The organism is Chryseobacterium sp. RU33C, from assembly GCF_900156015.1.
Classification (GTDB): Bacteria; Bacteroidota; Bacteroidia; order Flavobacteriales; family Weeksellaceae; genus Chryseobacterium; species Chryseobacterium candidae.
Window position 1 is genome coordinate 115,343 of the sequence record NZ_FTMT01000005.1, and the last position, 115,343, is coordinate 230,685.

The 115,343-nt window shown below is 36.6% G+C and carries 108 protein-coding genes and 2 riboswitches (2 of these 110 running past the window's edge); of the genes, 57 read left to right on the top strand and 51 right to left on the bottom strand.

The window, feature by feature from the left end; translation table 11 throughout:
• On the top strand, positions 1-175 hold the 3' end of the coding sequence (locus tag BW946_RS06625; RefSeq protein WP_076595416.1) for a hypothetical protein. The gene continues 344 nt to the left of window position 1, outside the view; the window shows 175 of its 519 coding nt (coding positions 345-519); its start codon lies beyond the left edge, outside the window; it ends in the stop codon at positions 173-175.
• A 66-nt stretch (positions 176-241) separates the two neighbouring features.
• Positions 242-1,510, top strand: coding sequence for a serine--tRNA ligase (serS, locus tag BW946_RS06630; protein WP_076595417.1), 1,269 nt, complete (start codon positions 242-244; stop codon positions 1,508-1,510).
• 50 nt (positions 1,511-1,560) lie between these two features.
• Here the strand turns inward: serS and BW946_RS06635 are convergent, their stop codons facing one another.
• The 9 genes from BW946_RS06635 to BW946_RS06675 all read right to left on the bottom strand — a co-directional run bounded on the left by BW946_RS06635 (position 1,561) and on the right by BW946_RS06675 (position 11,146).
• Positions 1,561-2,298, bottom strand: a complete 738-nt coding sequence (locus BW946_RS06635) for a hypothetical protein (protein ID WP_076595418.1) — start codon at positions 2,296-2,298, stop codon at positions 1,561-1,563.
• A gap of 20 nt (positions 2,299-2,318) precedes the next feature.
• Positions 2,319-3,044 carry a sulfite exporter TauE/SafE family protein gene (locus BW946_RS06640; RefSeq protein WP_076595419.1) on the bottom strand — a complete coding sequence of 242 codons (726 nt, stop codon included), beginning with the start codon at positions 3,042-3,044 and terminating at the stop codon, positions 2,319-2,321.
• Positions 3,035-3,487 (bottom strand): FixH family protein, encoded by a 453-nt coding sequence (locus tag BW946_RS06645; protein ID WP_076595420.1) that lies wholly within the window; start codon positions 3,485-3,487, stop codon positions 3,035-3,037. The genes BW946_RS06640 and BW946_RS06645 overlap by 10 nt, the downstream gene beginning before the upstream one ends.
• A 10-nt stretch (positions 3,488-3,497) precedes the next feature.
• A complete protein-coding gene (ccoG, locus tag BW946_RS06650; protein WP_076595421.1) occupies positions 3,498-4,952 on the bottom strand; it encodes a cytochrome c oxidase accessory protein CcoG in 1,455 nt (484 codons plus the stop codon).
• Positions 4,953-5,047: 95 nt separating this feature from the next.
• Positions 5,048-5,929: a cbb3-type cytochrome c oxidase N-terminal domain-containing protein gene (locus BW946_RS06655; RefSeq protein ID WP_076595422.1), complete on the bottom strand. Its 882-nt coding sequence runs from the start codon at positions 5,927-5,929 to the stop codon at positions 5,048-5,050.
• A 10-nt stretch (positions 5,930-5,939) separates the two neighbouring features.
• Positions 5,940-6,140: a cbb3-type cytochrome oxidase subunit 3 gene (locus BW946_RS06660; protein ID WP_076595423.1), complete on the bottom strand. Its 201-nt coding sequence runs from the start codon at positions 6,138-6,140 to the stop codon at positions 5,940-5,942.
• Between the two features lie 22 nt (positions 6,141-6,162).
• The gene (gene ccoN / locus BW946_RS06665; RefSeq protein ID WP_076595424.1) at positions 6,163-8,424 is read right to left on the bottom strand and encodes a cytochrome-c oxidase, cbb3-type subunit I; all 2,262 of its coding nucleotides are present in this window, start codon (positions 8,422-8,424) and stop codon (positions 6,163-6,165) included.
• Positions 8,425-8,445: 21 nt separating this feature from the next.
• Positions 8,446-8,658: a cbb3-type cytochrome oxidase assembly protein CcoS gene (gene ccoS, locus BW946_RS06670; RefSeq protein WP_076595425.1), complete on the bottom strand. Its 213-nt coding sequence runs from the start codon at positions 8,656-8,658 to the stop codon at positions 8,446-8,448.
• A 109-nt stretch (positions 8,659-8,767) separates the two neighbouring features.
• Entirely contained in the window at positions 8,768-11,146 is a 2,379-nt protein-coding gene (locus BW946_RS06675; RefSeq protein ID WP_076595426.1) for a heavy metal translocating P-type ATPase, read from the bottom strand.
• Between the two features lie 88 nt (positions 11,147-11,234).
• Between BW946_RS06675 and BW946_RS06680 the strand changes: the two genes are divergently transcribed.
• From BW946_RS06680 to BW946_RS06735, 12 genes are all read left to right on the top strand, one after another.
• Positions 11,235-11,948 (top strand): Crp/Fnr family transcriptional regulator, encoded by a 714-nt coding sequence (locus tag BW946_RS06680; RefSeq protein ID WP_034692595.1) that lies wholly within the window; start codon positions 11,235-11,237, stop codon positions 11,946-11,948.
• 62 nt (positions 11,949-12,010) lie between these two features.
• Positions 12,011-12,826: a 3-methyl-2-oxobutanoate hydroxymethyltransferase gene (gene panB / locus BW946_RS06685; RefSeq protein WP_076595427.1), complete on the top strand. Its 816-nt coding sequence runs from the start codon at positions 12,011-12,013 to the stop codon at positions 12,824-12,826.
• Positions 12,827-12,829: 3 nt separating this feature from the next.
• Positions 12,830-13,144 (top strand): hypothetical protein, encoded by a 315-nt coding sequence (locus BW946_RS06690; protein WP_047377337.1) that lies wholly within the window; start codon positions 12,830-12,832, stop codon positions 13,142-13,144.
• Positions 13,145-13,155: 11 nt separating this feature from the next.
• Positions 13,156-13,833 carry an RluA family pseudouridine synthase gene (locus BW946_RS06695; RefSeq protein ID WP_076595428.1) on the top strand — a complete coding sequence of 226 codons (678 nt, stop codon included), beginning with the start codon at positions 13,156-13,158 and terminating at the stop codon, positions 13,831-13,833.
• 130 nt (positions 13,834-13,963) lie between these two features.
• Positions 13,964-14,060, top strand: a riboswitch (TPP riboswitch).
• 57 nt (positions 14,061-14,117) lie between these two features.
• Entirely contained in the window at positions 14,118-14,324 is a 207-nt protein-coding gene (gene thiS, locus BW946_RS06700; protein WP_076595429.1) for a sulfur carrier protein ThiS, read from the top strand.
• A gap of 25 nt (positions 14,325-14,349) precedes the next feature.
• Positions 14,350-16,161: a phosphomethylpyrimidine synthase ThiC gene (thiC, locus tag BW946_RS06705; protein ID WP_076595430.1), complete on the top strand. Its 1,812-nt coding sequence runs from the start codon at positions 14,350-14,352 to the stop codon at positions 16,159-16,161.
• Positions 16,158-16,745 (top strand): thiamine phosphate synthase, encoded by a 588-nt coding sequence (locus tag BW946_RS06710; protein ID WP_076595431.1) that lies wholly within the window; start codon positions 16,158-16,160, stop codon positions 16,743-16,745. Before thiC ends, BW946_RS06710 begins: the two co-directional genes overlap by 4 nt.
• Complete coding sequence (locus tag BW946_RS06715) at positions 16,721-17,458, top strand: hydroxymethylpyrimidine/phosphomethylpyrimidine kinase (protein WP_076595432.1); 738 nt, start codon at positions 16,721-16,723, stop codon at positions 17,456-17,458. Before BW946_RS06710 ends, BW946_RS06715 begins: the two co-directional genes overlap by 25 nt.
• A gap of 4 nt (positions 17,459-17,462) precedes the next feature.
• Complete coding sequence (locus tag BW946_RS06720; RefSeq protein WP_076595433.1) at positions 17,463-18,077, top strand: thiamine phosphate synthase; 615 nt, start codon at positions 17,463-17,465, stop codon at positions 18,075-18,077.
• Positions 18,074-18,850, top strand: a complete 777-nt coding sequence (locus BW946_RS06725) for a thiazole synthase (protein WP_076595434.1) — start codon at positions 18,074-18,076, stop codon at positions 18,848-18,850. The genes BW946_RS06720 and BW946_RS06725 overlap by 4 nt, the downstream gene beginning before the upstream one ends.
• 9 nt (positions 18,851-18,859) lie before the next feature.
• Positions 18,860-19,978 (top strand): 2-iminoacetate synthase ThiH, encoded by a 1,119-nt coding sequence (gene thiH, locus BW946_RS06730; protein WP_076595435.1) that lies wholly within the window; start codon positions 18,860-18,862, stop codon positions 19,976-19,978.
• Positions 19,979-20,028: 50 nt separating this feature from the next.
• The gene (locus BW946_RS06735; protein WP_410493445.1) at positions 20,029-20,736 is read left to right on the top strand and encodes a HesA/MoeB/ThiF family protein; all 708 of its coding nucleotides are present in this window, start codon (positions 20,029-20,031) and stop codon (positions 20,734-20,736) included.
• 113 nt (positions 20,737-20,849) lie between these two features.
• Here the strand turns inward: BW946_RS06735 and BW946_RS06740 are convergent, their stop codons facing one another.
• Both BW946_RS06740 and BW946_RS06745 read right to left on the bottom strand, forming a co-directional pair.
• Positions 20,850-23,075, bottom strand: coding sequence for an outer membrane beta-barrel protein (locus tag BW946_RS06740; protein ID WP_076595437.1), 2,226 nt, complete (start codon positions 23,073-23,075; stop codon positions 20,850-20,852).
• 182 nt (positions 23,076-23,257) lie between these two features.
• The gene (locus tag BW946_RS06745; protein ID WP_076595438.1) at positions 23,258-25,381 is read right to left on the bottom strand and encodes an outer membrane beta-barrel family protein; all 2,124 of its coding nucleotides are present in this window, start codon (positions 25,379-25,381) and stop codon (positions 23,258-23,260) included.
• A 191-nt stretch (positions 25,382-25,572) separates the two neighbouring features.
• Here BW946_RS06745 and BW946_RS06750 point away from each other — a divergent pair, with 191 nt between their 5' ends.
• Both BW946_RS06750 and BW946_RS06755 read left to right on the top strand, forming a co-directional pair.
• The gene (locus BW946_RS06750) at positions 25,573-26,592 is read left to right on the top strand and encodes a sensor histidine kinase (RefSeq protein ID WP_076595439.1); all 1,020 of its coding nucleotides are present in this window, start codon (positions 25,573-25,575) and stop codon (positions 26,590-26,592) included.
• Entirely contained in the window at positions 26,585-27,262 is a 678-nt protein-coding gene (locus BW946_RS06755) for a LytR/AlgR family response regulator transcription factor (protein ID WP_076595440.1), read from the top strand. Before BW946_RS06750 ends, BW946_RS06755 begins: the two co-directional genes overlap by 8 nt.
• A gap of 162 nt (positions 27,263-27,424) precedes the next feature.
• On the opposite strand, the gene BW946_RS06760 is transcribed toward BW946_RS06755, so the two are convergent.
• Both BW946_RS06760 and BW946_RS06765 read right to left on the bottom strand, forming a co-directional pair.
• Complete coding sequence (locus BW946_RS06760) at positions 27,425-29,692, bottom strand: aconitate hydratase (protein WP_076595521.1); 2,268 nt, start codon at positions 29,690-29,692, stop codon at positions 27,425-27,427.
• Between the two features lie 318 nt (positions 29,693-30,010).
• Positions 30,011-32,794, bottom strand: a complete 2,784-nt coding sequence (locus BW946_RS06765; protein ID WP_076595441.1) for a bifunctional aconitate hydratase 2/2-methylisocitrate dehydratase — start codon at positions 32,792-32,794, stop codon at positions 30,011-30,013.
• Between the two features lie 287 nt (positions 32,795-33,081).
• On the opposite strand from BW946_RS06765, the gene BW946_RS06770 reads away from it, so the two are divergent.
• The 8 genes from BW946_RS06770 to BW946_RS06805 all read left to right on the top strand — a co-directional run bounded on the left by BW946_RS06770 (position 33,082) and on the right by BW946_RS06805 (position 42,637).
• Entirely contained in the window at positions 33,082-33,852 is a 771-nt protein-coding gene (locus BW946_RS06770) for a WG repeat-containing protein (RefSeq protein WP_076595442.1), read from the top strand.
• A gap of 215 nt (positions 33,853-34,067) precedes the next feature.
• Positions 34,068-34,159: riboswitch (TPP riboswitch) on the top strand.
• Between the two features lie 104 nt (positions 34,160-34,263).
• Positions 34,264-36,381 (top strand): TonB-dependent receptor, encoded by a 2,118-nt coding sequence (locus BW946_RS06775; RefSeq protein ID WP_076595443.1) that lies wholly within the window; start codon positions 34,264-34,266, stop codon positions 36,379-36,381.
• A 179-nt stretch (positions 36,382-36,560) separates the two neighbouring features.
• Positions 36,561-37,313: a hypothetical protein gene (locus BW946_RS06780; protein ID WP_076595444.1), complete on the top strand. Its 753-nt coding sequence runs from the start codon at positions 36,561-36,563 to the stop codon at positions 37,311-37,313.
• A complete protein-coding gene (locus BW946_RS06785) occupies positions 37,301-37,843 on the top strand; it encodes an acyl-CoA thioesterase (RefSeq protein WP_034692538.1) in 543 nt (180 codons plus the stop codon). Before BW946_RS06780 ends, BW946_RS06785 begins: the two co-directional genes overlap by 13 nt.
• A 162-nt stretch (positions 37,844-38,005) precedes the next feature.
• Complete coding sequence (locus tag BW946_RS06790; protein ID WP_076595445.1) at positions 38,006-38,935, top strand: 2-hydroxyacid dehydrogenase; 930 nt, start codon at positions 38,006-38,008, stop codon at positions 38,933-38,935.
• A 169-nt stretch (positions 38,936-39,104) separates the two neighbouring features.
• Positions 39,105-40,367 (top strand): serine hydrolase domain-containing protein, encoded by a 1,263-nt coding sequence (locus BW946_RS06795; RefSeq protein ID WP_076595446.1) that lies wholly within the window; start codon positions 39,105-39,107, stop codon positions 40,365-40,367.
• A 25-nt stretch (positions 40,368-40,392) separates the two neighbouring features.
• Positions 40,393-42,174: an Ig-like domain-containing domain gene (locus BW946_RS06800; RefSeq protein WP_076595447.1), complete on the top strand. Its 1,782-nt coding sequence runs from the start codon at positions 40,393-40,395 to the stop codon at positions 42,172-42,174.
• Between the two features lie 4 nt (positions 42,175-42,178).
• Positions 42,179-42,637, top strand: a complete 459-nt coding sequence (locus tag BW946_RS06805) for a heme-binding domain-containing protein (RefSeq protein ID WP_076595448.1) — start codon at positions 42,179-42,181, stop codon at positions 42,635-42,637.
• A 104-nt stretch (positions 42,638-42,741) separates the two neighbouring features.
• On the opposite strand, the gene BW946_RS06810 is transcribed toward BW946_RS06805, so the two are convergent.
• The 5 genes from BW946_RS06810 to BW946_RS06830 form a co-directional block, all read right to left on the bottom strand.
• Entirely contained in the window at positions 42,742-43,254 is a 513-nt protein-coding gene (locus tag BW946_RS06810) for an NUDIX hydrolase (protein WP_076595449.1), read from the bottom strand.
• Entirely contained in the window at positions 43,251-44,165 is a 915-nt protein-coding gene (gene xerD / locus BW946_RS06815) for a site-specific tyrosine recombinase XerD (protein WP_076595450.1), read from the bottom strand. Before xerD ends, BW946_RS06810 begins: the two co-directional genes overlap by 4 nt.
• Before the next feature lie 6 nt (positions 44,166-44,171).
• On the bottom strand, positions 44,172-44,594 hold the full coding sequence (locus BW946_RS06820; RefSeq protein WP_076595451.1) for a deoxycytidylate deaminase: 423 nt from the start codon (positions 44,592-44,594) through the stop codon (positions 44,172-44,174).
• 55 nt (positions 44,595-44,649) lie between these two features.
• The gene (locus tag BW946_RS06825) at positions 44,650-45,417 is read right to left on the bottom strand and encodes an enoyl-CoA hydratase/isomerase family protein (RefSeq protein ID WP_076595452.1); all 768 of its coding nucleotides are present in this window, start codon (positions 45,415-45,417) and stop codon (positions 44,650-44,652) included.
• A gap of 105 nt (positions 45,418-45,522) precedes the next feature.
• Positions 45,523-47,010: a catalase gene (locus BW946_RS06830; RefSeq protein WP_076595453.1), complete on the bottom strand. Its 1,488-nt coding sequence runs from the start codon at positions 47,008-47,010 to the stop codon at positions 45,523-45,525.
• A 133-nt stretch (positions 47,011-47,143) separates the two neighbouring features.
• Here BW946_RS06830 and BW946_RS06835 point away from each other — a divergent pair, with 133 nt between their 5' ends.
• The 6 genes from BW946_RS06835 (at position 47,144) to BW946_RS06860 (ending at position 52,533) form a co-directional block, all read left to right on the top strand.
• Positions 47,144-48,094, top strand: a complete 951-nt coding sequence (locus BW946_RS06835) for a LysR substrate-binding domain-containing protein (protein WP_047428937.1) — start codon at positions 47,144-47,146, stop codon at positions 48,092-48,094.
• A 234-nt stretch (positions 48,095-48,328) separates the two neighbouring features.
• Positions 48,329-49,609, top strand: coding sequence for a methionine adenosyltransferase (metK, locus tag BW946_RS06840; protein WP_076595454.1), 1,281 nt, complete (start codon positions 48,329-48,331; stop codon positions 49,607-49,609).
• 85 nt (positions 49,610-49,694) lie between these two features.
• Positions 49,695-50,186 carry a hypothetical protein gene (locus tag BW946_RS06845; protein WP_076595455.1) on the top strand — a complete coding sequence of 164 codons (492 nt, stop codon included), beginning with the start codon at positions 49,695-49,697 and terminating at the stop codon, positions 50,184-50,186.
• 195 nt (positions 50,187-50,381) lie between these two features.
• Positions 50,382-50,972: an RNA polymerase sigma factor gene (locus tag BW946_RS06850; RefSeq protein WP_076595456.1), complete on the top strand. Its 591-nt coding sequence runs from the start codon at positions 50,382-50,384 to the stop codon at positions 50,970-50,972.
• Between the two features lie 202 nt (positions 50,973-51,174).
• Complete coding sequence (locus tag BW946_RS06855; protein WP_076595457.1) at positions 51,175-51,870, top strand: YjjG family noncanonical pyrimidine nucleotidase; 696 nt, start codon at positions 51,175-51,177, stop codon at positions 51,868-51,870.
• Positions 51,871-52,083: 213 nt separating this feature from the next.
• A complete protein-coding gene (locus tag BW946_RS06860; protein WP_076595458.1) occupies positions 52,084-52,533 on the top strand; it encodes a PepSY-like domain-containing protein in 450 nt (149 codons plus the stop codon).
• A gap of 169 nt (positions 52,534-52,702) precedes the next feature.
• On the opposite strand, the gene BW946_RS21350 is transcribed toward BW946_RS06860, so the two are convergent.
• A complete protein-coding gene (locus tag BW946_RS21350; protein WP_168801920.1) occupies positions 52,703-52,873 on the bottom strand; it encodes a hypothetical protein in 171 nt (56 codons plus the stop codon).
• Between the two features lie 47 nt (positions 52,874-52,920).
• On the opposite strand from BW946_RS21350, the gene BW946_RS06870 reads away from it, so the two are divergent.
• Together BW946_RS06870 and BW946_RS06875 are read left to right on the top strand one after the other, a co-directional pair.
• Complete coding sequence (locus tag BW946_RS06870; RefSeq protein WP_076595460.1) at positions 52,921-53,592, top strand: response regulator transcription factor; 672 nt, start codon at positions 52,921-52,923, stop codon at positions 53,590-53,592.
• Positions 53,592-54,878: a sensor histidine kinase gene (locus BW946_RS06875; RefSeq protein WP_076595461.1), complete on the top strand. Its 1,287-nt coding sequence runs from the start codon at positions 53,592-53,594 to the stop codon at positions 54,876-54,878. Before BW946_RS06870 ends, BW946_RS06875 begins: the two co-directional genes overlap by 1 nt.
• A gap of 179 nt (positions 54,879-55,057) precedes the next feature.
• On the opposite strand, the gene trpS is transcribed toward BW946_RS06875, so the two are convergent.
• The 7 genes from trpS to ileS form a co-directional block, all read right to left on the bottom strand.
• A complete protein-coding gene (trpS, locus tag BW946_RS06880) occupies positions 55,058-56,026 on the bottom strand; it encodes a tryptophan--tRNA ligase (RefSeq protein ID WP_076595462.1) in 969 nt (322 codons plus the stop codon).
• Between the two features lie 287 nt (positions 56,027-56,313).
• On the bottom strand, positions 56,314-56,958 hold the full coding sequence (locus BW946_RS06885; protein ID WP_076595463.1) for a SanA/YdcF family protein: 645 nt from the start codon (positions 56,956-56,958) through the stop codon (positions 56,314-56,316).
• 15 nt (positions 56,959-56,973) lie between these two features.
• Complete coding sequence (locus BW946_RS06890; protein WP_076595464.1) at positions 56,974-57,615, bottom strand: lipoprotein signal peptidase; 642 nt, start codon at positions 57,613-57,615, stop codon at positions 56,974-56,976.
• The gene (locus BW946_RS06895; RefSeq protein ID WP_076595465.1) at positions 57,615-57,809 is read right to left on the bottom strand and encodes a DUF2683 family protein; all 195 of its coding nucleotides are present in this window, start codon (positions 57,807-57,809) and stop codon (positions 57,615-57,617) included. Before BW946_RS06895 ends, BW946_RS06890 begins: the two co-directional genes overlap by 1 nt.
• 17 nt (positions 57,810-57,826) lie before the next feature.
• Positions 57,827-58,072 (bottom strand): DUF6576 domain-containing protein, encoded by a 246-nt coding sequence (locus BW946_RS06900; protein ID WP_076595466.1) that lies wholly within the window; start codon positions 58,070-58,072, stop codon positions 57,827-57,829.
• A gap of 78 nt (positions 58,073-58,150) precedes the next feature.
• Entirely contained in the window at positions 58,151-58,531 is a 381-nt protein-coding gene (locus BW946_RS06905; RefSeq protein WP_002983772.1) for a TraR/DksA family transcriptional regulator, read from the bottom strand.
• Between the two features lie 58 nt (positions 58,532-58,589).
• Positions 58,590-61,985, bottom strand: coding sequence for an isoleucine--tRNA ligase (gene ileS, locus BW946_RS06910; RefSeq protein WP_076595467.1), 3,396 nt, complete (start codon positions 61,983-61,985; stop codon positions 58,590-58,592).
• A 396-nt stretch (positions 61,986-62,381) separates the two neighbouring features.
• Between ileS and BW946_RS06915 the strand changes: the two genes are divergently transcribed.
• From BW946_RS06915 to BW946_RS06925, 3 genes are all read left to right on the top strand, one after another.
• On the top strand, positions 62,382-64,070 hold the full coding sequence (locus tag BW946_RS06915; protein WP_076595468.1) for a M23 family metallopeptidase: 1,689 nt from the start codon (positions 62,382-62,384) through the stop codon (positions 64,068-64,070).
• Positions 64,071-64,145: 75 nt separating this feature from the next.
• Positions 64,146-65,438: a flexirubin biosynthesis putative acyl-CoA ligase FlxY gene (locus tag BW946_RS06920; RefSeq protein ID WP_076595469.1), complete on the top strand. Its 1,293-nt coding sequence runs from the start codon at positions 64,146-64,148 to the stop codon at positions 65,436-65,438.
• A gap of 242 nt (positions 65,439-65,680) precedes the next feature.
• Positions 65,681-66,289 (top strand): hypothetical protein, encoded by a 609-nt coding sequence (locus BW946_RS06925; protein ID WP_076595470.1) that lies wholly within the window; start codon positions 65,681-65,683, stop codon positions 66,287-66,289.
• Positions 66,290-66,320: 31 nt separating this feature from the next.
• Here BW946_RS06925 and BW946_RS06930 read toward each other — a convergent pair whose 3' ends face one another.
• On the bottom strand, positions 66,321-67,577 hold the full coding sequence (locus BW946_RS06930; protein ID WP_076595471.1) for an NAD(P)/FAD-dependent oxidoreductase: 1,257 nt from the start codon (positions 67,575-67,577) through the stop codon (positions 66,321-66,323).
• 97 nt (positions 67,578-67,674) lie between these two features.
• On the opposite strand from BW946_RS06930, the gene hutH reads away from it, so the two are divergent.
• The 9 genes from hutH to BW946_RS06975 all read left to right on the top strand — a co-directional run bounded on the left by hutH (position 67,675) and on the right by BW946_RS06975 (position 77,487).
• Entirely contained in the window at positions 67,675-69,195 is a 1,521-nt protein-coding gene (hutH, locus tag BW946_RS06935; protein WP_076595472.1) for a flexirubin biosynthesis tyrosine ammonia-lyase FlxA, read from the top strand.
• Positions 69,196-69,273: 78 nt separating this feature from the next.
• Positions 69,274-70,005 carry a flexirubin biosynthesis SDR family reductase FlxB gene (fabG, locus tag BW946_RS06940; RefSeq protein WP_076595473.1) on the top strand — a complete coding sequence of 244 codons (732 nt, stop codon included), beginning with the start codon at positions 69,274-69,276 and terminating at the stop codon, positions 70,003-70,005.
• A 1-nt stretch (position 70,006) separates the two neighbouring features.
• Complete coding sequence (locus tag BW946_RS06945) at positions 70,007-71,227, top strand: beta-ketoacyl-[acyl-carrier-protein] synthase family protein (RefSeq protein WP_076595474.1); 1,221 nt, start codon at positions 70,007-70,009, stop codon at positions 71,225-71,227.
• A 4-nt stretch (positions 71,228-71,231) separates the two neighbouring features.
• Positions 71,232-71,486, top strand: a complete 255-nt coding sequence (locus tag BW946_RS06950) for an acyl carrier protein (protein WP_034692469.1) — start codon at positions 71,232-71,234, stop codon at positions 71,484-71,486.
• Between the two features lie 117 nt (positions 71,487-71,603).
• Positions 71,604-72,488, top strand: a complete 885-nt coding sequence (locus BW946_RS06955) for an LpxL/LpxP family acyltransferase (RefSeq protein ID WP_076595475.1) — start codon at positions 71,604-71,606, stop codon at positions 72,486-72,488.
• A gap of 160 nt (positions 72,489-72,648) precedes the next feature.
• Positions 72,649-74,175 carry a phytoene desaturase family protein gene (locus BW946_RS06960; RefSeq protein WP_076595476.1) on the top strand — a complete coding sequence of 509 codons (1,527 nt, stop codon included), beginning with the start codon at positions 72,649-72,651 and terminating at the stop codon, positions 74,173-74,175.
• Between the two features lies 1 nt (position 74,176).
• Positions 74,177-75,865 carry a C45 family autoproteolytic acyltransferase/hydolase gene (locus BW946_RS06965; protein ID WP_083688796.1) on the top strand — a complete coding sequence of 563 codons (1,689 nt, stop codon included), beginning with the start codon at positions 74,177-74,179 and terminating at the stop codon, positions 75,863-75,865.
• Positions 75,862-76,227 (top strand): hypothetical protein, encoded by a 366-nt coding sequence (locus BW946_RS06970; RefSeq protein ID WP_076595477.1) that lies wholly within the window; start codon positions 75,862-75,864, stop codon positions 76,225-76,227. Before BW946_RS06965 ends, BW946_RS06970 begins: the two co-directional genes overlap by 4 nt.
• Before the next feature lie 6 nt (positions 76,228-76,233).
• The gene (locus BW946_RS06975; RefSeq protein WP_076595478.1) at positions 76,234-77,487 is read left to right on the top strand and encodes an alpha/beta hydrolase; all 1,254 of its coding nucleotides are present in this window, start codon (positions 76,234-76,236) and stop codon (positions 77,485-77,487) included.
• Positions 77,488-77,538: 51 nt separating this feature from the next.
• Here the strand turns inward: BW946_RS06975 and BW946_RS06980 are convergent, their stop codons facing one another.
• From BW946_RS06980 to BW946_RS07070, 19 genes are all read right to left on the bottom strand, one after another.
• Positions 77,539-78,711, bottom strand: coding sequence for a DUF2062 domain-containing protein (locus tag BW946_RS06980; protein WP_076595479.1), 1,173 nt, complete (start codon positions 78,709-78,711; stop codon positions 77,539-77,541).
• 4 nt (positions 78,712-78,715) lie between these two features.
• The gene (locus tag BW946_RS06985) at positions 78,716-79,192 is read right to left on the bottom strand and encodes a hypothetical protein (protein WP_076595480.1); all 477 of its coding nucleotides are present in this window, start codon (positions 79,190-79,192) and stop codon (positions 78,716-78,718) included.
• Positions 79,193-79,197: 5 nt separating this feature from the next.
• Positions 79,198-79,569 carry an ApeI family dehydratase gene (locus BW946_RS06990; protein WP_083688797.1) on the bottom strand — a complete coding sequence of 124 codons (372 nt, stop codon included), beginning with the start codon at positions 79,567-79,569 and terminating at the stop codon, positions 79,198-79,200.
• 78 nt (positions 79,570-79,647) lie between these two features.
• The gene (locus tag BW946_RS06995; protein WP_083688798.1) at positions 79,648-80,283 is read right to left on the bottom strand and encodes a flexirubin biosynthesis protein LolB2; all 636 of its coding nucleotides are present in this window, start codon (positions 80,281-80,283) and stop codon (positions 79,648-79,650) included.
• Entirely contained in the window at positions 80,249-80,875 is a 627-nt protein-coding gene (locus BW946_RS07000) for a flexirubin biosynthesis/transport protein LolA2 (protein ID WP_076595481.1), read from the bottom strand. Before BW946_RS07000 ends, BW946_RS06995 begins: the two co-directional genes overlap by 35 nt.
• Complete coding sequence (locus BW946_RS07005) at positions 80,868-81,623, bottom strand: polysaccharide deacetylase family protein (RefSeq protein WP_076595482.1); 756 nt, start codon at positions 81,621-81,623, stop codon at positions 80,868-80,870. The genes BW946_RS07000 and BW946_RS07005 overlap by 8 nt, the downstream gene beginning before the upstream one ends.
• Before the next feature lie 69 nt (positions 81,624-81,692).
• Complete coding sequence (locus tag BW946_RS07010; protein WP_076595483.1) at positions 81,693-81,965, bottom strand: hypothetical protein; 273 nt, start codon at positions 81,963-81,965, stop codon at positions 81,693-81,695.
• Positions 81,958-82,791: an alpha/beta hydrolase fold domain-containing protein gene (locus BW946_RS07015; protein ID WP_076595484.1), complete on the bottom strand. Its 834-nt coding sequence runs from the start codon at positions 82,789-82,791 to the stop codon at positions 81,958-81,960. Before BW946_RS07015 ends, BW946_RS07010 begins: the two co-directional genes overlap by 8 nt.
• A gap of 47 nt (positions 82,792-82,838) precedes the next feature.
• The gene (locus tag BW946_RS07020; RefSeq protein ID WP_076595485.1) at positions 82,839-83,561 is read right to left on the bottom strand and encodes a helix-turn-helix domain-containing protein; all 723 of its coding nucleotides are present in this window, start codon (positions 83,559-83,561) and stop codon (positions 82,839-82,841) included.
• 41 nt (positions 83,562-83,602) lie between these two features.
• A complete protein-coding gene (locus BW946_RS07025; protein ID WP_076595486.1) occupies positions 83,603-84,664 on the bottom strand; it encodes a beta-ketoacyl synthase N-terminal-like domain-containing protein in 1,062 nt (353 codons plus the stop codon).
• The gene (locus BW946_RS07030) at positions 84,661-85,860 is read right to left on the bottom strand and encodes a beta-ketoacyl-[acyl-carrier-protein] synthase family protein (protein ID WP_076595487.1); all 1,200 of its coding nucleotides are present in this window, start codon (positions 85,858-85,860) and stop codon (positions 84,661-84,663) included. Before BW946_RS07030 ends, BW946_RS07025 begins: the two co-directional genes overlap by 4 nt.
• An 84-nt stretch (positions 85,861-85,944) precedes the next feature.
• Positions 85,945-86,202: a phosphopantetheine-binding protein gene (locus BW946_RS07035; protein ID WP_034692439.1), complete on the bottom strand. Its 258-nt coding sequence runs from the start codon at positions 86,200-86,202 to the stop codon at positions 85,945-85,947.
• Positions 86,203-86,284: 82 nt separating this feature from the next.
• Entirely contained in the window at positions 86,285-86,824 is a 540-nt protein-coding gene (locus BW946_RS07040; RefSeq protein ID WP_076595488.1) for a 3-oxoacyl-ACP synthase, read from the bottom strand.
• 10 nt (positions 86,825-86,834) lie between these two features.
• Positions 86,835-87,992, bottom strand: coding sequence for a beta-ketoacyl synthase N-terminal-like domain-containing protein (locus BW946_RS07045; protein WP_076595489.1), 1,158 nt, complete (start codon positions 87,990-87,992; stop codon positions 86,835-86,837).
• Entirely contained in the window at positions 87,989-88,417 is a 429-nt protein-coding gene (locus tag BW946_RS07050) for an acyl-CoA thioesterase (RefSeq protein ID WP_076595490.1), read from the bottom strand. Before BW946_RS07050 ends, BW946_RS07045 begins: the two co-directional genes overlap by 4 nt.
• The gene (locus BW946_RS07055) at positions 88,407-89,675 is read right to left on the bottom strand and encodes an ABC transporter permease (protein ID WP_076595491.1); all 1,269 of its coding nucleotides are present in this window, start codon (positions 89,673-89,675) and stop codon (positions 88,407-88,409) included. The genes BW946_RS07050 and BW946_RS07055 overlap by 11 nt, the downstream gene beginning before the upstream one ends.
• Positions 89,662-90,420, bottom strand: coding sequence for an ABC transporter ATP-binding protein (locus BW946_RS07060; RefSeq protein WP_076595492.1), 759 nt, complete (start codon positions 90,418-90,420; stop codon positions 89,662-89,664). The genes BW946_RS07055 and BW946_RS07060 overlap by 14 nt, the downstream gene beginning before the upstream one ends.
• Position 90,421: 1 nt before the next feature.
• A complete protein-coding gene (locus BW946_RS07065) occupies positions 90,422-91,417 on the bottom strand; it encodes a BtrH-related acyltransferase DarH (protein WP_076595525.1) in 996 nt (331 codons plus the stop codon).
• Positions 91,418-91,477: 60 nt separating this feature from the next.
• Positions 91,478-91,882: a flexirubin biosynthesis protein DarG gene (locus tag BW946_RS07070; protein WP_076595493.1), complete on the bottom strand. Its 405-nt coding sequence runs from the start codon at positions 91,880-91,882 to the stop codon at positions 91,478-91,480.
• A gap of 300 nt (positions 91,883-92,182) precedes the next feature.
• On the opposite strand from BW946_RS07070, the gene BW946_RS07075 reads away from it, so the two are divergent.
• Positions 92,183-92,362: a bacteriocin-like protein gene (locus tag BW946_RS07075; protein WP_076595494.1), complete on the top strand. Its 180-nt coding sequence runs from the start codon at positions 92,183-92,185 to the stop codon at positions 92,360-92,362.
• A gap of 434 nt (positions 92,363-92,796) precedes the next feature.
• On the opposite strand, the gene BW946_RS07080 is transcribed toward BW946_RS07075, so the two are convergent.
• The 5 genes from BW946_RS07080 to BW946_RS07100 are packed head-to-tail and all read right to left on the bottom strand — an operon-like array spanning position 92,797 to position 99,430.
• The gene (locus BW946_RS07080) at positions 92,797-93,240 is read right to left on the bottom strand and encodes a hotdog family protein (RefSeq protein WP_076595495.1); all 444 of its coding nucleotides are present in this window, start codon (positions 93,238-93,240) and stop codon (positions 92,797-92,799) included.
• A gap of 7 nt (positions 93,241-93,247) precedes the next feature.
• Complete coding sequence (locus tag BW946_RS07085; protein WP_076595496.1) at positions 93,248-93,679, bottom strand: hotdog family protein; 432 nt, start codon at positions 93,677-93,679, stop codon at positions 93,248-93,250.
• Positions 93,679-94,818, bottom strand: coding sequence for a dialkylresorcinol biosynthesis protein DarB (locus tag BW946_RS07090; protein WP_076595497.1), 1,140 nt, complete (start codon positions 94,816-94,818; stop codon positions 93,679-93,681). The genes BW946_RS07085 and BW946_RS07090 overlap by 1 nt, the downstream gene beginning before the upstream one ends.
• Before the next feature lies 1 nt (position 94,819).
• Positions 94,820-95,734: a hypothetical protein gene (locus tag BW946_RS07095; protein WP_076595498.1), complete on the bottom strand. Its 915-nt coding sequence runs from the start codon at positions 95,732-95,734 to the stop codon at positions 94,820-94,822.
• Positions 95,735-95,776: 42 nt separating this feature from the next.
• A complete protein-coding gene (locus tag BW946_RS07100) occupies positions 95,777-99,430 on the bottom strand; it encodes an MMPL family transporter (RefSeq protein WP_076595499.1) in 3,654 nt (1,217 codons plus the stop codon).
• Positions 99,431-99,621: 191 nt separating this feature from the next.
• Between BW946_RS07100 and BW946_RS07105 the strand changes: the two genes are divergently transcribed.
• The 12 genes from BW946_RS07105 to BW946_RS07160 form a co-directional block, all read left to right on the top strand.
• Positions 99,622-100,629: a hypothetical protein gene (locus BW946_RS07105; protein ID WP_076595500.1), complete on the top strand. Its 1,008-nt coding sequence runs from the start codon at positions 99,622-99,624 to the stop codon at positions 100,627-100,629.
• Between the two features lies 1 nt (position 100,630).
• Positions 100,631-101,770: an EpsG family protein gene (locus tag BW946_RS07110; protein ID WP_228402470.1), complete on the top strand. Its 1,140-nt coding sequence runs from the start codon at positions 100,631-100,633 to the stop codon at positions 101,768-101,770.
• A gap of 202 nt (positions 101,771-101,972) precedes the next feature.
• Positions 101,973-105,401 carry a T9SS type A sorting domain-containing protein gene (locus BW946_RS07115; RefSeq protein WP_083688799.1) on the top strand — a complete coding sequence of 1,143 codons (3,429 nt, stop codon included), beginning with the start codon at positions 101,973-101,975 and terminating at the stop codon, positions 105,399-105,401.
• A gap of 277 nt (positions 105,402-105,678) precedes the next feature.
• Entirely contained in the window at positions 105,679-108,240 is a 2,562-nt protein-coding gene (gene topA, locus BW946_RS07120) for a type I DNA topoisomerase (RefSeq protein ID WP_076595502.1), read from the top strand.
• Positions 108,241-108,610: 370 nt separating this feature from the next.
• Entirely contained in the window at positions 108,611-108,913 is a 303-nt protein-coding gene (locus tag BW946_RS07125) for a hypothetical protein (RefSeq protein WP_076595503.1), read from the top strand.
• Positions 108,914-109,265: 352 nt separating this feature from the next.
• Positions 109,266-109,895, top strand: a complete 630-nt coding sequence (locus tag BW946_RS07130) for a helix-turn-helix transcriptional regulator (RefSeq protein ID WP_168801919.1) — start codon at positions 109,266-109,268, stop codon at positions 109,893-109,895.
• Between the two features lie 51 nt (positions 109,896-109,946).
• Positions 109,947-111,242 carry a hypothetical protein gene (locus tag BW946_RS07135; protein WP_139325977.1) on the top strand — a complete coding sequence of 432 codons (1,296 nt, stop codon included), beginning with the start codon at positions 109,947-109,949 and terminating at the stop codon, positions 111,240-111,242.
• A gap of 107 nt (positions 111,243-111,349) precedes the next feature.
• Entirely contained in the window at positions 111,350-111,787 is a 438-nt protein-coding gene (locus tag BW946_RS07140; RefSeq protein ID WP_076595506.1) for a transposase, read from the top strand.
• Entirely contained in the window at positions 111,768-112,094 is a 327-nt protein-coding gene (locus BW946_RS07145) for a hypothetical protein (RefSeq protein ID WP_083688800.1), read from the top strand. The genes BW946_RS07140 and BW946_RS07145 overlap by 20 nt, the downstream gene beginning before the upstream one ends.
• A 241-nt stretch (positions 112,095-112,335) precedes the next feature.
• Positions 112,336-113,406: a formimidoylglutamase gene (locus BW946_RS07150; RefSeq protein WP_076595507.1), complete on the top strand. Its 1,071-nt coding sequence runs from the start codon at positions 112,336-112,338 to the stop codon at positions 113,404-113,406.
• A 3-nt stretch (positions 113,407-113,409) separates the two neighbouring features.
• A complete protein-coding gene (locus BW946_RS07155) occupies positions 113,410-114,411 on the top strand; it encodes a glycosyltransferase family 2 protein (protein ID WP_076595508.1) in 1,002 nt (333 codons plus the stop codon).
• 108 nt (positions 114,412-114,519) lie between these two features.
• A protein-coding gene (locus BW946_RS07160; RefSeq protein ID WP_076595509.1) for a glycosyltransferase family 4 protein crosses the window boundary here: on the top strand, positions 114,520-115,343 show its 5' portion. It continues 295 nt past the right edge of the window; only the first 824 of its 1,119 coding nucleotides appear in the window; the start codon lies at positions 114,520-114,522; its stop codon lies beyond the right edge, outside the window.

The window sequence follows — 115,343 nt, forward strand, 5'->3', positions numbered from 1 at the left end:
TACTTTTACAAAAAGCACCAACGTAAATGATAATGTAACAGGGATTTTGGAAATTCAATATCGCAATACTCCTACTGTATTTCAGGTTTCAAAGGTATTGTATGACGGAAATGAAGTGTTTTCAAAAAATGCTGATGCACCAACTTCGATAAATACCGTTACGATCACAAAATAATTTTTAAATTTGTACAATTGTTAGCTGATTTTAAGCTAAATATCTAATATTTAACATCTAAATAAAATGTTACAAGTCAATTTTTTGCGCGACAATAAGGAACGCGTTTTAGAAGGTCTTCAAAAAAGACAATTCAAAAATCTTGAGTTGGTAGACGAGGCTATCGCTGCCGACGACGAAAGAAAAAGAATCCAGTTTGAACTAGATTCCCAGCTTTCCGAAATCAACAAAATTTCGAAAGAAATTGGTCTTTTGATGAAAGAAGGGAAAAAAGAAGAAGCGGAATCTGCAAAATCTAAAACAGCACAATACAAAGAGTCGAGCTCAGAATTGAAATCCCAGTTAGAAGTTAAAGAAAACGACTTGCTGAATATTCTGTACCAGCTTCCCAACATTCCAAATGAATTGGTAAAAAGTGGTGCTTCTGCGGATGATAACGAAATTATTTTCCAGTCTCATCCGGTAGAAGGTCTGGGTGACGGGGCTATTCCTCACTGGGAACTGGCAAAAAAATACAATCTCATCGATTTTGAATTGGGAGTTAAAATTGCCGGAGCCGGCTTCCCTGTTTATTTAGGGAAAGGAGCAAGATTGCAGAGAGCTTTGGTTCAGTATTTCTTAGACAAAAACGTAGAAAAAGGATATACAGAAGTAAATCCTCCTCACGTTGTGAATGAAGCATCTGGTTTTGGAACCGGACAGCTGCCGGATAAAGAAGGACAGATGTATTATATCAATGAAGATAAATTATATTTGATTCCTACGGCAGAAGTTCCTGTGACTAATCTTTACCGTGACGTTTTGCTTGAGGAAAAGGATCTTCCTATCAAAAATACGGCATTCTCTCAGTGCTACAGAAGAGAAGCGGGAAGCTATGGTGCCCATGTAAGAGGATTGAACCGTCTTCACCAGTTTGAAAAGGTTGAAATCGTAAGAATTGAAAAACCTGAAAACTCTTATGCTGTTTTGGAGGAAATGGTAGAGCATATCAAAGAGATCCTTACAGATCTTGAGCTTCCGTTCAGAGTATTGAGACTTTGTGGTGGTGATACAGGCTTTGCCTCTGCAATGACATATGACTTCGAAGTCTGGAGTGCGGCTCAGGAGATGTGGCTGGAAGTAAGCTCAGTGTCTAACTTTGAGACATTCCAGGCCAACAGATTGAAATGCCGTTATAAAGGAGACGGTAAATCTCAGCTGGTTCATACCTTAAATGGTTCAGCAATGGCATTACCAAGAATTATGGCTGCTTTGCTGGAAAACAACCAGACAGCAGAAGGAATCAAACTTCCTAAGAAGATCGCAGAATATGCAAGATTTGAAATGATCAACTAAACGACTTTGGTTACCATAAAAAAGCCACCGGATTCCGGTGGCTTTTTGCTTTACTCAGTAACGATGATGATCTTTTTATCAGCGTTTTTGAGTTTCGTGTCTTGATCATAAATAGCTTTCAGATCATAATCTATCCTTATAGAATGGTCATCAATCTGTTTTACCCAGTCGTGTTTCCCGGAAATTGACTTTATTGGGCTTTCAAATTTTATTGTAGTTCCTATTTTTTTGAAAAACATGACCATCATGCCGGCAATTTTTTCACTTTCTTCCTTTGAACTTTTGGTTTTGATAGCCTCTTCAATACTTTTAAGATTAAAATTATCCGTATTGATTGTTAAGGTCTTTCCATCCCAATGGTTGTAAATATTCTGATCCAGAGGAATCTTTTCAGTTTTTGTGAAATTTTTCAGAACCTGATAGTCCTCTGCGGTAAAATGCTCCATTTTGAATGAAAATCCAGCCAGCTTTTGCTCTTCCTTCATTGATTTCATGAAAACCTTTTTCATAATTCTAATGGAATCCGGATTTTCGGTTTTCAATTTTCCTTCCTGTTTGGCAAGATCATACATACTTGTCCACGCAGTCGGAAGCTTATCCATTTCGCTGAATTCCTTCTGCTTTAATGAGTCCGGTGTCATAGCCATCATTTCAGACATAAACTCTCTTGTATCGATATCGGTGATAGAAGAGGAGGCTGCATCTTTATGATAGACAATTTCAGAATTGACACTGCACGACTGCAATGTGAAAAGGCTTATCAGAAATAAGATGATGGTTTTCTTCATGGTTTATTTAAAATACTAATTTAATGACAGTTTACAGCTCCGTTTGGATCTTTAATAATCTTCATAGCTTCTGCTTTGGGAGAAACATATGGAATTCCGAGTTCAAGACCTCTTAGAATAAATAATCCTCCCAAAATAATCATGATTACCGGAACTGCTTTTAAGACTTTTACTCTGAAAGCCTGATTCATGAGATTCCCGGCTAAAACTATGGCGAACATGAACGGAAGGGTCCCAAGACCAAATAACGCCATATATAAAGCTCCCTGCCATATTCCTCCGCCTGCAAGGCTTGCTGTAAGCGCCATATACACCATTCCGCAAGGTAAAAATCCATTAAGAAGCCCAGTGGTAAATCTTGAACGGTAATCTGCTTTCTGAAGTAATTTTCCCAAGTTCATTTTTACACTGTACAAAAACCTGGATAGAAAAGGAATTTTTGAAGCAAAATCTTTTCCACCAAAAGAAAATACAGCCATAATGATCAGAAGAACTCCGGCAGTAACGGTAAGATATTTCTGAAATCCTGCCATTTCAAATCCCTGCCCGATAATTCCCAGAAGCGCACCTAATAAGGAATAGGTAAAAATTCTTCCGAATTGATAAGTAAGGTTCTGAAGATAGAAGTTGGCAGCCTGTTTTTTGGTTAATCCCATCGATAAAGCAATAGGTCCGCACATTCCGATACAATGAAAACCGGAAGCAAAGCCTAACGCAATAGCCGATACAATAAGTCCTATTTCCATATCACATCATAATCCATTCGGTAGTCTGTTTTATCTTTTGTCCAACTTAGTCTTAACGTATAATTACCCATTTTCAATACCTGTGCAGGGATTGTAAAAGACTGGCCGGCATCAAGCTGTACAGATTTTTTAATGTCTAAATTCTGGTCGTCGGTTCTGTTTAAAACAAATTTTACCGTAGTATTGGAGTTGTTATATTCTTTTGGAAAAGTAATTTTAATTCCCTTGGTATCCTGGCTGTATACAGGTTTTTCCTGCAGATCATCTGCTTTTTTCTTCGCATCAATTACATCCTGATATTTCAGCTCTTCTTCGTAATAGTTATCTGTTACCATTTCAGAGTTTTTTTGCCCGTTCGGGAAAAGAAACATCATGGATAATATAAAGATAATAAATGCTAATAATGCAATGACAACACCATGTCCCCAACTAAAGTTCTTCATTTTTTTCTAATTAAAATTGCAGTTTGAAAGGTCCTTCAAAATAAGTCTGGTATGAATCAATCAGTTTACCTTTCATATCGTAAACACCAATGGTGATATTCTGCTTAGAGAGTTTCATATCACCTTCAGGGAAACTGATATTGATTGTTCCTTTTGAAATTTTATCTCTGTCTACCTGAATCTTACTGGATGCACTATAGGTAATTTCCCCATGTGCCGGATCAATTACTTTAATGGTAACGATTTTTTTATCGTTCGTTTTATTAAGGAAAGTATAATTATAAGTATTGGTAATTTTACCGTCTCTTACAAAAAAAGTGCTACCTGCCGGTTTAATGAACTTGGCCTCCATTTCACCGCGGCTATAGAGAAGATATCCTAAGAATCCTACAAGAAGCAACAGGAATATTGAAAAACCTTTCATTCTTCCTGTAAACTTGAACTGAGTTTCTTTTTCAATTTCATTTTCAGAAGCATATCGGATCAGTCCTTTTGGAAGGCCTACTTTTTCCATGACTTCATCACAAGCATCAATACACGCCGTACAGTTAATACATTCCAGCTGCTGTCCGTCTCTGATATCAATTCCTGTAGGGCAAACTACGACGCATTGATGACAGTCTATACAGTCTCCTTTACCTGCCGCTTTTCTGTCTTCTCCTTTTCTCCATTTTGATCTGTTTTCTCCTCTTTTGAAATCGTAGAAAACATTGATGGTATCTTTATCAATCAATACACCCTGAAGTCTTCCGTAAGGACAAACCAATGTACAAACCTGTTCTCTGAACCATGCAAATACAAAGTAAAATGCTGCGGTAAGAAGAATCATTACAATAAAATTGGTAGGGTGTGCAAATGGCCCTTCACCAACAATTTTAAATACTTCTTCATATCCTACGATATACATGAACATGAAGTGAGTGATGATTAATGAAATGATAATGTAAACAGACCATTTTAAGCTTCTTTTCCAGATTTTCTCACTGTTCCACTCCTGTCTGTCCAGCTTCATTTGCTTATTTCTGTCACCTTCAATCAGGTATTCGATTTTACGGAAGATAGATTCCATAAAAATTGTCTGAGGGCAAATCCACCCGCAGAAAATTCTTCCGAACGCAATCGTAAAAACAATAATAAAGATTAAAGAGGCAATAGCACCTAAAGTGAGGATAAAAAAGTCCTGTGGATAGAAAGGCTGTCCAAAGATGAAAAACTCCCTGTCTATAACATTAAACATCAATAATGGGTTACCATTGATTTTGATGAATGGTAATGTAAAATAAACAATTAATAGTAAATAGCTTACAATGTTTCTATAGTTGGTGTACTTTCCTTTAGGTTTTCTTGGAAAGACCCATCTTCTTTTTCCGGATTGCTCCATTGTCCCTATAGAATCTCTGTAAGTCTCAGGGTCCAGAACCTGTCCCTGTCCGCCGCGTACTTCTATTTCTTCTATGTCTGACATATGTAATAGGTTTTAAAAAAGAAAAAACATAATTCGTTACTATTTTAATCTAATAACAAATTATGTTTTTTTCATATATTTTCTAATTTTTTAAATTATTCTTTTTCCCAATGTGCTTCAGTTCCCTGAGGAGCTGCTCCTCCCTGAGCCGGAGTCACTGGTGGTTGTTCCTGGTTGATGTGATATACATACGCTGCAATCTTCTCAATCTCTGCACCTGAAACTTCTCCGTTTTTACCGAATGCTCTCATCGAAGGGTTGGTAGGAGAACCATTCCAGTCCATATGGAATACGTTTTTGAATAACGTTTTCTCAGGCTGGTTGATCCAGTAGTTATCAGTAAGGTTGGGTCCGATACCTCCACTACCGTCTTCTTTGTGACAAGATGCACAGTTTGTTTTGAATAATTCTTTACCTTCTGCAATGTTATCAGCTGAATATTTTGCTGTTTCAATTGTTACAGGAGGCTGAGATTTCTGGTATTCTTCAATACTAGCTAGCTGCTCTTTATATTCTTTTTCATATTCGCTTAACGGGTGAGCGAAGTCTGTGAAAGAGTATGCTGCAATATATACAATACAAAAAGCGGTCCCAAAATAGAATAAGCCTACCCACCATTTCGGTAACTGGTTATCCAACTCCATGATCCCGTCAAAACCATGGTCGATAAGGATATCCTTTTCTTCAGAAGCAGATTGCTTTTTGAATGCACTTTGGTACAATCTTTTAAAATAAGGTACTTTCTTTTCAGCTAAATAAGCTGCCTTTTCTTCAGGAGATAATTTCTTGAATTTGTTGTTCTCAATAAGGTCTCCGATAGCTGCATGAATATAAGCAAGGATCCCAGCGATTACAACAGTTCCCCAGAAGTAAGGTGAAGAAAGGAACGCGTAGCTCTGTACAAATAAATAATAAAAAACTATTAAAAGTCCGATTATTATTAAGATGTTTATAACAACAGGTGTTCTTTGTTTCATAAAAAATAGTTTAATTTTTTAAATTAAAATCGTCATCTTCATCATCCCCAAGCGGTGCCTCTTCTTCTTCTTTGTAATATTTTTTAGGCCTGCTAAAAACATAGATTACTAATGCGACGAAGAACAGCATAAAGAAAATCAGAGCCAGTGTCTGGTAGAAGCCAGCATTTTCAGTATTGGATAATATATCTTTAAAGTTCTGAGGAATCATAGTATGAACTTTTTAATGTTTTTTAGTTATTACTTGCTGTTTTGATTTCAGTTGTTTTGATATCCGTACCTAATCTCTGAAGATAAGAAATAAGAGCTACAATTTCTTTTTTCTCTAATTCTCCCTGAGGTCTCTTCGCGTAAGCCTGCTTAAGGTCATTCGCTTCGGAGAAGATATCTTTCACAATTTTTGCCGATTGGTTATTAGCCCATTTGTCTGCAGAGTCGATTTCAGCCTTAGTATAAGGTACATCGAATACATTCTTCATCAGCTTCATTTTGTCTACCATCTTGGTTCTGTCTAAGTCAGTAGCAATTAACCAAGGGTAACGAGGCATGATAGAACCTGCAGAAGTTGATCTTGGGTTATACATGTGCTTGTAGTGCCAAGAACTTGGGTTTTTACCACCTTCTCTATGTAAATCCGGCCCTGTTCTCTTAGAACCCCATAGGAATGGTCTGTCGTATACGAATTCTCCAGCTTTGGAGTATTGTCCGTTTTTACCGTTGAATCTTGTAATCTCATCTCTGAATGGTCTGATCATCTGAGAGTGACAAGCGTTACATCCCTCACGGATATAGATATCTCTACCTTCAAGTTCCAGCGGTGAATAAGGCTTCACTGCAGAAATTGTAGGTACACTTTTCTTAAGAGATAGTGTAGGGATAATTTCAATTGAACTACCGATAGATATCGTGATGAAAGATAGGATACCTAATAATACCGGAGTTCTTTCCAGCCAAAGGTGAGTGCCTTCTCCTTCTTTTCTGTTTTTGCTGATGTTGGCCAACGCAGGAGCTTCAGCAGGAACTTCTTTCTGGAATGATCCTTTTCTTACTGTAGCGATTACGTTTACAATCATTAGGATAGATCCTGAGATATAGAATAAACCTCCTACGAATCTCATTTTGAAGTAAGGAATAATTGCCGTTACCGTATCCAGCCAGTTTTTCCATAATAAGGTTCCGTCCGGGTTGAACTGCTTCCACATTAATCCTTGTGTAAATCCTGAAATATACATTGGAACTGCATAGAAAATAATTCCTAAAGTACCTAACCAGAAATGCCAGTTAGCTAATTTTACAGACCAAAGTTTTGTTCTCCACATGATTGGTACCAAATAATAGATAACCCCGAATGCCATGAAACCATTCCATCCAAGAGCGCCTAAGTGTACGTGACCGATAACCCAGTCTGTAAAGTGACCAATTTTGTTGATGTTTTTAGTTGCCAAAAGCGGTCCTTCAAACGTTGCCATACCATAACAGGTAACAGCTACTACGAAGAACTTAAGGATAGGGTTTTCTCTTACTTTATCCCAAGCTCCTCTTAGTGTAAGAAGACCATTTAACATACCTCCCCAAGATGGTGCAATAAGCATGATAGAGAAACCTGTTCCTACTGCCTGAGCCCAAGCTGGAAGAGCTGTATACTGAAGGTGGTGAGGACCAGCCCAGATATATACGAAAATTAATGACCAGAAGTGAATAATTGACAATTTATACGAGAATACCGGTCTGTCTGCAGCCTTCGGAAGGAAGTAATACATTAAACCCAGAACCGGAGTTGTCAATACGAATGCAACCGCATTGTGTCCATACCACCACTGTACAATAGCATCTTTTACCCCTGCGTATGCTGAATAAGATTTCCAGCCTGTGAAAGATAGAGGTACTTCAAGGTTGTTGAAGATGTGAAGCATTGCTACTGCAATCCATGTACCAATGTAGAACCAGATGGCTACGTAAAGGTGTCTCACTCTTCTCTTAGAAATAGTCAGGAACATATTGATACCAAAAATGATCCATGAGAATGCGATCAATATGTCGATCGGCCACTCATGTTCAGCATATTCCTTAGAGGTATTGATTCCCATAAAGAACGTAACGAACGTAGCAACGATCATAAACTGCCAGGTCCAGAAATGTAACCAAGACAGGGTGTCACTGTACATTCTTGTTTTTAATAATCTCTGTAATGAGTAATAAATACCCGTGTAAACGATGTTACAAACGAATGCAAAGATTACGGTGTTGGTGTGCAGCATTCTGATTCTACCAAAACCAAACGCACCATGAGTGTTTATTAACCCTTCAATGTTACCCGATGCCAAACTTTTAATGGTTGTGTCATCCGTCCCGAAAAAGAATTCAGGTAATTCCGGGTAGAAAAGCATTAATGCCGCCGTAAGCCCGAACGTAAATCCAATGAGACCGAAAACTAAGGTCGCATAAAGGAACGCACGGACAATACTATTGTCATAACTAAACTTCTGTGTTTCCATATCAACTATTCACTATTTTTCTCAATTTTTATTATTTTCTCCTATTTCTTTCTCGTCTTTATTTTTGTCGCCGGTTGCATCTTTTTCTTTGACTTTTTCGTCATCAAAAAGGATTCTGACAGCAGGAGATTCATCATCTTCAAACTGTCCTTTTCGGGCATACACTATAAATACGACCAAGAAAATCGCAGCCAAAGAAACACTGCAGAGGATCATTAAATATAGAATATCCATTGGACAACAAAATTAACCTATTTTCGGGTTTCAAATTTAGTGAAAAATAATGACATTCATCACGAAATGCCGATTTCAGCTAATTTAAAATCAGTCTAAATAAGGGCTTTTACGCCTGTTTTTTGAAATATTTACGACCTAAAATCCAGGTAGAAACTGTGGTAAAGGTAACCACCGTAATTGAACTGATTGGCATAATGATTGCAGCGAAGAGCGGATGCATATGTCCTGTAACAGCGTAACTTAAACCAACAATATTGTATAAAAAACTGATTATAAATGTCATTTTCACAATCGTGATGGAACCTTTGCAAACGTTCAGATAATTGTCAAGAGTAACTACTTTATCTCCATTCATAATGACATCAGAAGATGGGGTAAAGCTGTTTGTATCATCAGCAATAGCAATTCCTACATTACTTTGTTTTAATGCTCCTGCATCATTAAGTCCGTCTCCAAGCATTGCTACTTTTAATTGCTGATCCTGAAGGGATTTGATGTAGTTTAGCTTATCTTCCGGGCTTTGATTAAAGGCCATTCCTTTGTAGTTTGGAATAAGCTCTTTAAGCTGGTTTTCTTCTGAGGAATTGTCTCCGCTCAGGATAAATATTTTGTAGTGGGTAAGCTTTGTGAAAAGCTCTCTCAGTTTCGGACGATACTCATTCTTAAAGATAAATTTACCTAAGTATTCTCCATTTTTGCTGATGTAAACTGCTGTTTCGAGATTTTTAGGCTCCTGGTTGTTGTAGCGGGCAGATCCGATTTTATAGAGATTTCCTCTTATACTGGCTTCATATCCTTTCCCTGAAATTTCAACAAATTTCTCTACAGGGAAATACTCATCTTTCACTTCAATGAATTCGTACAATGATTTTGAAAGCGGGTGGTTGGAGTTCTTCAATAACGTCTTAATGTTCAGAGTATCAAATTCGTTGATCTCAGATCCTTCGTACTTGATATTGGATTTTTTCCTGTGAGTGATCGTTCCTGTTTTATCGAAAACAATTGTATCAAGTCTCGCGATTTTTTCAATCGTTAAAGTATCTTTTACATAAAACTTATTTCGGCCTAAAATCCTCATAATGTGTCCAAAAGTGAACGGAGCAGACAGGGCAAGTGCACAGGGACATGCAATGATCAGAATGGCAGAAATAACCTGGAACATCTTCTCTAAATCAATAAATGCCCAATAAATTCCTGCAACAAGAGCAATGCCTAAAATGATGAATGTGAAATATTTACTGATGTTGTTTGTTAACGTGTCAAGCCCGGTTTCATGTTTTTTGAATGCTTCTTTATTCCAAAGCTGAGTAAGGTAACTCTGGTCTACATCTTTGATAACTTCCAGTTCCAGAGATGATCCTATCTGCTTTCCTCCGGCAAAAATCTTATCACCAGGCTGTTTGCTGATGCTTTCACTTTCTCCGGTGATGAAACTGTTGTCGATGTTTCCTTCTCCGTTGATCAGGATCGCATCTACGGGGATAATTTCCTGATTTCTTACCAGGATTCTATCACCCACTTTTATTTCAGACAATAGAATATTGTCCTGTTTTCCTTCGAAATCAACTTTCGTTACTGCAATCGGGTAGAAAGATTTATAATCCCGGTCATAGGATAGGGCGCTGTACGTTCTTTTTTGGAAAATTTTCCCAAGAAGCATGAAGAACAATAACCCGCAAAGAGTATCAAAATATCCTGGGCCATAATCTGTTACCACTTCGTAGATACTTCTTCCGTAGAGAACAAAAATTCCCAAGACAATCGGAACATCAATGTTGACGATCTTATTTTTTAAACCGTACCATGCGGATTTATAATAATCTGATGCTGAGTAAAATACAACAGGTGTTGCCAAAAGGAATATCAAGGTTCTGAATAAACCTTTATAATGGTCCATCCAATAATCTTCTCCACCTATGTACTCAGGAAAGGCAAGGAACATTCCGTTACCAAAAGCAAAAGCAGCGATGGCAAACTTTACCAGTAAAGATTTGTCGAGATGATCTTCATTTTTATCGGCAGTTTCAAGGCTGATAACGGGCTTATATCCTAGATTCGTTAAAAATTTAGCTAGTTCGCTTAATTTCATGTCGTTATGATTGAATGAAATCTGTAAGGTCTTTCTTGTGAAATTAACCTGCGAATATTTAATATGCTTATTTAACGTATGAAGGCTTTCCAATAGCCAGATACACGAAGAACAGTGAATGACGGGGATTTTAAAGGTGACAAGACTGGTGTTTCCTTCAGAAAAATCAGTCACTTTTTCAAAGATTTCCGGTGTGTCCAGGTAATCAAATTGAGAAGAATTTTCATCATTCGGACGAATTCCCGCTCCTTTATTAAGCTCATAGAAGTTGCCTAAATGATTTAAATTTAGAATCTCGTAAACAGACTTACATCCGTTACAGCAGAAAGTCTTTTCATCAAATAAAATTCTCTCTTTTTCTATCCCTTGACCACAATGAAAACAGTTCTCGCTCACCCCATAAAATATTGAACTACAAAATTATAACAAATTTTTTTGTTTATCGCGTTAAAAAGTTCTATTTTTGTGATAAATATCATATAAAATGCCGCAGGAACAACAGATAGCAATTGAAGAGAGGTTCGCCAGAGTTTTTAATGATAAATCATTTAAAGAAAGACTTTCTAGCGCAGATTTTGAAAAATATATTAATGGCAAAAAGAAACTGAGTTTTCAGAAACATGATACCATTTTCGAGGATGGCGAAACTCCGAAAGGAGTGTTTGTTCTGGAGAAAGGTGCTGCCAAACTTTCGAAATCAGGTGCGTTCGGTAAAGATCAGATTTTAAGATTTATCAAAGAAGGAGATATCATCGGCTATCGTTCTTTGCTTTGCGGGGAAAACTTCCAGGCCAAAGCAGAAGCCATGACAGATATTGAATGTGTATTCTTACCTGCTGATATCTTTATGTATCTGCTTGAAGTAGATCCACAGCTGTCTTTCGTAATGCTTCAGAAGATCTCCTACGAATTAGGAGAATCTTCCAATACCATTACTTTCCTTGCTCAGAAAACGGTAAGAGAAAGACTGGCAGAAATTCTTTTGCTGCTGGAACAGAAACTGGGTGTAGATCCTGAAGGCTTTATTAAGATCTCATTAACGAGAGAAGAAATTGCTAATATTATCGGTACTGCTACAGAAAGTGCCATCCGTCTGATCTCCGAATTCAAACAGGACAGTCTGATTGAAGTTGACGGAAGAAATATCAAGATTTTAAATCACGACAAACTCATGAAACTCGGTCACGTAGTTTTATAAATCATACAAAAAACTTAAGTCGGCTCAAGGCCGACTTTTTAACTTTTAAAAATAGATAAATTATGTCTGTTCACTCTGAAATTAAAAAAGTTACGACTGAAACCTTGCGTAAAATGAAATTCGACAAGGAAAAAATAACAATGCTTACCGCCTATGATTTTACCACTGCAAAGATGGTAGATGCAGGTGGAGTAGATGCTATTTTGATTGGAGACTCTGCAGCGAATGTCATGGCTGGTTTTGAAACTACATTGCCTATTACGCTGGATCAAATGATCTATCATGCTCAAAGTGTGGTAAGAGGAACCGACAGAGCTTTGGTGGTAGCAGATTTACCTTTCGGAACTTATCAGAGTAATCCTGAAAAAGCATTGGAATCTGCGGTAAGAATGATGAAGGAAGGTGGAGCGCATGCGGTGAAAATTGAAGGTGGAAAAGAAATTTCAAAGTCTATCAAAAAGATCATCAATGCTGGAATTCCGGTAATGGGACATTTGGGATTAACCCCACAGTCTATCTATAAATTCGGAACGTATAAAGTAAGAGCAAAGGAAGAGGCAGAAGCTGAAAAACTGATTGCTGATGCTCAGCTTTTGGAAGAATTAGGCTGTTTTTCTGTAGTACTGGAAAAAATACCTGCGGAATTGGCGAAAAAAGTAACTGAAAGTATTTCTATTCCTACTATCGGAATCGGTGCCGGAGCAGAGTGTGACGGGCAGGTTTTGGTGTATCATGATATGGTAGGAATGAACAAAGGCTTCAGCCCGAAATTCTTAAGAAGATATCTTGACCTTTATACAGAAATTACAGGAGCAGTTTCTCAATATGTGAAAGATGTGAAAAGTGTAGAGTTTCCCAACGAAAACGAAAGCTATTAATCTATGCAGAATCAACAATCTATTCAGGGAATATTATCTATTGCAGCACTGATTTGTCTTGCTGTAGGATGGTTTAATTTATTCTCTCCGGAAATCAATCATTTACTTTCAAGAAAAGTATTTTATGTGCTGATAGGAGCGAGCTTCTTTATTCAGGCTCCGCTGCTTACGAATAAGAATTTTGTTTATGCTATGTATGCTGCAGCAGCTATCTGTGTATTCGGAGCATTTATTCCGGAAGGCTCAAAACTTTCGGCTGTAAAAACCGTGGGGCTTTTGGCGGGAATTATCCTGTCATTATCCAACAGAAGAAGATAGACTGAAAAAGTATGAAGGAGCAGATTATATATGAAGACAACCATCTTCTGGTGATTAATAAAAAGGTGGGTCAGCTTGTACAGGGCGATAAGACCGGCGATGAATCACTATTAGAATCCATCAAGAATTTTATAAAAATAAGAGATGCTAAGCCGGGAAATGTTTTTCTCGGCTTGGTTCATCGTATAGACCGCCCAACCTCCGGGCTGGTAATCTATGCAAAAACTTCCAAAGCGCTTTCCCGTTTGACACAGATGGTGAAAAATCGTGAAGTGAAAAAGACATACTGGGCAGTTGTGGGAAAAGAAATGATTCCTCAAAGCCAGAGACTGGTTCATTATTTAAAGAAAAACGAAAAGAATAATAAAGCCATTGTTTTTTCTAAAGCTACCGAAGGAGCAAAAGAAGCGATCTTAACTTATAATGTGATTAAGACTCTTGATAATTACCTACTTCTTGAAATTGATCTTGAAACCGGAAGACATCATCAGATAAGAGCGCAATTATCCAAAACAGGAATTCCGATCAAAGGAGATCTGAAATATGGAGCACCACGTTCCAACCCTGACGGAGGAATCAATCTTCATGCAAGAAAACTGGAATTTATTCATCCTGTAACCAAAGAAAATATTGAAATCATAGCTCCTGTTCCGCAGAATGATGCGATCTGGAGAGCTTGTGAAGAATAAATAATAAAAATCTTAAAACGATCAATATAAAATAAGGTCTGTCTCAATTTGAGGCAGACTTTTTACAATACCAGATTTCGAAGGTAGTTTCAAAAAATTTTGCTTATTACAAAATAATGTCTAACTTCGTTGCCAACTTTAGGGGTGTCTGTTACCAACAGACTGAGACTTTACCCTTTGAACCTGATCTGGATCATACCAGCGTAGGGAAAAGTAGATGACTTTTGCTGTACATTCTATTGTACAATAATGGCCATTCCTAAAGTATATGTAAAATATTAGGAATGGAACTTATAATCAACCACACCCGAAAAACATTTGATGTACTTCCCGAAAACCTGGAAGCATTATTGGCTATTGAGTTACCCGGAAATAAGAAAGGTATTGCTGTAGCTCTCAACAATCGCATTATTCCCCTCTCAGTCTGGGCGGAAACCATCCTCAATAACAACGATTCAATTTTAATCATTACTGCCACTCAGGGCGGTTAATTCTCATATTTAATACCCAAAACTTATGGCTCACTCCATTACATGTTCGCCATTTCCGAACTCAAAGAAAATCTATGTTGAAGGAACATTACATCCTATCAATGTAGCCATGCGTGAAATACAGCTTAGTCCGACCAAATTGACCAATGGCGGCTTTGAATATAATGCTCCGGTGACGATTTACGACACTTCAGGACCTTATACCGATGAAAATGCAACTATTGATATTCAGAAAGGACTTCCGAGAATCAGAGAACAATGGATTCTGGACAGAAATGATGTAAATATCCTTGATGGAATTACGTCTGAATATGGAAAGGCACGTTTAGCAGATCCTCGTCTAGACGAATTGAGGTTCTCTTATGATCATAAACCTAAAGTTGCTCAGCAAGGAAAAGAAGTTACACAGCTTTATTATGCAAAACAGGGAATCATTACTCCGGAAATGGAATATGTGGCGATCCGGGAAAATCAAAGAATAGAACAGCTTGATTCTGTATCTAAAGAAATGGCTTTTCAGCATCCGGGACACAGTTTTGGTGCCAATACTCCGAAAAGCAAGATCACTCCGGAATTTGTAAGGGACGAAATTGCTGCCGGAAGAGCCATTATTCCCAATAATATCAACCACCCGGAAAGTGAACCAATGATCATCGGAAGAAATTTCCTGGTGAAAATCAATGCCAATATTGGCAACAGTGCCGTTTCATCCAGTATTGAAGAAGAAGTAGAAAAAGCGGTATGGGCCTGCCGATGGGGCGCTGATACCATTATGGATCTTTCAACCGGAAAAAATATTCACGAAACAAGAGAGTGGATCATCAGAAACAGTCCGGTTCCTATTGGTACGGTTCCTATTTATCAGGCCCTGGAAAAAGTGAAAGGTGTTCCCGAAGACCTGACGTGGGAAATCTTCAGAGATACCCTTATTGAACAGGCAGAGCAGGGAGTTTCCTATTTCACGATCCATGCCGGAGTTCTGTTGAGATATATCCATTTAACAGCAAAAAGAGTGACCGGAATTGTTTCCAGAGGAGGATCTATTATGGCAAAATGGTGTTTATTCCATCATAAAGAAAGTTTCTTATATACTCATTTTGAGGAGATTTGTGAGATCATGAAGAAGTATGATGTAGCTTTCTCTTTAGGAGATGGTCTCCGTCCCGGATCTATTGCAGATGCTAATGATGCCGCTCAGTTTGCAGAACTGGAAACTTTAGGTGAACTCACCAAAATTGCATGGAAGCACAATGTACAGGTAATGATTGAAGGACCAGGCCATGTTCCGATGCACATGATCAAAGAAAATATGGAAAAGCAATTGGAAGAATGCCATGAAGCTCCTTTCTATACTTTAGGGCCGTTAACAACGGATATTGCTCCAGGTTATGATCATATTACTTCAGGAATCGGGGCAGCGATGATTGGTTGGTTTGGTTGTGCCATGCTTTGCTATGTAACACCGAAAGAACATTTAGGTCTTCCGAATAAAGATGATGTAAAAGTTGGGGTAATCACTTATAAACTGGCTGCCCACGCAGCGGATTTAGCAAAAGGTCATCCGGGCGCACAGTACAGAGACAACGCATTAAGTAAAGCCAGGTTTGAATTCAGATGGGAAGATCAGTTTAACCTTTCATTAGATCCAGAGACAGCAAGAGCTTACCATGATGAGACCTTACCGGCGGAAGGTGCGAAAATTGCCCATTTCTGTTCCATGTGCGGACCGAAATTCTGTTCTATGAAAATTACGCAGGAAATTCGTGAATCTGCAGAACAGGGTATGCTGGATAAATCACAGGAATTTATTGAAAAAGGGAAAGAAATCTATATATGATCATCGTTATCACTTCTGAATTGATTATGCCCAGCGAAACTGATAGTATTAACCAAATGTTTCAGGAAGGTCTTGATCTGCTTCACATCCGTAAACCATGGATCAGCCGGAATGAAATGACTGAATTCATCACGCAGATTGATGAAGTTTTTCGTTCACAGTTAGTGCTGCATACGCATTACGACCTGGGGAAGGAATTTACTATTTCAAGATTTCATTTCAGGGAGATTGATCGAAAGGAAGGAACATATAAACCTTTTGCGGAAGAAAATATGATTTCAACTTCGGTACACGATATCGCAACGTACAATACTTTGGAAAAAGAATGGGAATATGCTTTCATAAGTCCGTTCTTTCCAAGTATATCAAAAAAAGGGTATGGATTGAACTCAACCATTAAAGAAGAGATAAAGCATCGGAACAATCAGGACGCAAAATTGATTGCTCTTGGAGGAATTAATCAGGATAATATCCATGAAGTTTTCGAAGCAGGAGCAGATGGAGTGGCCTTATTAGGTGCTGTCTGGGAAAGTGAAGAACCCTTAAAAGTATTCAAAAAATGCAGGAACGTCCTTATGTCATAAGTATCGCAGGCTTCGACCCAAGTGGAGGAGCAGGCTTGTTATCAGACAGTAAAACCTTCGAGCAATCAAAGGTAATGGGACTGGGAGTATGTACAGCATTGACGTTGCAAACCGCTTCCAAATGCTTGAACTTAGAATGGCGGCCTATAGATGAAGTAACCAAAGCAATTCAGCTGTTGATAAAAAACTATACCATTTCAGCCGTGAAAATTGGAATTGTGAAAGATGCAGAATTTCTAAGTAAGATTGTAGAAACGGTTAAAGAAAGCGATTTTGAAGTAAAAATCGTTTGGGATCCCGTTCTGAAAAGCACTTCCGAATTCACATTTTTTGATCCTGAAACACTTCCTCAATTGAAAAATATGATTAATAAGTTGAGTTTAATAACTCCCAATTATAATGAATACAACGTTTTAAAGCAGTATCATCTTTTACCGGATACGTATGAATGTTCATTATTAATCAAAGGAGGGCATAGGGAAGATCGTTTAGGAACAGATACTTTAGTTGAAAATGGAAAAGAAACCCTTTTAGTTCCGGCCGAAAGTAATACGATTTATTTCCCTAAGCATGGTTCCGGCTGTGTTTTATCATCAGCCATAACCGCAGAACTTGCGAAAGGTGAAAACATCGAAACTGCCTGTAGAAATGGGAAATTATACATCGAAAAATTTTTAAAAAGCAATCCCTCTTTATTGGGAACGCATTCATAGAAACATGGAAAAATTACAATACATATCACAAGGAAATACTTTCCGGGAACAGGAACTTTGTGTCCGTAAAGCGCTGGATAACGGGGTTAAATGGGTACAGGTTCGCTGGAAAAATGCTCCTGAAAACGAATTAATCAAACTCTGTGAAATTTCAAAACAGCTTTGTTCAGAATATCAGGCAGTTTGTATCATCAATGATCATGTACAAATAGCCAGAGAAATAGATGCTGACGGTGTTCATTTAGGATTAAACGACAGTGCCGTTAAAGACGCAAGATTGATCTTGGGCGAAAATAAAATGATTGGCGGAACGGCTAATACCCTTTCAGATGTCATTCAGAGAATCAAAGAATCCTGTGATTATATCGGTTTAGGACCATTGAGGTTTACCACAACCAAAGAAAAACTAAGCCCTGTTCTTGGGTTTGAAGGATATCAGCATATCATTGATGGATTAAGGGAAAAATCAATAGATGTCCCTAAGATATTTGCCATCGGAGGCGTTACCCTTGAAGATATTTTACCCTTGCAGGAAATTGGAATTTACGGCATTGCAGTTTCCGGGCTGATCACAAAACAGCCATCAATTATTAATGAACTAAAAAAAGTAATGATATGAGCCATCAGAAATTAGAAATAGCAGGAAGAATTTTTGAATCAAGACTGTTTTTAGGAACAGGAAAATTCGGAAGTATGGGAGATATGGTACAATCTGTTATCGCATCCGAAACCAATATGGTAACAATGGCGCTAAAAAGAATTGATGCGAAATCCAGTGAAGACAGTCTGCTTGATTCATTAAAAGAAACCAACGTTCATCTTCTGCCGAATACTTCCGGAGCGAGAACTGCCAAAGAAGCTGTATTGGCTGCACAATTAGCCAGAGAAGCACTGGAAACGAACTGGGTAAAACTGGAAATTCATCCGGATCCGAAATATTTACTGCCGGACCCTATTGAAACATTATATGCCACGGAAGAACTGGCGAAATTAGGATTTGTTGTAATGCCTTACATTCATGCCGATCCTGTTTTGTGCAAACGTCTGGAAGATGCCGGAACATCAGTGGTAATGCCTTTGGGAGCACCCATCGGGACGAATAAAGGATTAAGAACACAAGACTTTCTGGAAATCATCATCAGTCAGAGTAATGTTCCTGTCGTAGTAGATGCAGGTATCGGTGCGCCATCAGATGCTGCAAAAGCAATGGAAATGGGAGCAGACGCCGTTTTGGTGAATACTGCCATTGCCGTTGCCGGAAACCCGCTGAATATGGCTTTAGCTTTTAAAGAAGGGGTGATTGCCGGAAGAAGAGCCTTTGAATCAGGATTGGGTGTCATTACTAACCATGCTGAAGCTTCAAGTCCGCTGACTTCATTTTTATTTGAATAAATCAGACTTATGAAAAGCTTTAAAGATGTTTTTGAAAACTATCAGTGGGATGAGGTAAAGAATAAGCTTGAAAAAGTAAGCCTGGCTGATGTAAGGTACAGTCTTCAGAAAAAGAATAAAACCCTGGATGATTTCCTTAATCTTCTCTCACCAGCGGCTTCTCAGGAACTTGAGCTGATGGCGAGAATGACGAAGGCACTTACCCAAAAAAGATTTGGAAAAATCATTCAGCTCTATGCTCCGCTGTATCTTAGTAATGAATGTCAGAATATCTGTACCTATTGCGGATTCAGTCTGGACAATCACCTGAAAAGGAAAACACTTTCCGATATGGAGCTGATGATTGAAGCATCAGTACTGAAATCTATGGGAGTGAATCATGTGTTACTGGTAAGCGGGGAAGCCAATAAAATTGTAGGAGTACCTTATTTTCAGAATGCAGTCCGTAAGCTAAAGCCCCATTTTTCCAATATATCCATTGAAGTTCAGCCATTACTGGAAGAAGAATACAAACTGCTACATGAAGAAGGAGTGCATTCCGTTTTAGTATATCAGGAAACCTATCATCAGGATGTCTACAGGGAATATCATCCAAAAGGTAAGAAATCAAACTTTCATTTCCGTCTGGAGACTCCGGATAGAATAGGAAGGGCAGGCATTCATAAAATAGGGCTGGGAGTTCTTCTAGGGCTTGAAGATTGGAGAGTAGACAGTTTTTTTAATGCCTTACACATCGATTATCTCCAGAAACAGTACTGGAAAAGCAAGTTTTCTGTTTCATTTCCCAGGCTCAGACCCGCTGAAGGGATTATTGAACCGAATTTCATTATGGAAGATAAAGACCTTCTTCAGCTCATTTGTGCCTACAGAATCTGGAATGAAGACCTTGAAATCTCCATTTCTACCAGGGAAAATGAAACCTTTAGAAATAATATTGTATCTCTGGGGGCTACAGCGATGAGTGCAGGTTCAAAAACCAATCCCGGAGGCTATGCTGTGGATAAAGAATCTCTGGAACAGTTTGAAACCAGTGATGAACGAAGTATGGAGGAGATTAAAATGATGATTAAAAAAGCAGGTTATGATCCTGTGATGAAAGATTGGGATTCCGTATACAGTGGATTTTAAAATTTTAAACCATTAAGAACTTTTAAAACCTTAATGGTTCAATGATAATTATGAAACAAGACCAGTTTGCACGATACAGCCGGCAGATATTTATCGAAGAAATCGGATTGGAAGGACAAAAGAAAGTCATGTCTTCTAAAGTTCTTGTTATAGGAGCAGGAGGCTTGGGAAGTCCTGTTATTCAATATCTGGCGGCTGCAGGAGTAGGAACTTTAGGTATTGTCGATTTTGACCATGTAGAACTTCATAACCTGAACCGCCAGATCATTCATACTGAAAATAGAGTAGGATTATCCAAAGTGAAAAGCGCAGAAACATTTGTAAAAGAACTCAATCATCAGGTTAAACTGATAGGAATTGAGGAAAAACTCAATGAAGATAATGCCGGAGAAATCATTTCTCAGTATGATATTATTGTTGATGGCTCAGATAACTTCACTACAAGATATCTGGTGAATGATACCTGTGTAGAATTAAAAAAAACTCTGGTTTACGGAAGTATTTTAGGATTTTCAGGGCAAGCTGCTGTTTTTAATCATAACGGAAGTAAAAACTTACGGGATATTTTCCCTGAACCGCCTTTTGATGAGGATGTACCGGATTGTGACAGTCTTGGCGTACTGGGAGCTCTTCCCGGAATGATAGGCAGTATGATGGCGCTGCAGACGTTAAAAATTATCACGGATCTTCCGGTAAATGTCAATCAGCTGACTTTGGTGGATACTTTGAACTGGAGGTTTCAGACGATTGATTTTTGATGTAAATATAAACACTAATATCACTAATATTTTCACCAATAACACCATTTTAATATCAATAGAAAGAGGCAGTAAAAATGATTACTGCCTCTTTCTATTGATCTTGGAAAGGATTATTGTGCCTGCTGCATTACCCCTCCGGTATCTTCTTTTTTAGTCTGGTTCAGGATATTTGGATCCTCTTTTGCCAGTTTATTTCTTGTCGGAATTTTATAGTTGATGGAAAGCCCGAAATTTCGGGTGTCATATTTACTGTAGATCATCACCGGGTTTCCTGACGGCGGATTAGAGCGTACCTGCATCATCTGCCCGTTGAAAATATCATTCGCAAAAACAGAAAGTGTCAGGCGGTTATTCATAAACTTCTTTGTCAGCGTAATATCAAGAGAGTTGTTAAACGGTTTTTCTGCCGTAAAGTAGAAATATCCGGCCTTTGGAGTCAGATAGCTGTAGTTGGCTGTCAGTTTGATGTCCTTAGGTAAAATAATCTGGGTCATGATATTGAAGATCCAGAATCCTTTATTATTCAGATTGTCGATTTCATGTTTCTGATAACCAGCATACAGGTACATGAAATTAATTTTATCAGGATTGAAATTAAATTTCATGATTTCACTAAACGGCTTGCTGAAAATCATAAAAGGAACAGGTAATCCCACGTTGAAATTGTGAATTTTCATATTCGAAATATTCACTTGCTCGTTGAATAGTTTTCTTCCGTCTTTTCGGATGATCTGTGCCACCTGGTTGCTTGCTGAACTTACGCTATATCCGATGAATGCATAATCAAAAGCTGAAATTTTCAGCTCATAATTATCAAAAATAGTAGGCTGTAGATTCGGGTTACCGTTTACTTCCGTACTTGGTCCGGAGAATGTTACGTTGTTTGGATTCAGAGCAGAAATACTTGGCAGGCTGATTTTCCTGTTGTAATTCGCAGCAATATAAACCTGATTCATCATGTTATATTGTACACTTGCATTCGGGAAAAATTTAAACTTATTGAATGGAATCAAATCAGCTTCAACCACCTTTTTATCTTTAATATATCTTGTTACGCCGGATATATCATAGTTTTCAGCACGGGTGCCCAAAGTGAAATCAAACTTTTTCAGTTTAGCCTGAAACTCCAAGTAGGTTGAAGCAGTCTGTCTCTGATATTCAAGATTAGTCAGTCCAAAGCTTTCCGTGTCATAGTCCTGTCTTTCATACAATCCTCCAAAGCTTACCTTTCCGCCATCAAGAAGCTTGATAGGCTGGGCATAATCTACTTTAAGATTCGCAATATTCATTACAGATTTATTGTTCAGAATATCTTTTAATCCATTGGTAGGGCTATCGAGAGGTTCATTGGGATAAGCTACAAATGTTCCATCTTGAAAATAATTATCCTGAGAAAACTTGCTGTCTGATCTTGTATAGCCAAACTGAAAGTCCAGTTTTTGAGATTTGTCAGCAAAACGCTTCTGATACGTTACAACGGCTTCCTGTCTCAAATTATTGGTATGCGCAACATCGGAAGAAGTATAAAAAGCTTCTTTTAAATCCTCCGGATTTCTCTTGAAAGGCAAATCTCCATGGCCATTACTTAAAGTATAGTTGTCGTTATTGTTATGATAAATATCGTAGTTTAATAATAATCTGTCCTGACCAAGATCAAAAGTCAATCCGGATTTTGCAAAATATCCACGGCCGTATCTGTCAGTATGGCTGTTCAAAAGCTCATCCTGCTGGCCGTTAAGCATACTTTCACGGTAATTTTGTCCCACATTCAGCTGCCATCCGAAATATTTATTTCTGGCGTTTAAGTTAACAGAGTTTGTGGTTCTGCTTCTGTATTTATCATAATTCGTGAAAGAATAATTTCCAGAATAAGTAGCAGTTAAATATTTATTAGCGTTTTTGTTGGTGATGATATTCATGATTGCACCTCCGGAAGTTGCCGGAAACTCAGCACCTGGCTGGGTGATTACTTCAATTCTTTCTACAGAATTGGCAGGCATTCCTTCCAGAAAGGAGTTTAATTCATTGGATGTGATGTTCAAAGGTCTTCCGTTCAAATACACTTCCAGCATTTTACCCTGATACATCATTCCTGCGATGTCCGTAGATACAAGCCCTGGAAGTTTTTTAATTCCTTCCAGAACGTTTCCGTTATTCAGCTGAGGTTGCTCGGAAAAGTCAAAAATAGTACGGTCTGCCTTTTGTTCAACTGCTTTTTTAGTTTTGGTGATGACAATACCTTCAATTTGTTTCTCTTTAGAAGTTGTATTGCTCTTTTCCTGAGAGAAAACCAGCGTAGAACTTACCAGAGATAAAGTGAATATAGTTTTTTTCATAATGTTTTTACTACTATTCGGTTAGACGATGAAAAACAAATTTTGTTACAATCAGCACAGTAATTTTTTTATTTCAATGAAGAAAATTCAATAAAATCATATTCTGCAGAAGAAGTAAAAAGCCTTTTTAATAATGCCGAATGGCCATTCCCTGTAATAACAGGAATTCTTGCTATAAGTTATTATTGTGCTCGATCTTTTTCTTCAAAATTAATCGCTCTTTTGTTCGATTTCACTTTTTGATTCCCAAAATTGTAGGTGATACTGAGTGTCATTCTTCGTGCATCCCAATAGTTATTGAATGATTGTGTATTATCTGTAAAATACATATCTGCTTTAAAGCCGGATTGTTTAAAAATATCACTCATTGAAAGATTGACCTGCAGGGCTTTTTCCACAAAGCTCATTTTTAGTCCCGCATCAAAACTTGCTCTGCCTTTGATGGAAGCGGAGCCGTCTCTCGAGGGAAGATTATGCCAGTAATTGACAAATAGCATGAAGGTCTTAGCCTTGTTCAGCTGGAATGTATTGTTGAGAGAATAATAAAATGACTGACCGTTTTTAGGAACCAGATTAAATCTTGTAATCTGTGTTTCATTATAACTGAACGAGGTTGAAATATTACTTTCCCAGATTTTGAAAAAAGTATCTGTATAATTGAAATTGATCCCGTAAATATTCTGGTTGTAATAGTTTTCATAGGTACTGATAAGATCAATGCCGTTCAGGAAGGAAATTTGGTCAAAATTATTCTTTGTTCTCTGATAATAAAGAGTGGCTGAGAATTTATTTTTAAAAATATAATTGAATTCAATATTATGATTAAAAGAAGGTTGCAGACTTGGGTTTCCGGCATAATACGTATTGGGATTAGAATACCATCGGAACGGATCTAAAGCCCGGAAATAAGGACGGTTGATTCTTCTGGAATAGTTAATACTGAATTGGTTATCCTGACTGGCTTTATAGGAAACATAGGCTGTAGGGAAAAATTTTCCGTAATTATTCTCGGATTTAGACTGGGTAGTAGGAGAGAATCCATTGGTTTGTGAATATTCATAACGTAATCCTGCTTTCACCGACCATTTTTCACCAAGATCTTTACTGGCACTGACATAAGCGGCATAATTTTTTTCATTATAATCAAAAAGATTGCTCTTTGCTGGGTCTATGATATAATTTCCATGGGTGAAATTGAAATATCCGATGTCAGAATTATTAGAAAAATGACTGTATTTAGCGCCGGTTTCCAACTGAATTTTTTTAAAATTTAAAGTCAGATCAGCCTGCCCTGAATAGATTTTATAGTCTACACCAGAAAGATTTCTTACCGTCTGCATTGAATTATCTGCAACATTTCTTGTGGTAAAATTGACCTCCGTATCAGGAAGGTTTCCATAATAATTGGCACCAAAACTTAGCTTATGTTCTCCAAATTTCTGGTCAAAATACAGATTAAGCATTTGGGTTGTATACGGAGAACGATGCTTTGAATCCGTCTCTGTTTGTAAAGTAGGCGTACCATCTGTAAAGTAACTTTGTGTTGAATTGATATCCATATTGGTATGCCCCTTTGTAATATCGTATACCAATCCGATATTGGAGTTTTTAGAAAGTGAATAATCAAAATTGGCATTCAGACCGAGCCCGTCATTCATATCCCTTCTGTCATCCTTGCTGACCGAAGAATTTTGGCCAATAATATTATATTTTTCTACTGATCTTTTATCTCCGTCATAGCCCATTACTTTTACAGAGGCTTTTATTTTTTCATTCTGATAATTCACTCCTGCCACACTGCTGAAGCCGGCATATGTTTTTTGAGCATAACTGGTCGTCAGATAACCGTTCCATCCAAGATTCTGATTCTTTTTAAGGATAATATTAATGATTCCGCTGTTTCCCTGTGCTTCATATTTGGCAGGTGGAGTGGTGATTACTTCTATTTTCAATATGTTTTCAGAACGAAGGTTTCTCAGATAATTGATCAGTTCAGCTCCGGAAATATTAAGCATCCGATCATTCACCATTACAGAAACTCCATTTTTTCCGGCAATAGAAAGAAGACCTTTATTTTCATCCACCTGTAATAAAGGAGTGCCAGCCAATACCTCGGTTCCCGAACTTCCCTGTGAAAGCATAGAATTCTGAACATTATAAACCAGGCGGTCCACTTTACGCTGTACCAGAATTTTTTTGCCATTCATTGTTACTTCCTCAATTTTGTTGACGTTCGCAGTGTCTTTTGTTTGTGCTGCTGTAAAAGAGCAAACAAGAGCGGTTATAAATAAAAGATGCTTTTTCATAGGTTATCAATGACAGATTAAATGATCTTTATGTTGAATTTCTATGACAAAAGTATAGGAAGAGGCTTCGATTGGAAATAGCGTTTAGATGAAACCTGAGATTATACATATCAAAATAGTTTCGTCGGAGAAAAACAGGTTTTTATCGAAAAGGGTTGATGAATTGTGGGTGTATAGATTTATATTTGAATATGAATAAAAAGCAAATTATCTGGCTTCAGATTTTTTATTGGAGTTTCAATTTTATAGGAAACAACATTACGCCTTATTTCTTTTTTCCTGAGCGAAGAGGGTTTGAATCGTATGTGCTGAACTTTACTTATTTTATTACAGAAATCTCTACTTTTTATCTTTTGTATCTGGCTATTATTCCGAAAGTATTAAATCTTGAGAAACTTTATTCTGCTGTTTTAGTTTTCTTTATTTCTATTTTAAGCTTTGGTGTAATTCGGTATGGAATAGAAGAAGTGCTGCTTCCTATTACACTTGGATTCAGAAATTATAATAAAAATACCGGACTTTTATATTATTTGACAGATAATATCTACAATGCATCATTGACTGTTTTCATTGCAGGAATCCTGTGGATCGTAGAGAAATATGGTGTTGCCGAAAATGATAAAAAGCAGCTGCTGATTGAAAAGAAACAGGCAGAGCTTCAGGCATTAAAAACCCAGATCAATCCTCATTTTATTTTTAATTCATTAAATAATATCTACTCTCTTGTCTATCAGAAATCAGACAAAGCCTTGCCAGCAATTGAAGAACTGGTACAATTGTTAAGATACAGCACAAAGGATCTTGAAAAAGATTCAATTCCTTTGGATAAGGAAATTGGATATATTGATAGCCTGATTGCCTTGGAGAAACTTAGAATCAGAAAACCTGAGCTGTTGCTCATAGAAAAAAATATTCAGTATCCTCGCCTTAAGATCTCGCCAATGCTGTTGGTTCCTTTTGTTGAAAATGCCTTTAAACATGGAGATTTTCGTGATAAAGGTTTTGAAATGAAAATCTCAGATCATGATAAAGTGCTGCATTTTTATCTTTTCAATTTTAAAACACAGAGAATGAAAGATACCGTCTCCGGAATAGGAATTCAGAATGTGAAAAAAAGACTGGAAATATTGTATCCTAAACATCAGCTGGAGATCAGAGATTCGGAAACAGAGTTTATTGTAGACTTAAAAATTGATTTACGCTATGAATAAGATAAAATGCATTATTGTTGATGACGAGCCACTGGCAATCTCTCTTCTTGAGCATTATGTAGAAAAACTCCCTTTTCTTGAGCTGGTATTTTCTACAGAGAACCCGATTTTGGCTTTGGAATATCTTCAGAAAAACGATTCAGATCTTATCTTTTTAGATATTCAGATGCCGGAGCTTACGGGAATCAATTTTATGAAGATTGTAGGACCTGATCAAAAATATATTTTAACAACGGCTTATTCAGAATATGCCTTGGAAGGATATGAACATAATGTTGTGGATTACCTGCTGAAACCTATTTCATTTGAAAGATTTCAAAAGAGTGCATTAAAGGTGCAGGAACGGTTTTCTTTTCCTCAGGAGGAAAATTCATATTTCTTTGTGAAATCCTCAGGACAAAGACATCGTATTGGTTTTCATGAGATTTTGTACGTGGAAAGTATCAAAGACTATGTCAATATCCGGACGGAAAATGAGGAATTTATTGTGCTGGATACGCTTAAATCAATGGAAATTCAGCTCTCTGAGAGGTTTGTACGTGTTCATAAATCTTTCATCATCAATTTGGATAAAATAAAAAGCATTGGTGCTAAAAAAGTGAACTTTCCCGAGTATGAAATTCCCATTGGAGAAAGCTATAGAGCAGGTCTTCTGGATAGATTGAAGTGATGGAATATCATGATATTCATTTGAGAGCTAAACCTTACAGGTTTCTAAAACCTGTAAGGTTTGGAGTGTTTATCAAATTTCAGCAAAGAATATTTCAATACGTGTAAAAAAAAGCGACTTCTATTGAAGCCGCCTTTATATTAATTAATCCAACAATTAATCTTAATTTTCCTGTTGTTTGATAAGGTTCAGAGCAGAACCAGCCTTAAACCAGTCAATCTGCTGATCGTTGTAAGTGTGGTTGGCCATGATGATATCTTTTGTTCCGTCTGCATGAACGAACTCTAATGTTAGTTGTTTTCCTGGCGCAAACTGATCAAGATCTAAGAAGTTAACAGTGTCATCTTCCTGGATTTTGTCATAGTCAGCCTCATTAGCGAAAGTGATCCCAAGCATTCCTTGTTTCTTAAGGTTGGTTTCATGGATTCTCGCGAATGATTTTACCAATACAGCTTTCACACCAAGATGTCTTGGTTCCATGGCAGCGTGTTCTCTTGAAGAACCTTCGCCATAGTTCTGGTCTCCTACAACAATTGTTGGAATGCCTGCTGCTTTGTAAGCTCTTTGTACAGCCGGAACTTCACCGTATTCACCGGTTAATTCGTTTTTAACTTTATTGGTTTCCATGTTGTAAGCATTCACCGCTCCGATCAACATGTTGTTTGAAATATTATCCAGGTGTCCTCTGTATTTCAACCATGGTCCTGCCATAGAAATGTGGTCGGTAGTACATTTTCCGAAAGCTTTGATCAATACTTTAGCGCCTTCAATGTTTTTACCGTCCCAAGCCGGGAATTCTTCCAATAGCTGAAGTCTGTCTGAAGTAGGGCTTACGTTAACAACAACGCTTGAGCCATCTTCTGATGGTGCCTGATATCCGTTGTCATCTACCGCAAATCCTTTTGAAGGGAGTTCGAAACCTCTAGGCTCGTTAAGTTTTACCTGTTCGCCTGCTTCGTTCGTTAAAGTATCCGTAATCGGGTTAAAGTCCAGTCTGCCTGAAATTGCTACAGCAGCTACCATTTCCGGAGAAGCTACGAATGCATGAGTATTCGGGTTACCGTCAGCTCTTTTTGCAAAGTTTCTGTTGAAAGAATGGATAATAGAGTTTTTCTCTCCTTTTTCCGCACCTTCTCTGTCCCATTGCCCGATACATGGTCCACAAGCATTGGTAAAGATTCTTGCGTTTTCAAATTTTCTGAAAGAATCTAAGAAACCGTCTCTTTCTGCTGTGAATTTTACCTGTTCAGAACCAGGGTTGATACCTAAAATGGCCTTAGGTTTTACTCCTTTTGATACTGCATCTTCCACAATAGAAGCTGCTCTTGATAAATCTTCATAAGAAGAGTTGGTACAAGAGCCTATAAGCGCCCATTCCACTTCTAACGGCCATCCGTTTGCTTCAGCTTTAGCTCTGAATTCAGCAACCGGAGTTGCTAAGTCCGGAGTAAAAGGTCCGTTCAGGTGAGGAGTCAGTTCAGAAAGGTTGATTTCTATTAATTGATCGAAATATTGTTCAGGGTTGGCATATACTTCAGCATCACCTGTTAAATGTTCAGCAATTTTATCAGCGGCATCTACTACGTCCTGTCTTCCTGTTGCGGAAAGATATCTTCTCATAGAATCATCATATCCGAAAGTAGACGTTGTAGCTCCGATTTCAGCACCCATGTTGCAGATAGTTCCTTTACCGGTTGCAGAAAGAGATTCTGCTCCTTCACCGAAATATTCTACGATGCATCCTGTACCTCCTTTTACCGTAAGGATCCCTGCTACTTTTAAGATAACGTCTTTTGCAGAAGTCCATCCGTTCATTTTACCGGTTAATTTTATACCGATAAGTTTTGGCATTTTAAGCTCCCAGGCCATTCCTGCCATTACGTCTACGGCATCAGCTCCTCCTACGCCAATAGCTACCATTCCTAGTCCTCCTGCGTTTACCGTGTGAGAGTCCGTACCAATCATCATTCCTCCAGGGAAGGCATAATTTTCCAGTACAACCTGGTGAATGATACCTGCACCTGGTTTCCAGAATCCGATTCCGTATTTATCACATACAGAACTTAAGAAGTTGAATACTTCGGAGTTTTTGTTGATTCCTTCCTGTAAATCTTTGTCAGCACCTACTTTCGCCTGGATCAGGTGATCCGCGTGTGCTGTTGATGGAACCGCTACTTTAGCTTTTCCTGCCTGCATGAACTGTAACAGAGCCATCTGTGCAGTGGCATCCTGCATAGCAACCCTGTCTGGTGCAAAGTCTACATAAGAGTTTCCTCTTTCATATGCCTGTGTGGCATTTCCTTCCCAAAGGTGGGTGTAAAGAATTTTTTCTGAAAGGGTAAGAGGTTTGCCCACGATTTGTCTTGCTGCTGCAATTCTTTCAGGGTAACGTTCATACACCTTTTTGATCATATCAATATCAAAAGTCATATCGTATTTTAGTTTTGTTCTTGTTCTGTTAATGCTTCTTTCCCTGTGTTGAAAAAGAAAAATCATTTATCCATGCATCAAAAAACGTTCCTATAATCTATAAAAAGGAATTTTTCAGGCTTCAAAATCAATAGATTTTATAACTTTCAATTTAAGAAAAAAATGAATTTATTTTCCGGATTTTATCGAAAAAAAAACGTAACTATCTTAAAATAGAAACGTTCTAAACAAAAAACTGGAAGATTTTAAATCCTTAAGGACCAAAATCTTCCAGTTGTATAGTTTTTAATAGTCTTGCGACGTATTTATCAATATCTTTTAGTGAGCACTTGTACTTGTCAATTCTTTAATAGAAGGAACAAAAGTAGTAAGGTCAATTCCTTCAACTGCAGCTTTGTACTCATCAATGCTAGGAATTCTTCCGATAATTGCAGAAAGAACAACCACCGGAGTTGAAGCAAGCAGAGATTCTCCTTTTTTACGTTCAGAATCTTCCACTACTCTTCCCTGGAAAAGACGGGTAGATGTTGCTAAAACAGTATCTCCTTTAGCTGCTTTTTCCTGGTTACCCATACAAAGGTTACATCCGGGACGCTCAAGGTACATTACGTTTTTGTATTCAACACGAGCTTCTCCTTTTGGAGCGTTATCATCAAATTCAAAAGCTGAATATTTTTCTAATAATTCCCAGTCTCCTTCTGCCTTTAACTCATCAATGATGTTGTAAGTAGGGGCTGCTACTACAAGAGGAGCGCTGAATTCTACTTTACCTTGTTGTTTTTCAATGTTTCTAAGCATCTGAGAAACAATCTTAAGGTCTCCTTTGTGGACCATACAGGATCCTACGAAACCAAGGTCTACTTTTTTCTCACCACCATAGTAAGAAAGATCTCTGATGGTATCGTGAGTATATCTCTTAGACACGTCGTCATTGTTTACATCCGGGTCAGCAATCATAGGTTCTACAATTACATCGAGATCTACAACTACTTCAGCGTAATATTTAGCGTTTGAATCCGGAGTTAAAGCAGGTTTTTCCCCTGATCTGATTTCTTCAATTCTCTTATTGGCTTTGTCGATTAATCCCTGAAGAACTTTATTGTGGTTATCCATACCCTTGTCGATCATGATCTGGATTCTGCCTTTTGCAATTTCCAGTGATTCGATCAGTGTATTATCTTCAGAAATGTTGATAGAAGCTTTTGCTTTCATTTCGGCAGTCCAGTCTGTAAAGGTAAATGCCTGGTCAGCAGGAAGTGTTCCGATGTGAACCTCAATGATTCTACCCTGGAATACGTTTTCTCCTCCAAACTGCTTCAACATCTGAGCCTGTGTTGCATGAACCACATCACGGAAATCCATATGTTCTTTCATGTTTCCTTTGAAGGTTACTTTTACAGATTCCGGAATTGGCATTGATGCTTCGCCTGTAGCCAAAGCAAGAGCCACAGTTCCTGAGTCAGCTCCGAAAGCTACTCCTTTGGACATTCTTGTGTGAGAGTCACCACCAATGATGATGGCCCACTCGTCTACAGTGATGTCATTAAGAACTTTGTGGATAACGTCAGTCATGGCGTGGTATTCACCTTTCGGGTCACGGGCTGTAATCAGACCGAACTCGTTCATGAACTTCATTAGCTTAGGAATGTTAGCCTGAGCTTTTTTATCCCAAACTGAAGCCGTGTGACATCCTGACTGGTAAGCTCCGTCTACAGTAGGGGAGATTACAGTTGCAGCCATAGATTCAAGCTCCTGGGCAGTCATAAGACCTGTGGTATCCTGTGAACCTACGATATTAACTTTTACACGAACGTCTGATCCGGCGTGCAGAACTTTTCCTGGTGTAGTTCCTACAGCATTTCTGTTGAAAATCTTTTCTACAGCGGTAAGCCCCTGTCCTTCATGAGAAATTTCTTTTGAAGGAGCAAAAACTGCTGGCGTCTCAATTCCTAAAAGCTGAGCGGCAAATGTCTGCAGTTTCTTACCAAATACAATCGCGTAAGATCCTCCCGCTTTGATGAATTCCATCTTTTGCGGAGTGAAAGATTTGCTAAGGTCGATCAATTCTTGATCGCCGTTATATAATTTCTTTTCTTTTGTATTAATCGTTAAAACAGTTCCTGTTGCTACTGAATATGCTTCTTCAAGAACGATATCACCATTTTCATTACGAATTGGATTTCCGTTTTCGTCAACTTTCTTTACCCAGTTTTTAAGGTCGATACCAATACCTCCGGTAACGTCTACTGTAGTAAGGAAGATTGGAGAAATACCGTTTGTTCCTCCTACAATGGGAGCAATGTTTACGAATGGCACATATGGACTAGCCTGCTTTCCTGTCCAAAGTGCAACGTTGTTTACTCCGGACATTCTTGATGAGCCTACTCCCATTGTTCCTTTTTCTGCGATAAGCATAACGCTTGCATCAGGATGTTTTGCCTGTAAAGCTTTGATCTCTTCCTGAGCCTCAGGAGTGATCATACATTTACCGTGAAGTTCGCGGTCTGATCTTGAGTGAGCCTGGTTACCCGGAGAAAGTAAATCTGTAGAGATGTCTCCTTCACCAGCGATATAGGTAACTACTTTGATTTCTTCAGCCACTTCAGGAAGTTTAGTGAAGAATTCAGCTTTAGCGTAGCTTTCAATGATTTCTTTTGCAATTTCGTTACCGCTGTTGAATGCTTCTTTCAGACGGTTAGTATCTGCTTCATAAAGGAAAACCTGAGTTTTAAGAACATTGGCAGCTTCTTGAGCAATAGCTGCATCACTACCTAAAGCAAGGTCCAGCAGCACCTCAATGGAAGGTCCGCCTTTCATATGAGACAATAGTTCAAAGGCGAAAGCCGGGGAAATTTCTTCTACTACGGATTCACCCAGAATAATTTCTTTTAAAAATTTGGCTTTTACTCCCGCTGCACTTGTTGTTCCGGGTAGCGTGTTATAAATGAAAAATTGAAGAGAATCTGTCCGGTCAGCATTACCTGAATCTTTAATTTGCGTAATGATTTCGCTTAGTAATTCAGCACTATCAATTGGCTTTGGATGAAGCCCCTGGGTTTTTCTTTCTTCAATCTCTTTGATGTAATCCTTATAAATACTCATAATAGAAGGTCTTTCAAAATTAAAGGCAGGCCTGCTTTTTCTTTACCGGTGTGTATAAATACAATTAATGACATTTTGAGTTCTCGCATTTTGATGCAACATTAACCGAATAAAGTCAGCATAATCTACACTTTTTCAAAAGTTTTTTAAAATTATCAAACAATTCAAAATGTTTCCAAAATTACGAAATTTTACAATTTTATAAGAATTAAATTATTTAGATTGTTTATAAATATGATTTTTATAATATCTATTTTTGGTCGTATTTTTGTACCCAAATGGAGAATATGAAAAATATCCTGAATGTTTTATGTGTTTTCATTTCGATTTTCGTTTTCTCACAGACCCAATCTGTGAAGAAAGATCCCGCGAAAAAAGGAACGAAAACTACTATTAAAAAAACACTTTCAGCCAGCAAACCTAATGCTGATCTTGTATTGATTAATAAAGAACTTCCTGTTTTGATTCCCAAGAAGAAAGGAGATCAGTTCGGGTATGTCAATCAGAACGGGAAATTTATTATTCAGCCGGAATATCATATTGCCGTATTTTTTTATGAAGACTGCAATCTTCTGAATTCACCTAATGAAAAAGTGAGAAAATTTGGAACAAAAGACTATGCCACGGTAGAGAAAAATATGATTTCTTACCGTATAGATCAGTCTGGGAAGAGAGTATATCAGTTCAAAGAAACCGATTTTGGAAAATGTAAATTCGAAGAATATAAGCAACAGCTATTTCAGGCTTACATCCTCAATGGTTTTTACGGAATCATTGAAAAATCAAAATTTGTAAATGCAGCAGATTACAGACAATTTCAGATCTATCCTCAATATCAGTATCTGTTCATTCTTGAAGGTGATGATGTCGCTAATCCAATGATTGTAGCTTCCAATAATGATAAATTCGGAATCATTGATGTTAATAACAGGATTATCATTCCGTTTGAATATTCCAATATTAAACGAAATTTCAGCTGGAAACTCGGGAAGATGTTTGAAGTGACAAAAGACGGCTCGAATTACTACTATATCGACGCTAACAATAAAACTTACTAAATAATTATTAATGATGAATGATGAATGATGAATGATGAATGATGAATGATGAATGATGAATGATTCATTTGATAACTCCTATTTTCCATAGTGTCTTTCCTCCTGTAGCCATCCATGCCCTTCGTAACCTAAGACCCCGAATCTTGCATCTCGTAACCCAATATCCTGTACCTCGAAACCCGAATTCCAATTCATATATTTTTTGTAATTTTGCGGCTGAAATAAAGGGGTGCTTTAACAAGCTGAGATTATACCCAATGAACCTGGAACAGGTAATGCTGTTTAGGGAACCATTTAAATAATTGATAGATGATTAGCGATAAATGATCGATAAACATTCATTATCATTTGCTATTTATCAATTATCTCGTAATCACCCCTTTTATTCATTAAATGTTAAAGATTTATAGAATGAAAGGATTATTTTTTTTAGGGCTTACGGTAGGAGCTGCAGCTTTTATACAGGCTCAGAATAAAGATTCATTAAAGGTCAGGGAAATTGAAGCCGTCAGCTTTACCAAAAGGCTGCCGGTAGCAAAGGAAATCATTAATGTACAGAAAGATCTGGACAGTAAAAATCTGGGACAGGATCTTCCTATTCTTTTGAAAAACCAAACCTCCATTATTTCTACTTCTGATGCCGGAAATGGAGTAGGATATACCGGTTTCAGAATCCGTGGTGTTTCGGGAAGTGCCATCAATGTTATGATGAATGGTGTTCCATACAACGATTCTGAAAGCCAGGGAACCTTTTTTGTCAACGTTCCGGATTTAACAAGCTCTGCATCACAGATTGTTATCCAAAGAGGAGTAGGAACTTCCAATAACGGGGTTTCTGCCTTCGGAGCCAGTATTAATGTACTTTCTAAAGATCCGGAAGAGAAGTTTTATTTTAAAACAGACGACAGCTACGGATCATTTAATACCTATAAATATTCAGCTGAAATAGGCTCGGGGAAGTTCTGGAAAAACCGTCTTTCCGTAATGGGAAGATATACCCATATTCACTCTGATGGTTATATAGACAGGGCTTCATCCAATTTGCATTCTTATAATTTCACTGCTTTATTTGAAGAAGGAAATACGAAGCTGCGTTTAATGGCTTTTGGCGGAAAAGAGAAAACCTATCAGGCATGGAACGGTATTGACCGTAAAACCTGGGAAACCGATCCGAAATTCAATATTTCCGGAGCGATCTATGATGCCAATTGGGAGAATATTGTAAGTTTCTATGATAATGAAACGGATAACTACAGACAGAATCATTATCAGTTGCTTTGGGAACAGAAATTCAGTGACCGCTGGAATCTGGAAACCACGTTCCACTATACAAAAGGAAAAGGATATTATGAAAACTACAAGCAGGGAGATCCTTTTTCAAGATATAACCTTCCCAATATAACAGAAGGGGGACAAACCATAAAATATTCCGATTTTATCAGAAAAAAATGGCTGAATAACGATTTCTACGGAATGGTTTCTACATTGTACGGAAAATTTGAAAATCTGGATCTGAACTTTGGTGCTGTTGTGAATCAATATTACGGAAGACACTATGGAAATGTTACCGGTGTGTTTTTTCCACAGATTGCCGAAAGCGAATATTACAGAAACCGTTCAATAAAGAATGAAGTGTCGGGTTTTGCAAAAGCTTTATTAAGAGTGGATAATTTTGAATTCTTTGGTGATTTGCAGCTTAGAAAAATAAACTACAATACAAAAATTCTGATGGCTGGTGATGATGAAGGAGCAGATTTAAGTAAAAACTGGCTGTTCTTTAATCCAAAAGCCGGTATGAATTACAGAATTGACGGTGGTAAAATATTTCTTTCATACGCTCATGCTCACCGTGAACCTAACAGAGATGATCTGATGGCCAATAATGATGTGAAAGCTGAAAAACTTCATGACATTGAAGCCGGTTTTGAAAAACAGTTCGGAATTGTTTCGTTGACAGCGAATGTTTATTATATGTATTATGTGAATCAATTGGTTTTGAATGGAGAATTGAATAACGTAGGAGCATTTATCAGAACCAACTCAGGGAAGAGCTACAGAAGAGGGATTGAGATAGGGGCTTTGGCAAAACTATCCAAACAATGGGAAGTTTCCGGTAATGTGACATTAAGCCAGAACAGAAATCAGGATTTTAATATTCAGAATGGTGATGTGCCTAAAAGTCTTGGAAATACCCAGATTTCATTTTCTCCGAATGTAATTGCCAATCTAAGCCTGAGATTCAATCCTGCCAAAAATTTCCAGTTTGCTTTAATGAATCAGTATGTTGGAAAACAATATCTGGATAACACAGAGGATGCCAATCTGCAGCTTAAAGATTATTTCCTGACAGATTTCAATGCGCAGTACCAATTTAAAATTGCTAACAACGAAATTGCATTAAAGCTACTGGTGAATAACCTGTTCAACAAAAAATACGTCAACAATGGTTCTGTTTATGAAGGACAGCCTTACTATTTTTCGCAGGCAGGAACCAATTTTATGTTTGGTGTGAGCTGGAAAATTCAATAATTGACCAATATATCTTTTTTGCTTTTTAGCAGATTTGATCTTTTTAAGCTTAAAAAAAGCAGTTTGAACAACGGTATATCTGTTTTAATACAGAATAATTAAAAGACTGCTCCGGCAGTCTTTTTTATATCCGTTAAATATTACAAAAAGTCCCGAAAAAGTTATAAATTTGCTGCCAAATGAATATTTCAGCATATATTTTAGAATACTTAAAACAATTTGGAACTGCCACAGTTCCAGGCTTTGGGGTGTTTTCACTGAAAAATTCTAAGGCAATTATCAATTCTGAAAACGGAAGTATCTTACCTCCGGCCAGTCAGATTGAATTTGCAATAGATTATGAAGTAAGGACTGAAGACCTTACTGCTTTTATAGCAGAACAAAAACAGATGTCTCTGGAAGCTTCAAGAAGCGATCTTAAAATTCAGACTGATTTTTGGAAGAAAAGACTTCAGGCCGAACAGGTTCTTGAAATTCAAAACCTTGGAACCGTCTTTATTGAAGAAGGACACACTCATTTCAAGGGAAAAAGAATAGAATCCGGACGTCCGGACTTTTATGGATTGGAAGAAATCAGATTTTCAGATATCAATAACGGAGAAAAAGTGAAGACCCCGGTGAATCGTGAAAAAGATTTTAAATTCAAAAAAACAATTCTTTGGATTTTCCTTCTGATTATTCCTGTTCTTGGAATTGTATACCTGGCGTTTACCCAGCAGGAACTTCTCTTTGGTAAAAAATCTTTCAATAATGTTTCTGTACAGACTTCTACCCACAGAATTGTAAAAGATACTGTGAAAGTGATGGTACATACCCCGGAAACCCCCGTTTCAGATTCCTTGAAAAAAGATTCATTAGTAAAACCTGTCGGAAAAGAAATGAAACCCGCTCCGGCCGTTCCAAACAACACTAAGACTAGATGGCAAAAATAAAAAAAGCGTCAGAATCTCTGACTATTATGACCAATATCGTTCTTCCGAACGAAACCAACTCTTTAAGAAACCTTTTCGGTGGTGAACTTCTGGCAAAAATGGACCGTTGTGCGTCTATTTCTGCAGCAAGACACTGTGAGAGAAGAGTAGTAACAGCTTCTGTAAACCATGTATCTTTCAACCATCCGATTCCGGAAGGAGGAGTCGTGGTATTGGAATCCAAAGTTTCCAGAGCATTCTCTACTTCCATGGAAGTGTACGTAGATGTATGGTTGGATGACCCGATTAATCAGAAGAAGATTCATACGAATGCTGGGATTTATACTTTCGTTGCGGTGGATGAATTCAACCGTCCGATTCCTATTCCGGAAATGATTCCTGAAACAGAGGAAGAAAAAGAAAGATTTGCAGCAGCATTCCGTAGAAAAGAACTTTCATTAATCCTTTCCGGAAGAATGAAACCATTGGAATCTGTAGAGCTTAAAAAACTATTCCAGGAGCCACAGGAGTCTAAGAAAGATAAAAAGTAGACTTATATACTTTATCAATAAAATGCTTTTAAACTTTGCTGAGTGCTAACGACTTTGCGAGCTTAAAAGCATTTGTTTTTTTTAAAATTTGCGAACTTTGCGGTAAAAAAATAGTAATCATTTAGGAATCGTTTCCTATCTCTAAAATCACTACATTAAAAAATGAAAATACTTCTTTTAGATAAAAATCATCCTCTTATCACTGATCAGCTGCTTGCTAAGAACTTTATATTGGAAGAGGATTTCACGTCAGCTTATGATGAGGTTTGTGAGAAAATTGAAAATTATGACGGAATTATCATCAGAAGCCGTATTCCATTAGACCAGAATTTTCTCGAAAAAGGTAAAAACCTGAAGTTCATCGCAAGAGTAGGTGCCGGAATGGAAAATATTGACATTCCTGTTGCCGAAAAACTGGGAATTCAGCTGATCAATTCCCCGGAGGGAAACAGAGATTCTGTGGCAGAACACGTTGTGGGAATGCTGCTGGTGATCATGAACAGACTTTTTATTGCTTCTCAGGAAGTGAAAAACGGGATCTGGAAGCGTGAAGAAAACAGAGGAGATGAATTGTTGGGAAAAACAGTAGGGCTTATCGGATATGGAAATATGGGAAAAGCTACCGCGAAAAGACTTTCAGGATTCGGATGTAACGTGATTTTCCATGATATACTTCCTGGTCTTTCAGATGAATATGCAACACAGGTTTCATTGCAGGAATTAAAACAATCTGCTGAGGTTCTAAGCCTGCATATTCCTTTAACTTCAGAAACCCATTATCTTATTGATGAAACATTCATTGCGGAAATGAAAAATGATTTCTATTTTGTGAATACAGCGAGAGGTAAGAATGTTGAAACTAAAAGTTTAGTAGAGGGATTGAAATCAGGAAAGGTGAAAGGCGCTTGTCTGGATGTTTTGGAATATGAAAAGTCTTCTTTCGAGAACATTGAATCAGAAAATGAAGATTTAAAATATCTTCTGGAATCAGAAAAAGCGATTGTCACGCCCCATATTGCTGGTTGGACGCATCAGAGTAAAGAAAAATTGGCTCAGTTTATTGTAGATAAAATTGTAGCATCTTATTGCTAAGACTGGATTAAGAAGTTATAAAAGAGTGAAAAGAAGAATTACACAAGTGTGAATTTGCTTTTCATATTTTTGTTCTTTCCACTCATTTATGTTAAATTATTCATAATATCCACCTCATATTTATTATTTATTTTGAGTTTTATTAAATTGCCGCTCATTTTTGAATCTCATGACGACGCGTAATTTTGTACTTATCTTAACTGTTCTTTTATCGATATTTTCATGTAAAAAAAAGGCTGAAGCTAAAGAAGTTTCAACAGAAAATACAACCAACCTGCCCAACTATGGAAATGTAGATCTGGGTGATATTTTCACAAAAGGAGATGGGCAGCTCCTGAACAGACAAACTACCGTTAGCTATATAGATCAGTATTACAAAAAAATATGGGAAGCAGGAGATCTTAGCGGTGGAATTCTTGTTGCGAAGGGTGATGAAATCCTGTATGAAAATTACAGAGGTTTCGGAAGAGAAGGAAACCAGATGCCTATCGATAAAAATACACCTTTACATGTTGCTTCAGTTTCGAAGACCTTAACGGCAATGGCCATGATGAAGCTGATAGAAGCTGGGAAAATAAAACTGACTGATCACCTTACTCAGTTTTTTCCGGGGTTTCCCTATCCGAATGTTACCGTTCAGACTTTATTGGATCAAAGAAGCGGTCTTCCAAAATATGAATATTTTATTACCAGGATACAACCTGCTCCGGCAGAACTTTCCAAGCCATTTATTACGAATGAGGATGTATTGAATATGATCATCAAGTATAAACCAGATCTGGCAAGAGATACGGATACTGGATTTATGTATTGCAATACGAACTTTGCTTTATTGGCCTTATTAATTGAGAAAGTGACCAAAACTCCTTTTCCTCAGGCTATGAAAGAAATGGTTTTCACACCGTTGAAAATGAATAATACTTACATCTTCCAGGAAAAAGATATTCCTACAGCATCACAGTCTTTTTATTACGGAGGAAACAAGCTGTATCCTTTAGACAGACTTGATTTGATTTATGGAGATAAAAATGTGTACACCACGCCTAGAGATCTGTACAACTTCTCAAAAGCAATGTTTTCTAAAAATTTCCTGAAGCCGGAACTCATGCAGATGGTATTCACTCCTTATAGTAATGAAAAAGCCGGAATGAATAATTACGGATTGGGATTCAGAATGAAAATATTCGATAACGGTGAAAAGCTTACTTATCACAACGGATGGTGGCATGGTACCAACTCTGTATTTGCCCATCTTTTAAAATCTAAGGTTACCATTGTAGCTATTGGAAATAAATACTCAAACAAAGTATATACAGCGCTTGCATTATCCGGATTATTTGAGGATTTCCCTTTGCAGAAGGAGAAGCTTCACACCGTTATGCATGACAATAAAGATACTTTGAATTCCGGACAGGAAGTTTTTGGAGAATAATGTTTACTTTTGCCTAAACATTTTCATGAAAAGGTTTCTTTTATTATTCGTTATCTGTTTTCTTGTACATTCGTGTGCAAGAGTAGGATCGCCTGTTGGTGGGCCTAAGGATACCCTGGCACCGAAGTTTTTAAGCTCAAACATTGATACAACAAGAATTAATGTCAAAAGAGATATTCGTGAACTCCGTCTGGATTTTGATGAATATGTGACATTGAAGGATATCAATAAGAACCTGATTATTTCACCTCCTATCAAAGGGATAACTAGGATTCTTCCTTCCAATATTGCTAATAAATTTGTTCTCATTCAATGGTCAGATACCCTTCAGGCTAATACAACCTATAACTTCAATTTTGGAAACTCAATTGTTGATAATAATGAATCCAATATATTAAGGTATTTCAATTTTGCTTTTTCTACAGGAGATAAACTGGATGACCTTTATATCAGCGGTGAAATAAGGGATGCACTGGATACTAAAAAGAAAACAGGAAATACATCAACTGAAAATAAACTTGTGGTAGGATTGTATCAGGTAAAAGATACAATGGATTACAAGAAAAAGCCTTACTACATCACCAAGGTAGATGAAGATGGATATTACGAATTAAACTATCTGACCCCTGGAAAATATAAAATTATTGCTTTTGAAGACGAGAATGGAAACTCTATGTATGATCCGGGAAAAGAGAAAGTTGGATTCCAGAAAGATCCGATCAATTTTGAGAAATCTATTTCAGGACTGAATTTAAAGGTGTATCCTTCCAAAAAACCTGTGAAATATCAGGAAATGAAAGAAATTGCAGGAGGAGTTTTGATGACATTCGAAGGAAATCCTGATGATGTAAAAGTTCAGTCTTTGAATGAAAAACTGAAAGATGTAAAAATAACCCATAATCCGAAATCAGACTCTGTGAGAATCTGGTTTGATGCCGTAAAAGATAATGTAGGGCAGGAAGCCAATGAAAAACTCATTTTCACACATAATAAAGGTCCGAAAAAAGACAGTGCTTACAGTGTATCTTTATTTTACAGATACAATAAAAAGAATGCAATGGACATCAACAGTGATAATGGGGGCGAATCATTAGCTCCGAAGTCAGATTTTAAAATATCTTCCAACTATATTGTTGATAAAATAGATCCTTCAAAATGGACACTGAAGATTAAAGGAGATAGTTTAACAACCTTACCATTTACTGCTAAAATTTCAGAAACAAATCCATATCAGATTCAGGTTCAGTCAGATTTTGAGATGGGTAAAAGTTACGAGCTTACTGTACCTAAAGAGACGATATCTTCTTTCTATGCAAAAAATGCACAATCTAAGCGTTTCGATTTTAATGTTGCCAAAATAGACCAGTTTGGAAGTGTTGAGTTCTCCATTTCAAATGCACCAGAGGCAAATTATTGGATTCAGCTGCTGGATTCTTCAGATAAGGTTGCATATCAGAGGTACATAAAAGGAGATAAAGTGAAATTTGATATCCTTAAACCGGGAGAATATATCGTGAGAATTCTGGTGGATAATAACGGGAATAAATACTGGGATGAAGCCGATTTTGCCAATGATATTTTTGCTGAAGATGCCTATATTTTCTATAAGAAAGTTATTGTCAGAGGTTTATGGGAAACAAGAGAGGATTGGGATCTGAAGGATACCAGAACTCTTGATAATCCTAAAGGAACTACGCCCGCTGTAGCAACTCCTGTAGTGGAAACACCACCAGCTCCGACTGAAGTGAAACAAGAAGCTAAAAAAGAATTAAAATCTCAAAATGCTGTTTTAACGCCCGTAAAGTAAGTTGATGAAGATCGCCAAGAAAATAGTATTCTGGACATTGGTGGCATTTGCCCTGATTCAGTTCTTTCCTATCGATAGAACCAATCAGCCGGTGGATACGAAGGTAAACTTTGTGGATACAAGGAAATCACCGGAAAAGATCAGAACACTGCTTAAAAACGCCTGTTATGACTGTCACTCCAATGAAACGGTTTATCCGAAATATGCATTTATAGCACCAATTTCATGGTCCGTAAAAAGCCATGTGAATGAAGGCAGAGAACATCTTAATTTTTCTACCTGGGGAAATTATAATAAGGATTTGAAGGAGAATATGCTGACTAAATCCATTCAGACCATTCAGACCAAAACAATGCCGATGCCCGGTTATATTGTTTATCATAAGGAAGCTCATCTTTCAGAAGCAGAAAGAGCATTGCTGATTCAGTATTTTGAAGAAATGCTGAAGACTAAAACGTATTAGTTTCTATCATAAAAAAACTCCCGCAGATTTTGGAAATCAGGCAGATAATTGTGTTATACAATCTGCTTAACATGCAAAATCTACGGGAGAATATTTTACAAAAATTATTTCTTTACATAGCTCTCGAAAAATCTCTTCTGAGAATCGAAAGCGATATCTTCGAGATCCAGATCCCGTAAAGGAATCCAGACCGCTTCCGAGATCTCGGAGATTTCAAGACTTACCTCAAACTTTTCCGAAACATTGTATTCATAAAAGAGATCAATTGTATTGTAATCAATTTCTTTGAATTGATAGATGTTGGGAAGGCTCGTAAGGTATTTCAGATTAGAAATATCGATATCAAGCTGAAGTTCTTCAAAAAGTTCTCTTTTACAGGTTTCTTCCGCACTTTCTTTAGGGTCGACAAATCCTCCCGCAAGATCCAGCTTCCCTTTTTTAGGATCTCTGTTTCTTCTGGTAAGATAAATTTCGTCTCCACATCTGATGACAACCGCTACAGCGCCCGCCACATTATTGTACAGAGTAAACCCGCATTCCGGACAGCTCCATTTCTTTTCACCATCCCAGTGTAAGGACTCTTTGCCACAGCTTGGGCAATATTTCAATAGTTTCATTGAGTAATATTAATATTTCTCGGGTGATAACTCAAAATAACATCCCTTAATTCTTCTGTTTTCAGATGTGTGTAGATTTCCGTTGTTGTGATACTGGAATGTCCCAGCATCTCCTGAATATAACGTAAATCTGCTCCATTCTGTAATAAATGGGTCGCAAATGAATGTCTGAAGGTGTGTGGTGATATTTTTTTATTAACCCCTGCTTTATCTGTAAGTTCTTTAATAATAAGAAATACGATTACTCTGGACATAGATGTCCCACGGCTGTTCAAAAACAGAGTATCTTCATATTTTTTATTGATTTTGCCTTTAGAACGTACCTCTTTGATATAACTTTCAAGCAAATCTGCGGTATAATCAGCTAAAGGGACAAAACGGGTTTTGTTTCCTTTTCCGTGTACCTTGATGTATTGCTCTTTAAAGTTGATATTGGAGATCTTAAGATCTATCAGTTCGGAAACCCGAAGTCCGCACCCATATAGTACCTCTATAATGGAGTGGTTTCTTTTCCCGATATCTGTATTCACCTCAATAGCCGCAATAATTTTGTTAATATCAGTGAGGCTTAATGTATCAGGTAAATATAATCCCAGTTTAGGGCCTTCAAGTAACGCCGCAGGATTGTCTTCACGATATTCATCTTCAAGCAGAAATTTAAAGAAAGCTTTAATGGAAGATATCCACCTTGCCTGTGATCTCTCACTGAATTTCTGTTTGGAAAGATTGAAAATGTATTCCTGCAGGTTTTCGTAACCGATGGAGTCTGGACCGACGTTTTCCAGATCCTCTTCTGCGTAATCTTTTAGTTTCTTAATGTCCCGAACGTAGGCGTCGAGTGTGTTTTCTGAAAAATTTCTTTCGAAACGAAGAAATATTTCAAAATCTTTGATCTTTTCATCCCAAGTCATTTGTGCTTATTTTTTTAGTTCACAGTCTGATATTTGTTCTATTTCAATGTTATGGTTTCTCAGAAACGATATTCCATCGTCATCCGAATACTCATTAATATACACCAGTCTCGTAATCCCTGCCTGCAGAATCAGTTTGCTGCATTCTTTACAGGGAGAAAGCGTTAAATATAACGTTGCTCCTTTTGCAGATTGGGTAGAGCCAGCCAGCTTTAATATAGCGTTGGCCTCCGCATGCAATACGTACCAGTGTGTTTTTCCTTCTTCATCTTCACAGCAGTTTTCGAATCCCGAAGGAGTTCCGTTGTAACCATCTGAAATAATCATCCTATCTTTTACGATAAGAGCCCCCACCTGTTTTCTCTTACAGTAGGAGAGTTTTGCCCATTCCTGAGCCATTTTTAGATAAGCTTTATCAAACTTATTCATACCGCAGCATTGTTTTTTTTTCGAAATAATTTGGATTAAAATCTTTTAGAAAGATTTAGAAGTTAGGCTTTCTCTTCTCTAGAAACGCGGTAACTCCTTCTTTCTTATCTTCCATTTCAAAAAGTTCTCCGAAATATTTGATTTCAGTTTCAAAACCTTTCTCCGTGTCAGATAAATTCACGGCGTTGATAGCCTTGGATATTGCCATTGGTGAGTTGTTGGCAATCGTATTTGCTAATTCTTTTGTTTTGGTTAATAATTCTTCAATAGGGTATACTTCATTCACCAGTCCGATCTCTTTTGCTTTTTGAGCAGGGATCATTTTGGCAGAGAAGATCATTTCATTGGCAATACCTTTTCCTACAAGCTTTGGAAGCCTCTGGGTTCCTCCATATCCCGGAATTAATCCAAGAGTTACTTCAGGAAGTCCTAATTTGGCATTCTCTGATGCATATCTGATGTGGCATGCCATGGCAAGCTCTAAACCTCCTCCTAATGCAAAACCATTTACGGCTGCAATGACAGGTTTAGACATGTTTTCAATTTTGTTGAACAATGTATTTTGTCCGTTTCTTGCAAGTTCTTCAGCTTTTTCCTGTCCGAAGTCACTGAATTCCTTGATATCAGCTCCCGCGACAAAAGATTTTTCGCCACTTCCGGTAAGAATAATTACTCTGCATGAAGTGTCAGCGTTAAGCTCATCAAGCGCGGTACTGATTTCCTGAATTGTTTTTGCATTCAAAGCATTTAAACTCTCAGGTCTATTTATGGTAATAATAGATAATTTATCTTCTTTTTTTAATAATATGTTCTCGTAACTCATTTTTCCACTTTAAAATATCATCCTTTGCAAATTATGAATTTTTTACAAAAAAAAGGAAAAAATATTATTTTTTTTTCCTTTTTTTTAATTTATCATTCAAAATGATTATTTGGAATGATTCATCATATTTGCATCAATATTGACGTTTAGTTGAGAAGCCACTTTCATGCCAAGTTCAATGTTAGCACGGAAAAAGTGACATAGCTGCCGGTTGATAATCTCGTCTTTTTTCGGCCCGGTTATACCATTCATGCTGCCTACAATATTTTTGATCAAATGATCTCTTTCCTCTGCATTCATTGCTTTTGAATATAAAAGTCCCGGTTGAGTATAGTGATCACTGTCGTTGTCATTTCTGTTGTAACTGGCAACATGAGCACTGTCTAGCTCATATTCGTAGTTTTTATAAGATGAATCCGGCTTGATGTCATCAAAACTGTTCGGGTGGTAATTCGGTTTATCCTGATAGTGGCTTGAGTCTGCCATAAAACCATCTCTTTGGTAATTGTTCACCGCAAAAGGACATCTGTTTACTTCCAGCTGATGAACATTGACACCTACTCTGTAACGGTGAGCGTCAGGATATGAGAATAATCTTCCCTGAAGCATTTTGTCCGGTGAGAAACTGATTCCGTTAATTAAGTTACTTGGTGAAAAGGTAGACTGTTCCACGTGGGCAAAATAATTTACGGGTATTTCATTCAGTTCCATTTCTCCTACCTCAATCAGAGGGAAGTCATCATGAAACCATACTTTGGTTACATCAAACGGATTCCATCTGAAGTCTTTTGCCTGTTCCTCCGTCATTACCTGTATATATAATGTCCATTTCGGGAAGTTACCGCTTTCAATAGCATTGCAAAGATCTTCCTGTGCAAAGTCCGGGTTTTCTCCTGCCATTTTTACCGCTTCTTCATCTGTAAAGTTTTTTACTCCCTGCTTGGTTTTAAAATGGAATTTCACCCATACTCTTTCATCTTTATCATTGATCATAGAGAAAGTGTGAGATCCGAAACCATGCATATGTCTGTAGCCATACGGAGTTCCTCTGTCTGACATTAATATAAGAACCTGATGAAGTGATTCAGGGTTTAAGCTCCAGAAATCCCACATCATTGTGGCGCTTTTTAAATTGGTTTTCGGAACTCTTTTCTGAGTATGAATAAAATCCGGAAATTTTTTTGCATCCTTAATAAAGAATACAGGAGTATTGTTTCCTACAAGATCCCAGTTCCCGTCTTCAGTGTAAAATTTTAAGGCAAATCCTCTTGGGTCTCTCGCAGTATCTGCACTTCCTTTTTCACCTCCCACTGTAGAAAATCTTGCAAACATTCTGCATGAGTTCCCTACTTTTGAAAACAGTTTTGCTTTCGTGTACTGGCTGATGTCATGTGTTACGGTGAAGGTTCCGTACGCTCCGCTTCCTTTGGCATGCACAATCCTTTCAGGAATTCTTTCCCTAACGAAATGCGCAAGATTTTCCTGAAGAATAAAGTCCTGCAGCAATACCGGTCCTCTTGGTCCTACCGTCTGTGAATCCTGATGTTCATAATAAGGTGATCCGTTACTTAACGTTAATTTTTTAGAATCCATATCTATTAATGATTTGTAAATGTTTTTCTTTTTTCTAAATCCAAATGTAAAGGTAGTGAATATCAAATTTACTTGAATTTTTAATTGCTAATAGCAAAAACGTTATATCTTTGTAATAGATAATATTAATCAAATGAACATTCAGCAACTGGAGTATCTTATCGCTGTTGATAAGTATAAACATTTTGGTAAGGCCGCTCAGGCGTGTTTTATTACCCAACCTACGTTAAGTGCCATGATACAGAAATTTGAAGATGAACTGGATGTAAAGGTTTTCGACAGAACTACTCACCCGATTCGTACCACGGATGTAGGGCTTCAGATTATTGATCAGGCAAAGGTAATTATCGAATCTGTCAATGAGCTGAAGAACAAAGCGAACCTTTTGAATAATATTTTAGGAGGTACCATCAATCTGGGAATCATTCCTACCGTTTCTTCTTTCATTCTGCCAACGGAGATTTTCAAATTTCTGGAGGATAATCCGAAGATTCAGATGAATGTAAAAGAAATGACAACTGATAATATTATTAAAGCTTTAAAAGCAGGAGAGTTGGATGCGGGAATTATTTCCACTCCTTACGATACTGCTGATGAGTTCTATCAGGATTTCCTTTTCAATGAAGAGCTGATGATTTACAGCTCCAATACTGAAGCTAATAAAAAGAATTCCTACATCATTCCGGAAGATCTGAATGTAGAGAAAGTATGGCTGCTTGAAGAAGGAAACTGTCTGAGAAATCAGTTTGAAAATATCTGCCACCTGAAAGAAAATACCCTGAAGCCTAAAAATCTGGATTTCTTAGCTTCCAATATCCAGACGTTGGTACACATGGTAGATAAAGTAGGAGGAATCAGTATTCTGCCGGAATTGGCGCTGAGCCAGCTTTCTGAAGAGCAGAAGAAAAATGTTTTCAGATTCAAAAAGCCTTTCCCTTATAGAGAAATCAGTATTATTTATTATAAACCCACTTTTAAACAAAAAATTATTGATGAATTATCACACTCTATCAAAACTTCTTTAGAACTTAAGCTGAATTATCACGAAAGTCCGAAAGAATTTGTAAGCATTAAGCCTCAGTAATGGAAATGCTTTAAAGTGATAGAAATCATCAATTTAAATAAAAGTATAATTAATAAACAAAATTTTTGAGTATTAGGAAAATAGTACTTAAATTTGCTGACGTTTATTACGAGGAAAAATTTGACCTGATTGCAACCTCTATAAAAAAATGCTAAAACAGTATTCTTTTTTCTGGGCAATTTCATTCATATTTTTCGCAAACACTATTTAAATCTTTAAAAACAAAAGAATTATATGTCTTATTTATTTACATCTGAATCAGTTTCAGAAGGACATCCGGATAAAATTGCCGATCAAATTTCCGATGCTTTAATCGACCATTTCTTAGCATATGATAAAGATTCAAAAGTAGCATGTGAAACTCTTGTAACGACCGGACAGGTGGTATTGGCAGGAGAAGTAAAATCAGATGCTTACCTTGATGTACAGACTATTGCCAGAGAAGTAATCAACGGAATCGGGTACACGAAAGGAGAGTATATGTTCAATGGAGATTCTTGCGGAGTTATTTCTGCGATCCATGAACAGTCGCCTGATATCAACCAAGGAGTTGACAGAGCGGTAAATGACGAGTCTTTCGAGGCTAAAGCAAATGCACAGGGAGCTGGAGACCAGGGAATGATGTTCGGGTATGCTACCAATGAGACGGCTAACTATATGCCTCTTGCATTGGATCTTGCCCACACGATTCTGAAAGAACTTTCTGCTATCAGAAGAGAAAATAAGGAGATTACTTATCTTCGTCCGGATGCAAAAAGCCAGGTAACCATTGAGTATTCTGATGATCACAAGCCTATCAGAATTGATTCTATTGTAGTTTCTACTCAACATGACGACTTTGGAAGCGAAGAAGAAATGCTGAATAAAATCCGTGAGGATATCAAAAATATTCTGGTTCCAAGAGTGGTTGCACAGCAAACTGAAGAAATCAAAGCCTTATTTAACGATCAGATCAAATATCACATCAATCCTACCGGGAAATTTGTAATCGGAGGACCTCACGGAGATACAGGTCTTACGGGTAGAAAAATCATCGTTGATACATACGGAGGTAAAGGAGCTCACGGTGGTGGTGCTTTCTCTGGAAAAGATCCTTCTAAAGTTGACAGAAGTGCTGCATATGCAACAAGACATATTGCTAAAAATTTAGTAGCTGCGGGAGTAGCGGATGAAGTTTTAGTGCAGGTTTCTTACGCCATTGGGGTAGCTGAACCTTGTGGTTTATATATCAATACTTACGGAACGGCAAAAGTGGATCTTCATGATGGGGATATTGCGAAAAAAGTTTCTGCTATTTTTGATTTAAGACCTTATGCTATCGAACAGAACTTAAAATTAAGAAACCCTATTTATCAGGAAACGGCTTCTTACGGACACATGGGTAAAGAGCATTATATAGCTGATAAAACTTTCAATAAAGGACATAAAAACGAACTTACATTGAAAGGTCTTGAATTTTTTACCTGGGAAAAACTTGACAAAGTAGAGGAGATTAAAACCGCTTTTGGAATTTAATTTCTCTTTAAACCATAATAAATGAACTGCTTTATCTCTGGATAAGGCAGTTTTTTTTAATTTTACACTTTAATAATATAGAAAGATGATGAATTTTCGGACTGTAGCTGCCGCCCTGTCACTGTTTGTACTAAGTACAGTAGCAAAAGCTCAATATACCATGCATAAAATGATTAGTGTGGGATATACTTACCAGAACCAGAGTTTCGGAGAAGTAGGAGGTAAATTGCTTTTTCTTAAAAATGATGACGTAATTTACAGATTGGGAGGTTCTGCAATGATGGGTTCTGTAGATTCTAAATTTGCTATTATGCCTAAACTGCAGGCAGATGTACTTCTTAATTTTGAAAAGAACGTGGATTTCTATCACTCATATTACTTTTTAGCCGGAGTGGAAGGAACCAATAAATATGTTGCCCCTAAGATAGGAGTTACTTTGTTCGGAATGCTGGATCTTACAGGTGGATATGCTTTTCCTATAGGAAACACCCGGCTGAACGGAAAAGAAATGAAAGGGCTTAATGTTAATTTTACATTAAATATTCCTACAGTCTTCATTCATGATATGTTTAAGTGATTTTTTTTAGATTTTTCTCTATAAAATTTAATAATAGGTTAACAGTTATTAAAAAATTATTATATTTACATCATAATAATTGTACTAACGCCTATAGAAGAGACTCTACTCTAGAACTGTTTTGTTTATACAGCAAAGGCCAGAAGAAATATCTGGTAGAATGTCTGTCTGCAAATATTTATATTGAGAAGAGTTATGAAATCAAAATCGGATAGTTTACTAATTTCCCTTTACCAAAAAGGAGACGAGGGTGCGTTGTCAACCCTTATTCATCGACATCAGAGAGAACTGTTTACATTCATTTTTTACAAAATTAATGATGAAGATTTGGCTAATGATATCTTTCAGGATACATTCATGAAGATTATTGTAATGCTAAAAGAAGGGCGCTATAACGAAGAAGGTAAATTTATTCTTTGGGCAAAAAGAATTTCTCATAATTTAATCATTGATCATTTCAGATCAAAAGCAAAGAATATCAAAGTTTCAGAAACTACTTTTGAAACAGATGAGTATTCTATTTTTGATTTGATCAGAGAGCCTTCAGAAAATATTGAAGATCAGCTGGTAACCAATCAGATCCAGGAAGATTTGCTGAGGATGTTACAGTTTTTACCACAAAACCAGCAGGAGGTAATTAAACTGAGATTTTTTGATGGTCTGAGTTTCAAAGAAATCGCAGATCATACAGAGATGAGCATTAATACAACTTTGGGCAGAGTAAGATATGCACTCATAAACCTGAGAAAAATCATGGATGACAACAACATAATATTAACCAGATAGATAATATTTACTGAAATTTCACGTTTTAAGGAAAACATACTTCGCTTATGAAAAAAAATGACTCCTTAAAAGTGAAAACTTTGAAACCTAAGAAACAAACCATTGATTTTTTGCTTAATTTTTCTAAAAGCCTTGAGGTTGTGAAAAGCAAGAGCAAAAATTATCCTATTACAAAAAATTAAAATTATTAACTTTGTGCTGTATGAAAATGCAGCACGTTTTTTTTGACCTGGATAATACACTCTGGGATCACCGCAGAAATGCCTATCTTACCATCAAAGATCTTTTTGAAAAACAGGAAATTACTTCAAAGTATCATATAGATTTTGAAGAGTTTCACTCTGTATATCACGATATCAACGAAGAGTTGTGGGAAAAGATCAGAGACGGTATTATCGGCAAAGAGTACCTGAGAGAACACCGTTTTTATGATTCATTTAAACATTTTGGAGTAGATGATAAAGAGCTTGCCCTTTATTTTGAAGAAAATTTCCTTGATAATATTGTGAGTTATAACGAATTGGTGGAAGGAGCTGAAGATGTTTTGGAATATCTGAAAGCTAAGAATTATACATTACATATTATTTCCAACGGATTTCAGGAAGTGACAGAAAGAAAATGTTCACTTTCCGGAATTGCCCCTTATTTTAAAACCATTACCAGTGCAGATGCTGTAGGAGTAAGAAAGCCTAATCCAAGAATTTTTGAATACTCACTAAGCCTTTCCGATGCAAAAAAGGAAGAAAGTATCCTGATTGGTGACGACTGGATTGCAGACGCCATGGGAGCTACGGATTTCGGAATGGATGCAATTTTCTTTGATGTATATAAAGAAGATAAGCAGAAAGAAGGTTTAAAAGCCATTACCCATCTTCAGCAGATTAAGGAATATTTATAAAATATTAGATTATAAAACCTGATAAAAAGCCACTAAGACCACCTTAGTGGCTTTTCTGTTTTCAATGCACTGCAGAAATCAATACAAGCATCTGCGATCATCTGTGTCAATCTGTGGTTAAATTAAATATTTTCCACCAAAATCATTTTTCCCAATTCTTTCCCAAATTGATCAGGAACTTTGCTCCATAATAATAACAGAAAATGTAATAGTATGAAAAATGCAAAGAAAATCACAGGAGTATTAATGATTATTTTTTTATTAATTGGAGGCTTAATTTCTGCGCAGGACAGAGCAATCCATGCTAATCAGTTACCCAAAACAGCTAAAAACTTTCTTGCAGCTCATTTTAAAGGTATCCCTGTAAACCCAGCCATCGAAGACAGGGAAATCTATGGAGTAGATGAGTACAAAGCATACCTTACTAATGGAATGAAAATAGAGTTCGACAGCAACGGAAACTGGAAGGAAGTAGACGGAAAGCATCAGAAAGTTCCTTACGGTTTCATCCCTGTATCCATAAGAAATTACAGCACAAAGAATTTTCCTAATACTTATATCATCAAGATCGAAAAGAAAAGATGGTCTTATAAAGCGGAACTTTCCAATGGATTGGAGCTTGAATTCGACAGAAATGGGAACTTTAAAAGAATCGATGATTAACACGTAACCGAATACAAACACTAAATATTAATAATATCGTCAACAGGAATTTGATAAACAGTAACGGAAGAAAGATTTCTTCTGATAAGATTTGAAAAAATATGGTGTCTTTTATGACAAAGTATCGCCCTGGTAGCGTAATTGATTCTATTGAGAAAAAATATAATGCCTATAAAATCAATCTGATGAATGGCTTATGCCTTGTTTTTGATGCGGATGGGCGTTTTGTTAAGTAAGGAAGCCGGAGGCTGGAAGAAGGAAGTGAATGAAACTGCATAGATTGATGTAGTGTGAAGAATTTCCAGCTTCCCTCTTCAATTCTTCCAGCTTTTAATTTCATATATTTGATATACATTAATGAAGTAGCAAAATATACAGATCCAGAATATGAAGATTTTAATAGTAGAAGATGAACCCGAACTGAAAGATACCGTACAGAAGTTCCTGGAAGCAGAACATTTCATTGTAGAATATGCGGAGAATTACAGTGGAGGGCTGGACAAAATTATTTCCTATGAATACGATTGCATTTTGCTGGATATTATGCTGCCTGACGGAAACGGAATAGATCTTCTGAGAGAGATCAAAAAAATGCATAAGAAAGACCCTGTAATCATTCTTTCAGCCAAAGACTCTGTGGACGATAAGGTGGCCGGACTGGAAATAGGAGCAGATGATTATCTTGCAAAACCTTTCCATCTTGCAGAACTGATGGCAAGAATCAAATCTGTGATCAGAAGAAAAAATCAGGATGGCGAAAACATCATCCGTTACAAAAATATCAGCATTGATCCGGAAAACAGAACAGTGAAAGTGGGGAATGATGAGCTTGTTCTTAACCGAAAAGAATATGACCTTCTGTATTATTTTGTCATTCATCCGGAGAAAACCTTACAGAAAACAACTTTGGCAGAAGCAATCTGGGGAGATTATATCGATCAGGCAGACAGTCTGGATTTTATTTATTCCCAGATCAAAAATCTTCGTAAAAAACTGAAAACCCTCAATGCAGAAGCAGATTTTCAGGCCGTATACGGAATAGGATATAAATTCATCTGATGAAAACCTCATTAAAATATTACACGATAAAATATCTGATCATGATCCTGCTGTTTATTATAGCAGTGTGGGCAGGTCTTTTTTATGCCTATATCCTGGATGAAGTGCATGATAATGTGGATGACGGTTTAAGAGATAGAAAAATTCAGATTATTAAAGCGGTTTATCTTAATCCCCAGCTGTTGAAGAATAATGAGTTTGGATTCAATGAATTTAAAATCAATCCTATCAAAGCTGCAGATTATCAAAACAAAAGCAGGCTCTACAATAAGATGTACTATATGGAGTATGATGACAAAGATCAGCCTTACCGGGTTCTTGAGGCCGACTTTATTGATCAGTTCAAAGGTCATCAGCGGCTTGTTATCAGAACATCAACGGTAGAAGAGGATGAATTGATTTACGATCTCACAACAGCCCTGATTGTGCTTTATATCCTTTTGGTGATAAGTATTGTAGCTGTTAACGGATATCTGCTTAATAAGGCTATGAGACCATTCTATCTGATTTTGGATAAGCTTAAGAAATATCAGTTTGGAATTCCTTTTTCTCAGGAAAAGCAGAATTATAAGATCACCGAATTTGAAGAATTAAATGTGGAAATCAATGAAATGATTGAACGTAATGAATTGGTTTTCTATCAGCAAAAACAGTTTATTGAAAACGCTTCTCATGAGCTTCAGACTCCTTTGGCTATCGTGATTAATAAAATTGATCTGATGATCCAGAATCACGATCTTGATAAAAATAATCTTATCTTCCTTACTGAAGTGAAGAATGATCTGAGAAGAATGGTAGGCTTAAACAAATCTTTATTAATGCTTTCCAAAATTGAAAACAGCCAGTTTAATAAAACCTCTGATGTTGATTTTAACGGGATGGTCGCTCAATTGGTTCAGAATTATGAAGATTTTATTGCCTTTAAAAAAGTAGAGGTCAATATTGTTGAGAAAGGAAAATTTGTCGCGGATTTCAATCAGGATCTTGCCGATATTTTATTGTCTAACCTTCTTAAAAATGCCGTAAAATACAACAACGAAGAAGGAACTCTGAACATTATCATTGAAAATAACAGAATCGCATTTCAAAACAGCGGAAATCCTGTGTCTTTAGATCAGTCAAGAATCTTTAACCGTTTTTATAAACAAGGATCAGATCATACCTCTACCGGATTGGGATTGTCTATCATTAAGACCATTATCAAACAATATCCTGGCTGGGATGTTAGTTATGAATATGGAGATCAGATGCATTACTTTATCCTGACAAAGAATAATACCCATTAAAAGTAACAATTTACATCAATAGAAAAGAGGCTGTCTCAAAAGTGTCATTCTGAACGAAATGAAATGTGGTGAAGAATCTCATATGTTTGGTTATCAATGAGATTCTTCCTTCGTCAGAATGACAAAAGCCAGATTGTTTGACTTTTGAGACAGCCTCTTCTTATGTTTAAAACTCAGAATTAAAATCCTAAGCTTGTTCTTACTCTTTTCAGCGTTTCCAGCGCGATAGTTCTTGTTTTTTCAGCTCCTTGCTGAAGTTTTGTCTCAAGTTCATCAAGATTGTTCATATAATAAGCAAACATTTCTCTTTCTTTCTCAAAACGTACAAGGATAAGATCTAAAAGTTCTTTCTTAGCATGCCCGTATCCGAAGTTTCCGGCAAGATATTTTGCTCTTAATTCTTCAGTCTGTTCAGGGGTAGCAATAAGCTGATAAATCTGGAACGTTTTATCCGTTTCAGGATCCTTGGGTTCCTCCAGGGATTTCGAATCAGACTCAATACTCATTACCTGTTTTTTCAGTTCCTTTTCAGGTAAGAAAATATTGATGATATTTCCTCTTGATTTAGACATTTTCTGCCCATCTGTTCCGGGAACATATTTCGTATCCTGCTGAAGTTCCGCTTGTGGTAATACAAGAACTTCTCCCATTTGGTTGTTAAACCTGGAAGCTACATCTCTTGCAATTTCCAGATGCTGAAGCTGATCCTTTCCTACAGGTACAATCTCTGCATCATACAGTAAAATATCTGCAGCCATCAGAATAGGGTAAGTAAACAAACCTGCATTCACATCCTGAAGTCTGTCTGCCTTATCTTTAAATGAATGAGCCAAGGTTAATCTTTGATAAGGAAAAAAACATGATAAATGCCAAGAAAGTTCACAGGTTTCAGCGATATCACTTTGTCTGTAGAAATATGTTTTTTCGGTATCTAATCCACAAGCAAGCCAAGCCGCAGCTATTTCGTAGGTATTTTGTCTTAAAGTCTGCGCGTCTTTAATCTGGGTAAGTGAATGAAGATTCGCAATAAATAAAAATGATTCGTTTCCTTCCTGCTTGGATAGTTCAATAGCAGGAATAATAGCTCCCAATAAGTTTCCAAGATGGGGTGTTCCGGTGGCTTGAATGCCGGTAAGAATTCTTGACATTGGTTTAAAATTTATATTTAAAAATTAATGAATAGCAAATTTACGAGGTTTGGCGGGAATAATGGATAAAAAAAGTAAAAAGTAAAAAGTAAAAAGTAAAAAGTAAAAAGGTTATTATTAAAATTCAATAGGGGTGGGCTATAATTCTGAGCGGAGCCGAAGAAAACCCGGCCAGCTTAAAATTCAACATCCATTCATTGGCTTCAGCCAAAACCTATCAATCCAAAATAATCAATCTGTTTTTTCTCAATCATCTGTGAAAATCTGCGCAATCCGTGATTAAAAAACTAAGGAATTGCAATCTTCTCTCCTCCAAATTTCGGTTCCACACCAAAAAGAAGATCCCAGTAGGCTTTAGCTTTTGCAAGGTACTCTCTCAAATTCGTCTTTAAGCCTGCATACTTATTCACATCCGCTGCATTATATCCAAAGGCTTCCATACCATTTTTTCTGGCCAGGAAAACAGCTCTTTCATTGTGGAATTTCTGAGAGATAATAATCAGCTTTGTCTGGCTGAAAATATCTTTTGCCCTCACCACAGAATCCAGCGTTCTGAATCCGGCATGGTCTAAAATAATTCTATCCTGTGGAATTCCCTTCTGCATCAATGCCAGCTGCATATCTTCAGGTTCATTATAATCTTTGGTACTGTTATCACCACTAACGATGATGTATTGTATTTTCCCGCTTTTGTATAAATCACTTGCAGCCTTAATTCTGTTGTAGAAATAAGCATTCGGAGTTCCATTGCTCAGAAGTTTCCCTGTTCCCAGTAATAATGCAGTCTTTGATTCCGGTACATCAGCAATAGTGTAGGAAACAAATGGTGCGCTGTCTTTTTTGATGCTGTAATTTGCCCAGGCAATAAAAATAATTCCTGCAACCAGAAGAAGCAGGAAAAATTTAAAAATATTTTTGATTATTTTTTTCATCCGAAAAATATATATTTAAAACTCCAGTCCGTTCGGGAATGCTTTTTTTCTGAATATTAATAAGAATGCCGCACCTACCGTGATCGCGGAATCGGCAACATTGAAAATATATTTGAAGAACTCAATATGTTTTCCTCCTATCAAAGGCCAGCTTTCAGGAACGTACCAGTCTACCACAGGGAAATGAAGCATATCTACTACACATCCTTTCATAAAGGTGGAATATCCGTGTCCAAAAGGAACAAGCTTGGAAATTCCGCCGTAGCCAATCCATCGGTCAGTGCTGGCGTCGTAAACAGTTCCGCTGTCGAAGATCATTCCATAGAACATGCCGTCAATAAGATTTCCGATAGCTCCGGCAAAAATGACAGCCATTGGAACTAAAAGATAATTAGATGCTCCTTCTTTCAGCCATTTTTTGAACATATAGATCATCCCTCCGATCAGGAAAAGTCTCAGGATTACCAGAAAATATTTTCCGATAATTCCTCCAAAGTGAAATCCATAGGCCATTCCCGGGTTTTCAACAAAAGTTTTGTTAAAGAAACCGTTGATGACAGGAATACTCTCATTCAGTTCAAAATGAGTTTTGATATAAATTTTTGAAGCCTGGTCAATGAACAACACTAAAAATGTTATTGCTAAGATCTTTTTCATTACTGTCCTTTAGGTTTTGAGGGCTTTGATGCCGGCTTTATATTATTGTTATCGCTTGCTTTCTTAACCACTTTCTGTCCATTGAATGAGCTTTTAACATGAGCTTTTTCAAATTTAATACCCATTTCCTTCAGAACAGTTTTCAGTGCACTCAGCTCCATAGAATTTTTAGGATGTACTATGATAGATTCCATTTCTTATATTTATTTTTTTACATTTTGGACAGTTCATCAAGTCTTTTCCTGTCTTTTTCAGACAGATCATTCACTCCGTTTTTGCCCATCTTACTCAAAAGTCTGTCGATTTCTTTCTCCCGTTCCCGTTTATCAGAATTGAATCGGTCATCAATAGTGTAATTCTTTTTCTGATCAGGGAAGAATCTGTTTTTGATCCATTCTTTGTTGAAAAATAATACAACTGCGGTGATGATGAGGCCCAAAATTAATAATTCGCTCATGGGTATACATTAAAAATTAGGTTTATAAAGTATCCGTAAATACGATATAAACCCAATGTTATTTTACAAACCTTACGGTTATTTTTGCATGTTTTTCGCTTCGATGCTCAGCGTAGCGTGAGGAACGGCTAAAAGTCTTTCCTTAGGAATCAGTTTTCCTGTTACTCTGCAAACACCATACGTTTTATTTTCAATTCTGATCAAAGCATTTTTAAGATCACGCACGAATTTTTCCTGTCTTCCTGCCAAAATAGAGTTCTGCTCTTTACTCAGCGTTTCAGCTCCTTCCTCAAAAGCTTTGAAAGTAGGAGAAGTATCATCTGTTCCGTTATTCTGGTCGTTGATAAAACTTTCTCTGATAAGCTGAAGATCTTTTTCTGCTTTTTCTATTTTTTCTTTAATGATCGCTTTAAATTCCTGTAAATCAGCATCGCTGTATCTTACTCTTTCGTCTGACATATTCTTTCTCTTTTTTAATAAAATTATGAAATGGAATTTGAAATATAATAACTATAGATTAATTTTTTTCAACATTTACCTTAAAATTAACCTCATCTATTTCGATTTCGTTAAAATTTGAAAGTGAAGATACAATTTCTATTTTATTTGACAAGACTTCGGAAGAAATATATTCCTCATTTTTCTTAATCTCATTCAGGAAAGGAGAACTTTCTTCCAATGTGATTGAAATTCTGTCTGTCAGTTCAAAGTCTTTATCTTTTCGCAGGTTTTGAATCCTGTTGATGAATTCTCTTGCGATACCTTCAGATTTTAATTCATCGGTTAACGTCAAATCTAATGCCACAGTTGTTTTTCCATCGGAAGTAACGGTCCATCCCGGGATATCTTTTGTAGAAATTTCCACATCCTCAAGGGTAATTTCATATCCCTGAACATCCAGTTTTCCTTCTTTTTCAAGAGCGGTAATCTGTTCTGCAGTAAGATTTGCAATCTCGGCACCCACCACTTTCATGTCTTTTCCTAGTTTAGGGCCAAGAGCTTTGAAGTTAGGTTTTATCTGTTTTACAATTAAGTGTGATGCTTCTTCCGCATTAATTAACTGTAATTCTTTCACGTTGACTTCCTGCTTGATTAAGTCTGCTACAGCAAGAATCTGTTCTTCTGCTTTAGCATCCAATACAGGAATCAATACTTTTTGTAACGGCTGGCGAACTTTTACATTTTCTTTCTTTCTCAACGAGAAAACCATACTTGTAATGTTCTGTGCCAAATGCGTTTTTTCCACCAGATCCTGATCAATTAAGCTTTCATCAGCTACCGGGAAGTCTGTAAGGTGTACAGATTCACAGTTTTCTTTTCCTGTTACTCTGTTCAAATCCTGATACAGCTGATCCATAAAGAACGGAGCAATAGGCGCAGATAATTTGGCTACTACTTCAAGACAAGTGTATAACGTCTGGTAAGCAGAGATCTTGTCATCAGAATAATCTCCTTTCCAGAAACGTCTTCTGCATAGTCTTACATACCAGTTACTCAGGTTGTCGTTTACAAATGTGCTGATTGCCCTTGCTACTCTTGTTGGCTCGTAATCCTCATAGAAAGCTTTTACTTCCTTGATCAGAAGATTAAGTTCAGAAAGGATCCATCTGTCGATTTCAGGACGGTTCTCCACTTCTTTTTCTGAATATTTGAAGCCATCCACATTCGCATATAGAGCAAAGAATGAATAGGTATTGTAAAGTGTTCCGAAGAACTTTCTTCTTACCTCGTCAATTCCTTCAATGTCAAACTTCAGGTTTTCCCATGGATTTGCGTTTGATATCATATACCAACGCGTTGCATCCGGTCCGTATACAGAAAGGGTTTCGAACGGATCGACAGCATTTCCTAAACGTTTTGACATCTTCTGTCCGTTCTTATCCAGAACAAGACCGTTACTCATTACATTTTTATAAGCAACAGAATCAAACACAGCCGTTCCGATAGCGTGAAGCGTATAGAACCATCCACGCGTCTGGTCTACACCCTCTGCGATGAAATCAGCAGGGAATGCTTTATTATTGTCGATTAATTCTTTGTTTTCGAAAGGATAATGCAACTGGGCATAAGGCATAGAACCTGAATCGAACCAAACGTCGATCAGGTCGCTTTCACGCTTCATTGCTTTTCCTGAATCAGAAACCAATACCACTTTGTCTACTACATTTTTGTGAAGATCCACAAGTTCGTAGTTAGACTCAGCCATATTCCCGATGATGAAACCTTTGAACGGGTTTTCAGTCATCAATCCAGCAGCAATTGATTTTTCGATTTCGTTGTATAATTCTTCTACAGAACCGATGATTTTTTCTTCTTTCAGATCCTCTGTTCTCCAGATTGGCAACGGAATACCCCAATATCTTGAACGGGAAAGATTCCAGTCGTTCACATTTTCCAGCCAGTTGGCAAAACGTCCTTCTCCGGTAGCTTTTGGCTTCCAGTTGACTTCTTTGTTTAAATTAACCAGTCTGTCTTTTACAGCGGTCATTTTCACAAACCATGAATCAAGCGGATAGTACAATACCGGCTTATCTGTTCTCCAGCAGTGTGGATAAGAGTGGACATATTTTTCTACTTTGAAAGCCTTGTTCTCCGTTTTCAATAAGATGGCAAGTTCTACATCCCATGATTTCTCAGGAGCAGTTCCTTCATCGTAGTATTCATTTTTGATATAAGTTCCGGAAAATACGGCAGGAACATTTTCTCCTTTGATGAATTTACCCTGTAAATCTACCAATGGTACAAGATTGTCATTTTCATCTTTTACCAACATTGGCGGGATCTCAGGCTGAGCCATTTTAGCTACTCTTGCATCATCAGCACCAAAAGTAGGAGCCGTGTGAACGATCCCTGTACCATCCTCAGTGGTTACGAAATCCCCTAAGATTACTCTGAATGCATTCTCAGGATTGTCGTTTGGCGTAAACCATGGAACTAATTGCTCATATCTTGTATCAACAAGCTTTTCTCCTGTGAATTCTTTGAGTATTCTGAAAGGAATTACTTTTGTTTCCGGAGTATAGTTGGCAAAATCTTCATCTGTACCTTCTGCATATTTTTTACCGAAAACCTTAGGTAAAAGAACGCTTGATAAAACTACTGTTACAGGTTCAAATGTATATTGATTGAAGGTTTTCACTACAACATATTCAATATCTCTGCCTACGGTAAGAGCCGTATTGGATGGAAGCGTCCATGGAGTTGTCGTCCATGCAAGGATATGAACATCCCCATCAACATCATTGAACAATGCTGAAGAGTCTTTCTTTACTTTAAACTGAGCTACAACCGTTGTGTCCGAAACATCACGATAAGTGCCGGGCTGATTCAGCTCGTGAGAAGAAAGTCCTGTTCCTGCTTTTGGTGAGTAAGGCTGGATCGTATACCCTTTGTACAACAGGTCTTTGCTGTACAACTGCTTCAATAACCACCAAACGGTTTCCATATATTTTGACTTGTACGTGATGTACGGATCATCAAGATCTACCCAATATCCGATTTTCTCCGTAAGGTTATTCCATACATCGGTATAACGCATTACCGCTTCACGGCAAGCTTTGTTATAGTCTTCAATAGAGATTTTTTTGCCAATATCTTCTTTCGTGATTCCTAATTCTTTTTCTACACCCAGTTCCACAGGAAGACCATGCGTATCCCAGCCTGCTTTACGGAAAACCTGCTTTCCGTTTTGCGTCTGGTAACGGCAGAAAATATCTTTCAATGCTCTTGCCATTACGTGGTGAATTCCAGGCATACCGTTTGCTGAAGGCGGACCTTCATAAAAAACAAACTCAGGATTTCCCTGACGAATCTCAACACTCTTATTGAAAGTTTTATTTTGTTTCCAAAATTCCGCTACATTCTCTGCTACGTCAATAAGGTTGAGGTTTTTGTATTCTTTAAATTGGCTCATTGTAAATATCTCAATATCGTTGATTAATTAAGTCTGCAAATTTACTAAAATTTGTCGGTTTATAATATATGTTTTATGTAGGTAATTTCTATTAAAAAGTTCAATTTCAGAAATATAAATGGGGAAGGTGAGAAAAAGTGAATGATGAATGGTTAATACGTGAATTTTTCTGGGTGTTTTTTATATAAAAATTTATGCAATTTATTCAATAAGAGTGGGCTATTATCCTGAGCATAGTTGAAGGAAGCCCATTTAAATAATAAAAATATATCCAATGGCTTTAGAGCCAAAACCTACAACATAATCATCTGTGAAAATCTGTGAAATCTGCGGTCAAAAAATAAGCATAACTTAAAAATTCGTATATTTAATTAGACGTATAAACCCAAATGCTGTATGAAAATCTTTTATCACCTGATGCTTTTTGTTTGTTTTATCAACACGGGCATTGTAGAAGCTCAAAATAATTATCCCCAGAATTATTTCAGGAATCCTCTCAATATTCCCATGCAGCTGGCAGCCAATTTTGGAGCTATCCGGACGAATCACTTTCATATGGGATTGGATCTGAGAACCAATAGCCAGGAGAATTTACCGGTTCTTGCAGCAGCAGACGGCTATGTAAGCAGAATAAAAGTAGAGCGCTACGGATTTGGAAATGCAGTGTACATTACTCATCCCAATGGCTATACAACGGTATATGCTCACCTGAACAAATATTTTAATGCACTTGATGAATATGTAAAGGAAAGACAATACAAAGACGAAAAATGGGAACAGGACATTACTTTTCAACCCGGACAGTTTCCGGTGGAAAAAGGACAGCAAATTGCGTTAAGTGGAAATACCGGAGGGTCTGCTGGGCCACATCTGCATTTCGAAATAAGAGATACCAAAACAGAGGAATGCCTTAATCCTTTACTTTTTGGCTTTGTTATTCCCGATAATATAGCGCCCATCATCAGCGGACTGTATTGGTATGACCGACGTTTCAGTACTTATGAACCAGGAGCGAATGGAATAGCAGTCAAAAAAGTAGGGAATGTTTATACTTCTAACCTCGTTCAGGTCAATTCTCCGGAAATAAGTTTGGGCATTAAAGCTGTAGATAAGGCCAATCAAGGGTTTAATCTGGGGATTTATAATGCAGAGTTATTAATGGATGGAAAGTTGATTTACAGTTTTAAAATTGATAAAGTACATTATGATGATACCCGTTACATCAACGGCTGTATAGACTATACTAAATTCATCAGGGATAAAACAGCAATTCAGCATCTTTCAGCTTTACCGGGAATGAAACTCAGGAATTACAGCCTTCCTGATTTAACAGGAATTATCCATCTTCAGGATGAAAATGTGCATACCATTGAAATTGTCCTGAAAGATGTCAAAGGAAACACAAGCCGGTTAACAACAAAACTTCAGTTAAGCAAGACCTCAGACAAAATATCTTCTACGCCAAAAACAATAATGGCTAGCGAAGCCAAAACCATTACCACAGAAAATACAGAGATTAATTTCAGCAAAAATGCAGTGTATGATGCCATAAATTTCAATGCCTATGAAAGACCTGATATAGATCCGAATGCGGTTTCAAATACAATTGTTTTGCATAGTCCATACATTCCTGTTCAGGATGAATATACTTTGAAAATAAAGTCAAATAGAAAATTAACGAGCACGGAAAAAGATAAAGCTGTTATTCTTCTTGACTATGGCAGTGATAAGAATGTAGTCAAGGTGAAATGGAATGGTGATTGGGCAGAAGGGAAATTCAACAGATTGGGTAGCGCAAAACTCTTAATAGACAATAACCTGCCATCTGTTTCATCAGCTTGGAAAGAAGGAGCATTGGTTAATAGCAGTTCATTGCTTTTAAAAGGAACAACGAAAGCAGGAGACATTATTTCATTCCGTGCCGAACTGGATGGGAAATGGCTGCGCTTTGCCCGTGTAAAAGATAATTTTGTCTACATTTTTGATGAAAAATGTCCTAAAGGAAGCGGTTCTCATACTTTAAAAGTAACCACAGTCAATACAGCAGGAAATACCAATACACAAACCTTTACATTTCAGAGATAATTCATCTTTTAATACTTGAATCTTTAAATCTTTTCATTTTAATTAAATAAATTTGCCTTTTAAAAATTAAAATCATTGGAATTTCATCCGTCAATTGAGAAAGCAGGGGTTCAGGAAATCAAACTATTTCAGGAAGAAAAACTTCATGAGCTTTTGACTTATCTTGAAACTCATTCCCCTTTTTATCAGAAACTGTTCAGAGAAAATAATATCAATATTGCTGACATTCGTACGTTGGAAGATCTTCAGAAGATTCCTACCACCACAAAGAATGATCTTCAGCAGTATAACCATGATTTTTTCTGCATAACACCGGATAAAATTGTGGATTACAGTACCACCTCCGGAACATTGGGAGATCCGGTTACTTTTGGATTGTCTGACAGTGATCTTGAAAGACTGGCGTACAATGAAGCAATCTCTTTTGCCTGTGCAGGAATTCAGAAAGGTGATGTTGTGCAGATGATTACCACCATAGATAAAAGGTTTATGGCTGGGCTTGCTTATTTTCTTGGTTTAAGAAAAATGGGGGCAAGCGTGGTGAGAATGGGACCGGGAATTCCTGAACTGCAGTGGGATTCTATTTTCAGATACAAACCAAAATATCTGATTACCGTACCTTCTTTTCTGCTGAAAATGATTGATTTTGCCGAAAAACAGGGATTGGATTATAAAAACTCCAGCGTTTACGGGGCTGTGTGTATCGGAGAAAGTATCAAAAATCAGGATTTTACAGATAATATTCTTTCCCAGAAGATCAAGGAGAAGTGGGATATCCAACTCTTTTCTACCTATGCGTCTACCGAAATGAGTACCGCTTTTACAGAGTGTGAATTTCAAATCGGAGGACATCACCATCCGGAACTCATCATTACAGAAATTCTTGATGATGAAGGAAATCCGGTAAAAGAAGGAAAAAGTGGTGAACTGACGATTACAACATTGGGAGTAGAAGCGATTCCTTTGTTGAGATTTAAAACCGGAGATCTTGTAAAAGCTCACTATGAGCCGTGCCAGTGTGGAAGAAATACGATGAGGTTAGGACCTGTAGTAGGAAGAAAACAACAGATGATCAAATACAAAGGAACAACGCTTTATCCACCTGCAATGAACGATATTCTGAATGATTTCAACAAAATCTTATGTTATCAGATCATTATCCAGGCTAACGAAATCGGGCTTGACGAAATTATCATTAAACTGAGTACAGAAGAAGAGCACGACAGCTTTGTGAATGAAGTAAGAGATCATTTTCGTGCAAAATTAAGAGTAAGCCCGAAAATTGAAATCGTAGATTTTGATATTTTGTCTAAAACGGTTTTTAATCCCAACAGCAGAAAGCCAATAACTTTTATTGATTTAAGATAAAGTTAAATGTAAATGAGAGTAAAAATTCGCTTTTTATAATACCTTTAAAGACTTAATAAAAAAACTGATATCTTATGAAAAAACTATTGTTGCTATTCTTTGTAGCAATGGCAATTGCAACTTTTGCTCAAAATCAGATTAACTTTGAACAGGGAAATTTTGATTTTTTTAGACCGTTTTTTATAGTCAATTATTAATAAAAGTAAATATCTTTAAGTACTTAAATAGCAAAGCTAATATCTATGAAAAAAATATTATTACTGACATTTCTGATCATGATGACAATGGCTTTCGGACAGGGGAAAATGGAGCTTGTTTCAGGAGATTTCCAGGCTTTAAAAGATCAGAAAGAAGTGAATATTGAGTTTAGATTTGATAATGTATTGTTTATGAAAGAAAACTTTACAGAAGCTCAATATCTCGAAAACAGAAAAGAAGATGTTCTAGCTAACCCGAAAAGAGGAAAAGAAGGATGGAAACAATGGATCGGAGAATGGGAACGATATAAAAAAGAAGAGTATATCAACTATTTTGCAAAAGGTTTAGGCAAATACTATAAAGACGTTATATTCAAAAAGGATGGTTCTGCTCAATATACCTTAATTGTAGATACAAAATGGCTTTTCCCGGGATGGCATGGCGGAATGATCGTGATGGAAGCACAATTAAGTGGAAATATAAAACTGGTGGAAGCCGGTAATCCTTCGGTGGTTTTGGCTGAAGTACAGCTGAATAAATTTGATAAATTTATTCAAAGCAAGGAAGAAGTTATGGAATATGGAAGAATCGCCACAGTATATGAATCAGCGGGAAGATATCTGGGAAGAGAAATTAAAAAATCTATGAAATAACAAAAACGGTCTGAAAATTCAGACCGTTTTTCTATGCTTGATTTTGCTGTTCCTGTTTTTCTAGCTTGATCAGGTTCGCAAGATTTTTAATCACCGTATCATGCTTTTTAACAAAAGGATTGTCTTTATTCCAGACATATCCGGCTAAGACTGCACAGATCTTTTTCTTTACATCGGGATTTTCCGGCTGATGGAAAAATAACTCCTGAAGATTTCCGGTATACCATTCTTTTACATAGGTGGTGAAAACATCCACTCCATATAAGATATAATCTGAGTATTCCTTCTGCCAGTCAATTTTTTCTCCGTTTAGTTGTCTTAACGCCAATTTTGCGGCCAGCATTCCGGATTCTGTGGCAAAAGCCATTCCTGAAGAGAAAACCGGATCAAGGAATTCTGAAGCATTCCCTGTTAAAGCAAATCCGTCCCCGAATAAACTTTTCACCGAACATGAATAATCTTTCAGATGTTTAGGCTCAAAAAGGAAATCTACATCCCCAAAACGTTTTACATAATAATCAGAAAGAGAAATCGCCTTTCTTAAAGCTTCTGCAGCATCTCCGTTTTCAGATAATTTGTCAATATATTCAGTAGGACCTACAATTCCTACACTGGTATTTCCATTGGAAAAAGGAATTACCCAAAGCCATACTTCTGTTTCAATGATGTCAAAAGAAATTAAAGTCCCTTCTTCTCCCGGTGCTCTGTTGATATCGTTTACATGAGAGAAAATCGCAGAGTGAGGGGAAAGTTTTGAAGGTTTTTCCAAATCAAGCAGACGAGGTAATACTCTTCCGTAGCCGCTGGAATCAATCACAAACTTAGCATGGATCTCTTTCGTTTTCCCATCTTTATTTCTTACCTTAGTCACAGAATTTGTTCCGTCAAATTGAATGTCAATAACTTCGGTTTCAAATTCAAGATCAATCCCTTTATTAATGACCTCCTGAGCAAGAGTATTATCAAAATCAGCTCTCGGAACCTGCCAGGTCCAGTCCCAGCCCTCTCCGAATTTGTTGCTGAAATCAAAAATGCAGACTTCATCGCCGTGAAGGAAACGTGCTCCCAGCTTTTTTTCAAAGCCCATTTTGTCTAATGCAGGGAAAAGTCCTGCCTCATCAAAGTGGTCCATTACTCTGGGAATTAAGCTTTCTCCAACTACCAGTCTTGGGAATTGTGTCTTTTCGACTACTTTTACGCTGACGTTATTGTTCTTCAGGTACGAAGAAGACACGCATCCGGAAGGTCCGGCTCCGATTACAAGAACGTCAACAAATTCTTTGCTCATCTTTGATTTTTTATTTTAATAATAACTTTTATCTTTGCCGCAAAATTAGTGACAAATAATTATATTTTACAAAATTATCAACTATTACTTTTAATTGATGAAAATAAATAACTTTTTAGAACTGAAAGACTTTCAAAAAATTATCATTGAGAATGAAAAAATAGAACTGGATGAATCACTTTTGTCAAGAGTGGATAAAAGTTTTCAGTTTTTAAAAGAGTTTTCAAAAAATAAAGTAATATATGGTGTGAATACCGGTTTTGGGCCAATGGCTCAGTTTAAAATCAGTGATGAAGATACACACCAGCTTCAGTACAACCTTATCAGAAGCCATTCTTCAGGAATCGGAAACCCTTTGCCTGCAGAAGAAGTAAAAGCATGTATGCTGGCAAGACTGAATACCTTGTCACTAGGGAATTCGGGAGTGCATCAATCTGTTATTTATTTGCTTCAGGAACTGATCAACAGAAATATTACTCCGTTGATCTTTGAGCATGGGGGAGTAGGAGCAAGCGGTGACCTTGTTCAGCTGGCTCATCTTGCTTTGGTATTGATTGGAGAAGGAGAAGTATTTTATAAAGGAGAAAGAAAATCTACCAAAGACGTTTTTGAAACAGAAGGATTAGAGCCGATAAAAGTAGAGATCCGTGAAGGGCTTGCTTTGATGAACGGAACTTCCGTGATGTCAGGAATCGGTATTGTGAATGCTTACAAAGCCAATCAGCTTACAGATATTTCCCTAAGACTTTCTTGTGCCATCAATGAAATTGTACAGGCTTATGATGATCACTTGTCAGAAGCACTGAACGGAACGAAAAAACATTACGGTCAGCAGAAAGTGGCAGAAAGAATGCGTGCTCATCTGGCAGACAGTAAACTGATCAGAAAAAGAGAAGACCACCTTTATACCCACTTCGAAGAACAGGAAAAAGTATTCAAGGAAAAAGTTCAGGAATATTATTCTTTAAGATGCGTGCCTCAGATTTTAGGTCCGGTATTGGATACGTTGGAATATACAGAGAAAGTTCTTGAAAATGAGATTAATTCAGCGAATGATAACCCGATTATCAATGTTGAAGACCAACATGTTTATCACGGAGGAAACTTTCATGGCGATTATATCTCTCTGGAAATGGACAAGCTTAAGATTGTAGTAACCAAACTGACCATGCTTGCAGAAAGACAGCTTAATTATCTTTTGAATTCGAAAATCAATGAAATTTTGCCTCCTTTTGTGAACTTAGGTAAATTAGGTTTCAATTTCGGGATGCAGGGTGTACAGTTTACAGCAACTTCTACCACTGCGGAAAGCCAGATGTTGTCAAACCCTATGTATGTTCACAGTATTCCAAACAATAACGATAACCAGGATATCGTTAGTATGGGAACAAACGCTGCGGTGATCTGCAGAAAAGTAATTGAAAATGCCTTTGAGGTATTGTCCATTGAAGCTATTACGATCATCCAGGCTGTTGAATATCTTGGATTTCAGGATAAGGTTTCATCATCTACGAAAGAACTGTATGATGAAATCAGAAAAATTATTCCTGCATTCTCAGACGATATGGTTATGTATCCGTATCTGGAGGAAGTAAAGAAATACCTGAAAGGAATGTAACTATTGCCTGCTATGGATTGTCTTCTAAGAAAGGGATAGCATAAAATTAAAAAACTAAAACGATATAAACACTAACGCATGAAATGTGCAATTGTAACAGGTGGCTCCAGAGGGATCGGGAGAGCAATCTGTATAAAACTGGCTGAAGAGAAAAACTATCACATCCTTATCAACTACGCTTCAAACGAAATCGCAGCCAACGAAACATTGGCTAAAGTGGAAGAACTTGGAGCAACGGGAGAAATTCTTAAATTTGATGTAGGAAACACCGAAGAAACACAATCTGTTTTAACGGAATGGCAGGAGAAAAATCCAGATGCGGTGGTAGAAGTGATCGTCAATAATGCCGGAATCACAAGAGATGGTCTTTTTATGTGGATGCAGAAAGAAGACTGGAACAGTGTGATCAATACAAGTCTGGACGGATTTTTTAACGTAACCAATTTCTTTATTCAAAAGCTGCTTCGTAACAAATACGGAAGAATCATCAATATGGTTTCCGTATCAGGAGTAAAAGGAACCGCGGGTCAGACTAATTATTCTGCCGCAAAAGGTGCTTTGGTAGGTGCTACAAAAGCTCTTGCTCAGGAAGTTGCCAAAAGAAATGTTACCGTAAATGCTGTAGCTCCAGGTTTCATCAAAACAGATATGACTCAGGAGTTCAATGAAGAAGAACTGAAAGCAATGATTCCGGCCAACAGATTCGGAGAAGCAGAAGAAGTAGCAGATCTTGTCGCATTTTTAGCATCTAAAAAATCTTCATACATAACAGGAGAAGTGATTAATATTAACGGAGGAATTTATTCATAACATGGAAAATAGGGTTGTAATTACCGGAATGGGAATTTATTCCTGCATCGGGACGTCTTTAGAAGAGGTCAGGGAATCCCTATATCAAGGAAAATCCGGTATTGTTTTAGATCAGGACAGAAAAGAATTTGGTTTCAGGTCTGGTCTTACAGGAGTTGTTCCGAAGCCCGATCTGAAAAATCTTTTAAACAGACGCCAGCGTGTCAGCATGGGAGAGGAAAGTGAGTACGCTTATCTCGCTACCCTTGATGCATTGAAACAGGCGAATCTGGATGAAGAATTCTTAGATTCTCATGAAGTGGGAATCTTATACGGAAATGACAGCGTTTCCCAGGCAGTCGTAGAATCTATCGATATTGCAAGGGAAAAGAAAGATACAACATTGATGGGATCGGGAGCGATCTTCAAATCAATGAACTCAACGGTAACGATGAACCTTTCTACGATTTTTAAACTGAAAGGGATCAATCTTACCATCAGTGCAGCATGCGCAAGCGGTTCACACTCATTGGGGCTGGCTTATATGATGATCAAAAATGGTTTCCAGGACATGATTATCTGCGGCGGAGCTCAGGAAACCAACAAATATTCCATGGCGAGCTTTGACGGATTGGGAGTGTTCTCAGCCAGAGAAGATGAGCCTGCAAAAGCATCCAGACCTTTCGATGTAGAAAGAGACGGATTGATTCCGAGTGGAGGTGCAGCCACTCTGATTGTTGAAAGCTTAGAATCTGCCCAAAGAAGAGGCGCTCCGATTATTGCCGAAATTATTGGGTATGGTTTCTCTTCAAACGGAGGCCATATTTCAACACCCAATGTAGATGGGCCTGCTCTGGCAATGGACAGAGCCTTAAAACAATCAGGATTAAAAGCTTCGGACATCGATTATATCAATGCTCACGCAACTTCTACTCCGATTGGTGATGCCAACGAAGCAAAAGCCATTTATGAGATCTTCGGGAGTGAAGTTCCGGTAAGTTCTACCAAATCTATGACCGGACACGAATGCTGGATGGCAGGTGCAAGTGAAGTTATCTACTCCATTCTGATGATGCAGAACGATTTTGTTGCTCCCAATATCAATCTGGAAAACCCTGATAATGAAGCAAAAAAGATAAATTTAGTCGCAAAAACAATAAATCAAAAAATTGATGTATTTTTGTCGAATTCTTTTGGGTTTGGGGGAACCAATTCTGCACTAATAGTTAAAAAATTTGATTAAAAACATGGAAAGGGAAAAAATTGTTGCTATTGTTAATGATTTTCTTGTCAACGAATTCGAGGTAGACGGAGACGAAATCAGTAACGATGCCAACCTTAAAAATACACTGGGCTTAGACAGCCTTGATTATATCGACATGGTAGTCGTGATCGAATCCAATTTCGGGGTGAAATTAGGAGAAGCAGATTTCAAAAAAATGGTAACATTTGATGATTTCTATACAACGATTGAACATAAGATTGCTGAAAAAAACGCTTAGTTATTGAGTAAATCTTTATTCTATACAATGGGCCAATGTAATAATATCACCGTGATCTGCCTGCAGACACTTTAAAGGTATTGTTACATTGGTTCTCTCTTATATTAAATTCTATCTATGAACAAGTGGAAAGGTAAATCTAAAGGAACAGTACTCGGATACAGAATATTCGTCTGGTGTATTAGAAATATCGGGATCAGAAGTTCATATGGGGTGCTGTATTTTGTGGCCGCCTATTATTCGCTGTTTCAGAAGAAAAGTAACCAATACATTCTTTATTATTTTCAGAAAAGACTGAATTACGGATACTGGAAATCCAAAGCTTCCATCTTTAAAAGCTATTTTACTTTCGGAAAAGTTCTGATTGATAAAACCGCTATTTCTGCCGGACTCAGAGAAAAATATACCTATGAATTTGATGGTATTGAAAACCTCAGAAATCTTTTAGCTGCTAAAAAAGGAGGAGTGCTCATCAGTGCGCATATTGGTAATTTTGAGATTGCTGAACATTTTTTTGCAGATATCGATTTCGACTGCCAGATCAATCTGGTCACTACAGATCAGGAAGTTACCGTCATTAAGGAATATCTGGAAAGTGTTGCCGTAAAAAAGAGTAACATCAAGTTCATCTATGTCAAAGAAGATATGTCTCATATCTTTGAGATCAATCAGGCTTTATCCAATAATGAGCTTATCTGCTTTACCGGAGACCGTTATTTCGAAGGATCCAAATATCTGGAGGCAGAACTGCTTGGGAAAAGTGCAAAATTTCCGGCTGGTCCGTTTTTGATTGCCTCAAGATTAGGTGTTCCGGTAGTATATGTTTATGTAATGAAAGAGGATAATCTTCATTACCATCTGTATGCAAGAGTGGCACAGAATATCAAAAACCGCGATTCACAAGGGCTTTTACATTCTTACGTCCGGAATCTTGAAACCATGGTTAAAAAATATCCGCTCCAATGGTTTAATTATTTTGATTTTTGGGACGATGTTGATTAATTTTTCTATTTTTATCCCATAAAAAACGAATAAAAACTAAAAACCATTAAGATATACCGAGATTTAAGAGAACCCATGAAATTTCTATGCTTACTTTACTCAAATAAGCTTTAAATATCTTAAATTCCCTGTTTCTTAATTATTTAAAACACATTCTCTTTTGAAGAAAGCATACGACATACTTGTAATCGGCAGTGGATTGGGAGGTCTTGTTTCAGCTCTTATTTTGGCGAAAGAAGGTCTTAAAGTATGCGTTCTGGAGAAGAATAACCAATATGGAGGAAATCTGCAGACCTTTTCAAGAGATAAACTTATCTTCGATACAGGAGTTCATTATCTGGGAGGTTTATCCAAAGGGCAGAACCTGAACCAGTTCTTTTCCTATCTGGAAATCATGAATGATCTTGAACTTCAGCTGATGGATGAAGACGGCTATGACAAAATCAGTTTTGGGGATGATGAAATAGAATATCCTCACGCTCAGGGCTATCAGAATTTTGTTGAGCAGTTATCCAAATATTTTCCCGAAGAAAAAGAAAACCTTGAAAACTACTGTGAAGAAATTCAATACGTATGCAGCCAGTTTCCAAGGTATCATGTGGTGGGAAAAGACAGTTACAACGAGGAAATACTGCACCTCAATACCAAAAGATTTATCGAATCCGTTACCCAGAACAAAAAGCTTCAGGCTGTTTTACTGGGTTCGAATTTTTTATATGCCGGAGACTCGGAGAATGTTCCCTTTTATGTGCATGCTTTGACGGTAAATTCTTATATCCAAAGTGCTCACAAATGCGTGAGAGGAGGAAGCCAGATCTCTAAACTTTTAATCAGAAAACTTCGGGAATATGGAGCTGAAGTACACAAGCATTCAGAAGTTTCAGAATTCATTTTTAATGAAAATAATACACTAACTTCTGTAAAAACAAAGACAGGAAAAGAATACGCCGCAAAACAGTTCATTTCAAATATTGAGATTCGTTCCACTATTAAACTTATTGGTGAAGAAAGACTTAAAAAATCTTTTCTGAACAGGGTGTTAAGCTGGAAGCCGGTTTCATCATGCTTTAGTATTTATATTGTTTTAAAACCTCATTACCTTCCGAATTTTAATTATAACAGATACCACTATTCATCAGAAGACCTGGTATGGAATGCCTTCCGGTACCGAAAAGAAATGTGGCCGGAGACTTACATGCTTTCGTCTACTCCTTCTAAGCATCATCCTGAATTTGCAGAAAGCCTTACCGCGATTTCTTATATGGATTTTGATGAGGTAAAAGAATGGGAGAATACGTTCAATACTGTTGCCGATGAACATGAGAGAGGAACAGCCTATGCAAGATTTAAGCTGGAAAAAACAGAAAAAATGCTTGATGCCCTGGAACATAAAATCCCTAACCTGAGGCATGCCATCAAAACAATATATACTTCTTCTCCCTTATCATACAGAGACTATATCGGGAATTTTGAAGGAAATATGTACGGATACATGAAAAGCTCGGAGAATCCTCTTAAAACAATGGTTTCTCCCCGTACCAAAATTGACAATCTTTTTCTGACGGGACAATCTGTGAATATGCATGGGATCTTAGGGGTTACGATCGGAGCCTTTAATACCTGTGCTGAGATGATTGGAAAAGAAACGATAGACATGCGGCTGACCCAAATGATTAATAAAAAATAAAGTGAAAAAAACTAAAATCATTTATACAGCCTTTCAAAGAACTTTTCTTTATCTCACGCTCTGTTTTTTCCTCGCATCCTGTGGAATATCAAAATCTGTCCGGCATATTCCTGAGGTAAAACAATATATTCTGGAGGTTCCAAAAATTACCAGAATCAACGACAGCACTTTCAGCTATAATCAGAATTACCTTACCAAAAATAAACAGCAGCTCTGGGAACTTTACATTCAGGGAAATCCTTTACAATTAGGATATAATAACGGAGCGTTGACACAAAGCCTGATGCAGAAACAGGAAAGCATTTTCTTTTCAAAAGTGGAAAGTTTTGTTCCTTCAAAATTCAAGCAGCGGCTGTTAAAAGGTTTTTTGAAATGGTACAACAGAAAAATGTATCTCAATGTAAGAGAAGACTATCAGGCAGAATTATATGGCTTGTCACAATATTCATCTGATCAGTATGACTTTATTGCTCCTAAATATTTAAGAAACCTTTACCTGCACGGAGCTCATGATATCGGACATGCTATGCAGGATCTTGCTATGGTAGGCTGTACATCTCTTGCTGTATGGAATGAAAATACTGAAGACGGAGACTTGTTGATTGGAAGAAATTTCGACTTTTATGTGGGAGACGATTTTGCTAAAAATAAATTAGTGGAATTTGTTCAGCCGGAAGAAGGAATTCCCTACATGTCAGTAAGCTGGCCGGGAATGATTGGTGTAGTGTCCGGAATGAATAAAGAAGGAATTACGGTGACCATTAACGCCGGAAAATCAAAAATCCCTCTGACTGCAAAAACGCCTATCTCCCTTGTTACAAGAGAGATTTTACAGTATGCAAAAAATATAGAAGAAGCTATTGCTATTGCTAAAAAAAGAAAAGTTTTCGTTTCAGAATCTATTCTTGTTGGCAGTGCAGCAGATAAAAATGCAGTCATTATTGAAGTTTCACCTAAAAATCTCGGAGTGTACAGAGTGCAGAATACCAGCCAGATTCTTTGCACCAATCATTTCCAGTCTGAAACTTACAAGGACGACAAAAGAAATCAGAAACAGATTGAAGAAAGCCACTCAGAATACCGTTATGAAAAACTTCAGGAGCTTTTGCAGGAAGAAAAAAAGATCACTCCCGAAAAGATGGCTTCTATTTTAAGAAATAAATCCGGCTTAAAAGATGAAAGTATCGGGTATGGAAATGAAAAAGCGCTTAATCAGCTGCTCGCTCACCATGCTGTTATATTTTCCCCTCAGAAAAAACTGGTTTGGGTTTCTTCCAATCCTTATCAGCTGGGAGAATTTGTTTGTTATGACCTGAACGAGGTTTTTTCCGGTAAGCCACTATCACAAAGTCTGCTGGCGAAAACAGATTTGAATATCGCAAGAGATCCATTTGCCGATTCTGAAGAATTTCAAAATTATGAACTGTCTAAAATATTGGGTAAAGAAATCAATAAGGCAGCGGAAAATAAAGATATATTGTTGACAGATGATTTCATACCTTATTATGAATCTATGAACCCAGATTTTTGGCTGGTCTATTATCAGTCAGGAAAGTATTATTTTAGAAAAAAAGAATATTCAAACGCAAAAATGGAGTTTGAGAAAGCTCTGACGAAAGAAATTACAACGATTCCCGACAGAAAAAATGTTGAAAAATCCCTGCAGAAAACTTTAAAGAAACTGAAATGATCCCCAAATATATAAAACTGCTTTTCTGCATTCCTTTCCTCATTATCATCTGCCATTCAGTATACCTGTGTACGGTTTACAGATCTATACCTGACATTATCCCGATTCACGGGTACGGAAATATGAAAGACAATGATGGAAGCAAAATATTTGTGGTGTTTCCTGTACTGATGAATCTGGCTGTTCTTCTTTTTATCTGGCTGATCATCAGAAGACCGGATAAAATAAAGTTTACTTTTGAAATCAACGAGGACGAAAAAGAAAAAACCTACCATATCACCCAGTTAGCTCTGGTAATTATTGCGATATTTGTTACCATCATGATGACACCGCTATCATTTTACGATGTGGTTTATAAATAATAGATTATGAAAAAACTCTTAACCTTATTCTTTACAGCATATGCTCTGTTATCATTTTCTCAGGACAGAAAAGAGATAGGAAATACTTTTATCAAAGCTTTATTGGTGGATAAGAATATAGAAAAAGCACATTCTTATTTCGATGCTTCCGTAGCAGGACAAATTCCGGTAGATCAGCTTAAAGCTGTTACGGAACAGCTACAGGGACAGATTGGAGGTTTGAAAAATATCCTTGAAGTAAATAATGAAGGAAACACCTATTATTACTATTCCGAATTTGAAAAAACAAAACTGGATGTTCAGCTTACTTTTGGAGAAAATAATAAACTACTGGGCTTCTTCCTGGTTCCTCATAAATCATTTGAAAAACCTGATGAGAAAACCACACTAAAAATTAAAAGTGATGGCATTGAACTGAACGGAACTCTGTTGATTCCTCCCTCCAACAATAAAAATAAACTGGTTATTTTCGTTCACGGTTCCGGAGCGCATGACAGAGACGAAACCATTGGAGAAAACAAACCGTTTAAAGACATTGCAGAATATCTTTTAGCCAACGGAATTGCTTCCTACCGATATGATAAAAGAACCTATTCCTATCCTGAGACATTTAATGAAAAATCTACTGTGGAAGAGGAAACCATCAATGATGCGGTAAATACTGCTCTTTATTTTAAAAAGAATGCTGATTACAAAGACTACCAGATTATTATTCTGGGACATAGCCAGGGAGCTTATATGATGCCAAAAATTGCAGAAAAAGTGCAGGTTTCAAAATATGTTTTTATGGCTGGGAATGCGAGACCATTACAGGATTTATTAGTAGAACAGTATAAGTATCTTCATGCTATAGATCCAACTAAAGTACCTGCTGAGGCGGTGCAGGAAGTAAAAACTAAGGTAGCCTTTCTAAATTCATCTAAATTTAATATAAGTTCACCATCATCAGAACTTCCTTTGGGACAATCTGCTGCTTATTGGAAATATATAAAAGATTACAATCAGCTTAATGAGGTTAAAAAAGTAAAAGCTCCCATGTTTTTTGCACAAGGGGGAAGAGATTATCAGGTGACAGAGAAAGACTTTAATCTTTGGAAAGAAACATTGAAAAATGATAAAACAGCGGTGTTTAAGTTTTATCCTGCATTAAGCCACTTGTTTATTGCCGGAAGCGGAAAACCATCTCCAAAAGATTATGAAACAAAAGGGAAGGTGGATGAACACTTTTTAAAAGACCTTGCAGATTTTATTCTGAAATAATTGCAATGAGATTATTGCTCTCATAAGCCTGGAACATTGTCCCGGGCTTTTTTAATTGTTTTCCGGACTTACTTTATTCAAAAACAGAAAAGAGGCTATCCCTGTAAGCGCAGAAAGTGTAGTGCTTAAGATAAAACTCCCGATAATATATTGCAGAAGATTGTTCTTAATCAGTTCAAAATTCAAATCCTGACTTAAAATATCACTGTCACCACTTACAAACGGTGCTCCCAGAAAAAGAGAAGCAGCAATGATAAAGGGAATAAAAGGCGGAAGACTTACATTGGATGCTACAAAGGCAAGTACTTTATTAAGTTTGAAAAGTACAGACAGACTGATAACCAGAAGGGTCTGAAATCCCCAGAAAGGAGATAAACCTATAAATACTCCCAAAGCTATGGAAAATGCTTTTGTACGGTTACTACCGTCACTTTCTAAGACATCTTCCTGAATGAATCTTTTAAAGCTTTTTTTTTTGAAATTATTCACAAAGTTTCTCGGAATAATATAAAGTAAGGTAATCGTCACGAGAATTGTATTCAGAATACTGATCCTTGTAAAATCTTTGAAAGGTCTGAAATGTGAAACCCGTTCCTTCGGATCGTATAACACTTTAATAGGAACATTTTTTACGGGAACATACCTCCACGCAGTTCTTACAATGATTTCAATTTCAAATTCAAACTTAGGCGTGAAATATTTCTTGGGAATTTTATGCAAAGGATAAAGCCTGTAGCCCGATTGGGTATCTTCCAGTCTGATGCCGGTTTCAAACCAGAACCAGAAATTGGAAAAACGGTTTCCGAAACTGCTTTTCTTAGGAATACCATCCTGAGACATATTTCTGTTCCCAATCAGAAGAACATCCTCTTTTTCCTGAAGAAGAGCCTCTACAAATACCGGAATATCATCCGGATAATGCTGTCCATCCGAATCAATCGTGATAGCGTAGTCATATCCTGAATTCTTTGCTGCCCTGAAACCTGTTTTAAGGCCATTTCCTTTCCCTTTGTTCTCCGGCAGGGAAATGACAGTAATCTGAGGATATTGAGTAAGAATCTGAGGGGTGGAATCTGTAGAACCATCATTAACCACAATAATACTTTCGGTGTACTCGAGAACACCGTCAATCACCCTTTTCAGAGTTTTTTCATTATTGTAGGTAGGTATTAAAACGCATATCTTCTTTTCAGAAATAGCATTCTGTACTTCAGCAAGGAACATTTTTTTATTTTAAAGTGGCTCTTTCCGTCTCTGTCATGGTTTTAGATTGCATTGCAAACCTTTTGATATAGCCTTTTAATGCTGTATTCTGTTTGCTGTAATTGTTCAACAGGAAAGCTTTATCATCCTTCAGACTTCCACGGTATCCTACAATCTTTGGAATATTTTCCTGAACGCTCATTCTGATCAGACGAAGTTCTGCATTATTAGGATTACTCTTGATTACGTTTTCAAGGCTTGTAGCTCCCGTTTTTACCAGAGATTTTCTGTTGCTTTTGGCAATTTTGGCTTCCATAATCTTCGCCGCTGCTTTATACCCAACCGTTACAGCGTCAGAACCGGATTGTTTTTCCGCAGTTTCAATAAAGCTAGCTGTATTGGTATTGGATTCGTTCGCTTTTGCATAGCTGTTTCTCAGCGTTTCAAGATCAGATTGAAAGAAAAAAACAAATGCTGCGATGAATGAAAAGATTAGTTTCATGATGCTTATTTTTTATAGCTTACAGACATTTTCAATGCAATAGTCTCGCCAAAAGAAGTTGTGTTTTTTACTTTGACATCTTCTTCATTTTCAGTAATATCAAGCTGAAGAACCAGATCAGGGGTTTCAAAAGGATTGATAATCGCCATGAATTTTACATTGGAAGCTGTTTTCAGGAATAATTTCGAACCTGTAAATTCTTCAGTGAGTTCTTTAATGATCTGCATCATACAAACACCGGGAGTTACGGGATTTCCAGGGAAATGTCCTTTGAAAATATCGTGGTCTTTATTAAGATGAATATGAGCAGTAAATTTTCCGTCTTCTGCCTTATCGTATGATGTTAAAGTATAAAAGTCTGTAAGAATGGTTTGCATGATCTTATTTTTTAAGATTAAAGTATAATCAATTTCTTTTCAAAAAAACAGGTATATCCATAGATTTGAGAGCAGAAATTATTCCGTTTCGGTTATTTGAAATAGTTTTATGTTGATCTTAAAATCCTTATGCTGCAGGTTCAAGCTGTCTGCGAAGATAGGTTTTTTTGCATCAAAAGTAAAATTGATTTTCTCCTTGTTGTTTTTCGTGTAAACAATCTCTTTCAGTAAGCCATTTTCTTTGCTGAAGAAAAGATAATAGCTCATGTTGCCAATTTTTGAAAGGTAGATTCTAGCATTCTCATTTTCAAAACTTTCATTGACCGGATATCTTCTTTTCAGAAGCTGACGGAAATCGTTTTTCAGGAAATTGATGACTATTTTTTTATCCAGATCAGGAAGTACATAATTCAGTTTGAAATCGTTCTCAGAAACTTCAAAATCAATAAGTTTGTTCCCAAAATCTGAAGTTAACGCAACACGGTGCGTTGTTTCATTCAGTTTTTTGATGATCAGAATTCCGCTCACATGGTTTTTATAGATATCCATCTGGCATTTGTAGACATAATCTTCACCGGAAGAAAAGTATAAATTTTCAACCGTTTTTTCAGAGGTTGAGGCAGGCTTTACATCAGTAAGCTTATAAGTTTTACAGGAAAGAGCCAGGATCAGAATCAGGCTATAAAGAAAACTCTGACGCAGGAATGGTAGCATTGATCTTGGTATTTTTGAAAACAATATTGGTAGTGTCTCCGGAAGCCTCAGTCATATTCACCTGTGAAACGGCCGACTGGTTCTTTGGGAAATACAGCTCAATCTGTTTGATATATTTCAACAGCTGGGATGTTTTAGGAATAAACTTCGCTATATTGTAATTCCCATTCTTAAAATACGTTACTGTGAACTCAGGATCATTGAACATTGTTCCGTTTGAGCTTCCTACAATCAGTTTATTGATTTTTTCAAATGTTTTGCTCTTCGCATCCACAGACGATTTTTTTCCCTGATCATTGATGAAGATTTTATTGCTTTTAAAAACAATGCTGTACTGATAAGGCTTAGTATATTTCCAGCTCAGCATATTGGGGGTCTGCAAAGACATTTTCCCATAAGTAACAATACTTTTATCCAGAAAATCCATTTTTTTGGTCTGGGTAAAATCACTCTGCAAAGTTTTAATCTCTTTCGTCTCAGAAGATACCTTCGATATAAATGCTTTAGCTTCAGCTCCTGACATGGCCGTGTTTTGGGCAAAAAAGAAACCGGAAACCAGTAAGAATGCTCCGAAAGCAATATTTTTAATCATTTCTATTTGAATTTATCACTGTATCCACAGTAAAGGTTGAATATTTTTTATCCTTCAAAAATACTAATAAATTGGTCAGCACACGATAAGTCTTTTCCGAAGTGTCGTGAAGGAGGATAATACTTCCTTTTTTCAGGCCTTTGGTCACTCTGCTGTATATTTTCTTTTCATTATCAGTAATGGTATCCAGAGAGCGGACATTCCATCCGATACTTATTTTATTTGTTTTTTTGATTGCCTTTGCAATATTAGGATTCGTCACGCCGAAAGGCGGCCTGTAAAGACTGGTCTTGATATTCCCCACATTCTTCATGATTTCATCACATCTTTCAATCTCCTCAATCATTTTTGAGGTTGATAAGAAACCTGTGGAACTGGAATGCGATAACGTATGGTTACCAATCGTATGACCTTCTGCAATCATCCTCTGAAAAGTTTCAGGATATTTTTCAATCTGTTTTCCGATACAGAAAAAAGTGGCTTTTATCTGATGTTCTTTAAGCAGATCTAAAAACTTTGGAGTAAATTCAGTAGGGCCGTCATCAAAAGTAAGCGCTGCTTCTTTAATTTTGGTTCGCCTATGAGTGATGCTGTTGACGAAATATCCCAGTTCAATATCAAATGAACCCCATACTACTACGGCAGAAAAAGCAAAAAAACAAAACAGATATACCCAGAAACTTCCGTGGAACGCATAAATAAAAGCGTTACAGAAAATATAAAACAGAATAAACGGATAATGCTTCACCTTATTTTCTTTGAATATGAGGGTTCAAATGTAACTAAAAGTTCAATAAAATCCTAAATGATCAAATCTTTAAAATTGCTTATCCAGAATGTGATACTCTGTTTTTTGCATGAAAGGATAGTAAGGCAATATTGCTATACGTTCTTTTGCGTCCAGCTCATCAATATTTCTGAAAATAAGAACTGCATCTTTTTTTGAAACGGAGATAAAGAAATTTTCCAGAACTCCTTCTTTCTTCCAGGTGTGGATAAATTCCATTTCTTTTTTCGGAAGCTCAGGGTTTGCTTTTATCTGTTGAATTCCCTCATCGGAGAGGGTAATTAAAACCAATATGTTATTCATTTTCTGTGCTATTAAAAAAGTTATTAATATTCATCATCAGATCCTGAGATGAGTGGCTGAAAATATTCATCTGCGTTAGGACATGTCCTTCTGCGCCATAAATTTTAAGCTGGGATTTTGGCTGGATCTTATATACCATTTCAAAAAATTGAATGGAGTCATCAAACAAAATTTCGTGAGTTCCCACCGCTATAAATACAGGAGGAAAGCTCTCAAAGTGAACTTTACTGGGGTCCGCTGGTCCCAAATCGTTGCCTGCATAGGCGTAGGCGAAGTTTTTTACCATCTCTTTATTTAAAATCTGATCCAAATGCTGACGGTTTTCTGAAGATGGATTATTGGTTTCAAGATTATACCATGGTGAAATAAGGGCAACTGCTTTTGGAGATTTTATTTCTCTGCGGCTGATTTCATACACTGATTTTATAATTAAGCCACCTCCTGCGCTGTCTCCGAATAAATAAAAATGATGATCAGGATATTGGTGAAATGCCCATTCATAAATATTTAATACATCGTTTAACCCATTCGGGAAGGGTTTTTCAGGAGCCAGAGAATACTCTATGAAAAGAACTGACCGGTTTAATTCTTTAGCAAAATGCGAAACCATTGCTTTATGAGACCGGATGGAGCCTACGGCATAGCCGCCTCCATGTATATAAATGATAAGCTCATTGGGATGAGGGTTTTCAGGCTGAAACCAATAGCATTTGATTCCGTTTATTATTTCTTCCGAAATGGCAATACTTTCTTCTGGAGGGTAAATAGTACCGACACTGTCATATAAAGCTCTGTTTTCTTCAATTAATTGATTATTAATGCTCATTGTGTAATTTATTTAATAATTAAACTTAAGCAAATTTAATTGAAGATTTATTCTAAAAATTGTATCAGATCACTTTTCTTTCTAAGTTTTAAGGGAGATATACCAAACATCTGATACATGTATTTATTCATTTGAGAAGAATCGTAAAATCCGCACTCGTGGGCAATTGAGGTTAATGAAATATCTTTTTTGGACAGAATAAGAAAGATAGCACTCCTGATTCTGGTCCATAGTAAAAACTTCATAATACTGCTTCCGGTCTGCTGCTTAAATAAAAAAGCAAGACGGGATGAAGAGAGTGAGACGGTCTTCGATATTTGATCAAGAGTTAATCTGGTAGACCGGTATTCATTATTGATGATAGCAATGGCACTGTTTACTCTATTGTCTGTGATCTGGACGTTTTCATCAGCATTCATTGATCTGATGAGGTCCCGGATGTTGATTTCGATTCCTGTGATCCCGAAAAAATTCATAAAGCTTTCCTCGGTGAAAAATATTTCAGTGTTTTTGCTTCCTAATTTTTCAGATATATTTTTTCCTGCAATGGAGTATGCTTCTACATTCATTACAATCAAATTACTATTTGTACAAATACAGGAATGAGAAACCTGAGGTCTTATGATAAAGCCAAAGATATTCTCACAGTATTGATCTCCAGATATGGTATGAAAAGGATTGTCCGAAGTATATACAATCTGATAGGCAGAATGTCTGTGTACATCAACATTTGATTTATGGGCTTTTAACGCTAATATTAAATTATTCATAAACTGGCTGTTGAAATAACTGCAATTTTTTAAATATAGATTTAAACCCTTTCCAGCAGAACCAGGCTGTGATCATTTCCTCCCAGATGATTATAAAGAAGAACATTATTCAGATTGTCTTTTTTCTGAGAATTGATCATCATAATTTCCGGGATCTGCTGTTCCTTAAGTATATGACAGGCTATAAACGTAGAAAACCCACTTGCCGTATTAAATTCTCCACTCAGATGTTTATAATACAGCTGTGCGGAATCCGGAAAGATATCCATTGCTTTTGTATAGTAGATATCTGAATCTGCATCTCCACTGAATCCTAAGATAACAGCATCAACATCACCAGTTGAAAGACTATTCTGAGCTAAGAAATTCCGGATAAAATCCTGTACTTCATTCAATTCAACCTTATTATTAATTTGGATATTCTTAAGCTTGGCGTAAGAGTTTTCAGTCTTATCTTTTCCTACAACAAAAAAACTGGCACCTTCACCCCAGATCACTCCATTAGTCGTAGAGTTTAAATAATCTGCAGGAAGATCAGTTTCTTTTTTGATGGTATTATTCAGAAGGTAAAGCTCCATTATTCTGTCCGTCTGTTCATCTGTAGAACCTGCCAGAACATTTTCTGCTTCTCCGTCATTGATCTGAAGCTGAGCGTCCAGTAATGAAAACTCAAGGGAAGAAGATGTATTTACATACGTGAAGTTATACGCATGACACTGTAATCCCAGAGCAATCTGTCCAGCTACCGTGTTATGGGTAGACTGGATAAAAAAGGTAGGCGTAAGGAACTCTTCATGGTTATCAATTACGTTTTTCAGGAATTTTTCAGAATCCTGCGAGCAGCCCATTCCGGTTCCTACGATAATGGCATCCGGCTGTTCAATTCCAGCTTCCTTCAGAGCGTAATGCGATGCTACAGAACTCATTTTTACCGTTTTAGACATTCTCCTGATCATCGCAGGCGGAATGAACTCTTTGTAAATAGGTTCTATGGCCTTAAGGATGTTTGAAGAATTTTCAGGATGAAGGTTCTGAAGAATATTTTCATTTAAAGTGTCCTGAACCGAGATACAGGACGCACTGTTGATGTATACTGCACTCATGATTTTGAGAAAATTAAGGTAGAACAGTTTCCTCCGAATCCAAATGAATTGGAAAGAACATGATGAATGTTTTTTTCTTTCAGTTCGGTAACAGGAGTAAGGTCAAACTCTTCCATTTTTGTTTTGAAATTCAGATTCGGGAAGATCACGCTGTTTTGCATGGCTAAAATTGAAAATACGGCTTCAATTCCTGCCGCAGCGGCCAGCGTATGGCCTGTAAATGCTTTTGTAGAACTAAATTCAGGAACCTGGTTTTCCCCGAAGATTCTGATCATGGCAATTCCTTCCGATAAATCGTTGTTGGGCGTTGCCGTTCCGTGAACGTTGATATAATCTATATTTTCTTTTTCCAATCCTGAGATTTTAAGGGCTTGCTGCATGGCTAAAAATGCACCCTGTCCGTTTTCTGAAGAGGCTGTCTGATGATGGGCATCATTGGCATTTCCATAGCCGGAAAGATAGGCCAGAACTTTTTTATTTTCTTTTTTGACTATTTCTTCAGACTCAAGTACTAAGAAAGCCGCAGCTTCCCCAAGATTCAGTCCTTTTCTGTTGTTGTCAAAAGGAGTGTTGTAAGAATCGGTAAGGATCATCAGGGTATTGAATCCGTTCAAAGTAAATTTTGAAAGAGAATCTGTCCCCCCCACAATAACGCGGTCCAAAACTCCGTTTTTAATCAGTTTAGCGCCCATCATAATGGCATTAGCAGCTGATGAACAGGCTGTACTGATGGTAGAAACCATTCCTTTTAATCCCAGGTAACCGGCAATCGCCAATGAAGAATTTCCGGCATCGTGTGCGTCAATATATTTTTGCTTTTCGGGAAAGTCTTCGTAAGAGTAGAAATATTTTTCGGTGATATCCATCCCCGCTACACTGGTAGAGGAGATCAGCCCTGTTCTGCAACTGTTAATATCTGATATTCCGGCACTTTCTACAGCTTCTTTTGCAGCAACCATTCCTAATAAAGACGTTCTTGTTATATTGTTGTCTTCATCAAGCTGAAGCTGCTGTACAAGGTCTTCATTGGATAATTTTATTTCACCCGTTTTAATGCTTCCGGCGTGGCGGGTCTCAAACATTTCAATATCTGAAATCCCGTGTTTTCCGGATTGTAATGAAATAAAATTTTCCTCCACATTGTTTCCGATGGAGGAAATGATGCCCATTCCTGTTATGGCAATTTTTTGACTCATGGTATTAAATAATATAACAATGCATCAAACTAACAATTTACCAATAATTGCTGCATTGCTACATTGTTAGATTGTTATATTAATTTATTTTGTTCTGTTGTCCTCGATGAATTTAGCCATCGTATCGATAGACTGGAAAATCTCTTTTCCTTTTTTAGGATCGGCTAATTTTATTCCATAGTCTTTATCAAGAAGAACGATCAATTCCAGAGCATCAATAGAATCTAATCCTAAACCTCCTCCGAATAACGGATCAGTATCTTTGATTTCTTCTACAGATACATCTTCAAGGTTAAGAACTTCAATAATTTTGTGCTTCAATTCTGTTTTTAAGTTTTCCATAAATAGTATTTTAATGTAACAATATATCAATGTACCAGTTTACCAATGGTTGTTATTGCCTTTAGCATTGTACATTGTTGAATTATAATGTGAGCAAATATACAAAAGCTTTATAATTTTCCTGATACAATTCCACCCAGCCGCACAATACTTTGTCAGCTTTTCCGGAGTGCAGAATCTGTTCAGAATAATCGTTTAAAAAATTTTCATCAAATTCGTCCAAAACGAAAAAAGCATTTTCAGTCTGCATTTTGTGCTTAATACTGATTTCGCCTACACAGATATTGGGTAAAGTGTAGACAAAAACTGCAGGACTCGGATAAAAGTTATCTTGGTCATTGATGCTTTCCTGATATTTGAAATCGGTATCCAGACTGGATGATCTGTTGGCAAAAACAATGGCTGTTCTGCTGTGATCTTCATCTTTCAAAATGGTTTCAGCGGAAAGAAAAGCCAGTTTACTCAAATTATCCATTTTATGAAATTTAGGATAGCTGAGATCTAAACTTTTATACGCTTCTTTGGCAAATTCCTGAAAAGTTTCGCTCTGGCTTTCAAAAATAAGATGTCCGTCAACAGTTATTTTTGAATGTTCTATGGTACAGGTGTTTGTTTTCTTCATTACATTCAAATTAACATTTTTCCAGCACAAGAGCCGCATTACAGCCACCAAAACCTGAAGCGGTCTTTAGAATATATTTAATTTCCGCAGTTTGGTTTTCTCTGATGATATTCAAGGGTTGGGTTATTCCCGTTTCTTCAAAATTCTTCGAAGGAAGCAGAGTACTATGAAGTGCACTTTCCATAGAAATAATACTTTCCAGAAGTCCGGATGCACCAAGGCAATGTCCATAATATCCTTTCATACTGTTGAGCGGAATATCCTGAAGATCCATTCTGTTGAAAGCGATGGCTTCCATTTCGTCGTTATATAAAGTTGCGGTTCCGTGGGCAGAAATAAAATCAATCTGTTTTGAAGAAACATTCGCTTCTGTCATAGCATTTTTTATACTGGCATACAATCCGTCACCCGTTCTTGAAGGGCCGGAAATATGATTGGCATCATTGACGGCAGAGTCTCCCAGAATTTTAAAACTAAATTTTTCGTTTTTTGAGATTTTTCCTTCGTCAGAATGACAACCAGTTACATAAACTGCTGCAGCGGCTTCACCGATATTGATTCCGTCCCTGTTTTTATCATAAGGTTTGCAATGTCCGGAGCCAATCGCCTGAAATGAATTGAATCCTGAAATAACAAATTCAGAAAGTTCATCACCTGCAATCACAAAGGCATCCTTATATTTTCCTGCCTGAATCATATTTTTGGCAACAGAAATCGCCATTACTCCTGAAACACAGGCGTTGGAAACGATGATAGGTTTTGTTTTAAATCCAAAAAAGTCAGCAATTTTTTCTGCTAATTTGGATAAATAAACGCCTTCCGGTAATTCAGACTGTTTTTTTAACAGGCTGATATTTCCTTTTGTGGTGGAAAGGATAAAAGCGGTGTCTTCTGATATAGAATGCTTCTCAACAAGAGGCAGTAAGCTTAAAAGAAGCATCTTCTCCAGTCTTGTGAAATTAATTGTATTCTGAGCAAAGAATGTGTTGAACTCTTCATTCAGTTTTTCAGAATCAATCATAGAAGCATAAAAAGCATCCTGATTGTCTATGATTTTATGTAAAGTAACTCCTGATTGTCCTTCTAGCAGAGCCTTCCAATTGGAATCAATTTTGAAGCCCAACGGCGTTACACAATTGTAGTCTGTAATGTAAATTTCCTTCCTCATGATAATCCCATTTTATCTTTCCATTTTTGAAAAAACTCCGGATTGTAAAGGCATAAGCTTCCGTTGCTATCAAGAAAAACCTGAATCGTTTCTCCACTGCATACCAATTGATCTTCCTGATTGAAAAGCTCATATCTGTAGATAAGCTTAGCAGAAACAGAGTTGATAAAAGTAGTTACAATTTTGAAGGTTTCTCCATATTTTAAAGGAAGAAAATGCTCGCAGGTACTTTTTACGATAGGCGTTACAAATCCTGCATTCTGAATATCAAGATAGGTAAGACCGTGCAGACGCCCGAAAGCTTCTCTTCCGTCTTCAAAATATACGATATAATGCCCATGCCAGACAATTCCCAGCGGATCTGTCTCGTTGAATCGTACTCTTACTTCTTCAGTACAGGTTAATATGTTTTCTTTAGACTGCATTTTGTTTTTTTTCGTAAAAAATGGAAATGGCTACGGTGGCAATATAGAATAAGAAGAGGAAAACCAGTTCTTTAGCAATTCCGCCAATTCCGCTGTTTCTTAAAATAATATCATAATAGGCGTTCAGTCCCCAGTTCATAGGAGAGAATTTGGCTACGGTCTGCATAAATTCCGGCATTAAAAATACAGGAACCCAGATTCCGCCAATAGCCGCCAAAACCACTACAGACGTTGCTCCAAATGGGGCGGACTGCTCCTGTGTATCGGCTATAGTTCCTAATAAAACTCCAAATCCGATGGCAGCCAACCCTGCAAACAGCGTTACTATTACAAGCTGGAACATTTTTCCGGATACATCAAAAGCCGGAAGATCCATATAAGGGAAAAGGTAAATACCTACAGCAACCATCAATAAAAACTGAATGATACAGATGATCAGATACGTAAATGTTTTTCCTAAAATATGGACAAAATAGGGGGTAGGGCTTATTCTTGCTCTTACACTGGTTCCCTGACTTTTTTCTTTTACCAGATTGATGGATAAAGGAACTACAATAAAAAAGATAGCAAAAAGGGTCCAAGCAGGAACGTTATGCTGAACAGAATTCGGCATAACGTCCATTTCTCCTTTCTTGGGAGTGATTTCTTTAAAGCTGATCAGGTTTTTATTTTCATCAAGATTTTCGGTAGTTCCCAGCTGCTCCTGGAATGCTTTGTAAATCTTTTTATTTTCAATTTCAAAAACCATTTTATTCACAGAATTCATCACAGAGTTCTTGAATCCGGCATTGGTAGCAGGGTCAAAGTACAAATGAATTTCTTTGGCTTTGGGAGCTGCTGTTTTTACTTTTGCAGAATTTCCTTCCAGTCCGAAAGAACTTACAATGGTCTGAACTTTGGAATCAATATTGGAATTTAAATCTTTCGTTAAATTTTCCGGAATGACAATCGCCATCTGATAGTCTCCGGAAAAGACGGCATCCTGAGCAGATTTTTCATTGAAATTGGTTAGCAGCTGGAATGTTTTGCTGTTTTCCAGTTCCGCTTTTATATTTTTTGAAACTTCAGATTTGTCCTGATCAATAAAAATGATCGGAATCTTTGAGCCTTCAAGGTTTTTAAAGGTAGAATCCTGAATAAGGGTAATGGTTACAATCAAAAGCAAAGGCATCACAAATATGATGACAATTCCCCCGATATCTCTTTTCAGCAGAAGGATTTCCTTAATAAAACTTCTCCACAGTTTATACAACAACATCTCTTAATTCTTTTCCGGTTAATGAAATGAAAACGTCTTCCAGGTTTTCGGCATTGGCAATTTGTGAAACCAGTTCTTCAGGAGTTCCTACAGCATGAATCTTTCCATGATCGATAATGGCGATTTTTGTACAGAATTCTTCCGCTTCAGAAAGGTGGTGGGAAGTATAAATAATGCACGTTCCCTGTTTATTTAAATCCAAAAGATAGTCGATAATTGCTTTTTTAGACTGAACATCCACACCTACAGTCGGTTCATCCAGAAAGAGAACTTTAGGATTGTGAAGGGTACCGGCGATGAGGTTACAACGGCGTTTCATTCCTCCTGAAAACTGCCCTACCTGCTTGTTGGCAAATTTTGAAAGTCCCATAATTTCGAGAGAATCATCAATTGCTTTTTTGAGCTGGTTGTGTTTTAAACCATACAGGCTTCCAAAAAACATCAGGTTTTCTTTAGCCGTAAGCGTAGGGTATAAAGCATATTCCTGAGGAACAATACCGATAATCTGTCTGATTTTAAAGCCGTCTTTCTGTGGTGATAATCCATTGATGGTAAATTGCCCTGAAGTAGGTTTTATCAGTCCCGAAAGCATAGAGATCAGTGTTGTTTTGCCGGCTCCGTTGGGACCCAGAATTCCATAGATTTCATTTTTACTGATGCTCAAAGAAATATCATTTACAGAAAACTCATCAGAATTTTTGTATTTCTTGTATAAGTTTTTGATCTCAATCATATTTTCTGCCATATCAGATCGCTTTTCTCAGTTTTTTATAGAAAGCTTCTTCCAGATCTGCAATGTGCAGCATCGTTTTAGAAAGTTCGTTATAGATATTGCTTTTTGAGTTTCTGTTTTTGTAAACACGGGCAATATCCACTGCAAAGTCTCTCCAAAGATCACCAATAGAAGTAATTTCTTTTGACAATTCCTTCAGCTCATCATTTTTAAGAATAACGGCTGCTTCCTGCAGAAATGCACCATAAATAAATCTGAAGCCTCCGCCTCCGGTTCCAATCTCTTCCTGCATTCTGATCAACTGCCCCAAATAATGGTTGGTTACCTTTGTTCCTTTCTTTTCTGCCCATTTCGGGATGCTTTTGGCTACCCATCTCATGGCTTTTACTCCAATAAGAGGTACAGGTGCCAGCATATTTTTACAGGTATCTTTAATTCCTTTTTTGATGGCTTCTTCAAGATTTACATTTTCCGGAACATAAACAGGGTAGTACATATGTCCTTTCGGAGGAAGTGCTCCTTTTGCATATCTTACTTTTTCCAGTTCAGCTTCGGAAAGGGAGGTTGTATAATCCATTACCGGATCACTGATCAGGAATTTTCCGTCTTCTTTTCCATACACCACAAGGTTGTGGGCATTGAAGTGGAATTTATATTCTTCAGGAAAATAGGTAAGGTTGAAAACGCCCACCTGAAGTCCTGTCGGAATATTTTGTTCCAGATTTCTTTCAAGAGCTTTTTGAGCATCTTTAGGATTGGAGAATTTTTCTCTTTTGATTTTAATTCCTAATCTTTTGGCTGCTTTACTGAAAATAGCACCCGGCATCGGACGATAGCTGAAGCCCGGAGCAAAATTCACCTTTAAAAAAGGAAGATAGACAAAAAACAATCCTGAACCGATCCCGAAGATCATAGGTTCGCTCAGTTTCAGGCCTTTATTAAGCAGTAGATTAGAAGCAACACCGTTTTCGCAATGCGCAGTCTGATGGTGTTCAAAGTTTAATTTCATTTGCAGATTGTATCTTTTCATTGGTCAAATGGAACGGGCAGTATTTCTGGCCCATTTCATTTATTTTCCGTTGAAGTTTTTTAATTCATCCACTGAAATACCGAATGCATCGGCATATTTTTTCAGTGCATTTTCGCTTAGTGTTTTAAATACTTTGGGTTTAAAATGTCTTTTTACCCTCCATTGCCACATTCCTACGTAAGAAGCAAGGACTCCCAGATCCATTTTGTTCAGTTCCATAAAATAGACAATAGGACTTGCTATATTATGGGCTACATTTTGTTTTGCTTCCTCAATTCTTTCATAGATAAGCTCCATAGATTCATCCAGTGCAGCTTTCTTGGCATCCCAGCCAGTACTGTTTGCTGTGGTGTAATTGTCGTTCTCATCCGTCACATACAGAACTTCTGTCATGTTGGCAGACTTCAGGTTACTTTCGTCTTGAGGCAGGTCTTGTTTTTTCATCTAAATAATGTTCATTTTTTTAGATTACAGATGGGAAATAGTCACCTGTTTTTTGATTCTTTTAATCAGGTGGCTAAAATAGTGAAAATACATTATATGGTTATCGTAATTACGAAAATCAGGTATTATTACCTTTCAAAATATAACTATTCATTAATTTAATATTTGAAATGTATAAAGTTATGTTAAATTATAAATATTGTTAAAAAAGCTGATGATTAATTGTATTGTGTTTGATCTTTGGTTAATTTATTTATATTTGTTTGTCTCAATAATTAAAAAACTAATACAACAAAAACCATGAAAAATTTAAGACAACTTACAAAAAATCAATTGAAAACTGTAAAAGGAGGTTTAACTGCTTATATTTCGTGTGCTAACGGTACGAATGGCCAGATACGCAATGTAGGGGTTAATACTGATATTGCAAGTTCTGCTGAGCAGATTTGCGGAGGTAATGATTATGAAGTTATTATCTAAAAATACTAAAGCTTCAATTAAGAAATATGCTGTTTAGATCCTAAGCAGCATATTTTTTTTGTGTTTCTCCCTGACCATCAGAGTTTCACGGGTTTCTCCAATGTTTCACGTGAAATAATTCATCTTATGATGAGGTTTTGTAAGTGTAATTTATTGGTTATCAATTGCCTTTCGAAAATATGACAAGAGGGAAAATGAAGGAAAAATGTATATTTCTGTTGTAAAGCTGTTGTAATCAATTCAATAGGAGTGGGCTTTAGCCTACTTACAAAAAATGAAAAAACTCAACTTGTTTTAGGAGCCAAAACTTATTTTAAACACCCATGGGACAAATGAGTTGCACAAATTTTCACAAATCCATTTAAGATTAATATTTAGAACAAAAAAAGCTGTACGTTTTGCACAGCTTTCCTATATTTCTGTTCAATTGATCTTTAGGATTTTACTTCCTGAATAAACAGGTTGATTTCTGCTCTGATTAATAATTCATCATTATTAAAAGTTTCACAGAAAATGTGGCAAATATTCTCAAACTGTGAAATCAGAGAGGCTTTGGAGATGATTTTATCATTCACTTTTGGAAGTCCAAATATCTCAATCTTCTTGATGTTGGTAATGAACCCTATTACTTTTGTATCTGCTTCGGGATTTTCGAAGAAGCTTTGTCCAAGAATAGATGAACAGGTTTGTGCCAGGTTTTCAATCAGTCCGGCTTCTGCCAGTTCATTATTGTGAACAAAGATATTATCTTCTTTTATTTCAAAGGAAGTTACTACTTTTTCTTTGGTCAGCTCCAGAATATAGTCTGCCATCAGCATCGGTTCACGATGTGGTAAAAAGTTATGTATATTGATGATATTCTCTTCCTTTATTTCCATTTCCAGTTTATTTTACAGCGGTTTTCATTTGAGATTTTGCAATTACTTCACCGTTTAATTTTGTAACGATATCCACAAGGGTTACTCCCATTACTTCATTGAGGATTGTCACTTCAGATTTCAGCTGATCTCCTACTTTAGGCAGTGTTTCCGCTTCAAAAGTTTTAATGGCCCCGATATATCCTGTAGGTGCCTCTTTTCCCAGCAGATAATATTTATATCCTGTATGCAGTGCAACACTCTGTGCCTGATGTTCAATAAGCCCTGATGCCTGAAAGAATCCGTCCTGTATAAAAAGGTTGTCTTCTTTTATCTCAAAACCGGACAGAAGATGGTTTTCAGAATATTCTGATAACTCATGTACCATTACAAAAGGAAAACGCTGCGGAATAAGGCTTTCTACAAAATCTTTATCGGATGTCGGCAGTTTGTTTTCCATTAGCAAACCGTTAATAAGGCACAAGAATACGCGAATCTTCCACTTTCAGGAACGCAAAGAAGTACTTTTTCTCCTTTTTTCAAAGTTCCGGAATTCATTAATTCTTCAAGAGCAATAAATATTGATCCGGCTCCGATGTTTCCAACCTCAGAAAGGTTATAGAACCATTTCTCTGCAGGGAAATCCATTCCTTTTTTAGCAAACTCTTCTTTCAGTCCGTCTTTAAAGTAGCCTGAGGAAATGTGAGCTAATACGTGGTCAATTTTTTCGGGATCCAAATTGTGCTTGTCAAAAGATGATCTTAAACTTTCTGCTCCTTTTACCAGAATGTATTTGTCAAGAATTTTAGTGTCTTGTTTGATCGCGAAAATAGATTGTTTTAACCATTCATCAGAAGGATAATCTGCCCAGGATTTCAGGCTTCCGTCTTCCAGCTTATCGCATCCTGCATACATACATGCTTCAATTTCGTGAGCATAAGAATAGAAATCAATGAATTCTACTCTTAAAGAAGTACTGTTTTCTCTTGGTTTATTTTCTAATAAGAAAGCTCCTGCTCCATCAGAAAGCATCCATCTCAGGAATTCTCTTTTGAAAGCAATAATAGGTCTTTCCTCCAGTAATTTTAAATTTTCAGCTTCATGGTTGAACTTGTCAGCAGTCATCCACGCAGACATTCTTTCTGAGCCTGCGCATACTGCATTTTCCTGTACACCGGCTTTTACGGAAAGGAATCCATAGTTCAGGGCATTCATCCCTGAGTTGCAAAGACCTGTTGAAGTATTAATTTCAATAGATTTTCCGATGTTCAGTTCACCGTGTACCATAGAAGCGTGGGAAGGCTGGATCTGGTCCGGTGAAGTAGTTCCTACAGATAATAATTTCATATCTTCCTTTTTGAAATTTTCATCAAAAAGGCCTTCGATTGCTTTTGCAGTAAGCTGCGCATTAGAGTGTGTAGGGTTTCCTTCTTTATCTAAAGCGTAGTATCTTGTGGTAATTTTATTATTTCTCAGGATAAGTGATTTTGCTTTAGATGGCGCATCATTGATAAGCCCAAGATAAGTCTCCATTTCATCATTCGCTACCGGCTCATTGGGTAAGTATTTTGATGCTTTTGTTATAAATACGTCGTACATTCTATTTTAAATTAATTCCTTGTAAATATCTTTTTTGTTTTTGTCTTTTAAACCAAAATATAGGGGTTGTAAGCAGGTGTAAAACCAAAACGACAGGTGAAATAATCCATATCGCTGCCATCAAATATACCTTAAAGAATTTTATCAGCAATGGGCGTTTCTCTTTTTTCTTGATAATGAGATTAGACCACACTGTAAAAATTTTGTTTCCTACCTTCTCTACACGTACCAAAAAAGGGCGTATTTCAATGGCTCCGTTTTTCACAAGATCAGGCTGAAGATTATTAAGGTCGTTATTCTTAAAATGTCTTTCAATAATCTCGCCATACTTTACAGAACCTGTGATTTCTTCATCGGAAACTCCTGCAGCAGGAAGCATTCCTGATTTTTCTTTCTGACCTGTGGTGAGCCATCGGAGAATGGTTAATACACTGGTATAATTGTCGTGTCTGTCTACCAAAGCAATATTTCCTACCAGCTTAGCCTGTAAATCTCTTAAGTAAACCTTTAATTTTTCCTGGGAAAGCATCCACATATTTCTGGTTCCTGAGATGGTGACTACCGGAGTATCTTTAAGAATGCGGCTTGCATATTCGCTTTTTAAGAAAGAAATAATAGGAATGGATGGTGTGAGATACCATACCTGATAACCAAACAGGATAAGGTCATACTTTTTGTTCAGAATTTTTTCCGAAGGAGGCAGGATTTCTTTTGGAATCTGTAAATAAGATTCAGGAAAAGTGTTGAAAAAGACATCGCCTGGCCAGGGAAAAGGAAAATCTTCCTTGAGCTGAATGTTGTAATACGTAATATCATAAGCCTCTTTTTTAGCTTCAAAAGGTTTGGCTATATTTTTCACGATATCTTCGAGTTGCCCGGTTTGTGAATAATATATGACAAGTATGTTTTTCTTCATTAGTTTTCTTTAGCGTTTACAAAAATATGTTTTTCATATTTATTATTTAGTTTTAAACACTTTTAATGATTCAGAACTAAATTTTAGTGCATAATTATCATTTACAAATGAAGTGTTTTTTGTATTTACAAAAATGATCGTCTCTGGCAGATTCTGATTTTCATTCAGGGTAAAGTGTTTATCCGAAATCAAAAGAACATCAATCTTTTTGGTCACCTTAGAAACATCTTTTATATACTGTATCTTTCTTCTTTTTACCAGATAGCTGTGCGAAGCTATTGCTCTTTTTTCATCACTTTTTATCAGAGAAAAAATTTTTCGGCTGGCCTGATATAAAGTTAACAGAGCATCTTTTTGTCCAAAATCATCAGCCATATGAAGGATATTGGCTTCATTGGAAATATGTTTGTTCAGCTCGAAATATACGGATTTGTTGGCATTAAAGTCTTCTTTTACTTCTTTTACCACTTCGCTGTCTTTATACAGATAGCTCAGGAATAATTTCTTTTTAAAATAATTTTCATCCTCAATCTCTTCACGCAGTTTGGTAAATTCTTTTCTGAAATAGGCGTTGATCTTCTTTGTTCTCTCAGAATAATTTTGTCCAAAACTCATGTCGTCTTTGCTGACTCTGTTGCCTACTTTTACGGTAATACTTCCGTCATAGATAATGAAATCTCCTTTCGGCAGCACCTCAGAATTTCCGTGGATGTAGAGCGGAAGAATATCCAGCCCGAACTGCTCGGCAAGATAAAATGCTCCCTTATGGAATCTTTTCACATCATTGGTGTAGGAACGTTCTGCTTCCGGGAAAACAACCAGAGAATATCCCTGTTCTACTTTTTCTTTCAGTTTGTCCATTCCATTTTCGATTCCCTGCGAAACAGGGTAAAAGCCCAGCGCTCTTACCAGTTTCCCAAAAACAGGAGACTGATACACCCAGTCATTCACCAGGTAAATGATTTTATGAGTCGCCATTGCAATAGCTAACGTATCCAGAAAGGAGGTATGATTGGCAATGATGACAGCGGGTTTACTGAAATCCTCAGCTGTATTTTTAATGACCTTCTTCTTTACAAATGGATTAGAATAAAGGACAGAAGTTAAAAATCTGGCTAAAATAAGCTTGATAATATTCAATGTCGGTCCTTTGGAGTTCTTAACAAAGAAGCTGCCAAATGCTGAAAATATGATTCCCCCAAGTCCGTAATATAAAAATGATAAGACTGAATTTAGGAACAATCTCAAAGTAATTGGAGAAAGACCTTTTTTGGCCCGGTTGGTAATGAATAATCTGAACCAGAAAGGATATAGGGTAGAAGTAATGATAATAACGGAGAACATTCCTATGAGAGCAACTAATGCTAAAGAATGCAGTGCCGGATGTTTGGCAAAAATCAGGGAACCAATTGAAAGGATGGTTGTGAAAACAGCCAGAATAATAGAAGTTCTATACGTAGGTAATTCATTTTTTCCTGTAGTATGTTCTTTTTGCATAGCTTGGGTAAGGAAAATACTGAAGTCGTCTCCCACTCCAAATACCAGTGTACACACTACGGTGCTGAAAATATTTAATTCTAATCCTAAGAAATAAAGAATTCCGGCCGTTACAACTCCTGTTAGAACAATCGGGAACATGGTAAGAACCGTTAATTCAAAATTTCTGAAGAAAACGATGATGGTTAAAATGATCGCAAGAAGAGAATAATTGATCAGGGTATTGAAATCCCTTTTCAGCAGGCCAAGAAAATTTTCGTTCATCTGCTGGCGGTCAATGGCTATGGCATCATGCTTCTTTTCAATGTCTTTAATGAAAGTGTCTCGTTTTTTTTCGTCTACTTTTACCACATTGGAAACCGTATAGAAACCATTTTCGTTGCTTATGAATTCTGAGATCTGAAGCGCTTTCACTTGTTGATAATCTTTCAGACTTAATGCGGTGTAGCTCTTATGCAAAGTTTCATTGAAATTATCAAAAGCAGAACTGTTGAAACCCAATTTATTTCCATTGCTCACCAGTTCGGAAATGGTCTGCTTTTTCTTCTGATCATTCCAGAAACGGTTCCATTTCTCAATCTTTTTTTGCTGGTCTTTTTCTGAAAGAACAATGCTTCCGATAGAATTATAGCTTAAAATCTTACCTTCTTTCTTCTCTTTTTCAAGGAAGCCGCTCAATTCAGAATTTCTGGTTAATGCTTCTTCTGCTGAGTTTCCATAAGAAATAGTATAAATAGATTTGGAAGTAATATCAGAAAGTTTCTGAAGTTTTGCTTCGCTGATTTTTAACTCTTTTGGGATATAATTCAGGTCACCAATATCTTCATTAAAACCTACATGCCTGAAACCGAAAAGGCAGGCAAGAATAATAATAGAGCATCCTATAATCAGAGGCTTGTTTTTCTCATAGGGATAAGACCCGATCCTGTCAATAAAGTTTGTATTGAGATGTTCTCCTTTTTCTTTTGGCTTGTAAAGCTGGGGAACGATAATTAATGCTGTGATTGAAGAAAGAATCACTGTAATGGCAGCAAACATACCTAAGTCCTTCAATGCTTCCGAGCGAACAAAGATCAGGCATAGGAATGAAACAGCTGTAGTTGCACTACTCAATATAATGGGCTGGGTGATCTCTTTGTAAAGCTCTTCAATATTATTGTTGTGCTTATAATGGGTAAGGATATGCAGGGCATAATCAATGGTAATTCCAATCAGAATGGCTCCCACACTTAATGAAATTGCCGAAATCTTATCTTTAATAAAATAAAGGACTAAGAGAGCAAGCAGTACTGAAAATACGGTAGGGAGAAATACGATGATTGGAGTGAAAATATTTCTGAAATAATAGATCAGAAGGATTAAAAGGACCGTCATGGAAATGACTACCGTGTTCTGAATGTCTTTTTTGATCTGCTTCGCATTGGCCACTGCAATCACCGGAGAACCGAAATAGCTGATCTCTGTTTTTCCTTTGAATTGTTTGTTGATTCCGTCTTTGATGGAATTAAGCTGATCTATAAAGGCTTCATTAGCCTTCGTATCATTACTTTTGTTTTTAGGATCAATGAAAAGCAGGAGGTTCTTGCCATCTTTCGTTACAATATAGCTGTCTTCAAGTTTGAAATCTTTGCTGATGTTTAGAGCATTTAATTTTTTGATTCCCAGAAAAGTCAGTCCCAGAGGGTCTTTTTTAATAAATTCTTTGGTAACAAGACTTGTAGGAGAAACCAATGATATATAATTATCCTCTACCTGTCTGGCAATGCTGTCCTTCTGAAGTTTCTTGTCAATTTCATTATAATCACTATCATTAAGGAATAAAGGTAAATTCCGATTAACAAAATCAAAGGTTTCGGAGATTTCGTTATCATTCACTTTGCCCTGAACAGAACCGATGTATTTTTGTAAGGGATCTGTTTTTTTCAGGAAAGTATCTGCCGTTTCAGAAAGCTGGAAGCTGTCTTCACTGGATTTGTTTTCAATAATAACAATAATCTTATCCGAAAAATTAAGCTGTTTCAAAACCTTTGCAGTGAGATCTGACTTTTCATTTTTAGGAATAATCTGATTGATGTCTTCCTCAAAATTGATCTTTGACGCAAAGAAAATGCATAAAACGGCAATTCCAAGAGCTGTCAGTACAGATAGAATTTTATTTTTGGAAATCAGATAATATAAAAATATAAAAAAGCGATGCATTGCATTTAAATCAAGTCTGCAAATTTAATTTTTTAAGCATTAGTTCAAAATACTTAGTGATAAGTTTTAACTGAAAATCAATAAAATATTCTAGGAAGAATGAAAAAATATTCTACTTTTGCAAAAGTTCCCTTTTGAAAAATGTATTTTAAACCACCATTATTATTAAAAAATAAGAATCTGTTTTAGATATGTTGAAAAGAAATGATGAAAAAATAAACGGATTTCTATTTGTAATAGTACTTCCGATTCTGTTGTTTGCCATGTCTTATTACGGATTTGAATCTTCCTACACAAGACTGAAAACATCAGAGACAACCCCTGATTTTTTATTCTCCTCGGTATATGCTTACAGAGTGATTCCTAATTATCTGAGTGTACAGATGACAGATTTGATGTACAATCTGATCAACGGCCCACTTTCTTTCTTCAAAGATTTCTTATCAAAAAACGGAACCCCTTTTTATCATGGGCTTTTCCTGATGAACAGTGTGTTCTTTATTTTGTGTTCTTTGACTTTGAATGCTATCTTACGGATGAAATCAACAGGGCTTTTGCTGAACCTTAATGCAAGGAGAATTATTCATCTTCTATCTGTGTTTTTTATTGTGATAACACAGTATGCACCTACAAACTGTGATACCATTGCACTCTTCTGTTATCTGGCGGGCGTGTTTTTGACTCTTAAATATGTAGACACAAGAAAAAAAGTTTTCTATTTTATTCTCATTGGTCTTATCGGAATCTCTACTTTGGTAAGAGAAACAGCCTGCCTGAATATTGCTTTTTTTGCTGCAGTTTTTTTCAATATAGATGAGTTGAAAAAAGGAAATTATCAGGTTGTCTGGAAGATTATACCACTGGTTGTTGCTTTTCTGATTCCTTATCTGGGGTTGAGAGCCCTGCTTGTTCAGGATGAAACTACTTTTGTGGAAGGGTTTTATATTAACAGAAATTTTTCCAGTCCTTTTAACCTTGCAGGATTAGCCTTTGCATTAATAGTGATTTATTTTATATATGGTCTTTGTACTGAAGAAGAAAACAGAAGTGTTTTTGGAAAGTATTTTTTCTTTTCCATTCCTTATCTTCTTATGATTACTTTAGTAGGGCTTTTCTGGGAAGTAAGGCTTTTCCTGCCACTAATTCTGACCGGGATAATTACAGCATATCATCAGTTTAAAAAAACATCAGAGATTTAGCATGAGTTTACTACATCCATATTATATAATTGCAATCGTCTATATGCTGTTCTTCAGTGTTCAGGAAGTGTATGGCAGGAAGGTTGATAAAAAGTGGTTCTGGTTTCTTGCTGTTTATTTTATTATTATTGTCGGTCTTAGAGACAGTGTAGGCCCGGATTACGGAAGTTACAAAGGAATTTATATTTACTCTGACACCAAAAGTTATTACAGTATCTTTATGAAGATGCTCCATATGGAAGGAACAGAAACTTTGGATGTGGAATGGTTATATACTTTGATTAATAAAGTACTTCTCAACTTTTTTGATGCACCTTTTTATATGTTAACACTGGTTATTGCTATTTTTGCGATGATCTTTAAAGTAGAATATACAGAAGATAATACTTTTTATCCCTTTACTTTTACCCTTTTCATGTTTATTCCCAACTTCTTTATCGGGGAAAGTGGGCAGATCAGACAAAACCTGGGTACCTTTATCGTTTATTTTGCAATACGGTATATTAAAGAACGAAAACTCTGGCATTATCTGTTTTTTATTTTTATAGGATCGGGTATACATAGTGTTTGTTATTTATTTCTGCCGATGTACTGGCTGGCTCGCGTTCCGTTAAATAGAACAGTGATGTTGATTATGATTGTAGGTTCTGTCTTTTTATCTCCATTTGAAATATACAGAAGCTTTGGTGGTTTATTAGATGGTATGGCCTCTAACAGTACGCTTGTAGAAGGATTCAACGGGTATATGGATGAAACGGTACAACGACTTAACGGAGGAATTGGAATCCCGGAGGTCATGATGGCTATCCTTACTTTCTTCCTTTTTGTTTTTGATACCAAGATGAAAGAGCTGTATCCCTACTATGAATACCATAGGAACTATGCCGTAGTTGGTATTTGTCTTTATTTTATTTTCAGAAATAACCCCATCTTCTCATCCAGACTTGCAGGAGCATTTATTGGGTTTTCGTATATTATTATTCCGAATGCAATGTATGTTGTTTCCGGAAGGGTTAAAAATATGATATATGCATTTATTATTGCACTTGTTGTCTTTAATTTTGTTATCTTCTCTATATTTAATAATATTATAGGCGGACGATTTTCTATTGACCTTTATCAAAATCATATTCTTCCATAGAATTTTGTAGATTAAAATATAAAGACAGCTTAAGGCTGTCTTTTTTGTTTAAAGACTTCTTGTTATTTACTTTGTTTACTGGGTTTGTTTTGTATTATTAATAACATAATTTAAATATGATGTTTTTATTTATATAATAAATCACTTTTTATTGGATCAGGCTTAAAAATTGCATTCATTAAAGACACTAAAACCCTAAGGTATGAAAAGGTTAGCTGGAAAATTAGCGGCAGTCATCTGCCTGATATTATTTGGAATCAGTTCCAAAGGTAATATCAAAGAAGATCTTCACTCAGTAAGACATATAAGAACAATATGGCTTACTGGGAATAAGGACTCATTGAATAAGCCACTGTATGAACTAATCCCATTATTTCTTCCGGATTGGAAAAAAGCACCTAACAGTTATATCTTTGATCCCAGTCAGAACAATGAAGGATTATTGATTCCTGTAAAAAAAGCCTACGCTATGTGGGAAGGAGGCGGATATCTTAACGGGACCGGTATTCCGGCTGGGACGGTAACTGCAGATGTTTTGTGGGAAGATGTTCATGGACTTATAAAATCCGGGGTAAATTACACTCTTGAAATAACAGGAGCGGGGCAGGATGCCAAGATAAAAGTGCCTGTCAATAAGGCAAAAAAAGGAAATGCGGTGGTAGCTCTCAAGGTAAACGGAGAGATTTACTGGAGCTGGCATATCTGGGTAACGGATGATCCTACCAATGGAGTTACCTATAGAAGTTTCAATAATATTAAAAGAATGAAGTCGGATGGCACAACAGAAGTTATCCCGGACTCCGACTGGAAATGGATGGATCGAAATCTGGGTGCCGTCACAAGTTCTATCACATCATCAGACTGGAATAGGAGCATTGGACTTCTTTACCAGTGGGGAAGAAAAGATCCCATTCCACCCTTGGTAACAAGAGGAAATGATTTTTATGAAGCTTCAGGATCCATAGGCAGAGTAAGGCATAGGGGAGCAAAAAATATGACCAATGCTGTAAGTATTGATGATCTGAGGAAATTTGTTCTGCTTTCCGCCGCAGAGATAACCAATAATATTAGACTTTCTGTAAAAAATCCATTGAGTCTTATTTATGTTAATAAAGATGATAACTCAGGTCAGGCTTACTACAATAATAACCTCAATCTTCCTGTTAATTGGTTTGGTAAATCAACAACTTTACCCAGTAACAGGCTTTCAGAGCTCAATCTTTGGTCTGATAATGCACAGGGGAAAATTGAAACCGTTTACAATACCGATAATAAAACAAAGCCTTACAGAGATAAATCCCCTTATGATCCCTGTCCCAATGGATGGCGTATACCTTCTATGCTGGTTGCAAATCTGGCTTCTCCCTCTTATGTGGATGATATCAGAATAGACTTTTCGCCTTTCGGAGTGAAAACCAATATGGCGAAAAATGTTTTTGAAACCAATAAATATCATATCATAAAGCCTACTGATACGGGAGTTCCGTCTTTCATGGCTGGATTTAGAATTTATCCTAATCTTGGCTTTGATCTTTCAGCGGTCGGTGGATATAATATGGGGGTCTTTCCCGGAAACGGACAGCTTATCAGAGGTGCTCATTTAGGACAATATAGTGATCAGCATCATATTGCATTGTGGACAGCTACTTTGGCCCGATTGTTCGATGCTTCTCCTGCTGTTACCGTAAGAGGACTTTCCATGATTCCGGATAAAGGACAGCCTGATATTCCGGATCCTAACTATCCTGATATTAAAGGACGTTATTATTACTTTCCTATGTCCGGAATGTATACTTCAGATGCAAATGGCTGCAGATGTATAAAAGATCCGCTATACACTATTAATGATTATGATTTTCCAACAGAATATCTCCCAGCAGCTACAGAATACAAAGAAGGTTTCAATAACCCGAATACTTACCAGGTTGTTAAAAGCGAAACAGGTACTACTATTGAAATTCCGGTCAGTAAAGCGTTCTCTGTACAAAGCCAGTTGCTGGATAATATTGAAATATTAAATCCCTCCAATTTTAATAATTTAAAAACCAATGTGCTATGGACTACCAATACCGCTCTTATCAGTAGAATTTCAATGATCAATCCCTCACCTTCATCACTACAGGATATTGGTAATTCTAAAATATCTGTAGAAATTGCTCCCGATCAAAGCGGAAATGCTGTTGTAACATTGCATAATGGCAGTATATCTTCACCGGTCTATTGGAGCTGGCATATCTGGGTGACGGATTCTCCGGTAGAATCTTCTACTTATACTACAGAAACTCCTGCGGCAGTTACAAATTATGTAAACTATGTTAACAAAGCTGATGTTGCATTACAGACTGTTTTTATGGATCGTAATCTAGGGGCAACAGATGTTTTTCCAAACGTAGCTAATCCTCAGGCACCCACTGCTGATGAACTGTTAAAAATACGTGCCTCTACAGGGTTGCATTATCAATGGGGAAGGAAAGACCCTATTCCTCCATTCCAGTATGCGGATAACAGAAGTTTTTATAATGTGTTTCTTGGAACTCCTGCTCCCAAAGGAGCTGTTTCGTATAGTACACTTGATCAGTCTGACTATAATGATCTTTCAGGAAATTATATAGTACCTTATAACACTTATGTGTCAGCATCAAATGTACAGGTAACCGATAAGCCGGCAGAAAGAATCTCCAAGATCCTGTCCTACTCTGTGAAGAATCCTCTGGTATATATGATCCCAAGTACTTTTGCCCCTTACAACAGTACAACACCTAATTACACCAACGGTACAGACTGGCTGGCACAAGAACCTAATTTAGCTCCTGACAGATGGGGAAGAGGAGGTAAGAAATCTCCTTTTGATCCTTGTCCTGAAGGATGGAGAGTCCCGGATCTGACGAGTGTTGCTCTGGTTTCAGGAGCTGATTTCGGACAGACACCATGGTATAAAAAAGATAAAAATGTAGCAACATCATACAGTATTGCCACTGATTATTCAGGAATAAGGGTGAGAAATTTAGCCAATGCTACAGTAGGGTATATCTTTAATAACTCGGTATATCCCATAGGAAGCTATCCGGATTCCGGATCAAGAGGATTCAGAAGTGTGATGGCCAATCAGACTGCACAGGGAACATTTAATGTGCTCAACTTTCAGTATCCGGCTGTATGGACTGCTGCTTTAAATTCAAATTACATTGGAAGATCTATTAATGTGCTGTTTGATGCAGCCTCTACAACCAATAGGATGATAGTATTTCATGATAATAATGATCCGTACTTCGGAACGGGATGCCGATGTGTGAAAATAGAATATGATGCCAATGGTAATGAAGAAGGTCCCGCATCAGGAATTAAGGTTATATCTAATAGTTCTAAGAGTGCTAAATTGATGAAAGTAAATGAGAAACCTAAGGTAGTTCAAAACAAAATTTCTCTATATCCTAGCCCTTTTTCCAATATTCTTTACATCAGGGCTGCGGAAGATAAAGAATACAGTTTTGAGATTTTTAATGCCTTGGGACAATTTGTACAATCGGGACATTTTATTAACAACCAGACAGATCTTTCCTATTTAACTGCCGGAGTTTATTTAATAAGAATAAATAATTCAGAAGCAATTGTGAAAATTATAAAACAATAAATCTTACAAATAAAGTATGAAAAGCAGAATAAGGTTTCTTTTTCTGCTTTTTTTATAGAGCAGGATATTTCTTACATCTATTATGCCTGATGAAAAATTCTATACCAATCAATGTTGGTTATTGTATAACAGTCTAAAACCTATGCTGTAAAGGATTTGTTTCTTTAAAGAACTTGCGATGAAAGAGAGTATAAACTACCCTGATTGATAAATTAAACCCATTTAACAAAAAGTATATAATAAAAAAGCTTTACTTTTGCAAAAATTTTTAGTTAGAATGTCGAAAAATTTAGTAATCGTAGAGTCCCCGGCAAAAGCAAAAACTATTCAAAAATATCTAGGAAAGGATTTTGAAGTGAAATCCAGTTTCGGACACATCCGTGATCTTCCTAAAAAAGGAATGGGGATAGACCTTGCCACATTTAGTCCTGATTACGAAGTTTCAGCAGACAAAAAGAAATTAGTAACCGAATTGAAGGCCGCCGTAAAAAAAGCAGATATGGTATGGCTTGCTTCCGATGAGGACCGCGAAGGAGAAGCTATTGCATGGCATCTTGCGGATGAATTGAAACTGAAGCCTGAAAACAGAAAAAGAATTGTTTTCCACGAGATTACCAAAAACGCCATTCTAAAAGCAATCGACAATCCAAGAGATATTGATCAGAATTTAGTGAATGCACAGCAGGCGAGAAGAGTGCTGGACAGAATCGTAGGTTTTGAAATGTCACCCGTTTTATGGAAAAAAGTAAAACCGGGGCTGTCTGCAGGTAGAGTTCAGTCTGTAGCAGTTAGGTTAATTGTTGAAAGAGAAAAAGAAATCCGTGAGTTTACGCCAAAAGCAAGCTTTAAACTTGATGGGATCTTTTTAAATAAAACAGAGCAGGAAATTGCTGCCAAACTGAAAAAAGATTTCGAAAAAGAAGAAGAAGCAGAAAAATTCCTGGAGCAGGCAAAAACTACAGAATTTAAAGTTCTGAATGTGGAAACCAAGCCAGGTACACGTTCAGCTTCGGCTCCGTTTACAACCTCTACATTACAGCAGGAAGCTTCATCAAGGCTTGGATATAATGTAACCAATACCATGCGTCTGGCACAGAGACTGTACGAAGAAGGGTTTATTACCTATATGAGAACAGACTCCGTAAACCTTTCCCAGGAAGCTATTGAAGGAGCTAAAAAACAAATCATATCAGAATACGGAGCAGAATATTCTTCTCCAAGAAACTATACTACAAAATCAGCTTCAGCACAGGAGGCTCACGAAGCCATCCGTCCTACAGATTTTGGAGTAAAAACCGTAGCTGATGCACAATTAAACAGATTGTATCAATTAATTTACAGAAGAACACTGGCTTCTCAGATGGCTAATGCCAAAATTGAAAAGACAGTGATTGAAATAGGAAATGCATCATTGCCGCATCACTTTGAAGCACAGGGAGAAGTGATCATATTCGACGGTTTCCTGAAAGCTTACGGAATTGTGAAGACTGAAGAGGAGGATGAGGAAAACAATGATAAGTTGTTGCCGAAAGTAAGTGTGGGAGAAGTCTTAAACTATAAAACCATTACGGCTACTGAAAAGTTTACAAGACCAAGTGCAAGATATACTGAAGCCGGATTGGTGAGAAAACTTGAAGAATTGGGGATTGGTAGACCCTCTACTTACGCTCCCACAATTCAGACGATTCAGAACAGAGAGTACGTAGATAAAAGAGAAATCGAGCCGCAGACCCGTGAAGTGATCAAAATGTCTTTAGCAAAAGATAAGATCAAAAAAGTAGTTCTTGAAGAGAAATTCGGTGGGGATAAAAATAAATTCGTTCCTACAGACATCGGTGAAGTGGTAAATGATTTCTTAACAGATAATTTCAGAGAAATCCTTGACTACGGCTTCACAGCAAGAGTAGAAGAAAGCTTTGACGAAATTGCAAGCGGTGATCAGAAATGGAAAGAAATGATGACCAATTTCTATTCAAAATTCCATCCAAGAATTGAAGATGTTGAAGAAAATGCAGACCGTGCAACCGGAGACAGATTGCTAGGTGTAGATCCAAAGACCGGTAAAAATGTTCATGCAAGAATCGGAAGATTTGGAGCAATGATCCAGATTGGGGAAACTGATGATGAAGAAAAACCAATCTTTGCTTCATTAATGACAGGGCAGAATATTGCAACGATTACTTTTGAAGAAGCACTGGAGTTGTTCAAGTTGCCTTTCGATTTAAATGAAGTTGACGGACAGCCTGTTTCTGTAGGTGTTGGTAGATTTGGACCTTATGTAAAATGGGGCGAAACATATATCAGTATTCCGAAAGGTGAAGATCCGCTTTCTGTAGATCAGAAACGTGCCGAGGAAATCATCAATGAAAAGAAGATTGCTGATGCTCCGATTGCTACGTATAAAGGAGAACCGGTAACAAAAGGATCTGGAAGATTCGGACCGTTTATCAAGTACAAAGATATTTTCGTGAATGTGCCTAAAAGATATGATTTTGAAAATCTTTCACAAAGTGATATCAATGAACTGATTGATGCTAAATTGGAGAAAGAAGCCAACCGATATATCCAGCAATGGGAAAAAGAAAAGATTTCCATTGAAAACGGAAGATGGGGGCCTTTCATCAAGTTCGGAAAAGCTATGTTCAAAATTCCGAAGAAAGCAGACGATACAAAATATGATGCAGAAGAATTAAAAGAACTTTCTTTAGATGAGGTTAAAAAATGGATTACAGATCAGGATCCTAAAGCTTTTGCAGAAAAGAAAAAACCTGCAGCTAAAAAATCCACTACAGCAAAGAAAACAACAGCTGTAAAAAGACCGGCGACTAAGAAGAAATAAACAAGCTCTAATAAAATAGAAAAGCACAGACAAAAATCTGTGCTTTTCTATTTTTAGAATATCAGATATTATGTAAAGTTATGTGTTCTTAACTTTTTTATTGAGAATCACTTCAGAAAAATATAAAAATTAATAACGATAATAGATGGAAAATTCCTATTATAGAGAATTATTATTTATAAATAGTTATTTTTACTTATTTTCGAATATATGCCTGTAAATGAAAGATATACTTGTAAGCCCTTTTTTTTAGTGCCTCAACCATTTATTTCTAGATGGTGGTATTACAGAAAGTACAGTTCATAAACTCTTTAAATGGGAGGCGTATTTTGAAAAACCACACGAGTAAGAAAAACAAAACTATAAAATCATGTCAGAATTTAATTTTAGCGAAGAGGTTATCTCACAAACATTAGAAGAGACAAAAGGGTCACGCGAAGACAGTCAGGCAGATTGTTGTTTATCAATTGTGGAGTTAGATGTTAGCCCTGTCAACAGAACAGCTGGTTATCTTATTGTAACAGCACAATGTATATCAATTACTGTTCCGGAAATCTTTCTTGATTTAATTATTAAACGTGTTTTCAATTTAGGTAATAAACTTATCGGAACAGGTGTTTTTCTAGAATACATTTTGGGAGATTTGATTATATTTACAATAATTAAAGGATGAATTTAGGTGGTTTTTATTAATATTGTTATTAAACTTTAAATTATAATTAAATATGCTTAATGGTAGTCTTTCATATGCTAATATGGATAAAGAAGTGGAAGATGAAAAGAATTTTCTTTTTAATATCTATACGTTTGTTCTTATCATAATTTTCATTTCCAATTGTATTCTGAATTATTTCTTTCTTAAAGATTACATGTATGTAATAGTCTTTCTAATACTCATATTTATAATGTTCCTAACATTATTTTTGCCAAACAGTATTAGATTTAATAAAATATTAGTATTCCTAACATTTTATATTTTAGGTTTATTGACATTTTACTGTGACATAATTGCAGGAAAAGATGCTATGAACTACTTGTCGTATATTTCTTTGACTACAGCCATGAGCTTTTTTTTTAATTATAGGAAAGACAAGATTGCCATAATAACATTAATAGTTTCTTTTATAGTATTTTTCTTAATAAATTACTATACCAACTATTCTTTACTTCCAAATTTGCATCAAAATTTATCATTTACTGAACAGCATTATATAAGGTTTTATAAAACATTGGAAGTTGTTTTCTGTACTCTTGTTGCTGTTTATTTTATACATCGAAAAGAAAAAATCATTATAAGATATATTGTAGAAACAGAAGGTCTAAATAAACGCCTTAAAGAAAATAAGCAAATATTATCTAGGGATTTGTATGATATGGCAGTAAATAATAATCCATTATTTATCAGTTCGTTCAGCTCTTCATTTCCCAATTTCTTCAATAGTATTTTAAAAATTAACCCTCAGATTATTGCTCCCGAATTAGAAATTTGTGCTTTAATAAAGCTGGGATTAAGGACCAAAGAAATTGCCCAGGTAACAAAGTCGACGGTTAGGTCTGTTGAGAATAAAAAATATAGAATACGAAAGAAACTTAATATCCCTTCTGATGTAGATACAAATTTATTTATTATAAATACTTTCAATATTGATGATTAAAGCTTTAAAGTAGATATGAGTAGTAAATTAAGTATTAATAAGTATGTTTTTTTGCACTGCATTTTTTCGGTTTTTTTGAAATTTGCTGAAAATTATGTTATGAAAAAAATAATATTACCTATCACTTTACTCTTTCTTTTTGGTAAAGCGCATGCTCAGGTTGGGATTAATACAGTTAATCCACAAGGTGTTTTCAATGTCGATGGTGCAAAAGATAATCCATCAGCTGGAGTTCCATCTGCTGTACAACAAGCTAATGATTTTGTAGTAACTTCCTCAGGAAGTGTTGGGATAGGAACTATTGCTCCGGACAGCAGTGCAAAAATAGATATAAGTGCTTCTAATAAAGGAGCCCTGTTACCTCGTGTTGCTTTAAATTCAAACACAGATCAAACAACAATACTTTCTCCTGCTGTTGGCTTAATAGTGTATAATACAGGTGCTGGAGGACTTACAGCGGTTGGATATTTGTATTGGAATGGAAGCGAATGGAGACAAATAAGTAACTCATCTACAGGTATTGGTACACTTGGCTCTATAAGTTGTTCTGATGTTAGTTTAACACCTAGTACATATACTTCTGGAACAGCTTATACAGGAATCTTATCTATTCCTTATACAGGGGCAAACGGAGGTAATTATCCAGCCCAAAACATTGGTCCGGTGAATGGTTTAACAGCAACATTGTCTGCTGGAAGTTTTAACGTCGGAGCAGGTACTTTGAATTATACTGTTTCAGGAACACCAACTGTTAGTAGCCCTATCACAACTACTTTTCCAATCAATATCGGAGGTAAATCCTGTAATGCTACTGTTGGCCAGGGAACTACTCTTACCATTGGAGGGATTTCTGCAAATACTTATTATGCTAATTCTACAACAATGAATAATAGTGGAGCATATTTCTCTGCTAATGTTAAATATGGAGCCACGATGCCTATAATTGATGGTCTTCAGTTTGATGTAATATCGGTGGGATCTACTTACTATAAACCTATTCTTAAAAACATATCGGGTAATACTATTGTAGTTCATATTAATACAGCTGCTCATTCAGTAAATGAAGGTCGTCAGCTTATTGGTTTAAGTATTGCAAATGGCGTAGAGCAAGGTATAGATGCCAATGATATTGTATTTTGGACAGGTCCTTCATCCGGAACTTCAACAGCTCCTGTTAGTGGAACTAATTTTAATGCGGAGGTAACAGAATTATTTTTATCTGTAAGAGTTGCGACCGGAAATGGAACAACAATACCTGATACGTACAGATTCTATCGTTTTTTATACCAGATAGTGCAATTTAACGGGGAAAAAGTGTTGTTTACAACATTACAAAGGGTACTTTAACTGTTGTTGAATAATCCAAAAACATAAATTATACCTATTATAAGTAAGTTATCCCATTCCCATGATAGCTTACTTATAATTTATTGCCTTTATATAAATTTATAAAAATGACTATAATATCTAACTTTAAAGAAATTCATATAGGTTCGTATATTAAAATGAGAGTTATAGAATTGGAAATGGATATAGTGCGTATTTGTAATTTTTTTCATTGTTCAGAAACTGAAATAAAAGAAATGTATGAAAGAGAAAGTCTAGAATGTAACGTTCTTTTAAAATGGAGTAAACTATTGAAATATGATTTTTTCAGGTTGTATTCTCAACATATAATATTGTATTCTCCTCCAGTAAATAAGATTTCTTCTTCAAAAGAAACATTTCTTCCAAGATTTAGAAAAAATATCTATACTAGAAATCTCATAGATTATATTTTAGGACTTATTAAATCAGGAGAAAAAAGTGTAGATTCTATTATAAATGATTATGGTATACCTAAAACGACATTATATAAATGGAAAACTAAATATGATGAGAAACAGCCCTAATTATAAGAAGATTTATCATGATATTATTTTAAAAATATGCCCAGAGCGGGAAACAGAATTTAATTTTTTTTTAGAAAAGGAAAATCTTTTCTCTTGGGACATTGTTCGATTAGATAACTTAATCTTTCATAGCAAAGATTCGGATTCTATAATATTTGATCAAAGACATAGATCTTATGATGATGAAACAATTATTTATATAATCAATTATCAAGAAGAAAATAAACTCAATAATAGTCTTACTTCAAAATACTTTAGAATTAGCAAAAATACATTAACTAAATGGAAAAAGAGATATAAATCTTAAATGTATTTATTGGAATTCTGTTAAAAATTATTGAATGAGTGATATTTATACATATTTTAAAATGATGAATTTATATGTATACAAGATATAATTCTTATTAAACAATATATAGTATATAACCATCAACAATTTGTTGATGGTTTTTTGTGAACAAAAACATACACGTCTTACTCAGTTCCTGTGTTTTTTGTATGTTTGTTACATCAAGCAATTAATCAATTATTACAATTTAAAATAAAATATGGATTTCGAAGACTTTATCATTTCACCAAGAAATTTCAAAGCAGAAAGCTGGCAGATAGGAAATCGGATTACAAAAGATATCAGGGAAGACAGTATTGTTCTTTTATTTGTGTCAGATTATAGAGGCGTAGGCGGAGATGCTGAAGTACAGGACTTTACAGCAGTAAGAAAAGAATTTTATAAGCTTTCGCAGATGGACTTCGAAATTCCTGTTGTAGATCTGGGGGATCTGGTGTCTGGGAAATCCGTTCAGGATACTCATTATATTTTGCAGGAAGTGCTGTCGGCATGTCATTATAAAAGAGCCATTCCAGTAATTATTGGTGGTTCCAATGATTTTGCTTTCTCATTATTTTCAGCATTGAATTTTCACAAGAAAAGCATCAATTATACCCAGATCAGTAATATTATTTCTCTTCAGCAAGGAGAAACCATTAATGAACATACTTTTTTAAGTAAGATTTTTGGGGCGAAGAATTTTTCCATTAAAAATTATCATCATCTGGGGTATCAGAAACATTTGAATGAGATGGATTCTGTAAGACTCATCAAAGAAGTAGAGTTTGATATTATCAGATTGGCTGAAATGATGAATTCTACGGAAAAAACAGAACCTTTCTTCAGAAAAGCAGATCTGGTGACCGTAAATTGTGATGCTGTTGAAAGCTTTAGCGAACCTTTTTCCATGAATCCACAGGTAAATGGTTTGAACAGAAGAGAAATTTGCGCCTATATGAAAGAAATCGGGTTAAGTGAAAATCTTAAATCTGTAGGGATTTTTAATTATAATATTTATTCTGAAAACCAGCTGAACCATCAGCTTTTAGCCCAGATGTTGTGGTATCTGATTGAAGGGATCAATATCCAGCATTCCCATCCTAAAGAAAGGCATTATGAGATGTTTTATGTTTTGATAGATGACAGACAATATGCATTCAGGCGTGATACTTTCAGTAATTTGTGGTATTTTGGTGATGATGAAAATATAGAAAACTGTATTCCCTGCTCCAGAAAGGATTTTGATGAAGCTAAAAAAGGCTGGCTGAATGCAAGACTGACGAAAATTTAACATATGACACATGTTCCCTCAAAAGTATCTATTATTGTTCCTGTTTATAATGTCGAAAATTATTTGACAAAATGTCTTGACTCTCTGGTGAATCAGAGCCTTCAAAATATTGAAATTGTTGTTGTGAACGATGGAAGCAAGGATAACTCTAAACAAATAATTAAAGAATTTGCACAAAAATATCCGGAAAAAATAAGAGCTTTTACTAAAGAAAACGGAGGCTTGAGTGATGCCCGAAACTTTGGTATTGATAAATCTACTGGTGACTATATTGGTTTTGTAGACAGTGATGACTATGTTACTGAGACCATGTTTGAGGAAATGCTTCTCTTAGCAGAAAAACATCAGACAAAAATGGTGATCTGCAATATCCAGAAAGTGGATGAGAACGGAAAGGTTATCCAAAAACTGACACAGCTGCCTGATATGCCTGAGAAAATACTCCTTGAAAAAAAATTCTCAGTATTTTCTGATATCAGCTACTTTGCATGTAATAAGTTGTTCAAAAAAGAGCTTTTTAATCAAAAAAGATTTAAAAAAGGAGTTCATTTTGAAGATATTCAGCTTATTCCACAGCTTTTGCTGGAATGTGAAACCATTGCGCAGACTCAGAATTTCCACTATCAGTACCTTGAACGTACTGATTCTATTACAAAATCCCACACAGAAAAAGGGCTTGATATATTAAAAGCAGTGTGTGATGTGGAACAAATATTTAGTAAATCTCCCTATTCCCATAAAAAAGAAGAGTTGAAAAATTTTCAGATTTTTGAAGGGGTTTACTCATTTTTGGCCTATCTGGCCTTTGTGAAAAAAGAAGAAATATTTTATAGTATGTCGGATCAATTAGTTCTTTTTATGAAGGAAAGACAAATAAAAATTCAAGATATATTGAAGTATAGTCGTTTTGGTAAGAATTATCTTTTATCTTTGCCTTTGAAGAAAAAGATTTTTTATCTGTTGTTTTTTGCAGGACAGAAAAGGTTGATAAGAAAATTGATTTAGTAAACACAAATGTAAGTACTATTGTTTCGGTCAATAGAAGATGATAATGAAGTTAAGTCTGCATTGTGATTTTTTATTTAGGAGATACAAGTGCTGAATAAAAAAAGAATGAAAAATTTTGAATTGTTCTTAAGCGGATCGGGAATACCTATTTTCTATATAAAAATAGGGCTAGGTTTCGTGTTCTCGTTTTTAATTACATTTTTCTCTATTCCTACCATCGTCAAGATTTCACGAAGAAAGAATCTTATGGATGAGCCTGGAATAAGAAGCTCGCACCTTAGAGAAATTCCCAATCTTGGTGGAATTGCCATCTTTTATTCAATAGGAATATGTGCTTCTATTTTTGCCTATGAATTATTTGATCTTTACAAATTTTTATTTGCCTCATTAATTATCCTTCTCTATGTAGGCGTAATGGATGATATTGTAGTAATGAGGGCTTACAAAAAACTCGTTGCACAAATTGTTGTTTCTTCCCTGATTGTTATTGGTTCTGATATCAGAATCAGAAGCTTATTCGGAATCTTTGGAGTATACGAGCTGGAGTACTTTGTAAGTGTGATATTCAGTATCGTAACATTTATTATTCTGATTAATGCATTCAATCTGATTGACGGGATAGATGGGCTGGCAGGCGGCTATTCTGTGATCTGCAGCGCTCTGTTTGGAATAAGCTATTACCGTTTGGGAGAGTATAACTATCCGCTGGTGATATTATCCGTTGTTATTATCGGAACTGTACTGGCATTTTTGTATTATAATTTATCAAACTACCGTACCCGCAAAATATTTATGGGAGATACAGGCTCTATGCTCCTTGGTTTTTTATTAGCTTTTACATCTATTTGTTTTATAGATATTTTTATAGATAAAAATCTGATAGATGTACCTAGATATCACCTTCAGTCTGCTCCTGTAGTAGCGGTAGC

Coding starts and splice junctions, on each gene's coding strand:
- serS (WP_076595417.1), top strand. CDS start 242: ATGTTACAAGTCAATTTTTTGCGCGACAATAAGGAACGCGTTTTAGAA.
- BW946_RS06635 (WP_076595418.1), bottom strand. CDS start 2,298: ATGAAGAAAACCATCATCTTATTTCTGATAAGCCTTTTCACATTGCAG.
- BW946_RS06640 (WP_076595419.1), bottom strand. CDS start 3,044: ATGGAAATAGGACTTATTGTATCGGCTATTGCGTTAGGCTTTGCTTCC.
- BW946_RS06645 (WP_076595420.1), bottom strand. CDS start 3,487: ATGAAGAACTTTAGTTGGGGACATGGTGTTGTCATTGCATTATTAGCA.
- ccoG (WP_076595421.1), bottom strand. CDS start 4,952: ATGTCAGACATAGAAGAAATAGAAGTACGCGGCGGACAGGGACAGGTT.
- BW946_RS06655 (WP_076595422.1), bottom strand. CDS start 5,929: ATGAAACAAAGAACACCTGTTGTTATAAACATCTTAATAATAATCGGA.
- BW946_RS06660 (WP_076595423.1), bottom strand. CDS start 6,140: ATGATTCCTCAGAACTTTAAAGATATATTATCCAATACTGAAAATGCT.
- ccoN (WP_076595424.1), bottom strand. CDS start 8,424: ATGGAAACACAGAAGTTTAGTTATGACAATAGTATTGTCCGTGCGTTC.
- ccoS (WP_076595425.1), bottom strand. CDS start 8,658: ATGGATATTCTATATTTAATGATCCTCTGCAGTGTTTCTTTGGCTGCG.
- BW946_RS06680 (WP_034692595.1), top strand. CDS start 11,235: ATGCCGCAGGAACAACAGATAGCAATTGAAGAGAGGTTCGCCAGAGTT.
- panB (WP_076595427.1), top strand. CDS start 12,011: ATGTCTGTTCACTCTGAAATTAAAAAAGTTACGACTGAAACCTTGCGT.
- BW946_RS06690 (WP_047377337.1), top strand. CDS start 12,830: ATGCAGAATCAACAATCTATTCAGGGAATATTATCTATTGCAGCACTG.
- BW946_RS06695 (WP_076595428.1), top strand. CDS start 13,156: ATGAAGGAGCAGATTATATATGAAGACAACCATCTTCTGGTGATTAAT.
- thiS (WP_076595429.1), top strand. CDS start 14,118: ATGGAACTTATAATCAACCACACCCGAAAAACATTTGATGTACTTCCC.
- thiC (WP_076595430.1), top strand. CDS start 14,350: ATGGCTCACTCCATTACATGTTCGCCATTTCCGAACTCAAAGAAAATC.
- BW946_RS06710 (WP_076595431.1), top strand. CDS start 16,158: ATGATCATCGTTATCACTTCTGAATTGATTATGCCCAGCGAAACTGAT.
- BW946_RS06715 (WP_076595432.1), top strand. CDS start 16,721: ATGCAGGAACGTCCTTATGTCATAAGTATCGCAGGCTTCGACCCAAGT.
- BW946_RS06720 (WP_076595433.1), top strand. CDS start 17,463: ATGGAAAAATTACAATACATATCACAAGGAAATACTTTCCGGGAACAG.
- BW946_RS06725 (WP_076595434.1), top strand. CDS start 18,074: ATGAGCCATCAGAAATTAGAAATAGCAGGAAGAATTTTTGAATCAAGA.
- thiH (WP_076595435.1), top strand. CDS start 18,860: ATGAAAAGCTTTAAAGATGTTTTTGAAAACTATCAGTGGGATGAGGTA.
- BW946_RS06735 (WP_410493445.1), top strand. CDS start 20,029: ATGAAACAAGACCAGTTTGCACGATACAGCCGGCAGATATTTATCGAA.
- BW946_RS06740 (WP_076595437.1), bottom strand. CDS start 23,075: ATGAAAAAAACTATATTCACTTTATCTCTGGTAAGTTCTACGCTGGTT.
- BW946_RS06745 (WP_076595438.1), bottom strand. CDS start 25,381: ATGAAAAAGCATCTTTTATTTATAACCGCTCTTGTTTGCTCTTTTACA.
- BW946_RS06750 (WP_076595439.1), top strand. CDS start 25,573: ATGAATAAAAAGCAAATTATCTGGCTTCAGATTTTTTATTGGAGTTTC.
- BW946_RS06755 (WP_076595440.1), top strand. CDS start 26,585: ATGAATAAGATAAAATGCATTATTGTTGATGACGAGCCACTGGCAATC.
- BW946_RS06760 (WP_076595521.1), bottom strand. CDS start 29,692: ATGACTTTTGATATTGATATGATCAAAAAGGTGTATGAACGTTACCCT.
- BW946_RS06765 (WP_076595441.1), bottom strand. CDS start 32,794: ATGAGTATTTATAAGGATTACATCAAAGAGATTGAAGAAAGAAAAACC.
- BW946_RS06770 (WP_076595442.1), top strand. CDS start 33,082: ATGAAAAATATCCTGAATGTTTTATGTGTTTTCATTTCGATTTTCGTT.
- BW946_RS06775 (WP_076595443.1), top strand. CDS start 34,264: ATGAAAGGATTATTTTTTTTAGGGCTTACGGTAGGAGCTGCAGCTTTT.
- BW946_RS06780 (WP_076595444.1), top strand. CDS start 36,561: ATGAATATTTCAGCATATATTTTAGAATACTTAAAACAATTTGGAACT.
- BW946_RS06785 (WP_034692538.1), top strand. CDS start 37,301: ATGGCAAAAATAAAAAAAGCGTCAGAATCTCTGACTATTATGACCAAT.
- BW946_RS06790 (WP_076595445.1), top strand. CDS start 38,006: ATGAAAATACTTCTTTTAGATAAAAATCATCCTCTTATCACTGATCAG.
- BW946_RS06795 (WP_076595446.1), top strand. CDS start 39,105: ATGACGACGCGTAATTTTGTACTTATCTTAACTGTTCTTTTATCGATA.
- BW946_RS06800 (WP_076595447.1), top strand. CDS start 40,393: ATGAAAAGGTTTCTTTTATTATTCGTTATCTGTTTTCTTGTACATTCG.
- BW946_RS06805 (WP_076595448.1), top strand. CDS start 42,179: ATGAAGATCGCCAAGAAAATAGTATTCTGGACATTGGTGGCATTTGCC.
- BW946_RS06810 (WP_076595449.1), bottom strand. CDS start 43,254: ATGAAACTATTGAAATATTGCCCAAGCTGTGGCAAAGAGTCCTTACAC.
- xerD (WP_076595450.1), bottom strand. CDS start 44,165: ATGACTTGGGATGAAAAGATCAAAGATTTTGAAATATTTCTTCGTTTC.
- BW946_RS06820 (WP_076595451.1), bottom strand. CDS start 44,594: ATGAATAAGTTTGATAAAGCTTATCTAAAAATGGCTCAGGAATGGGCA.
- BW946_RS06825 (WP_076595452.1), bottom strand. CDS start 45,417: ATGAGTTACGAGAACATATTATTAAAAAAAGAAGATAAATTATCTATT.
- BW946_RS06830 (WP_076595453.1), bottom strand. CDS start 47,010: ATGGATTCTAAAAAATTAACGTTAAGTAACGGATCACCTTATTATGAA.
- BW946_RS06835 (WP_047428937.1), top strand. CDS start 47,144: ATGAACATTCAGCAACTGGAGTATCTTATCGCTGTTGATAAGTATAAA.
- metK (WP_076595454.1), top strand. CDS start 48,329: ATGTCTTATTTATTTACATCTGAATCAGTTTCAGAAGGACATCCGGAT.
- BW946_RS06845 (WP_076595455.1), top strand. CDS start 49,695: ATGATGAATTTTCGGACTGTAGCTGCCGCCCTGTCACTGTTTGTACTA.
- BW946_RS06850 (WP_076595456.1), top strand. CDS start 50,382: ATGAAATCAAAATCGGATAGTTTACTAATTTCCCTTTACCAAAAAGGA.
- BW946_RS06855 (WP_076595457.1), top strand. CDS start 51,175: ATGAAAATGCAGCACGTTTTTTTTGACCTGGATAATACACTCTGGGAT.
- BW946_RS06860 (WP_076595458.1), top strand. CDS start 52,084: ATGAAAAATGCAAAGAAAATCACAGGAGTATTAATGATTATTTTTTTA.
- BW946_RS21350 (WP_168801920.1), bottom strand. CDS start 52,873: ATGAAATTAAAAGCTGGAAGAATTGAAGAGGGAAGCTGGAAATTCTTC.
- BW946_RS06870 (WP_076595460.1), top strand. CDS start 52,921: ATGAAGATTTTAATAGTAGAAGATGAACCCGAACTGAAAGATACCGTA.
- BW946_RS06875 (WP_076595461.1), top strand. CDS start 53,592: ATGAAAACCTCATTAAAATATTACACGATAAAATATCTGATCATGATC.
- trpS (WP_076595462.1), bottom strand. CDS start 56,026: ATGTCAAGAATTCTTACCGGCATTCAAGCCACCGGAACACCCCATCTT.
- BW946_RS06885 (WP_076595463.1), bottom strand. CDS start 56,958: ATGAAAAAAATAATCAAAAATATTTTTAAATTTTTCCTGCTTCTTCTG.
- BW946_RS06890 (WP_076595464.1), bottom strand. CDS start 57,615: ATGAAAAAGATCTTAGCAATAACATTTTTAGTGTTGTTCATTGACCAG.
- BW946_RS06895 (WP_076595465.1), bottom strand. CDS start 57,809: ATGGAATCTATCATAGTACATCCTAAAAATTCTATGGAGCTGAGTGCA.
- BW946_RS06900 (WP_076595466.1), bottom strand. CDS start 58,072: ATGAGCGAATTATTAATTTTGGGCCTCATCATCACCGCAGTTGTATTA.
- BW946_RS06905 (WP_002983772.1), bottom strand. CDS start 58,531: ATGTCAGACGAAAGAGTAAGATACAGCGATGCTGATTTACAGGAATTT.
- ileS (WP_076595467.1), bottom strand. CDS start 61,985: ATGAGCCAATTTAAAGAATACAAAAACCTCAACCTTATTGACGTAGCA.
- BW946_RS06915 (WP_076595468.1), top strand. CDS start 62,382: ATGAAAATCTTTTATCACCTGATGCTTTTTGTTTGTTTTATCAACACG.
- BW946_RS06925 (WP_076595470.1), top strand. CDS start 65,681: ATGAAAAAAATATTATTACTGACATTTCTGATCATGATGACAATGGCT.
- BW946_RS06930 (WP_076595471.1), bottom strand. CDS start 67,577: ATGAGCAAAGAATTTGTTGACGTTCTTGTAATCGGAGCCGGACCTTCC.
- hutH (WP_076595472.1), top strand. CDS start 67,675: ATGAAAATAAATAACTTTTTAGAACTGAAAGACTTTCAAAAAATTATC.
- fabG (WP_076595473.1), top strand. CDS start 69,274: ATGAAATGTGCAATTGTAACAGGTGGCTCCAGAGGGATCGGGAGAGCA.
- BW946_RS06945 (WP_076595474.1), top strand. CDS start 70,007: ATGGAAAATAGGGTTGTAATTACCGGAATGGGAATTTATTCCTGCATC.
- BW946_RS06950 (WP_034692469.1), top strand. CDS start 71,232: ATGGAAAGGGAAAAAATTGTTGCTATTGTTAATGATTTTCTTGTCAAC.
- BW946_RS06955 (WP_076595475.1), top strand. CDS start 71,604: ATGAACAAGTGGAAAGGTAAATCTAAAGGAACAGTACTCGGATACAGA.
- BW946_RS06970 (WP_076595477.1), top strand. CDS start 75,862: ATGATCCCCAAATATATAAAACTGCTTTTCTGCATTCCTTTCCTCATT.
- BW946_RS06975 (WP_076595478.1), top strand. CDS start 76,234: ATGAAAAAACTCTTAACCTTATTCTTTACAGCATATGCTCTGTTATCA.
- BW946_RS06980 (WP_076595479.1), bottom strand. CDS start 78,711: ATGTTCCTTGCTGAAGTACAGAATGCTATTTCTGAAAAGAAGATATGC.
- BW946_RS06985 (WP_076595480.1), bottom strand. CDS start 79,192: ATGAAACTAATCTTTTCATTCATCGCAGCATTTGTTTTTTTCTTTCAA.
- BW946_RS06990 (WP_083688797.1), bottom strand. CDS start 79,569: ATGCAAACCATTCTTACAGACTTTTATACTTTAACATCATACGATAAG.
- BW946_RS06995 (WP_083688798.1), bottom strand. CDS start 80,283: ATGCTACCATTCCTGCGTCAGAGTTTTCTTTATAGCCTGATTCTGATC.
- BW946_RS07000 (WP_076595481.1), bottom strand. CDS start 80,875: ATGATTAAAAATATTGCTTTCGGAGCATTCTTACTGGTTTCCGGTTTC.
- BW946_RS07010 (WP_076595483.1), bottom strand. CDS start 81,965: ATGAATAACATATTGGTTTTAATTACCCTCTCCGATGAGGGAATTCAA.
- BW946_RS07015 (WP_076595484.1), bottom strand. CDS start 82,791: ATGAGCATTAATAATCAATTAATTGAAGAAAACAGAGCTTTATATGAC.
- BW946_RS07020 (WP_076595485.1), bottom strand. CDS start 83,561: ATGAATAATTTAATATTAGCGTTAAAAGCCCATAAATCAAATGTTGAT.
- BW946_RS07025 (WP_076595486.1), bottom strand. CDS start 84,664: ATGAGTGCAGTATACATCAACAGTGCGTCCTGTATCTCGGTTCAGGAC.
- BW946_RS07030 (WP_076595487.1), bottom strand. CDS start 85,860: ATGAGTCAAAAAATTGCCATAACAGGAATGGGCATCATTTCCTCCATC.
- BW946_RS07035 (WP_034692439.1), bottom strand. CDS start 86,202: ATGGAAAACTTAAAAACAGAATTGAAGCACAAAATTATTGAAGTTCTT.
- BW946_RS07040 (WP_076595488.1), bottom strand. CDS start 86,824: ATGAAGAAAACAAACACCTGTACCATAGAACATTCAAAAATAACTGTT.
- BW946_RS07045 (WP_076595489.1), bottom strand. CDS start 87,992: ATGAGGAAGGAAATTTACATTACAGACTACAATTGTGTAACGCCGTTG.
- BW946_RS07050 (WP_076595490.1), bottom strand. CDS start 88,417: ATGCAGTCTAAAGAAAACATATTAACCTGTACTGAAGAAGTAAGAGTA.
- BW946_RS07055 (WP_076595491.1), bottom strand. CDS start 89,675: ATGTTGTTGTATAAACTGTGGAGAAGTTTTATTAAGGAAATCCTTCTG.
- BW946_RS07060 (WP_076595492.1), bottom strand. CDS start 90,420: ATGGCAGAAAATATGATTGAGATCAAAAACTTATACAAGAAATACAAA.
- BW946_RS07065 (WP_076595525.1), bottom strand. CDS start 91,417: ATGAAATTAAACTTTGAACACCATCAGACTGCGCATTGCGAAAACGGT.
- BW946_RS07070 (WP_076595493.1), bottom strand. CDS start 91,882: ATGAAAAAACAAGACCTGCCTCAAGACGAAAGTAACCTGAAGTCTGCC.
- BW946_RS07075 (WP_076595494.1), top strand. CDS start 92,183: ATGAAAAATTTAAGACAACTTACAAAAAATCAATTGAAAACTGTAAAA.
- BW946_RS07080 (WP_076595495.1), bottom strand. CDS start 93,240: ATGGAAATAAAGGAAGAGAATATCATCAATATACATAACTTTTTACCA.
- BW946_RS07085 (WP_076595496.1), bottom strand. CDS start 93,679: ATGGAAAACAAACTGCCGACATCCGATAAAGATTTTGTAGAAAGCCTT.
- BW946_RS07090 (WP_076595497.1), bottom strand. CDS start 94,818: ATGTACGACGTATTTATAACAAAAGCATCAAAATACTTACCCAATGAG.
- BW946_RS07095 (WP_076595498.1), bottom strand. CDS start 95,734: ATGAAGAAAAACATACTTGTCATATATTATTCACAAACCGGGCAACTC.
- BW946_RS07100 (WP_076595499.1), bottom strand. CDS start 99,430: ATGCATCGCTTTTTTATATTTTTATATTATCTGATTTCCAAAAATAAA.
- BW946_RS07105 (WP_076595500.1), top strand. CDS start 99,622: ATGTTGAAAAGAAATGATGAAAAAATAAACGGATTTCTATTTGTAATA.
- BW946_RS07110 (WP_228402470.1), top strand. CDS start 100,631: ATGAGTTTACTACATCCATATTATATAATTGCAATCGTCTATATGCTG.
- BW946_RS07115 (WP_083688799.1), top strand. CDS start 101,973: ATGAAAAGGTTAGCTGGAAAATTAGCGGCAGTCATCTGCCTGATATTA.
- topA (WP_076595502.1), top strand. CDS start 105,679: ATGTCGAAAAATTTAGTAATCGTAGAGTCCCCGGCAAAAGCAAAAACT.
- BW946_RS07125 (WP_076595503.1), top strand. CDS start 108,611: ATGTCAGAATTTAATTTTAGCGAAGAGGTTATCTCACAAACATTAGAA.
- BW946_RS07130 (WP_168801919.1), top strand. CDS start 109,266: ATGAACTACTTGTCGTATATTTCTTTGACTACAGCCATGAGCTTTTTT.
- BW946_RS07140 (WP_076595506.1), top strand. CDS start 111,350: ATGACTATAATATCTAACTTTAAAGAAATTCATATAGGTTCGTATATT.
- BW946_RS07145 (WP_083688800.1), top strand. CDS start 111,768: ATGATGAGAAACAGCCCTAATTATAAGAAGATTTATCATGATATTATT.
- BW946_RS07150 (WP_076595507.1), top strand. CDS start 112,336: ATGGATTTCGAAGACTTTATCATTTCACCAAGAAATTTCAAAGCAGAA.
- BW946_RS07155 (WP_076595508.1), top strand. CDS start 113,410: ATGACACATGTTCCCTCAAAAGTATCTATTATTGTTCCTGTTTATAAT.